General features: G+C 66.4%; 66 protein-coding genes, 3 pseudogenes and 1 riboswitch. Of the genes and pseudogenes, 44 read left to right on the top strand and 25 right to left on the bottom strand.

What is annotated here, in order from left to right:
- Nucleotides 1–208: DinB family protein (locus G9Q80_RS10965; protein ID WP_210426185.1), on the top strand; the 208-nt coding region annotated here is incomplete at its 5' end.
- A 75-nt stretch (nucleotides 209–283) separates the two neighbouring features.
- Here G9Q80_RS10965 and G9Q80_RS10960 read toward each other — a convergent pair.
- Nucleotides 284–2,593, bottom strand: coding sequence for a cytochrome P450/oxidoreductase (locus G9Q80_RS10960; RefSeq protein WP_088716806.1), 2,310 nt, complete (start codon nucleotides 2,591–2,593; stop codon nucleotides 284–286).
- Nucleotides 2,594–2,701: 108 nt separating this feature from the next.
- Here G9Q80_RS10960 and G9Q80_RS10955 point away from each other — a divergent pair, with 108 nt between their 5' ends.
- Nucleotides 2,702–3,385: an IclR family transcriptional regulator gene (locus tag G9Q80_RS10955; RefSeq protein ID WP_088716846.1), complete on the top strand. Its 684-nt coding sequence runs from the start codon at nucleotides 2,702–2,704 to the stop codon at nucleotides 3,383–3,385.
- A 256-nt stretch (nucleotides 3,386–3,641) separates the two neighbouring features.
- Here G9Q80_RS10955 and G9Q80_RS10950 read toward each other — a convergent pair.
- Nucleotides 3,642–4,290, bottom strand: a pseudogene (locus G9Q80_RS10950) (transposase); the annotation flags it as partial.
- A 509-nt stretch (nucleotides 4,291–4,799) separates the two neighbouring features.
- On the opposite strand from G9Q80_RS10950, the pseudogene G9Q80_RS10945 reads away from it, so the two are divergent.
- Nucleotides 4,800–5,337: pseudogene (locus G9Q80_RS10945) on the top strand (integrase core domain-containing protein); the annotation flags it as partial.
- Between the two features lie 23 nt (nucleotides 5,338–5,360).
- Here G9Q80_RS10945 and G9Q80_RS10940 read toward each other — a convergent pair.
- Nucleotides 5,361–5,831 (bottom strand): Lrp/AsnC family transcriptional regulator, encoded by a 471-nt coding sequence (locus tag G9Q80_RS10940; RefSeq protein WP_069210082.1) that lies wholly within the window; start codon nucleotides 5,829–5,831, stop codon nucleotides 5,361–5,363.
- A 101-nt stretch (nucleotides 5,832–5,932) separates the two neighbouring features.
- Between G9Q80_RS10940 and G9Q80_RS10935 the strand changes: the two genes are divergently transcribed.
- From G9Q80_RS10935 to G9Q80_RS10890, 10 genes are all read left to right on the top strand, one after another.
- Nucleotides 5,933–7,393 (top strand): aminotransferase class V-fold PLP-dependent enzyme, encoded by a 1,461-nt coding sequence (locus G9Q80_RS10935; RefSeq protein ID WP_069210110.1) that lies wholly within the window; start codon nucleotides 5,933–5,935, stop codon nucleotides 7,391–7,393.
- Nucleotides 7,390–8,736, top strand: a complete 1,347-nt coding sequence (locus G9Q80_RS10930; RefSeq protein ID WP_088716807.1) for an MFS transporter — start codon at nucleotides 7,390–7,392, stop codon at nucleotides 8,734–8,736. Before G9Q80_RS10935 ends, G9Q80_RS10930 begins: the two co-directional genes overlap by 4 nt.
- 38 nt (nucleotides 8,737–8,774) lie before the next feature.
- Entirely contained in the window at nucleotides 8,775–10,241 is a 1,467-nt protein-coding gene (locus tag G9Q80_RS10925; protein WP_088716808.1) for an NAD(P)-binding domain-containing protein, read from the top strand.
- Complete coding sequence (locus G9Q80_RS10920; protein WP_232788321.1) at nucleotides 10,241–10,720, top strand: hypothetical protein; 480 nt, start codon at nucleotides 10,241–10,243, stop codon at nucleotides 10,718–10,720. Before G9Q80_RS10925 ends, G9Q80_RS10920 begins: the two co-directional genes overlap by 1 nt.
- Complete coding sequence (locus tag G9Q80_RS10915) at nucleotides 10,717–11,307, top strand: peroxidase-related enzyme (RefSeq protein ID WP_069210079.1); 591 nt, start codon at nucleotides 10,717–10,719, stop codon at nucleotides 11,305–11,307. The genes G9Q80_RS10920 and G9Q80_RS10915 overlap by 4 nt, the downstream gene beginning before the upstream one ends.
- 85 nt (nucleotides 11,308–11,392) lie before the next feature.
- Nucleotides 11,393–12,493: an NAD/NADP octopine/nopaline dehydrogenase family protein gene (locus G9Q80_RS10910; RefSeq protein WP_232788322.1), complete on the top strand. Its 1,101-nt coding sequence runs from the start codon at nucleotides 11,393–11,395 to the stop codon at nucleotides 12,491–12,493.
- Between the two features lie 50 nt (nucleotides 12,494–12,543).
- On the top strand, nucleotides 12,544–13,653 hold the full coding sequence (locus tag G9Q80_RS10905; protein WP_043145712.1) for an ABC transporter substrate-binding protein: 1,110 nt from the start codon (nucleotides 12,544–12,546) through the stop codon (nucleotides 13,651–13,653).
- A gap of 75 nt (nucleotides 13,654–13,728) precedes the next feature.
- Nucleotides 13,729–14,715 (top strand): ABC transporter permease, encoded by a 987-nt coding sequence (locus G9Q80_RS10900; RefSeq protein ID WP_043145713.1) that lies wholly within the window; start codon nucleotides 13,729–13,731, stop codon nucleotides 14,713–14,715.
- Nucleotides 14,716–14,729: 14 nt separating this feature from the next.
- The gene (locus tag G9Q80_RS10895; RefSeq protein ID WP_043145780.1) at nucleotides 14,730–15,515 is read left to right on the top strand and encodes an ABC transporter permease; all 786 of its coding nucleotides are present in this window, start codon (nucleotides 14,730–14,732) and stop codon (nucleotides 15,513–15,515) included.
- A 3-nt stretch (nucleotides 15,516–15,518) separates the two neighbouring features.
- Complete coding sequence (locus tag G9Q80_RS10890; protein ID WP_043145714.1) at nucleotides 15,519–16,604, top strand: ABC transporter ATP-binding protein; 1,086 nt, start codon at nucleotides 15,519–15,521, stop codon at nucleotides 16,602–16,604.
- A gap of 606 nt (nucleotides 16,605–17,210) precedes the next feature.
- On the opposite strand, the gene G9Q80_RS10885 is transcribed toward G9Q80_RS10890, so the two are convergent.
- The 3 genes from G9Q80_RS10885 to G9Q80_RS10875 form a co-directional block, all read right to left on the bottom strand.
- Nucleotides 17,211–20,309: an efflux RND transporter permease subunit gene (locus G9Q80_RS10885; protein WP_088716811.1), complete on the bottom strand. Its 3,099-nt coding sequence runs from the start codon at nucleotides 20,307–20,309 to the stop codon at nucleotides 17,211–17,213.
- Entirely contained in the window at nucleotides 20,310–21,614 is a 1,305-nt protein-coding gene (locus G9Q80_RS10880; protein WP_088716812.1) for an efflux RND transporter periplasmic adaptor subunit, read from the bottom strand.
- Between the two features lie 182 nt (nucleotides 21,615–21,796).
- Complete coding sequence (locus tag G9Q80_RS10875; protein WP_088716813.1) at nucleotides 21,797–23,392, bottom strand: acyl-CoA dehydrogenase family protein; 1,596 nt, start codon at nucleotides 23,390–23,392, stop codon at nucleotides 21,797–21,799.
- A 292-nt stretch (nucleotides 23,393–23,684) separates the two neighbouring features.
- Here G9Q80_RS10875 and G9Q80_RS10870 point away from each other — a divergent pair, with 292 nt between their 5' ends.
- Nucleotides 23,685–24,161: a MarR family winged helix-turn-helix transcriptional regulator gene (locus G9Q80_RS10870; RefSeq protein WP_043145718.1), complete on the top strand. Its 477-nt coding sequence runs from the start codon at nucleotides 23,685–23,687 to the stop codon at nucleotides 24,159–24,161.
- A 24-nt stretch (nucleotides 24,162–24,185) separates the two neighbouring features.
- Here G9Q80_RS10870 and G9Q80_RS10865 read toward each other — a convergent pair whose 3' ends face one another.
- The 6 genes and pseudogenes from G9Q80_RS10865 to G9Q80_RS28575 all read right to left on the bottom strand — a co-directional run.
- Nucleotides 24,186–25,022, bottom strand: a complete 837-nt coding sequence (locus tag G9Q80_RS10865) for an NAD-dependent epimerase/dehydratase family protein (RefSeq protein ID WP_069210073.1) — start codon at nucleotides 25,020–25,022, stop codon at nucleotides 24,186–24,188.
- 26 nt (nucleotides 25,023–25,048) lie between these two features.
- The gene (locus tag G9Q80_RS10860; RefSeq protein WP_088716814.1) at nucleotides 25,049–26,263 is read right to left on the bottom strand and encodes an NAD(P)/FAD-dependent oxidoreductase; all 1,215 of its coding nucleotides are present in this window, start codon (nucleotides 26,261–26,263) and stop codon (nucleotides 25,049–25,051) included.
- Nucleotides 26,263–27,960: a hydantoinase B/oxoprolinase family protein gene (locus G9Q80_RS10855; RefSeq protein WP_088716815.1), complete on the bottom strand. Its 1,698-nt coding sequence runs from the start codon at nucleotides 27,958–27,960 to the stop codon at nucleotides 26,263–26,265. The genes G9Q80_RS10860 and G9Q80_RS10855 overlap by 1 nt, the downstream gene beginning before the upstream one ends.
- Nucleotides 27,953–30,061, bottom strand: coding sequence for a hydantoinase/oxoprolinase family protein (locus G9Q80_RS10850; protein ID WP_088716816.1), 2,109 nt, complete (start codon nucleotides 30,059–30,061; stop codon nucleotides 27,953–27,955). Before G9Q80_RS10850 ends, G9Q80_RS10855 begins: the two co-directional genes overlap by 8 nt.
- Before the next feature lie 70 nt (nucleotides 30,062–30,131).
- Nucleotides 30,132–30,626: a LysR substrate-binding domain-containing protein gene (locus tag G9Q80_RS28160; protein ID WP_232786395.1), complete on the bottom strand. Its 495-nt coding sequence runs from the start codon at nucleotides 30,624–30,626 to the stop codon at nucleotides 30,132–30,134.
- Between the two features lie 175 nt (nucleotides 30,627–30,801).
- Nucleotides 30,802–30,894 (bottom strand): annotated as a pseudogene (locus tag G9Q80_RS28575) (helix-turn-helix domain-containing protein); the annotation flags it as partial.
- A gap of 122 nt (nucleotides 30,895–31,016) precedes the next feature.
- A riboswitch (cobalamin riboswitch) is annotated at nucleotides 31,017–31,220 on the top strand.
- 116 nt (nucleotides 31,221–31,336) lie between these two features.
- Between G9Q80_RS28575 and G9Q80_RS10840 the strand changes: the two are divergent.
- Nucleotides 31,337–31,639: a hypothetical protein gene (locus tag G9Q80_RS10840; RefSeq protein ID WP_043145726.1), complete on the top strand. Its 303-nt coding sequence runs from the start codon at nucleotides 31,337–31,339 to the stop codon at nucleotides 31,637–31,639.
- Between the two features lie 20 nt (nucleotides 31,640–31,659).
- Here the strand turns inward: G9Q80_RS10840 and G9Q80_RS10835 are convergent, their stop codons facing one another.
- Nucleotides 31,660–33,978, bottom strand: coding sequence for a mechanosensitive ion channel family protein (locus G9Q80_RS10835; protein WP_088716817.1), 2,319 nt, complete (start codon nucleotides 33,976–33,978; stop codon nucleotides 31,660–31,662).
- 364 nt (nucleotides 33,979–34,342) lie between these two features.
- Between G9Q80_RS10835 and G9Q80_RS10830 the strand changes: the two genes are divergently transcribed.
- The 11 genes from G9Q80_RS10830 to G9Q80_RS10780 all read left to right on the top strand — a co-directional run bounded on the left by G9Q80_RS10830 (nucleotide 34,343) and on the right by G9Q80_RS10780 (nucleotide 53,037).
- Nucleotides 34,343–35,950 (top strand): PIG-L family deacetylase, encoded by a 1,608-nt coding sequence (locus G9Q80_RS10830; RefSeq protein ID WP_088716818.1) that lies wholly within the window; start codon nucleotides 34,343–34,345, stop codon nucleotides 35,948–35,950.
- A gap of 273 nt (nucleotides 35,951–36,223) precedes the next feature.
- Entirely contained in the window at nucleotides 36,224–37,102 is an 879-nt protein-coding gene (locus G9Q80_RS10825; protein WP_088716819.1) for a Hint domain-containing protein, read from the top strand.
- Nucleotides 37,103–37,454: 352 nt separating this feature from the next.
- A complete protein-coding gene (locus G9Q80_RS10820) occupies nucleotides 37,455–39,860 on the top strand; it encodes a GcvT family protein (RefSeq protein ID WP_088716820.1) in 2,406 nt (801 codons plus the stop codon).
- Entirely contained in the window at nucleotides 39,860–41,407 is a 1,548-nt protein-coding gene (locus G9Q80_RS10815; RefSeq protein ID WP_088716821.1) for a trimethylamine methyltransferase family protein, read from the top strand. Before G9Q80_RS10820 ends, G9Q80_RS10815 begins: the two co-directional genes overlap by 1 nt.
- A gap of 95 nt (nucleotides 41,408–41,502) precedes the next feature.
- Nucleotides 41,503–42,069 carry a TetR/AcrR family transcriptional regulator gene (locus G9Q80_RS10810; protein ID WP_232788323.1) on the top strand — a complete coding sequence of 189 codons (567 nt, stop codon included), beginning with the start codon at nucleotides 41,503–41,505 and terminating at the stop codon, nucleotides 42,067–42,069.
- On the top strand, nucleotides 42,066–43,316 hold the full coding sequence (locus tag G9Q80_RS10805) for a sarcosine oxidase subunit beta family protein (RefSeq protein WP_088716823.1): 1,251 nt from the start codon (nucleotides 42,066–42,068) through the stop codon (nucleotides 43,314–43,316). Before G9Q80_RS10810 ends, G9Q80_RS10805 begins: the two co-directional genes overlap by 4 nt.
- 81 nt (nucleotides 43,317–43,397) lie before the next feature.
- The gene (locus G9Q80_RS10800) at nucleotides 43,398–43,673 is read left to right on the top strand and encodes a sarcosine oxidase subunit delta (protein ID WP_088716824.1); all 276 of its coding nucleotides are present in this window, start codon (nucleotides 43,398–43,400) and stop codon (nucleotides 43,671–43,673) included.
- Nucleotides 43,670–46,480 (top strand): 2Fe-2S iron-sulfur cluster-binding protein, encoded by a 2,811-nt coding sequence (locus G9Q80_RS10795; RefSeq protein ID WP_088716825.1) that lies wholly within the window; start codon nucleotides 43,670–43,672, stop codon nucleotides 46,478–46,480. The genes G9Q80_RS10800 and G9Q80_RS10795 overlap by 4 nt, the downstream gene beginning before the upstream one ends.
- Nucleotides 46,470–46,997 (top strand): hypothetical protein, encoded by a 528-nt coding sequence (locus G9Q80_RS10790; RefSeq protein ID WP_069210059.1) that lies wholly within the window; start codon nucleotides 46,470–46,472, stop codon nucleotides 46,995–46,997. Before G9Q80_RS10795 ends, G9Q80_RS10790 begins: the two co-directional genes overlap by 11 nt.
- A gap of 95 nt (nucleotides 46,998–47,092) precedes the next feature.
- Nucleotides 47,093–48,976 carry an autotransporter assembly complex protein TamA gene (locus tag G9Q80_RS10785; RefSeq protein WP_088716827.1) on the top strand — a complete coding sequence of 628 codons (1,884 nt, stop codon included), beginning with the start codon at nucleotides 47,093–47,095 and terminating at the stop codon, nucleotides 48,974–48,976.
- Nucleotides 48,976–53,037, top strand: a complete 4,062-nt coding sequence (locus G9Q80_RS10780; protein ID WP_088716828.1) for a translocation/assembly module TamB domain-containing protein — start codon at nucleotides 48,976–48,978, stop codon at nucleotides 53,035–53,037. Before G9Q80_RS10785 ends, G9Q80_RS10780 begins: the two co-directional genes overlap by 1 nt.
- A gap of 369 nt (nucleotides 53,038–53,406) precedes the next feature.
- On the opposite strand, the gene G9Q80_RS10775 is transcribed toward G9Q80_RS10780, so the two are convergent.
- From G9Q80_RS10775 to G9Q80_RS10760, 4 genes are all read right to left on the bottom strand, one after another.
- On the bottom strand, nucleotides 53,407–53,826 hold the full coding sequence (locus G9Q80_RS10775; protein WP_043145741.1) for a universal stress protein: 420 nt from the start codon (nucleotides 53,824–53,826) through the stop codon (nucleotides 53,407–53,409).
- A 23-nt stretch (nucleotides 53,827–53,849) separates the two neighbouring features.
- Complete coding sequence (locus tag G9Q80_RS10770) at nucleotides 53,850–56,468, bottom strand: TRAP transporter permease (RefSeq protein WP_088716829.1); 2,619 nt, start codon at nucleotides 56,466–56,468, stop codon at nucleotides 53,850–53,852.
- A 234-nt stretch (nucleotides 56,469–56,702) separates the two neighbouring features.
- A complete protein-coding gene (locus G9Q80_RS10765) occupies nucleotides 56,703–57,668 on the bottom strand; it encodes a TAXI family TRAP transporter solute-binding subunit (RefSeq protein WP_069210057.1) in 966 nt (321 codons plus the stop codon).
- Nucleotides 57,669–57,687: 19 nt separating this feature from the next.
- Nucleotides 57,688–58,563, bottom strand: a complete 876-nt coding sequence (locus tag G9Q80_RS10760; RefSeq protein ID WP_088716830.1) for a MurR/RpiR family transcriptional regulator — start codon at nucleotides 58,561–58,563, stop codon at nucleotides 57,688–57,690.
- Between the two features lie 162 nt (nucleotides 58,564–58,725).
- Here G9Q80_RS10760 and G9Q80_RS10755 point away from each other — a divergent pair, with 162 nt between their 5' ends.
- Nucleotides 58,726–59,493 (top strand): beta-keto acid cleavage family enzyme, encoded by a 768-nt coding sequence (locus tag G9Q80_RS10755; RefSeq protein ID WP_157903887.1) that lies wholly within the window; start codon nucleotides 58,726–58,728, stop codon nucleotides 59,491–59,493.
- A 9-nt stretch (nucleotides 59,494–59,502) separates the two neighbouring features.
- Nucleotides 59,503–60,825, top strand: coding sequence for an aspartate aminotransferase family protein (locus tag G9Q80_RS10750; protein ID WP_088716832.1), 1,323 nt, complete (start codon nucleotides 59,503–59,505; stop codon nucleotides 60,823–60,825).
- A gap of 4 nt (nucleotides 60,826–60,829) precedes the next feature.
- Here the strand turns inward: G9Q80_RS10750 and bchO are convergent, their stop codons facing one another.
- The 4 genes from bchO to crtA are packed head-to-tail and all read right to left on the bottom strand — an operon-like array spanning nucleotide 60,830 to nucleotide 65,107.
- The gene (gene bchO / locus G9Q80_RS10745; protein ID WP_088716833.1) at nucleotides 60,830–61,720 is read right to left on the bottom strand and encodes an alpha/beta fold hydrolase BchO; all 891 of its coding nucleotides are present in this window, start codon (nucleotides 61,718–61,720) and stop codon (nucleotides 60,830–60,832) included.
- Between the two features lie 5 nt (nucleotides 61,721–61,725).
- Nucleotides 61,726–63,402, bottom strand: a complete 1,677-nt coding sequence (locus tag G9Q80_RS10740; RefSeq protein ID WP_088716834.1) for a magnesium chelatase subunit D — start codon at nucleotides 63,400–63,402, stop codon at nucleotides 61,726–61,728.
- A complete protein-coding gene (gene bchI / locus G9Q80_RS10735; protein ID WP_088716835.1) occupies nucleotides 63,399–64,400 on the bottom strand; it encodes a magnesium chelatase ATPase subunit I in 1,002 nt (333 codons plus the stop codon). Before bchI ends, G9Q80_RS10740 begins: the two co-directional genes overlap by 4 nt.
- Nucleotides 64,397–65,107 carry a spheroidene monooxygenase gene (gene crtA / locus G9Q80_RS10730; RefSeq protein WP_168246462.1) on the bottom strand — a complete coding sequence of 237 codons (711 nt, stop codon included), beginning with the start codon at nucleotides 65,105–65,107 and terminating at the stop codon, nucleotides 64,397–64,399. Before crtA ends, bchI begins: the two co-directional genes overlap by 4 nt.
- A gap of 125 nt (nucleotides 65,108–65,232) precedes the next feature.
- On the opposite strand from crtA, the gene G9Q80_RS10725 reads away from it, so the two are divergent.
- Genes G9Q80_RS10725 through tspO form a run of 3 tightly spaced genes read left to right on the top strand, consistent with a single transcriptional unit; the run spans nucleotide 65,233 to nucleotide 68,303 of the window.
- A complete protein-coding gene (locus tag G9Q80_RS10725) occupies nucleotides 65,233–66,801 on the top strand; it encodes a phytoene desaturase (protein ID WP_088716837.1) in 1,569 nt (522 codons plus the stop codon).
- On the top strand, nucleotides 66,798–67,832 hold the full coding sequence (gene crtB, locus G9Q80_RS10720) for a 15-cis-phytoene synthase (RefSeq protein ID WP_088716838.1): 1,035 nt from the start codon (nucleotides 66,798–66,800) through the stop codon (nucleotides 67,830–67,832). The genes G9Q80_RS10725 and crtB overlap by 4 nt, the downstream gene beginning before the upstream one ends.
- 6 nt (nucleotides 67,833–67,838) lie before the next feature.
- Nucleotides 67,839–68,303 carry a tryptophan-rich sensory protein TspO gene (gene tspO / locus G9Q80_RS10715; RefSeq protein ID WP_088716847.1) on the top strand — a complete coding sequence of 155 codons (465 nt, stop codon included), beginning with the start codon at nucleotides 67,839–67,841 and terminating at the stop codon, nucleotides 68,301–68,303.
- Between the two features lie 6 nt (nucleotides 68,304–68,309).
- Here the strand turns inward: tspO and crtC are convergent, their stop codons facing one another.
- Nucleotides 68,310–69,140 (bottom strand): carotenoid 1,2-hydratase, encoded by an 831-nt coding sequence (gene crtC / locus G9Q80_RS10710; protein ID WP_500862229.1) that lies wholly within the window; start codon nucleotides 69,138–69,140, stop codon nucleotides 68,310–68,312.
- Nucleotides 69,141–69,145: 5 nt separating this feature from the next.
- Nucleotides 69,146–70,729 carry a 1-hydroxycarotenoid 3,4-desaturase CrtD gene (gene crtD / locus G9Q80_RS10705; protein ID WP_088716839.1) on the bottom strand — a complete coding sequence of 528 codons (1,584 nt, stop codon included), beginning with the start codon at nucleotides 70,727–70,729 and terminating at the stop codon, nucleotides 69,146–69,148.
- 87 nt (nucleotides 70,730–70,816) lie between these two features.
- Here crtD and G9Q80_RS10700 point away from each other — a divergent pair, with 87 nt between their 5' ends.
- The 13 genes from G9Q80_RS10700 (at nucleotide 70,817) to dxs (ending at nucleotide 83,732) form a co-directional block, all read left to right on the top strand.
- The gene (locus tag G9Q80_RS10700; protein ID WP_088716840.1) at nucleotides 70,817–71,686 is read left to right on the top strand and encodes a polyprenyl synthetase family protein; all 870 of its coding nucleotides are present in this window, start codon (nucleotides 70,817–70,819) and stop codon (nucleotides 71,684–71,686) included.
- 4 nt (nucleotides 71,687–71,690) lie between these two features.
- Nucleotides 71,691–72,842, top strand: coding sequence for a methyltransferase (locus tag G9Q80_RS10695; RefSeq protein ID WP_416045636.1), 1,152 nt, complete (start codon nucleotides 71,691–71,693; stop codon nucleotides 72,840–72,842).
- A 93-nt stretch (nucleotides 72,843–72,935) separates the two neighbouring features.
- Nucleotides 72,936–73,877: a chlorophyll synthesis pathway protein BchC gene (gene bchC / locus G9Q80_RS10690; protein WP_088716841.1), complete on the top strand. Its 942-nt coding sequence runs from the start codon at nucleotides 72,936–72,938 to the stop codon at nucleotides 73,875–73,877.
- Nucleotides 73,874–74,899, top strand: a complete 1,026-nt coding sequence (locus tag G9Q80_RS10685) for a chlorophyllide a reductase iron protein subunit X (protein ID WP_232788324.1) — start codon at nucleotides 73,874–73,876, stop codon at nucleotides 74,897–74,899. Before bchC ends, G9Q80_RS10685 begins: the two co-directional genes overlap by 4 nt.
- Nucleotides 74,889–76,385 carry a chlorophyllide a reductase subunit Y gene (gene bchY, locus G9Q80_RS10680; RefSeq protein ID WP_416045637.1) on the top strand — a complete coding sequence of 499 codons (1,497 nt, stop codon included), beginning with the start codon at nucleotides 74,889–74,891 and terminating at the stop codon, nucleotides 76,383–76,385. The genes G9Q80_RS10685 and bchY overlap by 11 nt, the downstream gene beginning before the upstream one ends.
- Before the next feature lie 61 nt (nucleotides 76,386–76,446).
- Nucleotides 76,447–77,919: a chlorophyllide a reductase subunit Z gene (gene bchZ, locus G9Q80_RS10675; protein WP_088716843.1), complete on the top strand. Its 1,473-nt coding sequence runs from the start codon at nucleotides 76,447–76,449 to the stop codon at nucleotides 77,917–77,919.
- A 3-nt stretch (nucleotides 77,920–77,922) separates the two neighbouring features.
- Nucleotides 77,923–78,147 (top strand): cytochrome PufQ, encoded by a 225-nt coding sequence (gene pufQ, locus G9Q80_RS10670; RefSeq protein WP_043145765.1) that lies wholly within the window; start codon nucleotides 77,923–77,925, stop codon nucleotides 78,145–78,147.
- A gap of 135 nt (nucleotides 78,148–78,282) precedes the next feature.
- Entirely contained in the window at nucleotides 78,283–78,432 is a 150-nt protein-coding gene (pufB, locus tag G9Q80_RS10665; protein WP_043145768.1) for a light-harvesting antenna LH1, beta subunit, read from the top strand.
- A 14-nt stretch (nucleotides 78,433–78,446) separates the two neighbouring features.
- Nucleotides 78,447–78,614, top strand: coding sequence for a light-harvesting antenna LH1, alpha subunit (gene pufA / locus G9Q80_RS10660; RefSeq protein ID WP_043145809.1), 168 nt, complete (start codon nucleotides 78,447–78,449; stop codon nucleotides 78,612–78,614).
- A 124-nt stretch (nucleotides 78,615–78,738) separates the two neighbouring features.
- Nucleotides 78,739–79,578, top strand: a complete 840-nt coding sequence (pufL, locus tag G9Q80_RS10655) for a photosynthetic reaction center subunit L (protein ID WP_088716844.1) — start codon at nucleotides 78,739–78,741, stop codon at nucleotides 79,576–79,578.
- Nucleotides 79,579–79,580: 2 nt separating this feature from the next.
- Nucleotides 79,581–80,564 (top strand): photosynthetic reaction center subunit M, encoded by a 984-nt coding sequence (pufM, locus tag G9Q80_RS10650; RefSeq protein WP_172429456.1) that lies wholly within the window; start codon nucleotides 79,581–79,583, stop codon nucleotides 80,562–80,564.
- A 5-nt stretch (nucleotides 80,565–80,569) separates the two neighbouring features.
- Nucleotides 80,570–81,685, top strand: coding sequence for a photosynthetic reaction center cytochrome PufC (gene pufC / locus G9Q80_RS10645; RefSeq protein ID WP_043145771.1), 1,116 nt, complete (start codon nucleotides 80,570–80,572; stop codon nucleotides 81,683–81,685).
- A gap of 109 nt (nucleotides 81,686–81,794) precedes the next feature.
- Nucleotides 81,795–83,732, top strand: a complete 1,938-nt coding sequence (dxs, locus tag G9Q80_RS10640) for a 1-deoxy-D-xylulose-5-phosphate synthase (RefSeq protein WP_232788325.1) — start codon at nucleotides 81,795–81,797, stop codon at nucleotides 83,730–83,732.
- Nucleotides 83,733–83,796: 64 nt separating this feature from the next.
- Here dxs and G9Q80_RS10635 read toward each other — a convergent pair whose 3' ends face one another.
- Nucleotides 83,797–84,255 carry a c-type cytochrome gene (locus G9Q80_RS10635; protein ID WP_043145773.1) on the bottom strand — a complete coding sequence of 153 codons (459 nt, stop codon included), beginning with the start codon at nucleotides 84,253–84,255 and terminating at the stop codon, nucleotides 83,797–83,799.
- A gap of 59 nt (nucleotides 84,256–84,314) precedes the next feature.
- The coding region (locus G9Q80_RS10630; RefSeq protein ID WP_168246461.1) for an aminotransferase class I/II-fold pyridoxal phosphate-dependent enzyme at nucleotides 84,315–84,574 on the bottom strand (260 nt) is incomplete at its 5' end.

Raw genomic sequence — 84,574 nt, 5'->3', positions numbered from 1 at the left:
CCACCTGGACGTCGAATGGCGCGACCTGACCGACGAGGGATGGACCCTGTCGGCGCCTCTGGAGGGCCAGGCCGTCACCCCGCTGCGCCAGACGCCCCGCCTGCGTGCGCGGGTGGTGTGGCAAGGCGCTCTGGATCTGGGCAATGGCGGTCGGCTCGCCGATGTGCCCGCCGACCTGCGTAAGAACATCACGTTCGGGCAAGTCTGACCCGGGGCTGCACAAGTCAATACGGCCGGCGAAGGCAGACAGGCCGTCCGGATCTCTCTGCCTTCGGGGGGAGCTTCAAAGCGCCAGTACCAGCTTCCCGTTCCGGGCCCGCGAACAGCAGGTCATGAGGCGGTCTCCTTGAGCTCTTTCCTTTGCCGACAAGACACGATCCCTGTGGTCAATCTCGCCATCGATGACCCGTGTCTCGCAGGTGCCGCACAGACCTTCGCCGCAATCCATCGGCATATCGACCCCCGACGCTCGAAGCGCGTCGTACAGGGTCTGGTCAGCCGCGACCGAGACGGTCATTCCCGAGTCTCGCAATTCGACCTCAAAAGCATGTTCCACACTGGAATCAAGGGCGCCGTTCGCAGAAGAGAAGAGTTCGTATTTCAACGTGCCTTCCGGCCAGTTGGCCGAGAGCGACTCGAGTTCGTCGAGCAGTCTATCCGGTCCGCACGCATAGACGCGATCATTGCCACCGACTTTCGAAAGGGCTCTGTCCAGATCGAGACGCGTTCCTTCTGCGGTGATATGCAACGAAAGACTCTGACCGTGGCGGTCCTGTACGCGGTCCAGCAAAGGAAGCCTGTCGCGCGATTTTCCGCAGAAGTGAATGTGGTAGGGCTTTCCGGACGCCTTTAGCCGGTCCGCCATGGCCAGGATTGGCGTGATGCCGATGCCGCCCGCGATCAGGATATACTGGGGGGCATTTGCGTCGAGCCTAAAATGGTTGCGGGGCCCGGCAATGTGTACGACGTCTCCGGGCGCCACGTTGTCGTGGAAGAATTTCGAGCCGCCACGACCGTTGTTCTCGCGCAGGATCGCTATTTCAAAGGTCTTGGTATCCGAGGCGTCGCCGCACAAAGAATATTTCCGGCGGTAGTCGCCGACGACGAGGTCGATATGCGCACCGGCAGAGAATTTGGGGAGTTTGCGTCCCTTGGGGTCGGCCAGCACGAAGCGTTTCACCCCGGTACTGTCGTCGATCACATCGCGGACCACGACCCGGCGAAGGATGCCCTCTCTCACCGGTGCGCCGATCTTGAAGGACAGCGAGCGATCGAGGACGGAGGGATCCGTCTTTTCCGGATTGAGCGCGGGATCCCATTCAACCAGCAGTTTGGAAGGCCCGCGGAACGACACATTGGGCAGGTTTTCAAAGACCTGTCCCTTTACCAGACGCATGTGCGGAAGCCGACGGGTAAATTCTTCGAGAAAGATCCGCATTTCCATGCGCCCGATGTTCTTGCCCATGCACTGATGCGCGCCATAGCCGAACGTCATGTGTTCCGACGCATTGTCCCGGTAGATGTCGAAGTCGTCGGCGTTTTCCCAATGGCGATTGTCCTTGTTCGCGCTGGCCTGAACGATCAGGAGCTTCCCGCCCTTTGGTATATCCACTCCGCCGACGGTTGTATCGTCGGTCGCGATCCGGCGCCAAGCGACAATCGACCCGGCAACGCGCAGGCACTCTTCGACGGCGCTGGGAATGAGGCTCGGAGTCTCGCATAGTTCCTCCCAGGATTCCCTGTTGTTGAGCAAGGTCCAGAAGGCATTGGCGGTTGCGTTGGAGGTCGTTTCGTGCGCAGCCGCCAGAATCGCCATCATCATCGAACGCAGATAGCTCTCGGGAACGGCATCCGGATGTTTAAAGTGCTGGCGCACGGTTTCGTACATCCATCCCTCGCCATCCGGATTGGCGATCATGTCATCCAGGACCCGGTTGGCGGTCTGCCAGAATCGTCCGACGTTCTCGGAAATCTCCAGCTGTTCCTCCGGGGTCGGACGCCCCCAGGTGTTGAGTGTGTGGGCAACAGCGAAACCGCGCAGTTGCTCGGCCCCTTTTTCGGGAACGCCCAAAAAGTGCAGCGCAATGGTTAATGGAATCTCGCTGAATATATCCTCGACCAGGTCTGCATGCCCTCGGTCGATGAAACGGTCCATGTACCGCCGCGTGAGTGTTCGCATTGCGGATTCGTGCTTTTGCAGGTTTTCGGGCAGGAAATCGTCGAGCAGAAGCCGGCGGCGCTCCATATGGTGCGGCTCGTCTTCGTTGACCATCGTTCGCTGCATGGCAAAGCCGTATTTCTGCAGGATCGCTTGGGCTTCGGGGCCAGCCGGAGTGATCTTTTCCAGCGCGATCGAAGGCGAGAACAGGATGTTGTCGCGAAAGACACTTTTCACATCTTCGTAGCGGGTCACCACCCAGTAGCCGATTTCCGGGCTGAAAAAGACGGGCTCCTCCTCACGCGCCCATTTCAAGGCCTCGCCCGGATCGACCTGGTAGGGGCCGTTGAACGGGGTGAAGGCGGCAGCCCGTCCTGAGATGGGGCATCCATTCGGCGAAAGGGCTGGTGTCTCGACAGGGCAGGTGTTCGGCATCGAGTTTTCCTGTTTTACTTTTATAGCACTTTGTGATCTATAATAGTAAAACATGGATGCTTGCCCCGGTCAACGCCGGGCAGGACGGCCCGCGTGGAGAAAACAGGCATGGCGACTTTGCAAACCCTCGATCGTGGCCTGAAGGCCTTGTTCTTCATCGGTGCGTCCGAAGGCGGTGTGTCTGTCGGCGAAATTGCTTCGGAGCTTGGTGTGGACCGGGCCATTGCCTACCGTGTCGTGTCGACACTGGAGGAAAACGGCCTGGTATCCCGACTTGCAAACGGACGACTCTTCCTTGGGCCCGGGGTTCTCCGGTTGGAATCGAAGTTCCTGCCGCAATTCCGGGTCATCGCTCAGAAGCGACTCGAACGCCTTGCCGAACAGGCCGGTGCAACTGCTTTCCTGTCCATGGCCGAAGGCAAGGATTGCGTTGCTGTCGTGGTCGCAGAACCGCAAGACGGACTGATCCGGGTCGGCTACAAGGTCGGGAGCCGCCATCCGCTGACCCAAGGCGCCGCCGGGATCGCCATCCTCTCTTCACGGCCGGAAGAGGCAAGTGATATGGAAGAAGTGCGCGAAGCCCGTGCAAAGGGCTTCAGTCTGACGCGTGGGGCCCTGCAAAAGGGAGCAGTCGGCGTGGCAAGTCCCCTCGCAAGGACGGTGAGGTCCGGGCGTGCCATCGAGGCCTCAGTCGGCGTGGTCGCAATGGAAGACCTCGATGTCGAACAGGCGCGAGGTTTGGTTCAGGATTGTGCGGAAACCATCAATTTGGCGCTTGGGGGAGTCGAATAAAGCGCCTGAAACGCGATCGCGCGACCGGACCGGAAGCCGCGGCCGCCGCCTTGATGGGGGCCGCGCGACAAACGAGTTGAGCATTCGCTAGTGGGTATTCGACGATGCTCCTGAGGGGCGCTGTCAAAGGAATTCAGGTTGCTGCGGGGCGGGGGTCCGATTTCTGTCTCGGGATGACAAAACGTGACCCGTTCTAATAGGCGTTGTCGCCTTGTCCCGGCCTGGGGCCTGACTGCCCCTTGCCCCGTTGACGCAAGGCCGCGCGGACGATCTCGGCTGTGCCGAGGACGTTGAAGCGGTTCATGAGGGCGATGCGAATTTGGATTTCGGCGGCCCGGCGATCTGGGTCTCTTGCCATGATGCACTCGCCGACGGATTTCAGGCAGCGAATCTTTGCCTCTTGGCGCGGCCTAAGGGATCTGACCCAGCAAGTAGGGCAATGCAGGATTGTCGCCATCGCGGCTGGGTGTGAACTCGACAGCGCGGATGTCGGACGTCGCGGGGGACATGGCCAGATGGACCTTGCGCCTCTGGCGCCGACCCTGAACGCTGTGCTTGCGTGCCTGCCATTCGCCATCGTTGATCCCGGTGCTGGCCACAAGCAGGTTCAGCGGGCCATCCGCGTGGCGAGAAGGGACCTGGTCGGCCAGAGTCTTTTGCCTGCGGCACAGTGTGGAGAAATCCGGCACGGGCCAGTCTAGTCCCGCCAACTTCAGCGGGCTCGTCACCATGCCAGAGGTCTGGCAAAGCGTTGGCTTGAACAAGATCTTGATCGTGAGGCTGAACCGTATGGCCGCATCGGAAAACACCACAGGTCATCCTGGTCGCCCGTCATGCGGCGCACGCCAGGCCATGTCCTTGTCGACCCAGATCAGCAGGTATGGGGAGCGTCTGCGTCGTACGGATCAATCGCGCCGTTGCCCTTAGGCTGGCAGAACTGTTCCAGTATCGACCGCCGAGTCTTCTGTGTCTTCGCGCCAAGTTCCGCGAACGTTGTGGACTTGTAGCATTGAGCGCAAAGCCAATGCAGCGAGTCTTTTCGCAGGACACCGGGTTTCGGCGGGGACTTTTTGCGCGACTCCTTTGGTCGCGCGGCGGCGCGCCGGTAATCCGTCAGAAATTCAGGTGAACCGACCGGGCCACGAAGGTGCACCTTTCGCCCGTTCCGTCGGTAGTAGAGGTGCACGTTGCCGTGCCGGTCGGTGTCCTCCGCAACGTATTTCAATGTCATTCGCATCGAAACTCCCCCTGCCATTACCAATCCTCAGAGGATTCGAGACGGGCATCTTCTGCGCCACCGGGCAAGTCTTCGATTGCGGAGTCGATTTTGCGCACGTCCCACACGTTCCGTGAATAGATGCGCTTGGCTGCGGGCATGAACTGGTCCGATTCCAGTTTGCCGAAGGTTGTCGGGCTGGGGACCAGGGCACCCATGGCGATCCCGCAGGGTCCGAACCAGCGCTGGTCGCTGGACTTCGTGTCAGACAGCCTGTCCGATGGTCGCCGCTTCCGGGGGCTCTGCGTCATCGACGACTTCAGCCGGGAATGCCTGGCCGCGGTCGTGGACGCCTCGCTGCCTGGGCAGCGCGTTGGCCGTGAGCTCGACGGCATCGCTCGGGTGCGCGGCTATCCATGCATGGTGGTCAGCGACAACGGCACGGAGCTGACCCCGATCGCCATCCTAAAATGGCAGGAGCAGCGCCGGATCGAATGCCACGACATCGCTCCGGGAAAACCGATGCAGAACGGCTTCGTCGAGAGCTTCAATGGACGGCCGCGTGACGCATGCCTCAATGAGCACCTGTTCGCCAATCCGCGTCAGGCCCCCGGCCTGATCGAGGCGTGGCGCGACGACTACAACCGCCCCCCACACGAGCCTCGACGGGCTCACCCCGTGGGAGTATCACCAACGGTCGGTAGAGGACCAAACCCTGAACAGAGCGAACTCATAAACGCGGATTCAATGGGGACCGGGTCACATCTGGCGTAACGGGATCGGGCGTTGCTCCTCGATCGCTTCCATGGCGAAAAAGGAGGTGACGGTTTCCAGCTCGATATTCTCGATCAGGCGTTTGTAGACGTCATCGTAGCCGGCCATGTCGCGGGCAACGATCTTCAGCAGGTAGTCATACTCGCCGCCGATACGGAAGAAGTCGATGACCTCCGGGATGGCCGAGACATGGTTGCGGAACTGGCGCAGCCAATCCGCTGAATGATGTCGTGTCTTGACGAGGGAAAAGACCACGAACCCCGCGCCGAGCCTTTCGCGGTCTATGACCACAGTCCGGCCGCGAATGGCGCCGGAGGCCTCCAACGTCTTCAGGCGCCGCCAGCAAGCGTTCTGTGACAGGCCGACCTTTTCCGCCAGGGCCCGTTGTGACTGAGCCGCGTCGCGCTGGAGCTCTTCAAGGATGAGGTGGTCAAAATGATCTGGTTTCTGGGCCATGTGTCAATCATATGACACAAAAAATCGAAATCAACGATGAATTTATGGGAAGATTTTTGCGGATCATGCGTCACAATCTGCCCTGAACAGCTGAGGAAGATATGACACCGCTCGATGACTTCAAAACCGCATTGAAAGGCGCCGACATTCGAGACCGGATCCGCGCCGGGCTGATCGGCGAGGACGTACAGATCGAAGGACCGTTCGGCGTGCACCCGCTGATCTACGCGGACTATGTCGCCTCCGGGCGGGCGCTGACACAGGTTGAAGACTTCGTCCGCGACCGGGTGCTGCCGTATTATGCGAACACGCACACACAGGCGTCGTTCTGTGGCGAATACATGACCCGTTTGAGAGAAGCCGCGCGGGGTGAAATCGCACGGCTGACCGGCGCCGGTGACGGGATGAGCGTGATCTTTACCGGGTCGGGGTCCACTGCCGGGATCAACAGGATCGTCGGTCTGCTGGATCTGCCTTCGCTTGTGTCCGCAGGTCAGCGTGTCGTCGTACTGACCGGGCCGTACGAACATCACTCCAACATCTTGCCCTGGCGCGAGACAGGGGCCGAGGTGATCGAGATCGCTGAGGCCGCAAATGGCGGGGTCGATATGGAAGACCTCTCTCATGCGCTGAAGGCGTCGGAAGATGCGGCGCTGATCGTCGGAACCTTTTCCGCAGCGTCGAATGTGACGGGGATTCTCACTGACGTCGACGCGGTGACGCGGCTGTTGCGCGCCCACGGGGCGTTCGTGGTCTGGGACTACGGCTGTGCCGGACCGTATTGCGCGATGGACATGAAGGCCGGCACCGATGCGCAGAAGGATGCCATCGTGTTTTCGCCCCACAAGTTTCCCGGCGGTCCCGGGTCCAGTGGTGTCGCGGTAATTCGCGACGGGATCGCCCGCCGTGCAACGCCGACTCTTCCAGGCGGCGGCACGGTCAGTTTCGTATCGCCTTGGGGGCACGTCTATTCGAACACGTTGTCGGCGCGAGAAGAGGGCGGCACCCCCAATGTCACCGGCGATATCCGCGCGGCGCTTGCCCTGCTGGTAAAAGAGGCGCTGGGCCAGGAGTGGCTGGACAAGCGGCAGGCGGAGCTTCGGGAAAAGGCGCTGAATATCTGGTCGCAGAATGATCGGATCGAATTGCTTGGACAGCCTGACGCCCAGGCCTTGCCGATCTTTTCCTTTCGTGTGCGCGACGGGCAGGGGGGATTGGTGCATCACCAGTTCTTTACCCGGTTGCTCAGCGACAGGTATGGCGTCCAGGCCCGCGGCGGTTGTGCCTGTGCCGGACCCTATGGTCACAGGTTGCTGGGGTTGGGCCGAAGTGAGTCGGACGCAACCATCGAAGCGCTGGAACGTGGCGAAGAAACAGCGAAACCGGGCTGGGTACGTCTTAACCTTTCGGCACTTATGTCCGATACCAAGGTGAATTCGATTATCGAGGCGGTGGACAATCTGGCGCGTACCGCCCCAGACTATGTAAAGGACTATCGCGTCGACACCGGCACAGCCCGGTTCAATGCCGTGACCGCCTCGAAGGATCCCCTTGCCTCATGACACAACCTCGGATCAGCCCAATCGCCAATCCGTCCTTTCGGACCCTTTTTGCCGCGCAGGTCTTCTCTCTGCTTGCCATCGGGCTGATGACCGTGGCCATGTCGCTGGCGGCCTATCGGATCGGCGGGGTTGCGGCGGCGGGGCAGATCGTCGGGTTTTTGTTGGCGGTCAAGATGGTGGCCTATGTGGGCATCGCTCCGCTGGCAGAGGCGCTCTTTGCCGGACGCCGTCGCAAAAGGGTTATGATCGGGCTGGACCTGGGACGGATGCTTTTGCTTCTGCCGATGGCCTTTGCAACGCAGACCTGGCAGATCGCACTGCTGGCGCTGGTCTTCTTTGCCGTGTCCTCGGGGTTCACGCCGCTTTTTCAGTCAGTGATCCCGGACGTCCTGCCCGACGAAAAGCTTTATAGCCGGGCGCTCGTCTGGTCTCGTATCGCATACACACTGGAGTCGGTGCTCAGCCCGATCATTGCGGCCATGGTGCTGCAACTGATAGAGGCAGAGTTCCTGTTCTGGGTGGCGGCGCTGGCCTTTACGGGGTCCGTGGCAGCGCTTTTCGCCACGCGCTTTCCGGCCGACAGGACAGGGCAGGGCAAGGGGCCTTTCCTGCGCCGCGCCATGAAGGGGCTGAGCATCTATCGCAAGACGCCGCGCCTGCGTGGACTGTTCCTGCTGAACTTCGCCCTTTCCTTGAGCATGGCCTGGGTGCTGGTGAACTCTGTTGTACTTGCGGGTGTCCGGCTTGGGGATGCAGAAGGGCAATACCCGATCCTGATGGCCTTCTACGGGCTGGGCGCTGCCATTGGGGCCGTTGTCGTTCCCCGTCTTGTCGAGAGCGCGGACGAGCGGCGTGTCATGCTGGGGGGCGCCATGATGCACGCGGTTGCAGGGCTGGGTATTGCCCTGCCGTTGGGCTATGCGGGCTACATGGCGCTATGGATGATCTTTGGACTGGCTGCCTCACTGGTGCTGACCCCGGGCGGGTTGGTTATCGCGCGCTCGGCAGGTGCGGCGGATCGACCTGCAGTATTCGCCGCGCAGTTCTCGCTCTCGCATGCGGGATGGTTGCTGGCCTATCCTCTGGCCGGACAGTTGGCTGCGTTGGCCGGACTCGAACCGGCCCTGCTGATCCTGTCCGGGCTGACCGTCGGTACCGCGGTTCTTGCGGTCCGGGTCTGGCCCGCGACAGATCCGATCGAACGCCTGCATGAGCATCCGGAACTGCCCGAGGGTCACCCGCATTTCCGCGAGGCGCCGAGCCAGGGCCCCCGGCATCGTCACGCCCACGCCTATCACATAGACGATCTGCATCCGAATTGGTCCGGCTCCACGCCGGCCTGACCCGGACGAGCGGACTAGAGCTACAGGAAAAAAACGTAATGACACATGACACCTCTTCCCCGATTGATGGCCAAGGCCTGGAGGCTCTTGAGGCGCGCTTGCACGAGGATCTGAAATTCCTCTGCTGGCCGGGCAAGGACTGGGTGCCGGCACGCGAAGGTGTGACTGATGTCGTCATCATCGGCGGTGGTATGTGCGGCATGGTGGCCTGGACAGCGCTGAAGACCGGCGGCATCCACAACATGCGGGTGCTGGATCGTTCGCCCGAAGGGCTGGAAGGTCCGTGGCTCACCTATGCGCGGATGGAAACCTTGCGGTCGCCGAAAGAGCTGACCGGCCCGGCCTATGGGCACGGCGCACTGACCTTTCAGGCATGGTATCGTGCGCAGTTCGGGACCGAGGATTGGGAGGCGCTGGACAAGATCCCCCGACCCATGTGGATGGACTATCTCAAGTGGTATCGGAAAGTCCTGGACATCCCGACGGAAAACGGTGTGTCGGTCGACCTCGTCGAACCCGAGGGGGATCTTCTGCGGCTGCATTTGTCCGGTGCGTCGGAAAACTCGATCCTTTGCCGTAAATTGATTTTTGCTACTGGGCGCGACGGGACCGGACAGCCGAACATTCCCGGTTTCGTAAAGAACCTGGAGTCCAAGTACTGGGCGCATAGCGCGGATGAAATCGACTTTGACGCGCTCAAGGGCAAACGTGTGGCCGTGGTCGGTGTCGGGGCGTCGGCGGTGGACAATGCCGCCGAGGCGCTGGAACATGGGGCCGCCGAGGTTCGCCACCTGATCCGCCGCAAGGAAATGCCGACCATCAACAAGATGATGGGCATCGGGAGTTTCGGCTTTACCGCCGGATACGCCAGCCTGCCGGACAAGTGGCGCTGGCGCTTCATGCAATATTCCTTTGCCACCCAGACGCCGCCCCCGCATGGATCGACAAACCGGGTCAGCCGCCATCCCAACGCCTTTTTCCATTTCGGAAAGGCGGTTCAGTCGACCGTGGAAAAGAACGGTGCGGTGCAGGTCGGCTTTGCCGACGGCTCCTCCTACGAGGCGGATTTCGTGATCCTTGGCACCGGCTTTACCATCGACCCGCTGTCGCGGACCGAATTTGGCGACGCGGCAGGGAACATCCTCCTGTGGCAGGATGTTTATATCCCACCCGAGGACGAACAATCGCGTGACCTGGGGCGCTTTCCCTACTTGAACGAGGATTTCACCTTTCGCGAGAAAGTGCCGGGTACGGCACCTTGGCTGTCGAACGTCTACTGCTTCAACTACGGGGCATCTGCCAGCCTCGGGAAAGTGAGTGGTGACATTCCGGGCATTTCGGAAGGAGCGGGGTGGCTGACGCGGGCAGTGGCCGGGCAGCTATACTCCGAGGACGTGGCGGAACACTGGCAGGCAATGCTGGACTACGACAAGCCGGAACTGGATGGCAGCGAATGGACGCCGACCGAACTGGCCTGTGACGAAAAGAAAGGGAAAGTGGCCTGATGGCATTGGATACGACCGCATTGAACAGCGCAGATATCGGGGTGGGCACGGCTGTACAGGCCGCCGTCGAGGGGCGCGCCAACATCTTCGAGATGACACAGGCCGCAGAAGAGGCCGTGCTGCGTCCGAAGGATGCCGAACCGTGGAGCCATAGCTTGCGTGCTGCTCTGGCCGCGAGAATCGCCAATCTCAACGATGAAGCCGAGCTTGCGGCGCGCTACGCCGCCGACGCCGGTGATTTCGCCGCCCTGGTCCAGCCCACCGAGGACGGGGCCGCGCAGGGCCTGGCCGAGGTTGTCGGGTTCATGGACAAGGTGGCTGCCAACACCCGCCGGGTCGCGGGCAACGATATCCTGGCGTTGCAATCTGCGGGCGTGGCGGATGCCGATATCGTCCGTCTTGCCGAACTGAATGCCTTTCTCGCCTACCAGATCCGGGTCATCGTCGGGCTGCGCCTGATGAAAGGGATGTCGGCATGACCAAGGTAATCACGAAATTCACCCGCAACGTGCCGCATTGGCAGCCGCGCGTTAAGCCCGTTGACCTTCAGGAAGCCTCCGCCGAACAACTGGATGCGCTCAAGGTGACACCTTCGAACACCAAGGTGTCGGAGTACGTTCTGACTTTGGCGCATGATGTCGAAAGCCTGAAGGTGCGTTCGCCCCTTTTCAACGCGATCATGTACGACAAGGGCGGTATGAGCCGATCCGAGCGGGAACTGGGTGCGCTTGGGGCCTCGATGGTCAACCACTGTATCTATTGCGCCGCCGTCCACGCCATGCGCCACGCCCAGATCGAGAAATCGACCGAAGTGACGGACAAGCTGTTCCGCGATGGCGCGAATGCGGAACTGGATACGCGCGACCGGGCCATTTTCGACTTTGCCGTGGCGCTGTCTGAATGCCCGTCTCAGGCCGGGCCGGAACACATGCAGGCGCTGAAGGAGGCCGGGCTGGACGAGGCGGAGGTGCTGGATCTGATCCTTTCGGCCTCTTTGTTCGGCTGGGCAAACAGGCTGATGCATGTGCTTGGTGACCCTGTGCGGCTCGAAGATTCCGGAAAATAATCCATGAATTCCCAGATAGCGGATGACATTCCGTTAAGTAGGTGTAATGTGGGGGTGAAAGACCGCAAGCGATGAAGGTGTGGATGTGAGCAAGAAAGTAGGTTTGGCAGGCGCGGGGGCGATCGCCTTCGGAACGGCAGCGGTGCTGCACGAGGCGGGACATGACCCGATGCTGTGGTCCCCTTCGGGGGCTGGTACGGCCGATCTGGCCAAGGGTGCTCCGCTGACGGCGACCGGCGCGGTCGACACCTCGCTGACCCCGCGGATCGCCGACACTGCGGCGACGCTGGCGCGCGAGAACGACGTGCTGATCATTGCCCTGCCGGGTTACGGCCACAAAACCGTGCTGGACGCTTTGGCCCCGCATATCGAGCCGCACCACCAGGTCATCATCTCCTCCCATGCCTCGCTTGGGGCTGTATACCTGATGCAGTTGCTTGCGGATCGCGGAATTTCCGTACCGATCACCGCCTGGGGCACCACGATCTGCACCGGGCGGCGCCAGTCGGGGGCTGAGGTCAAGGTCAACACCGTGCGCAGCAAGGTGGACCTCTGCACCGTGCCCGGGGACCGCTCGGACGAGGCCCTGGCACTTTGCAAGGAGCTGTTCGGTGACCGGTTCCAACCGCGCGACGGGTTGCTGGCGATCTCGCTGTCGAACCTGAACCCTCAGAACCATATGGGCATCGCGCTGGGCAACATCACCCGGATGGAGCGCGGCGAGAACTGGTCGCAGGGCCAGAACGTCACGCCGACCGTGGGCCGCCTGCTGGAGGACCTCGATCTCGAACGGCTTGAGATCGCCAAGGCACTGGGGCTGGAGGTCAAGACGATCTTCGAGCATTTCCACCTGTCGTTCCATGTCCCCGTCGCCTCGATTTCCGAGATGAACCAGCAGATGCATGCGCAGGGCAATGGCGGAACCGGGCCGGCGACAGCCGACAGCCGCTATGTCACCGAAGACGTGCCCTACGGGCTGGTGCTGACCGCCGCACTCGGTCGGCTGACCGGGCACCCCGCGCCGCTGCACGAGGCGGGCATCCGCATCTTCTCGGCCATGTACGGGCGGGATTTCGAGGCGGAAAACGAGATCCTCAAGGCGCTTGATCTGGACAGCTACAGCCTTGACGATCTGAAACGTGCAGCGAAAACCGGACTGCTGCGGCAGCCCGAAAACGCCGCCTGAGACCTGTAACGAGTAACCAAAAAACCACTGGACCAACAAGGAGACCAATCATGACCAAGCTGATCCTCAACCGTCGCCGCTTTCTGGGCACGGCTGCCGCCACCGGCGCGGCCTTGGCTTCGCCCGCCTACCTGCGCCGCGCCTCCGCCCAGTCGGGCGGCGAGGTGAACATCTGGACCTACAACAACTTCGTGCCCGAGGCCTTCAAGGAACAGTTCGAGGCCGAGACCGGGATCAAGGTCAACGTCCGACTCGTGGACGACCAGGGCAAACAGTTCAACCTGCTGGCCGCGGAACAACCGAACCCGACTGTCGACATCATGACCGTCGCCGGCCACCGCTTCCTGCAGTTCATCGACAGCGAGCTGCTGGCGCCGCTGGACACCGACCGTCTGACCAACTGGAACAAGATCAACCCGACCTTCTCGGAATCCGATTGGTCCACGATCAACGGCAACAAATGGGGGGCGCCGATCCTCTCGGGGATGGAGGTCCTGTCCTACAACTCGGAGATCGTCAGCGAGGAAGAGGCCCTGACCTGGGACACGCTGTTCAGCGAGAAATACAAGGGCCAGACCGCCTATATCATCCAGGACATGATGTCGATCGTCATGCTGATGAAAGGCTATGACGGCAACATGGTCGCCTATCTCGACGACCCGGACAAGGCCGCCGAGATCGTCGAGGAGGCCAAGCAGTTCCTGATCGAGAAGAAGCCGCTGGTGCGCAAGTACTACGACGGCGGCGCCGAGTTCCAGCAGATGATGGTCAACCAGGACATCGTGCTGGGCCATTCCTGGAACGGTCCTGCCGCGGCGCTGATCAATGACGGCTTCCCGCTGGGCATGGCGATCCCGCGCGAAGGGTCCTACGGCTTTGTCTACACCTACAACATCGCCAACAACGCGCCCAACGCGGACAATGCCTATACCTTCCTCGATGCCATCCTGTCGTCGCCCGAAATCGGCGCGGCGATGACCAAGGCGTCGGGTTTCATCTCGACCTACAAGGACGCGTCGAACTACCTGACCGACCTCGAGAAGAAATCGACTTCCTTCCCGGACGAGCAGCTGGCCAACCTGCAGTTCTTCCGCGCCGAGGCGAACGAGATGAAATACGGGCTGGTCGACCCGGCCGTCGAGGCCATCAAGGCGGCCTGATCGGCCAAACCGAAACCTGTTCCTGCCCTGCGATGATCGCGGGGCAGGGGCCCTGACCTTCCGAAAGACGACCTCATGACGTATGACGCATCCGCGCAACAGGACGGGCGAGCCATGGCAGAAGAGACCTCGGACCGGACATTCTGGGGCCGTTTGGCCTCTTGGGGGCCGTACCACGCGATGATGCGTCTGGCGACGGCCTCGCCCCGCCGGCAGTTTGTTGTCCTCGCCGCCTTTCCGATCCTCTGGATCCTGACCCAGCACCTTGGCCCGATGCTGCAGATGTTGCGCGTGTCGCTGACCGATGCCTACCCGGTCGCGCCCGGAGTGGAACAGCATTTCACGCTGGAAAACTATGCCCGCTTCTTCGGTGACAGCATCTTTTGGATGCCGTTTTTCCGGACACTGATCTTTGCCGGGGTCTTTACCTTCTGCACGCTGATCATCACCTACCCGGTGGCCTACTTTCTGGCCCGGCACGTCAGCCGAAAGAACCAGATGCTGTTCCTGTTGCTCCTGCTGATCCCGTTCTGGGTGGGCGAGATCGTGCGCACTTACGCGATCATGATCCTGCTGGGCAACACCGGCGCCGTGAACCTGGCGCTGAAGACACTGGGGCTGATCGACCGGCCGATCCCCTTCATGTACACCAGCTTTTCAATGGGTGTCGGCATCGTCTACCTGACCGCGCTCTACATGCTGCTGCCGCTCTATTCGGCGCTGGAGAAACTGCCGAAAAGCATGAACGAGGCAGCCGCCGATCTTGGCGCCGGCGCCTGGACTAGGTTCCGCCGCGTGTCGCTGCCGTTGACGATCGAGGGGATCTCCTCGGGCTGTACACTGGTCTTCCTGATATCGACCGGGTTCTACGCCACGCCTGTTCTTCTGGGCGGGCCGTCGACCACGGTTTTTGCCGAAACCATCGCGGGCTTTTTCCATGTGGCCGGGGATGAATGGCCCACTGGCGCGGCCTTTGCCACGATCATGTTCATGGCGGCCCTGATCATCACCACGGTGTTCCAGAAACTGATGAATGCCCTTCGCAAGGGAGAGAAGAAATGAACGACCGTGTCGAACTGTTCCGCGGCAACCGCATCTTCCTGAGCTGCGTCTACTGGGCCTTTGTGCTCTATGTCTTCGTGCCGCTTATCCTGATGGTGCTGATGGGCTTCAAGGACTCGAAGTTCATCGGCTTCCCGATCCGGTCCTGGACACTCGAATGGTACACCGGTGTCTTTGCCGATGCCGAGGTGCTTTCGACCTTCGGTTACTCGGTGGCCATTGCGGTGTTGTCGACGCTGATCTCCGTCATCGTGGGCACCTGGATCGCGGTGCTGCTCGAAGGGCGCAAATTCACCGGGCGCGGTGTGACTTTTGGCCTGACCGTGCTGCCGGCGCTGGTGCCCGGCATCATCTCGGCCATCGCCTTTCGGATCTATGCCCGCTACCTGGGAATTGAACCCGGCATGGGCGCCATCGTCTGGGCGCACGCGGTCCACAACGTGCCATTCGTGGTTCTGGTGGTCATGGCGCGCCTGTCGACCCTGCCCAAGAGCCAGATCGAAGCCGCCCGCGACCTTGGCGCCGATCCGCTTATCGCCTTTGCGCGTATCACGCTGCCCTACCTGGTGCCTGCCATCCTCGGCGCATCAATCTTCTGCCTGTTGCTGTCGTTTGATGATTTCGTCCGCTCCTTCTTCCTGGGCGGGTACGAGCCGACATTGCCGGTGCTGATCTTTGCCAAGCTGCGTTCGGGCATGAGCCCGGAAATCAATGCCATTGCGACCGTCGCGCTGATCCTGACCGCCGTGATCGGCGTCTGGGCCGAACGCTTCACCCGCCGTATGAACAAGGAATCCTGAGCCATGACCGACCAGAAACCTCTTGTCCGCATCGAGGGCCTGTCCAAGCATTTCGGCGAAACCGTCGCGCTGGACAACCTGACGCTGGATATCGCGCAGGGGGAGTTCGTCACCTTCCTCGGCCCGTCGGGCTGTGGCAAGTCAACGACGCTGCGCATCCTCGGTGGCTTCGAGCGCCCGACCCACGGCCGGGTGATCCTGGACGGTGAGGACGTCACCAACCAGCCACCGGAGAAACGTCACGTAAACATGGTGTTTCAGGACTACGCGTTGTTCCCGCACATGACGGTGGCACAGAACATTTCGTTTGGACTGGAGCTGAAGGGGATGGGCAAGGCGGACATCAAGCGCCGCCTGCAAGAGATCATGGCCTTCCTTGAACTGGACAGCTATGCTGGCCGCTACCCGGTGCAGTTGTCCGGTGGTCAACGACAGCGTGTGGCGCTGGCGCGGGCCTTGGCGCCCGATCCGGCACTCCTGTTGCTTGACGAACCGCTGGGCGCGCTTGACGCCAAGCTGCGCGGCCAGGTTCAGCAGGAACTGAAATCGATCCAGCGCCGCACCAACAAGACCTTCTTCTTCGTCACCCACGACCAGGAAGAGGCGTTGACCATGTCAGACCGGATCGTCGTCATGAACAAAGGCCGCGTAGAACAGGACGGAACACCGGAAGAGTTGTATTTCCGCCCCGCCAGCCGCTTCGTGGCTGAATTCATCGGCGAGACGAACCTTCTGTCGGGCTGGATGCGCGGTACGGAAGGCGACAAGGTTGTCATGGATTGGGAAGGAACGGCCCTCAAAGGCAAGGCGCCCGCCGGCATCCCCGCCGAGGGCAAGCCGATTACCGCGTCGGTCCGGCTTGAGAAGCTCGGGTTTCATGCCGACCGCCCGCAAACCGCAAATGCGGTGCAAGGGCGTGTCGTTGGAAAAACCTTCCTCGGCTCGCGCATGGCGATGCAGATCGCCGTCGGGGACAAGGATGAACCTATCCTCAAGGCCTACGTGGATGCGGAAACCGGTCAATCGGTCGGCAGTGATCCTATCTGGATCGGCTGGGAGGCCGACCACATGGCGGTGTTGAACGACTAACCGCGCGTCGCGTGGCAAACCGGCCCCGGAACACCGGGCCGGTCATCGCCCGCGCGGAGGCGGAGGCAGGAGCGCCCTGATGTCTGTCAGCTTGCCGGGGAGGTTTCGCCGTTTCGCACCCGCAAGCAACAGGTCGCAATGCGGTCAGTGAGCCGGCGTGCCCGTTTGGCTGCAGTCTTCGATGCCGGGACTTTTGACCTCTCGGGTGCGGTCATATTTCAGGTCCTTGTGGTGTGGCCGTGCCACACCGCGGGCCGGTCAGGTGAAGCGCGGACCGGCGCCAGATCAAGTTTGCGAGCCCGGGCTGGTTGGACGCTACCGGATTTCCCGGTCAGGGTCTTGCCGTTCATTTGCCCATGCTGGTCGTCGTCCTTCTCACATCGCCGGGGTGACATCAGGGGTCAGCAGGGGCGCAGGTCATTTGCGCGGGTCGGATTCCCCTGCGGCCTGCCACTTTCCCCGCATCAGCAAGACATTTCGCCGGATATTGGCGGGAATGAGCCTGTTCGCCCGCCGCTTTCCAGCAGCGTCTTCGCCGTTCCGTTTCAATCCTTCGCAGCCGTTGCATGACGCGGAAAAGTGCCCCTTTTCCGCGCCCTGTTTGGTTCAATCCGTGGCCTTTTCCGCCCGGACCAGGCGCAGGTCATGCAGGACGGCAAAGACCGCCGGGCTGACGAAGAGTGCAAGCAATGTCGCGCCGGTCAGGCCAAAGGCGAGGCTGGCCACGATGGGGCGCAGGAATTGTGCTTGCGTGCTTTGTTCGAAAAGCAGCGGCCCCAAGCCTACCACCGTTGTCAGCGAGGTCAGGAAAATCGCGCGAAACCGGTCGCGCACGGCCGCCTGACCGGCGGCCAGCATGTCCGCGCCATCCGCGACGCGCTCTTTCATGAAGGTCACCAGAAGGATCGAGTCGTTGACCACCACCCCGGCCAGTGTCGCCAGCCCCACGAGGCTGGGCAGCGAGATCTGCAGGCCCAGGGCCATATGCCCCCACATCACCCCGATCAGGCTGAGCGGGATCGCCACCACGACGACGAGGGGCTGTACGAAACTGCGAAACTGGAAAGACAGGATCAGGTAGACCCCGATCAGCCCGATCACCATGTTCCGGGCCAGGGATGAGCCGGTGGTTGCCGTGTCCTTTGCCTCGCCCAGGATCGTGACGGTGACGCCGGGCCGCTTGTCCGCCAGACCCGGAAGATAGTCGGCCCGCAGCGCGGCCATCAGTTCGCGCGCGTTGGCCACGGCGGGGTTGATGGCGCCTTGCACGGCCACGGTGCGCTGCCCGTCGACCCGGTTGATCGAGGCATAGCCCCGCCCCGTGCGCACGTCTGCGACAGCCGTCAACGGCACCAGCGCGCCCTCGGCGCCCGGTACGCGCAGGTCCAGGATGTCCTGCAGGCTCATCCGGTTTTCGTCCGACAGCCGCGCCACGATGTCCAGCGTGCCCAGCCCGTCGCGGACCTCCAGCGGGGAATCGCCCCGGAACCCGGCGCGCAATTCTGTCGCGACAGCCTGCGCGCTGACGCCGAGGGCAGAGGCAGCAGCCGGGCGCAGGGTGACGATATACTCGGTCTTGCCCGGTTGCAGGTCATAGGTCACGTCGCGCACGCCTTCGAACTCGCGAAAGAACCTGCGCATCTCTCGGGCGGTGGCGCGCAGCGCCTCCAGGTCATTGCCTTGCAGGCGGATGTCGATGGGCTTGCCGCCCGCGCCGCGCTCCTTGTCGGTGATGCGAAAGGCGGCCATGTCGGGCATCGGCCCCACCAGTTTCTTCCAGCTGTCGACGATCTGCGTGACTTCGGTCGTGCGGATCCCGGCGGGCAGCAGCTTGGCACTGACGGTGGCCATGTGGGCGCCGGTTTCCGGCGTGTCCGCATTGGCGCTGTAGGTGATCGTGTAGCTTTGCACCAGCGGCTGGCCCCCGGGTTGTTCGGGCGACAGGTCCGTGTTCATCTTCTCCAGCGCCGCCACGACCCGTGCCACCCGCTGTTCGGTGCGCTCCAGCGGCGCACCCTGAACCAGCAGAAGACGGGCCTCGACCGTGTCGCTTTCCAACGCGGGAAAGCTCTGGAACTTGATGAAGCCACCGGTGTAAGGCGCGACGGAAATGAGCACCATGAAGGCGGCCAGACCCAACGTGAAATAGCGGTAGCGCAGGCTGAGGCCGGACAGGGGCACGACGAGACGATCACGCAGCCAGTCAAAGGCGCCGTTGACCGCGCGGCTGATCCGGTTGGGCCGCAGCTCGCCCGACAGCGAATGGTGCATGTGGTTGGGCAGGATCAGGAAGGCCTCGACCAGGCTGACGATTAGAGTCATCACCAGCACGATGGGGATGTATTTCAGGACCGCCCCGATCTGCCCCTGCATGAAGGCCAGTGGCCCGACGATCATCACCGTGGTCAGGAACGAGGCGATGACGCCCGGCGCCACCTGCACGGCGCCGTTCACCGTCGCCTGCATCGCGGTTTCGCCCGCCTGGCGCCGCCGCACGATATTTTCCGAGATCACGATGGCATCGTCCATCAGCAGGCCGATGGCCACAAGCAGCGCCACCATCGTCATCATGTTGATGGTAAGCCCGAAAAGCTGCATCGCAAAGATCGTGCCCAGGAAGGACACCGGCAGGCCCATTGCCACCCAGAACGAGAACCGGAAGCCAAAGAACAGCCACATCACCACCAGCACCAGCAGCAGCCCCTGGATGCCGTTTTCGGCGATGATGCGCAGCCGGTCGCGGATGTTCATCGTGCTGTCCTGCGAAATCGCCAGCGCGATGTTGCCCGGCGCCTCGGCCTGGGCCTCTGCCATGATCCGGTCCAGTGCCGCCTTGACCCGCAGCGCATCCTGCGAGGCGCTCTTGTTCACCTGCACGATGGCGGCGCGCTCGCCGTTGTAATAGGCGGCCTGCGCCGGGTCGCTGAACACCAGCGAGATTTCGGCCACTTCGCCCAGCGTGATCTCGGCTCCGTTGGCCGAACTGGTGAGCGGCAGCCGGGCAAAATCGCCGATGCTGCGCCTTTCGCCCAGGAACCGGATCACCGCATCGCCCTGGCGACCCTCCAGCGTGCCCGCGGGCATGTCCAGGCTGTTGCGGGTCAGGAGGGGGCCCAGGTCGGAGATGCGCAACCCGTGGCGCTGCAGGGCCGCCGCATCCAGTTCGATCACGATCTCGCGGTCGGAAAACCCGGCGATCTCGACCTGGGAAATGGCAGGATCGGCGCGCAGCCGTTCGGCCAACATGTCGGCATAGGCCAGCAGGACATGCGGGTCCTCGGGGCCTGTCACGGCGATCGAGGCGACAGAGGCCACCCGTTCGACCACCCGCGTCACCGGATCCTCTGCCCGGTCGGGAAAGGTGCCGATCCCGTCGACCGCCGCCTTGAGGTCATTGTGAAAGCGGGTCATGTCCGCGCCTTCGACCATCTCGGCGGTGATGATTGCCATGTTGTCCCGCGACAGGCAGGACAGTTCCACCAGGTTGTCCACCACGCGCAGCGGGTCCTCGGCCACCTGGCAGATGCCGGTTTCCACCTCGGCGGGCGAGGCGCCGGGATAGGCGATGCGGATTTCGACCTGGCTGGGCGGGGTCAGCGGAAAGGTATCGCGTTGCAGCGTCGGCAGGGCGGCAAGTCCAAGGACCGCCAGCGCCAGCATCAGGATGTTGGCGGCGGTCGGATGCAGGGCAAAGAGGCGGATCATCTACTTGTTGCCCTTCGGCTTGCCCTGGCCGCCTGCGGCGGCGGTGATCTGCGCCAGGAGCTGCTTGTCCTCCACCGCTTTGACGGCCATGCCCGGAACCGCGATGCTGGGGTCCGTCACCACCAGCTTGTCGCCCTCGGCCAGGCCTTCGCTGACCACGGCGATGTCACCGATGGCGAAGCCCACCGTCACCGCGCGTTTCTCCAGCGTGCCTTCGGCGCTGACCACCAGCGCCTGTCCGCCGCGCACCGCGTCCAGCGGCGCCACCAGCGCCTGGCGTTTCGGCGCCATCAGGATCACCTCGACAAATGTGTTGCGGCGCAGGGGCGGGCGTTTGCCTGCCTCGGCCTGGCCGTAGGGGTCGTCGATCCGGACGACGATGGCCGTACTCTGGGTGCGCGGGTCCAATGCCTCTCCGACGCGGTCGACCTTAGCCTCCCATGTCACCAGGTGACCCGGGGCGGGCAGGCGCACGCGGGCTTTGAGGTCATGAACCGTGGCGCCGTCCCCCATCATCCGCAGGATCGGCCCGATCCGCCCGATCGAGAATTGGGCGGCAACCTCTGCCGCCTCGATCCCTTCGGCAGTGACAAGCGTTTGGTTGCGTGTCACCACCTGTCCCAGTTCCGCTGCGACCTCGGCGATTCGGATGTCGTAAGGGGCTGCGATCTCGGTGAAATCCAGCGACCGGGCCACCGTGGCGCGCTGTGCCTTCAGAACCTCTCGCTCCGCCGCGTTCAGCGCCAGCTGGTTCTCGACCTCCACCACCTTGGCCCGCGCGCCCAGTTCGGCGCGTCGGGCGCTGTCCAGCCGCACCTGTGTCGCCACGCCCTGATCTGCCAGCGTTTCCTGCCGGGTCAGTTCCGTCCGGCTGAGCTCAAGATCGGCGGTCGCGATTTCCAGGCTTGCAGTCAGGGTCTGGTCCTTGACGTCCAGCGCGGCCAGCTGTGTATCAATTTGGGCCAGGGACAGTTGCAACTCGGCGTCGTCCAGACGCAGCAACACCGTGCCGCCTGCGATGACGCCGCCGTTTGCCAAACCTTCGGTCTTTTCGACCACCTCGCCCTCGACGCGTGCCACGGCGCGCCATTCCCGTGCCGGTGTGACGGTGCCGTAACCGCTGACCCTGGGTACGATCTCGACCGGGGCCATCGTCACCACGCGCACGGCTGTTGGCGTGCGGTTCACCTCCTTGGCGGCGGGTGCCGTCTTGAGGTCTTCGGAATAGGCCACGGTCAGCGCACCCAGCGCGACGGGAATGGCAACGGCAAGGCTGCGGGCGATGCCCTTGATCAAGGCTGACATGGCACAATCCTCATGAGCGGCACGGACGGCAATCGGTCCGGGCCTATCACGTCACGGATGCCTGCCGCTGGGAACAGCCGACAGGGTCACTGCGACAATAAACACATGCCCAAGTTTGAATGCCACTGGTGAAGGGAGTCAATGCCGGCCACGAGGTCTGCGGCCGGCGTCGTGGAAATCCCTCAGGCGGACTGTGTCAGTGCCCAGTCGACACCCGATTCCGCCATCGCCATGCGGGCCGATCCCTGTGCCAGCCAAAGATCCAGGGCGCGGTCGCTTTCTGTGCTGATGCCCTTCAGGCGTTCGGCAAGGACCGCGCTTTGGGCAACCCAGGCGGCGCGCAGGACCGCGTCGGCGGCATAAAGCCGGGCCTCGGGCGCGGCCTCGCGCAGGCGGGTGACCAGCGCCGCAAAGCGCCCGGTCAGATCCGCGCTGCCCGGCGCGGTCTTGGCGCGGTCGAGGAAGGCCATGAGCGCCGCGTCGTCCTTGAGCAGACGCCGCAGGACCAGGTCCTGCGCCTGCATGCCCGTGGTGCCCTCGTAGATCGTGGTGATCCGGACATCCCGGAAATAGCGCTCGGCGGGCCATTCGCGGGTATAACCGGCGCCGCCCAGCACCTGGATCGTGTCGCTGGCGCTTTCCTGTCCCATCTCGCCGCCAAAGGTCTTGGCCAAGGGCAGCAGGAAAGGCGCCAGCGCGGCGGCACTTTCGTCGCCCTCCTTTGCCATGTCCAGCACCGTTGCCGTTTCCAGCACCAGCGCCGCCAGCAGCATCGCGCGGGCGTCCAGTGTCAGCAGCATGCGCTGGATGTCCGCGTGTGCGGTCAGCGCGACGGGTGGGGCAGAGGGGGCGCCGCCCTGGCGACGGTCCTCGGCATAGCTGCGGGCAAGGTGCGCGCAGGTGGCGGCGACGCCGGCCCCCTGGGTGCCGACCTGCAGGCGCATCCGCTCGATCATGTGAAACAGCGCCGGCAGCCCGCGCCCCGGCGCGCCGATCATCACGCCCTCGGCCCCGTCAAAGCGCAGCACGCAGGTGGGCGAGCCGTGCAGGCCCAGTTTTTCCTCGATGCGTTCGACGTGGATGCCGTTGGACGCGCCCGCGTCGGTGACATTGGGCACAAGGAAAAGAGACAGCCCGCGGGTGCCGGCCTCTGGCGCGCCGGTGCGGGCCAGAAGCAGGTGGCCGATACGGTCGGTCATGTCCTGATCGCCGAAGCTGATCCAGCACTTGGTGCCGAAGATGCGCCAGCCATCGCCATCCTCCTCGGCCCGCGTGCGGATACGGCCCACGTCCGACCCGGCATCCGGTTCGGAAATACAGATGGTCGCGGCCCATGTGCCCTCGGCCAGTTTCGGGCACCATTCCGCGGCCAGGTCGGGCGCGTTGGCCGCAAGACAGAAGGCCGCCGCCCGGCTGGAGCCGGGCAGCATCATGAAGGGCAGGGCGGCGCCTTCCATCGGCAGGGCGGCGGCAACATGCAGCGCCAGCGGCAGGCCCATGCCGCCCAGGTCCTCGGGCAGGTCGGCGGCCAGCCAGCCACCTTCGCCAAGGGCGCGGTAGGCGGCGCCATACCCCTCGGGCGTGCGCACGCGCCCGCCCTCGACCCGGCAGCCTGCCTCGTCCGCCGTGGAGGCCAGCGGAGCCAGGGTTTCCTCGGCTAGCTTGAAGGTCTCGCCCAGGATCTGGGCCACGGCGGTATCGTCCAGCCCGGCAGGCGCGGCCTGCTCTGCCCAACCTGGGGTGCGGGCAAGGATCTGTGCTAGCAATTCTGGGGTCATCGGGTCACCTTCTCGACGGGAGGAGCGTCGGCGCGGCGCGTGAACGCGCCCTGGATGGCACTGTCTGCGCCGGTGCATCGGCGCGCATGCCTCGGGAAATGGGCCATGTCTCCTCCTGCACGGCCGGGGGAACCCCCCTGTCTGACGGGCGCGATGTTGACTCGAATCGAAAAAATTGTCTACTGGGAAACAATAACGATATCGCAAACAGCGAAACATGGGGGGATCTGCATGGCCATTGGTGCTGAGAGGACAAGAGTCCGTTCCGGGCAGGACGCCGGAGGCCACTGTCGTGGATGATCCCCGCAAGGACCGTTCCGAAGGCAAGGTACAGTATGGCCCGCTGTCCGAGGCGCTGGGCTTTCTGCTGCGCCTGGGCCAGTTGAAGAGTTTTGCCGGCTTCTTTCGTTCTTTCGAGGCGGAGGACATCCGCCCCGGTGAGCTGACGGTTCTGATGGTCCTGCACGAGAACCCGGGCATCCGCCAGGGAATGCTGGCCAAGGCGCTCAGCATCAAGCGGGCGCACATGACCAAGATGGTGCGCCAGATGGAGGACGAGGGCCTGATCCTGCGCCGCGTTCCCGAGGACGACAAGCGCGCGATGGAACTGTGGCTGACAGAGGCCGGCGAGGCGCGGGTCGCGGTGCTGGCGCCGATTCTGGCCGAGCACGAGTCCGGTGGCGCCGCCGGACTGTCCGTGACCGAAACCGCCGAGCTGAAGCGCCTGCTGCGCAAGATGCTGAACATCCGCAACGGCGCCAGCGGCTGACCCGCGGCGCCGTGCAATGGCCGCTCAGGTCTCCTTGCGGTCGTGCACGATGTTCATTTGCGCTTGGCCGCTCTGTCCAAGGTCGACCGCCGCGAATGGCCCGCCGTGGCACATCTGCGCAGGATCGCGCGGATCACCCGGCCCTTCGGCGGCCAGGATCTGCGCGGCAAACTGTTCAGCGTTGTCCTTTGGCGCATATCCAAGGTAGCGCGCCGCCGAATTGTCCACCGGGCAGCGGTCGTTGTCCGACACGCCATAGACTACCGTGAACCCCGTCGTCGGCGTGTCGATCGCCCGAGCCACCAGCTGGATCAGGTCGCCGTAGCTGAGCCAGGTCCCCAGCGCCCGGGCCCCTGTCACCTGCGCGCAGGAAAGGATGCGCAGGCAAACCGCCTCGACCCCGCGTTTTTCCCAGTACATGCGCGCCAGATCCTCGGCGAAACACTTGGCCAGCCCGTAAAACGTGTCGGGCCGGTGCGGTACGTCGGTGCCGATGCGCTCTTGCCGGGGATACATGCCGACCGCGTGGATCGAGCTGGCGTAGACCACGCGCCGCACGCCGTGCCGGTGCGCTGCCTCCCAGACGTTGTAGGCGCCGACGATGTTGGGGCCAAGGATCTCTTCGAACGGCGCCTCATCCCCGATGGCGCCGAAATGCACCACCATGTCCGCCCCTTCGATCACCTCCGACATGGCGTTCAGGTCGGCAAGGTCGGCCTGAACATAGCGTTCCCCAGGATAGAGCGTGCCGATACCCTCGGCGATGTCCGTCGATACCAGTTCGTCGGCCATCATCGACAGCGGCTCGCGCAGGTAAGACCCCAGCCGCCCCGCGGCGCCGGTCAAAACGAGTTTCTTCATGGCGTGTCCTTTCCTTCTGCCGTGCGTCATATCACGGCGCGTTCGATCATCGGGTGGCCTTTGGTGATGCGGTCAAAGCTGAAGGGCGTCAGGTCGAGGCTGCGGTACTCGCCATAGGTCAGCCACTCCGCGAGACCTCGCCCCATTGCCGGGCTCTGCTGGAGCCCGTGGCCCGAAAACCCGTTCTGGAACAGGAAGTTCCCGATCTCCGGGTGCGGGCCCAGAATGGCGTTCTGATCCAGCGTGTTGTAGGCGTAGTGGCCTGCCCATTCGGTCACGACACGGATCGTCTCGAAGGCGGGGATGCGCGTGGCAAGGATCGGCCAGACGTGATCCTGCCACCGGGCATGATCCATCACGAAATCACCTGGATCGACGGCCAGATCCTCCTCGGGCGCGGCCCCGGCCAGGTAGGTCGTCGGACCATCCTGCCGGACGTGTACGCCCGAAGGGTCGATGGTCAGGGGCAACTCGCGGTCCAGCGGCGTTTCGGCGGAAAAGACCCAGGTAAAGCGTTTGCGTGGTTCCACCGGCAGCTTGATCCCTGCCATTGCCGCGGTGCGCGCCGCACGGGGGCCAGAGGCGTTCACCACATGGCCACAGGCGATATGCTCGCCGCTGGCAAGGGTGACATGGGTGATGCGCCCGCCCTCGCGGGTCAGCGCCGTGACCTCGTTCGCGACATATTCCACGCCCCGGTCCCGGGCCGAGCGCCTGAACCAGTCGAAGAGCGTGCCGCCGTCCCAATAGCCCTCGTCGCGGGTGTTGATCGACCCGGCGAGGATGTCGTCAAGCTGGTAGAAGGGGTAGCGCGCGGCGATCTCGTCCCGGTTCAGGATCTCGGTGCCCGCCCCCTCGGCCCGCTGCACCTCGGCGTTGCGGCGCAGGACCTCGGCAAAGCCCGGGGTGTCGGCGAGGTAGAGATAGCCATAATTCTGCACGTCCAGCCGGGGCACGCGGCTGTCGTTCATCCGCTCCGGCAGCTCCTTGATGAAGCGGGCCGTGAACTGCGAAATGCGGATGTTCAGGGGGTCGGAAAACTGCTGCCGGATGCTAGAGTTGGTATGCGCGGTCGAGCATTGCGCATAGCTGGGGTCACGTTCCACCACCAGCACCGACCCGTTGAAATCGGGGTTGTCCGACAGGAACCATGCAGTGGCCGATCCCATGATCGCACCACCGATGATGACCACGTCATAGGTGGTTTTCGTGGGCGTGGGAGAGAAACCGGGGGCTGCCATCAAAAGACCTCTCCGTCTTGGGCACGTTTCATGATCTGCGCGGCCTCTTCGGCTGTCATGCCATACTGCGTGACCGCGTGGTCGGGCGTGATGTATCCCAGCGCAAGGTCACGGCGGACCTGCGCCGGATCGCGCATCGACGGCGTGCCATAGCCGCCCCCGCCGGGGAATTCCATCTCCACGCGCTGCCCTTCGGGCACACTTTGCCGCCCCTTGCCGCGCATCGCGGTCCCGTCCGACCGGGCAATCACCGTCGCGCCGCCGCTCTCGCCGCCGCGCCGCCCGCGCGCCGGGTGATCGACCCGGTCCAGCATGGCGGAAAAGTCAAAGACATGGCCCTCGCGCGCACCGACCACCATGAACTGGCCCAGCCCGCCGCGATACCGGCCCGCGCCGCCGCTGTCCGGCCGCAACTCCTTGCGCCAGACGATCACCGGCCCGGCCTGTTCGGTGGCCTCGACCGGCATGGTCATCACACCCGAGGGGAAGGCCGTGGCGCTCATCCCGTCCAGCCCGGGCCGTGCGCCCGATCCGCCCGAATTGAAGGTCAGCACTTCGGCCCGCCGTGCATTCGTGGCCCCGGGCGCGGGCCGCAGCGACAGCATGAAGTTGCACAGGCAGCCGGCGCCCTCGGCGGGCACGGTGTCGGGCAAGAGCTTGTCCAAAGCGTCATAGACCGTGTCGGGCACCATGTGGCCGATGATATGGCGCAGGGCGACGGGCGCGGGGAAGGGGGCGTTGACGATGCTCCCCTCCGGTGCCGTCACCTCGAAGGGCGCCAGAGAGGCGGCATTGTTCGGGATCTCCGGCGCGATGGCGCATTTCAGCGCGTAGCAGGCATAGGCCTTGGTATAGACCATCGGCACGTTGATGCCCTTGGGATCGACACCGCTGGTCCCGGTCCAGTCACACAGGATGCGGTCGGCTTCGATGCTAAGATTCACATGCAGGTCGATCGGCGTGGCATAGCCGTCGATCCTCATGTGCCCCTCGGCGGTGCCGGGTGTCAGCGCATTGATCCGCTCAAGCGTGGCCTTGCGAGAGTTGGTGAGGATGAACTCGGACACGCCCGCAAGATCGGATAGCGCGAATTCCTCCATCATCTCCAGCAGGCGCCGCTGCCCGATCTCGTTGCAGGTGGCCAGCGCGTGAATGTCGCCCACCAGCTGGTCGGGTTCGCGCACGTTGCCCCGGATGATCTGCAACAGCGTGCGGTCGACCTTGCCCCGTTCGGCGAATTTCATGATCGGCAGGTACAGCCCTTCCTCGTGCACGTCATTGGCATCTGCGCCAAAGCCGCGCCCGCCGATGTCGGTCACATGCGCGGTGCAGGCGAAAAACCCGATCAGCACCTCGTCGCGAAAGACCGGCGTGACCACGGTTATGTCATGCTTGTGGCCGGTGCCTTCCCAAGGGTCGTTGGTCAGGTAGACGTCGCCGGGAAACATCGCCTGTCGCCCGATGCGGCGGATGAAATGGCCCACCGCATCGGCCATCGCGTTGACATGGCCCGGCGTCCCGGTGACCGCCTGCGCCAGCATCTGACCTTCGGCATCGTAGACCCCGGCGCTGAGGTCCCCCGCCTCGCGCACGGAGGGGGAAAAGGCCGTGCGCACCAGCGCCTGCGCCTGCTCCTCGACGACCGAGATCAGGCGCGTCCACATCACCTGGTAGGCGACTTTCGACGGTTCAGACATGGGCGGCGTCCTTTAGGTCTGCGGGCTGCGGCAGGTGCACGTCCAGCGTGCCATCTGGCAGTGCGATGACCTCGCGGCTGGCGGGGACGACGACGGTGGTCTCGTCCTCTGTGATCAACGCGGGTCCGGTGACAAGCGCCCCTGCGGGCAGATCGGTGCGCGGCAGCACCTGCGCCGTCAGGCGCTCGCCCCGCGCCGGATCAAAGAGCGGTCGTGTGGCCGTGCCCGTCATCCGCGCGGTGCGCGTGGGGGCGGGGATGCGTCGGGCGGCGGGCCGGGTGGTGAAGGCGTTGACGGACCAGACCGTGATTTCCGCCTCCAGCCCCTCGACCGTGCGGCCGAACAGGGCGGTGTATTCGGCCTCGAACCGGCTCAGCAGGCGGTCGCCATCCGGTGCGGCCATGTCCTTGGGTGGAACAGGCACGGGGATTTCCCAACCCTGACCGGCATAGCGCATGAAGACCTTGGCCTCGGCCTCGATGGGCGCCGTGGCATCGCAGGTGCGCACGAAGCTTTCCGCCTCCTCGCGCAGTTCCGCAAACAGCGCTTTGACCGTCGCGGCATCGAAGTCGCGCATCCGGGTAAAGACCGAGCGGTTCGCCTCGAAGCTGAAAGGCGCGCGCAGGAAGCCGATGGCAGATCCAACACCGGCGCCTTGCGGCACGAGGCAGCGCGCCACGCCCAGTTTCTCACACAGCCGCGCAGCATGCAGCGGGGCCGCGCCGCCAAAGGCGATCATCGTGTAGCGGCTCAGGTCCTCGCCGTTTTCCACCGCGTGCACGCGGGCGGCATTGGCCATGTTCTCGTCCACCACCTCAGCCAGCCCATAGGCGGCCTCCAGCGCGTCCATCTCCAGCGTTTCGCCGATCTCTGTCTGTAGCGCCGCCTCTGCGCGGTCCGGGTGCAGCGTGATGGACCCCCCGGCGAAATTCGCAGGGTCCAGCTTGCCCAGGACAAGGTCCGCATCGGTCACGGCGGGCCGCGTCCCGTCGCGCCCGTAACAGGCCGGGCCGGGTTCGGACCCGGCGCTTTCCGGGCCGACGCGGATCTGGTTCATCGCATCCACCGAGGCCAGCGACCCGCCGCCGGCGCCGATTTCGACCATGTCGATCACCGGGATCGAGATTGGCATCCCGGACCCCTTCTTGAACCGGTAACTGCGCGCCACCTCGAAAACCCGCGCCGTCTTGGGTGCCATGTCGCGGATCAGGCAGATCTTGGCCGTCGTCCCGCCCATGTCGAAGCTCAGCACCCGGTCCAGCCCGTGCCGCGCGGCAATCTCGGCCGCAAAGATCGCGCCCCCGGCGGGGCCGCTTTCGACCAGCCGCACCGGGAATTTCGTCGCCATTTCCAGCGAGAGGATGCCGCCGCCCGAATGCATCAGGAAGACCGGGCACGCCGCGCCCTCATGTGCCAGGCGATCCTTCAGGCGACCAAGGTAGGACGCCATCAGCGGGCGGATATAGGCATTGGCGATTGTGGTGTTGAATCGCTCGTATTCGCGCATCTGCGGCGAGACTTCGGAGGACAGCGAGACATCCACACCCGGCAAAGCTTCGGCCAGCACCTCGGCCACCATGCGCTCATGCGCGTCGTTGGCATAGGCGTGCAACAGGCCAACGGCCACGCTGTCATAGCCCCCCGCGCGCAGCCTGTCGGCCAGGGCCTCGACCTCGGCCCGGTCCAGCGGGATCAGCACGCCGCCATCCGCGTCCATGCGTTCGCGCAGCGTGTATCGCCGGTTGCGGGGCAGGAGAGGCTCGGGCAGCACGAGGTTCAGGTCGTATTGCTCGAACCGGCTTTCGGTGCGCATCTCGATCACGTCGCGAAAGCCCTCGGTCGTGACCAACGCGGTTTTCGCGCCGCGCCGCTCGATCAGGGCATTGGTGGCCAAAGTCGTGCCGTGGATCACCTGGGAAATCCGCCCGGGCCCCACGCCCGCCAGGTCACAGACCCGGTGCAGCCCCTCGACAATGGCCTCTTCCGGAGCGGCGTAGGTGGTCAGCACCTTGGTCGAGGTCAGCCCATCCGGTCCTTCCAGCACCACGTCGGTGAAGGTGCCGCCGATGTCGACGCCAAGGCGATACTGTGGTTCGGGCATGAAAGGCTCCTGTCAGCGATACCGGGAAACCTAGCGAGCCACCGCAATGCAATCCAATTATTTGATCGGATCAAGAGGATCGCTTTTCCTGATCCTCGGCCGCCTCCAGATGCGCCCGGGCCACCTCTTGCGCCAGTTCCGCCGCGCGCATGACATAGGAGGGCGCCAGACCGGCGTCGTAGCGTGCGCGAAATCGCAGTGGGTCCGGCACCCAGAGGTAACGCAGTGGCACCAGCCGCCTGGTCGCGATATGGTCGCGCAACTGCTCGATGGGCAGGGTGCCGTGCGCATGGGTCAGCACCGGGTGCCGCGCGATGTCGCGCAGGCTCAACGCGCGACCCTGCAAGCCCAGCCCCGGCGCCGCGACCCAGACCTGCGGAAACTCGCCGAGGTCCACGCCGCCCGAGATCTGCCGTCCGAACGGCCCGCTTTGCAGCGTCAGGTCCAGCCCCCGGCTGAACAGCGACGGCGAAAGGCTGGCCGAGAGGTCCACGGTCAGTTCCACGTCGATGGCCGGAAACCGGTCCTTGAGGACGCGCAGGAATGGACCCAGCCAGCTGTGCACAGATCATCTCTGTCACGCCGAGGCGCAGCACGCCCTCGAACAGATGATCCTCTCCGGCTGCGGCCAGGAAGCCGTCCATCGCGGTCAGCACGGCCCGGGCGCGGGGCAGTATCTTGCGCCCCGTCGGCGTCAGCCGGAGCGACCCGGCATCGCGGTTGAAAAGGCGCAGCCGCAGCAGCGATTCAAGCGCCGAAATCCGGGTCGAGATATTGGGCTGCGTGGTGTTCAGCCGTTCCGCCGCGCGGTGGAAACTGGCCAGGTCGGCCACCTGCACGAAGGCTTCGAGTTGTTTGACGGTGATCTGGCCCACGCCCGCAGTCTGTCGCCTGCGACGCTCTGGCACAAGCGATGGTCCGGGGCGCGAACCGCTTGACCGCGGCAAGATGCTGCGCCACTTTGGCCTGTGATGGTGACCGCGTCCGCGCGGTCTGAAAAGGGAACGCGGTGCGGGGCCATGCCCCAAATCCGCGACTGCCCCCGCAACTGTAAGCGGCGAGCCATCCCGAAGTGACCACTGGGCCGCACGGCCCGGGAAGGTTCGGGACTGCGCCTTGACCCGCAAGTCAGGAGACCTGCCATCGCCGGGCGCCCTGCGCCCAAGCCACTCAACCCGGGCGGGGTGCCCCGGAGACGCGAAAGACGAATGGCAACCTGCCGCCCGTCCTGCCGCCGATCCATGATCCCCGCCCCAGCTTTGCGCGGAGGGCGCGATGACGATCGAACGGGTGCTGACCCTTTTACAGACACGGGCCGAAACACCGGAACGGGCCCGGGAACTGGCAAGCATGGGCTACATGCAATGGCTTGGCAGCCTGCCGGGCTGCGCAAGCTACGAGGAAGAAGCTGTGCGTGCCTGGATGCGGGCCCAGCCCTTTGCCGGCACGGATCCGGCGGTGGCGGTGTTCTGCGACCTGCTGCACCAATCCATCCGCCGTCCAGCGGTGCCGCTGGATCTACCCTTGCCACAGCCGCAAAGGCGCGGAGGCGCCCGGAAACGGCGGTTGTCGATCTGACCGGAGCCTTTGGCCGCAGTCTATGCCGTGGTCGGGACCCCGCCATTGTCCGCGGCCAGGTGCACGGTCTGCGTCGGATAGGCAAAGCTGACGCCCAACTCTTCGGCCAGGGACAGGATGTCGAGGATCAGCGCCTGTTGCGCGGCGATCTGCGCCTCGTAGCTGAAGACGCGAAAGTGCCCCCATAGCTCGATGTCGATGCTGTGGGGGCCAAGCGACTTGATGCCGATGGTCACATTGTCTGTCTCGGCCTCCGGCTGATCGCGGTAGATCTCCATCAGCCGCGCCACGAACTGTTCCAGTTGCGCACGCGGGGTTTCGTAGGTGAGGCCGATCTTCATCAGCACGCGACGCCTCCGCCGGCTGCCCCAGTTGGATATCACCTGGTCCGAAAGCTGGGCGTTGGGCACGATCATCAGGGTGTCGTCCAGCTTGCGCAGGCGCGTCGACCGCAGGCCCACCGTCTCGATCACGGCCAGCGTGTTGGCTGCCTCGACCAGGTCGCCCTTGCGGAAGGGGCGGTCCGACAGAAGGATCGCGCCGCCTATGATGTTGGACACGGTTTCGCGTGCGGCAAAGGCCAGGGCCACGCCACCGATCCCCAGACCGGTCAGGACCCCCTCGTACGGCAGGCCGGCAACATCGGCGCAGCCGATCACCGCCCCGACGACGATCAACAGTTTCATCAGCCCCTGGGCCAGCGACAGCACGATTTCGTCCGTGTAGGCACGGGTCTGGGTCGCCTTGGCCATAAGCGCGCCAAAGATCAGCGAGACGACACGGTAGGCCAGCGCGGCGCTGGCCAGGATCAGCAGCATCGCGGACAAGCCCGACACCGCGCCGAAAGCCCGCAACGTCAGGCCCAACCGCTCGCTGGCGTCAAGGAACAGAAGGGCGGCGGCCATCAATCCGACCGGGCCGGCCAACTGTCCTACAAGGCGTCCCTGCCAGGAATCCTGCCCTGCCAGTCGGCGCGCGACGGCCCATCCCGCCATCAGCACCAGCGCCATGACACCCAGGTACGTCAGGACCCCCAGCCATTGCCAGGTCTCCAGTCCCCAGGCCTCGGCCTGCAGCCAGCCGGCACGCGCAAGGACCGCCTGCCGCGTGGCAAAGAACTGTGACAGGGGCGGCGGCGTGGTCAGGCCGGGAGCAAGGGGCATCTTTTCGAGGGCCGCGTAGATGTCTGGCAGCTCTGCCATCGTCTCGCGCGAGAAACGCCAGCGCCGCTCCATGGGGCGCCCCTCGCCGTCGAGGATGTCCGTTGGTGCGATGGTGATGTCGCCGACCGGATGGCGATAATAGACATAGGGCAGGGGGCGGTTGGGATCGTCGGGAATCTCCTGCCAGTAGATAAAGCCGATCCGGTCGATGCTCTGGCGCAGGTAATCGGCCATCAGCGCGCCCTCGATCCGGCGCAACTGACGCGGGACGTGATCAAGGTTCAGCGCCCGCAGTGCGCGGGTATCGCCCGCGCCGTCCCAGTCCTTGGCGCCCAGGAGGAAGTCCATCATCACCATGCGCGGACTGCCGGCCCGCGCCCGTTCGAGCGCCTCAAGCGTGTCGTGCCCCCGGGCATCAATCAGTCGTTCCAGATCTGCCTGCAGGATCACGGCGGGCGGGACGACCAGCTGCCACAGTCCCTCGGCGCCCAGGCGGAACCGCAGGCTGTGGTCGGCGCTTGTGCCTGCCGGGCTGATCTCGAAGGCCAGCGTCTCGCCAGGTTCTGCCCCGGCACGCGGGACCGGTGCATCCCAAAGCCGGAAGGTCGAGATATCGAGAATGTGCCAGAGCGCGCGCCGCCGTCGTTCCCGGTCCGACGAGTCCCCCTCCGGGCCATCGTAGGTCAGCAGGGGTTCGATCCAGCGCACCTGGCCTTCGCGCCCGTGGTAGATGGCGTCATTGCCCGCGGCGAGGATGCTGCGCAGCGTGGCCTGCGGAGTGGCGCCGCTGAACCAGGTGGGGCGTTGTTGCTGGGCGATCGCGGCGCGATGCCCGTTCCACCAGTCGCCTGACCCGAAACGCCCGGCAAAGCTCTGCCCGTCCGCCGACAGCACAAAGATGAAGTCGCCGCTTTCCCCACCCTCGGACCATGTGCCGCGCAGGACGCCGTCGCGCGTTGTGCCGGTGACCGAGCCGTCGCCGGGCTGGTAGGTGCCGCTGACCGCGTCGCCGCGTTGTTGCAGTATCAGAAAGGCCTCTCCGGAGGACCAGAACGTCTGCCAGTCGCCGGGCCAGCCGGTATGCCCCTCCGGTTGAGCTGCCAGCGCGCGGGGCAGCATCAGGCAAAAGACCAGCAGCATCGAAAGGGCGGCGATACGGCGAAGGGGCAGGGGCATCCGTCGGATCCGTCTTTGGGTCGCGACAGCATAGGCGCTTGCGCGGGCCTCGTTGCGATTCGGGGCGGTGGGCCGGTCCTTGTTGCCGTCTGCGTGGCAGAAGGGTCACGGCGTTGCGCGCCTTTGGGGCAATGTTGGCACAAGTCTGCGCAAGGAAAGGGCTTTGTTTCGTCTGCGAACCCGGAACAGAGTGTTTCCGGGACTGGATCGCAAATCCGGACTCGCGCAATGGTGGTATGTGTAAGGTGCCGCCGGGTAAGAGTGTGGCATTTTCTTGGCCAGATTCGGGCGCACCCCGCGCCCGGACTGGAACGGCAGGCCCCCGGCACGAAAGGGCCTGCAGCAGAACAGGGATCTTGGGCGAATGGCTTTGCCGACCTTGAACGGATTGTTCACTGGCCCGCTGCGTATCGACGTGGCGCTGCAATTCGACACGCTTGGCGGCGGCACGTCAAAGCCCCTGGTGGCCTTGGGCGCACAGGGAGAGGCGCCGCAACTGGTCTTTGGCCAGCTGGGGGCCAGCGCCGATCTCTACTTTGATTTCATCCAGGGAGACGAGACCTATCGCCTGGTGGCCGAGGATGCGTTGGTGGCCGGGGAAACGGCCACCTATTCGGCCCAGATCGACGATGCCGGCGTGATGTCGATCCTCAAGGACGACCAGCCCGTGGCGCAGATGCAGGCCGAGGTGCCGGTCGGACTTCCGGTCTATGACCTGACCGGCCCGGCGACCGAGTTTGATCCCACCGTGATCGACTTGACGGTCGAGCCGCTCAGCCCGGCAGACCCGGGGGGCGACATGGCGATTGTCGCGCATACCGACGACGATCTCTTGTTCATGAATCCCACCATCGCCGAGACCATCGCCGCGGGGGATCCCATGACCACGGTCTACGTCACTGCGGGGGATGCCGGACAGGACGCCGACTATTGGGAGGCGCGCGAGGCCGGGGCCAAGGCCGCCTATGCGCAGATGGCGGGCTCTGACCCGGAGGCCTGGGTGGATGAGACCGTGACCCTCGACATCGGTGGCGAGGCCTGGGAGGTGCAGAGCAGCTACCTGGCGGATGCGCCTCAGGTGCGGCTCTACTTCCTGCGCACGCCTGACGGAATCGATGGCGCGGGCACCGAGCCTTATGGCTTTGGAAGTCTCGAACTGCTGGCCGAGGGTGTGCTGGACGAGGTAACGACCGTCGATGGCGCGGTGACCTACACTTCTGGCGAGCTGACCCAGGTCCTGGGCGCGATCATGACACGGCACGCCCCGCAAGAGGTGATGTTGCAGGATGACTCCAGCGAGATCGAGCACAGCGACCACGTTCACACAACCGAATTTGCCGAGGCGGCGCTGGAGCTTTACGGCCAGAATGTCGGCGTCACGCTTTACACCGGATACGAAAGCTGGGCCGGGGAAGAGAACCTGACCCCGGACGAAACCGCTCTGGTCACATCTGTCTTCGAGACCTACGCGGCTTTCGATCCGGCGGTGACCGACGAGAACGGCGACCTGCGCGAACCCTACACCGACTGGGTCCTGCGCGAGTATGTTTCCGAGCAATACAGCCTGGTGGATGGAGAGCGGGTGGACGGCCCCCTGCCAGAGCCAGAGCCAGAGCCAGAGCCGGAAGAGCCGCAACCGGAGGATCCGGAACCCGAAGATCCAACGCCAGAGGACCCGGCCCCGGAGGACCCGGAACCCGAGCAGCCCCCTGCCGGAGATGCCTTTTCCCCGGGCGGGTTCTATGCGCAGTTCCTGGACAGCTACGCCGGCAGATGGCAGGGCGCGCCGCCGGAAGATCCCCACCCGGAGCCCACGCCGGACCCGACGCCCGATCCGGTGCCAGGCGGAGACGACCCCTTTGGCGCGGGCGGTTTCTATGAGCAGCTGATGCTGCCGAATGCCTCCAAGTGGGACAGTTTCGACCTTCCCGAAGAGGAAGAAGACGACCTGTCCGAGGATGTGACAGCCTGATCCGACCGGGCGGGCAGGTTGCCCTGTGCCCGTATTCGCGTCATTGGACCTCGGGCTGTATCGTCCTCGCCTGAGCCGCAGACCAGCACGCATGTCGGGCCGACGCCGGTGTCGGCGCGTCAAGGCAAGGCTTGACCGGGAGGTGTGCCGGGTCGATGAATTGGGGGTGAGGTATCGTCCGGGTCCGACTGGGCGCCGTGAACGACTGTTTCGTTTATGGGTGAGGCGTTTCTTGCATTGTTTTTTCAGAAGCGGATCGGGAGATGACTTGAGATGTCGGAAACTTTCAACGGGTTTTACACCGTAACGGCGCTCGGCGGCGGCACGTTCCAAATCAACAGCGTCTATGACGCCAGTCCGACCCTGTTCGAGGACACGGCCGACGGTGTGAATGATGGCTCCATTGCGCCCGGCGCCCAGTTGACGGCGACCTCCGGCGGAAGTTTTACCGAAACCCTGCAAGGGATCGTCCCGGGGGAAGGCATCGTGACTTTTGGTACCTTGAGTTTTTTCTATTCTACCAATGATTCCAGCCTGAGCGTTGGCGATACCGTCACCATCGACACCTCCACCCCATATACGTTCTGCTTTCTTGCAGGCACGTCCATCACGACACCCGCAGGCGAGGTGCCCGTCGAAGCCCTGCGCATTGGCGATCCGGTCGTGACCGCATCCGGCAAGACCGTGCCGGTGAAGTGGATCGGCCACCAGACGATCCGCAAGACCATGTTCACCAGGCCCGAATGCGCACCGGTCCGGATTTCTTCAGGGGCGTTGGGGAACGGGCTTCCGCGCAACGATCTCTTCCTGACTTCGGATCACGGGCTGATCATCGACGGGCTCGTGATCAATGCCGGGGCACTGGTCAACGGCGACACGATCCTTTTCACGGCTCTGTCAGAGATGCCCGGGACATTCACGTATTACCATGTCGAGACCGAGGCTCATGACGTTGTCCTCGCCAATGGGGTGCCTGCGGAAACCTTCATCGACTATGCGGCCCGGGGCAAATTCGACAATGCCGCCGAATACATGGCGCTTTATGGCGAAGAGCGGACCGTGCCCGAACTGGACATGCCCCGCATCAGCGCGGCCCGCCTTGTGCCGCCGTCGATCCGGGCAAGACTTGCGGGCCGCATAGACGCCGCCTGAGCCGCCGGAACTTTGTCGAAGGAAACGACGGCTGCGCGCCCGATCCGGTGGCAGCCGCCGGGACGCATTCGACCGCAAAGCCGATCGCAAGACCTGTAGTGCCCGGAGTGACGTGCTGAACCGGGCAGCCCTGCGTTGCAACCTGCCTTGGCCGGTCGCCGTGCTGGCGACACGCGACGCATAGCTGGGCCCGTCACACCGTGACGGGCCCAGCCCTGTCCCCGAAGAGATGGAAAATCGCAGGTCCTTCGGCCCGGTCTGTCGCTCCTGTGTCAATCTCTGGACATTTCTGTCTAGACTTGAGCGGACACCCTTCCTAGCCTGTCAAAAACGAATCCGGGGAGGGACGGAGATGAATACGCATTACCGTGTGGTCGTGATCGGTGGGGGCGTCGTCGGCGCCTCGGTGCTGTATCACCTTGCCAAGTTCGGCTGGACCGATGTCTGCCTGCTGGAACGGTCCGTCCTGACAGCCGGCAGTTCCTGGCACGCGGCGGGGGGCATTCACGCGCTGAACGCCGATCCGAACATGGCCGCGCTGCAGGCCTATACGATCGACCTGCTTTCCGAGATCGAACAGGAAAGCGGCCAGAACATCGGGCTGCACATGACCGGCGGGCTGACGCTTGCGGGTACGCCGGACCGCTGGGAATGGCTGCAGGCCAACTACCGCGTGTTCCAGTCCATCGGCATCGACGATTGCGAGTTGCTGACCCCCGAAGAGGCGCAGCGCCGCTGCCCGATCATGTCGACCGAGGGTGTCCTTGGCGCCATGTGGGCCGACCGCGAGGGGTACATCGACACCACCGGCACCGTCCATGCCTATGCCGTGGCCGCGAAGAAACGCGGCGCCAGCTATTTCGAACACACCAGGGTCGAGTCGTTGGAACAGGTGGCGGACGGCTGGAAGGTGGTGACCGACAAGGGCACCATCACCTGCGAGCATGTGGTCAACGCCGCGGGCCTCTGGGCGAAACAGGTGGGCCGCATGGCGGGGATCGAATTGCCGGTCTCGCCTTTGAAACACCACTACCTCGTGACCGAGAGCATCCCCGAGATCGCGGCTCTGGATTTCGAGGTGCCAATGACAGTCGACCTCGAGGGGTTCACCTACATGCGGCAGGACCAGAAGGGGCTGCTGCTGGGCATCTACGAGGTCGAACATGAACACTGGGCGATGGACGGCGCGCCCTGGGATTACGGGATGGAACTGTTCCAGGAACAGACCGACCGGATCGAGCATGAGCTGACCTGTGGCTTTCACCGCTATCCGGTGCTGGAAAACACCGGGGTCAAGACCTGGGTCAACGGCGCCTTCACCTTCTCGCCCGATGGCAACCCGCTGGTCGGTCCGGTGCGCGGCAAGCGCGGTTACTGGACCGCCTGTGCGGTCATGGCCGGCTTCCTTCAGGGCGGCGGTGTCGGCAAGACGCTGGCCGAATGGATGATCCACGGCGAGCCGGAGGCCGATGCCTGGCCGATGGATGTGGCGCGCTACGGCGACTACGCCCAGAACAAGCGGTACATCAAGGAGACGACCGGCCAGTTCTATTCCCGCCGTTTCGTCATGACCTACCCGAACGAGCAACTGCCCGCCGGGCGCCCGCTGAAGACCGCGCCGGCCTACACGGCCATGAGCGAGGCGGGCTGCAAATGGGGCTGCAGCTGGGACCTGGAGGTGCCGCTCTATTTCGCGCCGCAGGGGTTCGAAGAAGTGCCGACGCTGAAACGCTCGAACGCCTTCGACATCGTGGGCGAGGAATGCCGCCACGTCCGCGAAAAGGTGGGCATGGTGGACATCACCGGGTTTTCGCGGTTCGAGGTCTCGGGGCCGAACGCGGAAAAGTGGCTTGATCGGGTCATGGCTTCGAAACTGCCCGGGCCGGGCCGCGCGAAACTGGCGCCGATGCTGGAACCGGGCGGACGGCTCAAGGGCGACCTGACAGTGATGAACTGGGGCGACGGCACTTGGTGGATCATGGGCAGCTACTACCTGCGCGAATGGCACATGCGCTGGTTCCAGGATCACCTGGACGAGGGTGTTAGCATCCGTGACCTGGGCGAAGAGGTCTGCGGCTTTGCCCTGACCGGACCGCGCTCGCGCGCCGTCATCGAAAAGGTCTGCGAGGGCGCGGGCGATCTGCCTTTCATGGGCTGTGCCGCGCTGGATGTTGGCCTGTTCCGCGCCCGTGTCGCCCGCATGTCCGTCGCCGGCGAACTGGGGTATGAGATCAACGTGCGCATGGGCGATCACATCAAGCTGCGGGAACTGCTGCTGCAGGCGGGGGCCGACGAGGAGATCCGCGAATACGGCTTCAACGCGATGCTCTCGCTCAGGCTGGAAAAGAGCTTTGGCATATGGTCGGCGGAATTTACCCAGGGCTACACGCCGGGCGAAACCGGCATGGACCGCTGGATCGACTGGGACAAGGACTTCATCGGCAAGGAGGTCGCGTTGAAGGAACGCGCGGCGGGGGCAAAGCGCCGTGTCGTGACGCTGGAAGTGGATGCCACCGACGCCGATGCCAGTGGGTATGAGCCGGTCTGGATGGATGGCAGGCGCGTGGGCTTTGTCACCTCTGGTGGCTATGGCCACACGCTGGGCAAATCCTACGCCCTGGCCATGATGGATGCGGATGCAGCAGCCGAGGGCACGGAATTGACCGTCCATGTGGTTGGCGCCGAACGTCCCGCGCGCGTGATCGCGCCGTCGCCCTACGATCCGGCGGGCAACGCCATGCGCGGCAAGCCGGTCTGATGGCCACCGAGGCACAGACCCCGGCCCGTCGCCGCCGCAAACGCGGTGGTGACGATGCGGCCCCGGCCCGCAAGGTCAACTATCGCCAGTTGACCAACCCGTTCACCCCGCAGACGGTTTTCACGCAGGACCGCATCGAGGCCATCCACGCCACCGCCCTCCGCGTGCTCTCGGAGCTGGGCCTCAAGGTGCTGCTGCCCGAGGCGCGCAAACTCTACGCGCAGGCGGGCTGCATCGTGGACGAGGACAGCCAGATGGTCCGCATCGGGCAAGAGGTGGTCGAGGCGGCGCTGGCCTCCGCGCCCCGCCAGTTCACCCTGCATGGCGGCGATCCCTCGCGCGATCTGGACATGGCCCTGGGCACGCTTGCCTTTCAGTCCGGTGCAGGGGCGCCGAATTGTTCCGACCTCCTGCGCGGCCGCCGCGCGGGCACATTGCGCGATGTCGAGGAACTGACGAAACTGGTTCAGCATTTCGACGCGATCCAGATGCTTTCGCCCGGAGTGGAGCCGCAGGACATCCCCATCCACCTGCGCCACTACGCCTTTACCCGGATGCAGCTGAGTGTCTCGGACAAGGTGCCCTTTGTCTTTTCGCGCGGGACGTCGCAGGCACTGGACGCCTTCGAGATGATTGCCGAATTCCGCGGCCTGTCCGAGGTCGAATTCCGCACGCAGCCGCATTGCTACACGATCATCAACACCAACTCGCCACGTCAGATCGACATTCCGATGGCGCAGGGGTTGATCGACTTCGCCCGCTACGGCCAGCCCTCGGTCGTCACCCCCTTCTGCCTGATGGGGGCGATGGCGCCGGTGACGGTGGCAGGCGCGGTCACGCTCAGCCATGCCGAGGCGCTGGCCGGCATCACCCTGACCCAACTGGCCCGCCCGGGCGCGCCGGTCTGCTACGGTGCCTTCGCCTCGAACGTCGACATGAAAAGCGGCGCCCCGGCCTTCGGCACTCCTGAACAGGTCAAGGCAAGCCTGGCCGCCGGGCAATTGGCGCGTCTCGTCGGGCTGCCCTGGCGCAATGCCGCCGGATGCGCGGCCAACACCAACGATGCGCAGGCCGCGCATGAGACAGAGATCAGCGCCTGGGGCGCGCTGATGTCCGGCGCATCCATCGTCATCCATGCGGCGGGCTGGATCGAGGGCGGGCTGACCGTCAGCTACGAGAAGTTCATCACAGACATGGAGATGGTCCAGGTCATGGCAGAGCTTTGCGCCGCAACGCCCTGTTCCGATGCGGAGATCGGCTTTGACGCCCTGGCCGAGGTGCAGCCCGGCGGGCATTTCTTCGGCTGCGCGCATACGATGGAGCGCTACGCCACCGCCTTTTACGAGCCGCTGGTGGCGGACTGGTCGAACTTCGGTACCTGGACCGAACGCGGCAGCCTGGATGCCAACGACCGCGCGCTGGGGCTCTGGCAGCAGATCCTGGCTGATCACAAGGCCCCGGCCTGTGCCACCGGCGACCGGCTGGCCGCGCTGGATGGGTTCATTGCCAAACGCACCGGGGAGGGCGGCGCGGCGCCGGCGGATTGATGGCAGGAGATGACAGCGGAAAGCAGCGACAGGCCGAGGTCCCAGACCTCCCCGGCAATACCAAGGTCACACGAGAGGATTGGCTGCATGCAGCGATGGAAGTCTTGATTTCCGACGGCGTGCAATCGGTCAAGGTGCTGACCATCGGCGCGCGCCTGGGCGTGTCGCGCTCGTCCTTCTACTGGTACTTCCAGAGCCGGCAGGACCTGCTGGTTCAGTTGCTGTCCGAATGGGAGCGGACCAACACCGGCGTCATGATCGCCCATGCCGGGTTGCCCGCGCCGACCATCACCGCCGCGCTCAACAATTTCTTTCGCTGCGTGGTGGACCCGAAAGGCTTCAACCACCGGCTGGATTTCGCCGTCCGGGAATGGGCGCGCCGCGATGACACGGTGCGCGCCGCCCTCGACCGGTCGGACACGGCCCGGCAAGAGGCCATCGCGCAGATGTTCGCCCGCCACGGCTATGCCCCGGCAGAGGCCGACATCCGCGCCCGCGTGCTTTATTACCAGCAGATCGGGTACTACGCCCTGGAACTGTCCGAAACGCTGGAGGAGCGCCTGTCACGGGTCGAGGGGTATCTCTATTGCTTCACCGGCCAGCACCCCGCCCCGAGCGAGGTCGAAGATTTCAGGCGCATTGCCCGGAGCCTGGCCGAATGACCCGCTATTCCGCCCTCGCACTGGCCCGGGAGGGGCTGCGCGGCCACCGGGGCTGGCGCCCGGCCTGGCGCAAGCCAGATCCGAAACCCGCCTATGACGCGGTGATCATCGGCGGTGGCGGGCACGGGTTGGCAACGGCTTATTACCTGGCGAAGAACCACGGGGTCAGGCGGGTTGCCGTGCTGGAAAAGGGATGGATCGGGGGCGGCAATACCGGGCGCAACACAACGGTGATCCGGTCCAACTACTTCTATCCCGAAAGCGTGGCGCTCTATGACCTCGCGTTGCGACTCTACGAGGGGCTGAGCAAGGAGCTGAACTACAACGTCATGCTCAGCCAGCGCGGCATGCTGATTGCCGCCCACACGCCGATGCAGATGGAGATCTGCGCCCGCATCGCCAATGCCATGATGCTGAACGGCGTGGACGGCAGCCTGATGGGACCGCAGGAGGCCCGCGCCCGCCTGCCGTTGCTGAACGACGCGCCCGACGCGCGTTACCAGTGCCTGGGCGGTGTCTGGCAGGGACGCGCGGGCATCGCCCGCCATGACGCGGTGGCCTGGGGCTATGCCCGTGCCGCCAGCGCGCTGGGTGTCGACATCGTCGAGGGCACTACCGTCACCGGGATCTCCACCACGGGGGCGCGCATCACCGGGGTCGAGACCGACCGGGGCCCCATCGCCTGCGACCGCCTGGGCATCGCCGCCGCCGGGGCCACGCCGGGCCTCGTCGCGCCCCTTGGCATCCGCCTGCCGATCCATGACTACGCCTTGCAGGCCTTTGTCTCGGAACCCGTGAAACCGATGCTGGACACGGTGCTGCTGTACCTCGGCACCGGCACCTATGTCAGTCAGTCCGACAAGGGCGAACTTGTCTTCGGCGGCGGACTGGACCGGGTGCCGACGCATGGCCAACGCGGCAACCTGCCGGTGCAGGAAACCATCGTCTCCGGCCTGCTGGAAATGTTCCCGGCCTTCGGTCAGCTGAAACTGCTGCGGCAATGGGCGGGCGTGGTGGACGTGGTGCCCGACAGCTCGCCCATCCTCGGACCCGCCGGGCCAGAGGGGCTGTTTCTCAACTGCGGCTGGGGCACCGGCGGTTTCAAGGCGATCCCAGCGGGCGGCTGGCTGCTGGCGCATATGCTGGCCACCGGCGCCCACCACGAGATTTCGCGCCCCTTCGACCTGACCCGCTTTGCCGAGGGCCGGCTGATCGACGAGGCGGCGGGTTCGGGGATCGCCCATTGACCGGGCCCCGGACAACCCGTCCCGGCGGACAGGCTCCGCGCCGCGTCTGGTGCGCGGACCGCAGCCAACAGGAGTGATCTGATGCAGATATTTCCCTGTCCCTTCTGCGGTCCCCGCGACGAGACCGAGTTTCATTTTGCCGCCGAGGCGGGCAAGAATCGCCCTGAACCGGCGCCCGAGGTCACGGACACCGCCTGGTCCGACTACCTTTATGGCGCGGATGCGCCGAAAGGCCGGGCGCGAGAGGTCTGGGTGCATCTCACCTGCGGTGAATTCCTGTTGCTGACCCGCGATACCGTCACCCGAGAGGTGCTGGACGCGGCGGCGCTGCCCGGGCGCAGTGAGGCCGCGACATGAGCGGCTGGCGCCATCCGACACTGGGGCAGATCGACCGGGGCAGGCCCCTGCGCTTCACCTTCGATGGAGAGCGGCACACAGGCTACGCGGGCGATACCCTGGCCTCGGCGCTGCTGGCCTCCGGCACCCGCGTGCTTGGCCGCAGTTTCAAGTATCACCGCCCGCGCGGTCTTTGGGGCCTTGGCGGAGAGGAGCCGAACGCGCTGTTCGATGCCGGTCACGGCGGGATCTCCACGCCCAATTGCCGTGCCACGCTGACGCCGCTGCGCGACGGCATGGATCTGCGGGCCGTCAATACCCGCAAGGCCGCACGCGATCCTCTGGGCCTGCTGGACCTGGCGCAGCGCTTTTTGCCGGCGGGTTTCTACTACAAGACCTTCATGGCGGGCGGCTGGATGCGGTGGGAACCGATGATCCGCCGCATGGCGGGCCTCGGTCGTCTTGATCCGTCCAACCGCCCGCCCGGCGACACGCCGCAGCGCACCGCCCGTTGTGATCTGCTGGTGATCGGGGCCGGTCCCGCAGGGTTGGCGGCGGCCTGGGCCGCAGCGGGGCAGGGGGCCACGGTCTGGCTGCTGGACGAGGCAGGCGCCCTCGGCGGCACCCTGCGCTGGCGCGGTGGAGAAATCGAGGGCGGGCCCTGGCAGGACTTCGTGGCCGACACGGTGCAGAAGGTCGAGGCGGCGGGTGGCCGCGTCCTGACCGATACGACCCTTTGGGGGGCTTTCGATCACGGGCTGTTCGCGGCCTGGCAGCGGGGCGCGCGCGATTCCCATTGGCGCATCCGTGCCGCGAAAGTGGTGCTGGCGGCGGGGGCCATCGAACGGCCGCTCTGGTTCGCGAACAACGATCTGCCGGGGGTCATGTCCGCCGAAGCGGCGCTGCATCATCTTGTGCTTTATGGCGCCGTGGCCGGACGTCGGATCGTCCTGGCGACGGGCAATGACGGCAGCTATCCCGTGGCCGCGGCGCTGGCAGAGGCGGGGTGCCGTGTGACCCTGCTGGATGCCCGAGAGGACACGCCCGCAGCGCCCGAGGGCGTCGAAGTGCGCCGGGGCGTGGCGATCGACGCGGCCAGGGGAACGCGCAGCCTTGGCGGGGTCCGCGCCGGAGGGCAGCACATCGACGCCGATACCGCGCTGGTCTCGGGCGGCTATACGCCCAGCGTGCACCTGCACTGCCAGGCGGGCGGCAAGCTGGACTGGGACGCGGACAGGGACGCGCTGATCCCGCGCCCCGGCACATCGCCGTTGATCCCGGCGGGGGCGGCCAATGGCACCTTCGGCCTGAACGCGGCGCTGGCAGAGGGGCATGCGGCAGGCGGCGGCACGGGGTCAGCCCCGAACGCCGCCGGCGCCACCTGGGCGCTTGCCCCCATGCGCCCGGACCCAAAGGGCAGGGGGCGCGTCTGGATCGACCCGCAGAATGACGTCACGCTCAAGGACGTGAAGCTGGCGGCACAAGAGGGCTATCGCAGCGTCGAACATCTCAAGCGCTACACCACCTTGGGCATGGCCACCGACCAGGGGCGCAGTTCCAATTTCGCGGGTCTCGCGGCGATGGCTGCACTGACCGGGCGCACGATCCCCGAAACCGGCACGACCATCTACCGCCCGCCCTTCACGCCCATTCCTCTGACTGCCCTGGGCGGGATGCGGCGCGGTGCATTGTTCAACCCGCTCAAGCGCCTCGCGCTGGAACCACAGCACGCGGCCCTTGGCGCCATGTTCGGAGAGTACGGCGGCTGGCGCCGACCCGCCAAGTACAGCGATACGCAGGCCGAGGCGAAGGGCGCGCGCGAGACATTTGGTCTCTACGATGCCTCGCCCCTGGGCAAGATCGAGGTGATCGGCCCGGGCGCGGCGGAGCTGCTGGATTTCTGTGGTTATGTCGCAATGTCCACGCTGAAACCGGGGCGCGCGCGCTATGGGTTCATGCTGGGCGAGAATGGTGTGGTGGCGGATGATGGCGTCACCCTGCGGCTGGACGACAATCGCTTCATCCTCTCGGCCTCGTCCTCACATGTCGATCATGTGCGCCTGATCCTTGAGGAGGCGCGGCAGGACCGCTTTGAACCGTCCCGAGTCTTTGTCCATGACGTGACCGCGCAGTGGGTGACGCTCAGTGTCTCCGGCCCGCAGGCACGCACCACGCTGGAAACAGCCGGGATGCCCGATGACGTCACCGCGCTGCGCCACATGCAGGTCGTGGAAACCCGCTGGACCCAGATCCCCCTGCGCGCCGCCCGGGTCAGCTTTACCGGCGATGCCTGCTGGGAACTGTCCGTGCCTGCCCGTTATACGCCGGGGTTGATGACCGTTCTCGAGGGCGCGCGCGAGGCGTTGGGCGGTCACTGGATCGGGTTGGAGGCCCTGATGATCCTGCGCGCCGAAAAGGGGTACATCCTGATCGGCAAGGATACGGACGGCATCACCATGCCGCAGGACCTGGGCTGGGGCCGCCCGCGAGAGCGGCGGCAGGACGAGTATTTCGGGCGTCGTGCCCTGTTCACGCCCGAAGCCATGCGCAAGGACCGGCGCCAGCTGGTCGGCCTGGACTGTGATGGTGCGCCGCTGCCCACCGGCGCGCATCTGGTGCCGCTGGACGGGCCCGCCCGCTCGCTGGGTTTTGTGACATCCTCCTGTCACAGCCCGACGCTGAACCGATCTGTTGCCCTGGCCCTGGTGGACGCCGGGCTTGACCGAATGGGGGACACGCTGGGGGTCTTCCACCTGGGCCAACACCGCACCGCACGTATCTGCGCGCCCTGTGCCTTCGATCCGGAGGGAACCCGCCTTGCCGACTGACCTGCCTGACGACAGCACGCTCTGGACGACAGCCAGTCCCACGCCGGGCAGCATCCTGCAGGGGCAGAGCATGTCCGTCACCTGCCTGCCGGCGACGGGCGCGGCCTTGATCTCGGGAAACCTGGATGCGGCCATTGCGGCGCTTGCCCCCGGTGCGGCCTTGCTGGGCCTCCTGGACGCGCGCCCTCACACCCCCTTTGCCCTGCGCATCGCCCGAGACCGGGCCTTGCTGATCACGGCCGAGCCGCTGGACCTGGTGCCGGGCTGGCACGACGGGTTTGCGGTCAGCCCGGCGGATGATCTTTACCTCGTCCTTGCGATCACCGGAGAGGGTGCGCGGGGCCTGCAGGACGCCTGCCTGTCCGCCCCGGCGGGCAGCCCCTCGGCGGCGGCGCCCTTCGGCGGGCATGCCTGCCTTGTCCTGGACAATGGCCAGGGGCCGGATGTCTGGGTTCCGGCGCCCGAGGCGGCGGCGCTCTGGCTGCGGTTATCCCGGCTGGTTGCGGCCCTCGACTGATCCGGCTGCGCGGTCCGGCGCCGACCCCGCGCGAAAGTGACTCGGGACTGCAATTTGCCTCTTTGCGCCCGAGTCACATGTTATAGGGTAGAGGCATGGCGCAACGTCTAGATATATCCACGCGCGCAAACAGGCGCGCCAAGCGTCCGGCAGGGGCCGGGCGGCTGCGTTCGGTGCTGCGTGGCACCGTTTTTTCCGTGCTGACGGGTATTTGCCTGACGCTTCCGCGCCCGGCGGAAAGCTATGACAGCCTCACGTTCAACGTCGCCGGACCCGACAAGGAGGCGCTGATCCAGAGCCTGCGCTCGGTCTCGATTCTCTCGCAGCTGGAAGGCGAGGAAAACCGCGCGCCTCAGGACGTGCTGGCCGCCGCCCAGGGCGACTATGCCCGGCTGGTCGAGGCGCTCTATGCACAGGGCTACTACTCCGCCGTTGTGCGCATCCAGATCGACGGTCGCGAGGCCGCGACCATCCCGCCATTCTCGGTGCCTGAACGCATCGGCAAGGTGCGGGTCAAGGTGGATCCGGGTCCGACTTTTACCTTCGGAAAGGCCATTGTCGCCCCGATCAACAAGCGCGCGCCCCTGCCAGAGGGCTTTGCGCGCGGGCAGCCGGCCCGCGCGACCGTGGTGCGCGACACGGCCCAGGCCGCGGTCGATGGCTGGCGCTCGGCGGGTTACGCCAAGGCCGGGATCGCCGATCAATCCATCACAGCGCGCCACGCGGACGCGCGGCTGGATGTGTCGCTGGCGGTTTCGAAGGGCCGGCAGTTCCGCTTTGGCGACGTGATCGTCACCTCGGAAAGCGCTGTGCGCGAGAACCGCATCCGCCAGATCGCGGGCATTCCGCGCGGCCAGACCTTCGATCCGGTCGAGGTCGACGATGCGGCGCAGCGCCTGCGCGCCACCGGCACTTTCCGGTCCGTGACGGTATCGGAGGCGGATCAGGGCGGTCCCGACGATACGCTCGACATCATGATCGACGTCACCGACCGCAAGCCGCGCCGTTTCGGCTTCGGGGCCGAGCTGTCCTCGTCCGAGGGCGTCGGGCTGTCGGGGTTCTGGCTGCACCGCAACCTCTTTGGCGGTGCTGAACGGCTGCGGGTCGAGGGCGAGGCCACCCAACTGGGCGGGTCGGGCATGCGGCCCGACTATGCGCTGAACGCCCGGTTCGAAAAACCGGCCGTCTATGGCGCCGACACCATGTTCTACGCCACCACGGGTTTCAGCTACGACGACGAGCCGGATTATATCGACCGCTCGTTCACGCTGGGCCTGGGGGTCTCGCGCGAGTTTTCCAAGCAGGTCAGCGGCGAGCTGGGGATCTCCTACAGCCGCTCGCGCATCACCGACCTTTACCTGCCGGGCGATCCGACCCGGATGCTGACCCTGTTGTCGCTGCCCACGGCCATCACCATCGACCGGCGGGACGATCCGCTGGATGCGACCGAGGGCCTGTTCCTGCGGGCCGAGCTGGAACCGTTTTCCATCGTCAGCCACGGCGAGGCCGGCGCGCGCTACGCGCTGGACCTGCGCGGCTACCGGGCCTTTGGCGTCGACGAGTCCCTGGTGCTGGCCGGGCGGCTGCAACTGGCCGGGCTTGTCGGACCGGATGCGCAGACCGCGCCGCCGGACTTCCTGCTCTACTCGGGCGGCGGCGGAACCGTGCGGGGCCAGCCCTACCGGTCCCTGGACGTGGATTATTCGGGGACGCGCCTGGGCGGGCGCAGTTTCTTGGGCCTCTCGACAGAGGTCCGCTACGACGTGACCGGCACCATCGGCGTCGTGGGCTTTGCCGACGCGGGCTATGTCGGGACTGAGAGTTTCGTGGATGGGTCGGGCGACTGGCACGCCGGCGCAGGGCTTGGCCTGCGCTACGACACGCCGGTCGGGCCGATCCGCTTTGACGTGGCCGGGCCGGTGGGCGGCGACACGGGCGACGGCGTACAGATCTATATCGGGATCGGGCAGGCGTTCTGATGCGACTTTTGAGGGTTTTCCTGGTGCTGGTGCTCTGGCCGCTGGCGGCTTTGGCACAGACTGACGACCGCGGCTATATCCAGGGGCTGCTTGAGGACGCGTTGTCGGACGCGGGCCGCGACGTGCGGATCGAGGGCTTTGCCGGGGCGCTGAGTTCGCGCGCGACGATCGACCGGATCACCATTGCCGATGAGGATGGCGTCTGGCTGACCGCCACCGACGTGGCGATGACCTGGACGCGCACCGCGCTGGTGCGCGGCGCGGTCGAAATCGACGAGATCACCGTGGGCCGGATTGATATGCCGCGCCTTCCGGTGCCCTTGGCCAGCGACGCGCCGCCCGCCCCGGAGGCCCGCAGCGCCTTTCAACTGCCCGAACTGCCGGTGTCCCTGAACCTCGCACAGCTAGATCTGCGCGAAGTGGCGCTTGGCGCGCCCGTCGCCACCGAGAACCTGGTGCTGCGCGTCACCGGCAATGCCCGGTTGTCGGGCGGGGACGGCAACGCGGAACTGCAGGTTCAGCGCCTGGACAAGGGCGGCAACCTGCACCTCTCGGGGGCCTATTCGAACACCAGCCGCGTGCTGACGCTGGACACCAGTTTCGAGGAACCGGCTGGCGGGCTCGCGGCGCGCGCGCTGGGCCTTGAAGGCGAGCCTGCCGTTGCGCTCAGCCTGACCGGCGATGCGCCCATCGACGATTTCGAAGCGCGCCTGCGGCTTTCGACCGATGGTGTCGAACGGCTGGCGGGGCAGGTGATCCTGCGGGCCGATGGCGATACCGAGACACAACGCGTCTCGCTGGACATCGGCGGGGACCTGGCGCCGTTGCTGGCGCCCGCCTACCGCGAGTTCCTGGGCGATGACATCGCGCTCAAGGCCGAGGCGACGCGCAGCGCGGACGGCGCCATCGCCCTGCAGGACCTGCGGCTGAGCGCCGAGGCGCTGCTGTTGACCGGCTCCGCTTCCATCAATGGCGATGGCTGGCCGGAACGGTTGTCGCTCGAAGGGCAGATCACGCCGCCTGAAGGCGACGAGGTGCTGCTGCCGCTGCCGGGGCAGGAGGTCTATGTCACCGGCGTCACGCTGAAAGGCTCCTTTGACGCTTCGCAGGGCAATGGCTGGGCGCTGCGCCTGCAATCCGACCGGATCACCACCGCAGCGGGGCAGGCGGATCGCCTGTTGCTGAGCGGCGTGGGAGAGATCGACCGCGATGCGCCCCGTGTGACCGGCGACCTGATGCTGGCCGCGGGCGGCTTGGCCCTGGCCGATCCGGCCCTGGCCGAGGCCGTGGGCACGGCATTGCGCGGTGCGCTCTCCATCGACTGGGAGCCCGGTGCGCCGTTCTATCTTCGCGGGCTGGACCTGTCGGGGGCCGATTACGGCCTGACCGGTGTCCTGACCTTTACCGATGCCGAGACACTGAACCCGCGTGTCACCCCCGATCTGCGGTTGTCGGCCGAGGACCTGTCGCGCTTTGCCGCGCTGGCGGGCGTGGCGCTGGAAGGCGCTGCCAACCTGACCATCCGGGGCGAGGTCGCCCCGGTCACCGGCGGTTTCGACCTTGTTCTCGACGGCACCACGCGCGGCCTGGCGACGGGCATCGCGCAGGTCGATCCGCTGATCGCGGGCGTCGGCAGCCTGCAGGTCGAAGCGGTGCGCGACGAGGCCGGTCTGAGGGCCGAGAAACTCCTGCTGGTCACGCCCGAGGCGCGGATCGAGGGTGGCGGGACGCTGGCCACAGGGGCCAGCAGCCTGCGGGCCGAGGCGCGCATTCGTGAAACCGCGCTTGTCCTGCCCGAATTGAACGGCCCCACCACGCTGGTGCTGCGCGCCGACCAGGCCGGCGACGTCTGGACGCTGGGGGCCGAAGGCGACCTGGCCCGGGCCGGACGGCTGAACTATGCCGGGACGGTGGATCTTGGCCCCGATGTGCCGCTTGCCGACGGGCGGCTCGAAGCGACGCTGACCCGCCTGTCGGCCTTTTCCGGGCTGGCGGGCCGTCGCCTGGGCGGCAGCGCCGAACTGACCGTGACCGGCAGGGGCGGCCTGGACGGGGCCGATTTCGATGTCAGCGCCGAAGGACGCGTGACCGACATCCGCCTGGGCCTGCCGGAGATCGACCCGCTGCTGGTCGGTCGCACCGCGTTGAGCGTCAAGGCCACGCGCAGCGGAAACGGGGCGATCCGCTTCGACCCGTTGCGTCTGGACGGGGTTGTGAATGCACGGTTCACCGGCACGGTGGACCCGGCCGGGACCTATGGCCCGGAAGTGGACGGGCAGCTGACGGCCAGCGCGGCCTCGCTGTCACCCCTGTCGCGGCTGACAGGCCAGAACCTGCGCGGCGCGGCCCAGGTCGAGGCCGAGGCATCGGGCGGCGTGCTGGACGGTCCGCTGAACCTGACGGCGGTTGTGCGGGGGCAGGGGCTTGGCATCGGCAATCCGACGGTCGACCCGCTGCTGGCGGGCAATTCCCGGCTGGACTTGCAGGTTGAGCGGCTGGACAGCGGCGCTTATCGGATCGGCCAGGCGATGCTGGATGCAAGCGGCATCGACGGAAGGGTCACCGGCAGCTATGGCCCTGGCGAAGTGGCGGATCTGAACCTGGTTCTGGCCCTGGCCAACCTGGGCCAGATCGTGCCGGATCTGCCCGGCGCGGCACAGGTCACGGGCAGTGCCCGACGCAGCGGCGGACCCTGGCAACTGTCCCTGGACGGAACCGGACCGGCGGGCATCGGCGCGCGTCTGCGTGGCTCTGCCGCTGCCGACTTCAGTCGACTTGACGTGGCGCTGACAGGCTCGGCGCCGCTGGCCTTGGCCAACGGTCGGCTGGCGCCGCAGGTGGTCAGCGGCATCGCGCGCTTCGACCTGGGCCTGTCCGGCCCGCCGGCGCTGTCCTCCGTCTCGGGAACGATCTCGACCGATGGCGCGCGCTTCGCGGCGCCGGCGCAGAACATCGTGCTGAGCGGACTGGGGGGGCAGATCCGCCTGTCCGGCGGCCGTGCCGAGGTGTCTATGACCGGTGCCCTCGACAGTGGCGGGCGGGTGTCGCTGGAAGGCCCGGTCACCCTCGCGGCACCGTTCAACGCGGGGCTGGTCCTGCGCCTGCAAAGCGCGGTCGTGCGCCAACCGGACCTGTTCGAGACCACGGCGAACGGACGCATCCGGATCGAAGGCCCGCTGACGGGCGGTGCACGGATCTCGGGCACCATCGACCTGGGCGAGGTCGAGGCTCGGATCCCGAACATCGGCGCCAGCTATGCGGCGCTGGACGGATTGGAACACAGGGGCATGCCGGGCGACGTGGCCGTGACCCTGCGCTACGCGGGCATGGACCGCAGCGCGCAGGCTGCCGGTGCGCCGCTGCCGGCCTTCCCGCTGGACGTGACCGTCCGGGCGGAGAACCGGATCTTTGTGCGGGGCAGGGGGCTGGACGCGGAATTGGGTGGTAGCCTGCGCCTGAACGGCACCACCTCCGACATCGTTCCGGCCGGGCAATTCGACCTGATCCGGGGCCGGCTGGACCTGTTGGGCCGCCGCCTGGACCTGACCGAGGGCTCGGTCTTCCTGCGCGGCAGCTTTGACCCGGTGGTCCGCTTCGTCGCGACCACACGCGTCGAGGACACGGATATCACCATCACCATCGAGGGGCCTGCCTCGTCTCCCGAGTTGCGCGTGGGGTCCATGCCCGAGTTGCCTCAGGACGAGGCCATGTCCTTTTTCCTCTTTGGCCGATCGGTAACAGAGCTGTCTGCCTTGCAGGCGGTTCAGCTGGCCTCGGCGATCCGGACACTGTCCGGCCGTGGCGGTCTGGGGCTCACGGAATCCCTGCGCAGCGGCCTGGGGGTGGCGGACCTTGACGTGGGAACCAGCGATGACGGTACGGCCCGCGCGCGCGTCGGCGCCTACTTGGGCGAGAACATCTACAGCGATGTCAGTGTCGACGCCAAGGGCAAGACCGAGATCAACCTGAACCTGAACGTCAATTCCAACGTGACGGTGCGCGGTCGCCTGGGATCCGACGGGTCGAGCGGGCTGGGCGTGTTTTTCGAACGCGACTACTGAAGGGGGCGCCGGGACGGGACTGTTTGCGGCTTTGCCGCAAAGACGCCCGCCCGCCGACCCTGTGAACAGGCGGCGCCTGTTGCCGGCTTCGGGAGTCACCAGGGAACAAGCATCGCCTGATCCCCAGTCCCTCCCTCGCTTTTCGAGGGCCTGAGCCAGTGCGCGGGGCGACGCAAGGGCAAGCCGCGCTTTGCGCGGGCCTGCGGCCCCTTGCGTCGCCCCGCGCCCCGGCTCTGATCGGTCTCAAGCGACGGAGGGCTCCGGGGAACAGGCTGGGTGACGGTTCTTCTCTGGTCCTGCAATGGGGCGAAATGCAAACGGCCCCGATCCTTGGGGACCGGGGCCGTCTTGATCGAACCTATGGAGTTTTCAGCGTACCACCAGGACCGACTGTTTTGCGTGGCGGACCACCCGCGCGGCATTCGGGCCGACCAGGTAGTCGCGCAATTCGGGGCGATGTGCCCCGACGACGATCGCCTCGGCACCGATGTCTTCGGCGGTGCGGATGATCTTGTCGTAGACCGTGCCCTGGTCGACGTGCACATGGGCCTCGATCCCCAGCACCTCGTCGATCCACTTGTGCATGTTGGTGCGGGTTTCCTCCATCATCGTACCGGCGAAATCGCCGCCGAAGGCGGAGCCGACGAGGGCGAAGCCCATCGCCGGAACCACGCTGACCACATGCACCTCTGCCCCGCACATGCGGGCCAGCTTGCCGCCGTATTCGGCGATGCGCGCGGCGCCGCTGGTGTCGTTCAGGTCGACCGCGAGAAGGATCTTGCTGTACATCTCGTCTCTCCTCTATGAGCCGCTCAGAACGGGGCCTGGGTGGCGCGGCGGCGCTGCACCAGGACGATGCCCGCCAGGAGCAGCAGTGCCGGGATGAAGAAGATCTCCTTGGGCATGCGCTCGTTCTCGATCTCGACCCGGACGATCTGGACGGGATCGTCGGCGTAATAGTCGAACTCCTGCCCGCTGACCGGCTGGATCAGGTCCGGCCCGCCAAAGGGTTCGTCCAGCAGCAGTTTGCCGTCCTCCTCGTTGACCACGAGGCCCTGTGCGTCCAGCGTCTCGGCCCCGGCAGAGGGCAGGACGATGGTCACGGGCCTGACTTCGAAAGTGTCGAAATCCGGGCCTTCGACGGTGATCCGCACGTCCTTGCCCTCTGGCACGTCGGCCATGAGCGCCAGCGCGGCCGGTCCCTCGGCGCTGTTGTACTTCTCGCTCACCTGGTCGAGGAAGTAGCCGGGGCGGAACAGCATGAAGGCGATCAGCAGCAGGACCGCCGTCTCCCACAGCTTCGACTTGGCGATGAAATAGCCCTGCGTCGCAGCGGCAAACAGCAACATCGCCGTCAGTGATATGAAGAAGACGAAGATGGCCTTGAACAGTCCCACGTCGATCAGCAACAGGTCGGTGTTGAAGATGAAGAGGAAGGGCAGCAGCGCCGTCCGGATGTCGTAGGCAAAGCCCTGGACACCTGTCTTGATCGGGTCCCCGCGCGAGATCGCCGCCGCCGCGTAGGCCGCGAGGCCCACAGGTGGCGTGTCATCCGCGAGAATGCCGAAGTAGAAGACGAACATGTGCACCGCGATCAGCGGCACGATCAGCCCCGCCTGCGCGCCGACGCTGACGATGACCGGCGCCATGAGCGAACTGACGACGATGTAGTTGGCCGTCGTCGGCAGGCCCATCCCAAGGATCAGCGAGAGGATGGCCACGAGGATCAGCAGGACCATCAGGTTGCCGCCCGAGATCACCTCGATCACCTGGCCGATGACCTGGTGGGCGCCGGTCAGGCTGATGGTTCCGACGATGATGCCGGCGGCGCCGGTGGCGACGCCGATGCCGATCATGTTGCGCGCGCCCAGGATCAGGCCCTGCACGAAGTCGGTCCAGCCGGCCAGGGCCTCGGCCACGTGGCCCTCACCGCGGAAGAACGCCTTGAGCGGGCGGTGGGTCAGGGCGATGATGATCATGAAGATCGTTGCCCAGAAGGCCGACAGCGCGGGCGAGAGCCGGTCGAGGTTCTCGGTCCGGACCATCAGGTTCCACACCAGGATGAAGATCGGCACCGAGAAGTACAGACCGCCGATCAGGGTGGGTGTCAGGCGGGGCGCCGTGGGTTCGCCCTCGGTGTCCTCCTCGATGTCGGGATAGCGCGCAGACAGCCAGACCAGCGCGACGTAGAGCACGCCGACCAGGGCCACCGCCGCGTAGATGGAATCGCCCATGATCGGGTCGAGGATGCCGCGCAGGCCGATCATCAGGAAGGCGCAGATCCCGAGGAAGATGAAGCCGGACAGGAAGAGGATCAGGATCATCAGGACGCCGATCTTGCGGCCCGGCTTCTCCAGCCCCCTGAGGCCCATCTTGAGCGACTCAAGGTGCACGATATAGAGCAGCGCGATGTAGGAGATCACCGCCGGCAGGAAGGCGTGCTTGACCACGTCGATGTAGGGAATGTTGACGTATTCCACCATCAGGAAGGCGGCGGCGCCCATGACGGGCGGGGTCAGTTGGCCGTTGGTGGAGCTGGCCACCTCGACCGCGCCGGCCTTTTCCGCCGGAAAGCCGATGCGCTTCATCAGCGGGATGGTGAAGGTGCCCGTCGTCACCGTGTTGGCGATCGACGAGCCGGAAATCATGCCAGTCAGCATCGAGGACAGGACCGAGGCCTTGGCCGGGCCGCCGCGCAGCGCGCCCAGCAGCGCGATGGCCACCCGGATGAACCAGTTGCCGCCGCCCGCGCGGTCAAGCAGGGCGCCGAACAGCACGAAGAGGAAGATCATCGTTGTCGAGACGCCAAGCGCCACGCCAAAGACCCCCTCGGTCTGCATCCAGTAGTGGCCCAGGGCCTTGGACAGCGACGCGCCGCCGTAATTGGTGATGTTTCGCGCCCATTCCGAATAGCCGCCGAAGAAGGCGAAGAGCACGAAACAGGAGGCGATGATGACCAGTGGCAGGCCCAGGGATCGGTAGACCGATATCATCAGGACCACCATGCCGATGGCCGACATCACGATGTCGGAGGTGTTCCAAAGCCCGGGCCGGTCGGCGATCTGAAAGCGGAAGGCCACGAGATAGAGACAGGCCGAGACGCCCAGGATCAACAGCGCCCAGTCATAGGCAGGGATGCGGTCGCGCGGGGCGGATTTCGTCAGCGGAAAGGCCATCGTCGCCAGGGCGATGGCAAAGGCGAGGTGCACGAAACGCGCCTGCGCCACGACATTCGCGAAAAAGCTGATGCCGGTGGTCGTGGCCAGCATGCTGGGCACCCGCGATGCGATGTAGAGCTGGAACAGCGACCAGACGATGCAGGTGCCGATGATCAGCTGTGCCTGCCATCTGGCCTGCGGGTTGCGCGCGCCGGTATCCGCTTCGGCGACCATGTCGTCGGCGCTGCGGTCCTGAGCCTGTGGATCGGCCATGATGTCCCCCTGTGTTTTTTCTTTGTCGCGGGCGGTTCGGGATGCCCTGCAAATGCCTTCGAAGACATTGGATCGTGCGCGCCCGGGTGCGGGCGCGTCCGTGGATCGGATCGTGGCGCCGCGTCGCGGCTGCCGGAAAACGCTTTGGGCGTCTCTCAAATCTCTTCGAAGAAATTTGTCCTGCCAAGGAAAAACGGCGGCAGGTCTGCCCTGCCGCCGTCCGTGGCCCGAGGATTACTCGATCAGGCCCAGTTCCTTGTAGGCTTTCTCGGCGCCCGGGTGCAGCGGTGCGCTGAGGCCGTCCTTGACCATCTGTGCCGGGTCGAGGTTGGCGAAGGCCGGGTGCAGCTGGCGGAAGTCGTCGATGTTTTCCATCACCGCCTTGGCCACGACGTAGACCACGTCCTCGGAAATGTCCGCGGAGGTGACGAAGGTCGCGCCCACGCCAAAGGTGGTCACGTCCGAATCGGTGCCGTCGTACATGCCGGCCGGGATCGTGGCCACACGGTAGTAGGGGTTGTCGCCGACCAGTTTGTCGATCGGTTCACCCACGACGTCGATCACCTGCACGTCGCAGGTGGTGGCCGCTTCCTTGATGGCGGCGGCCGGGTGGCCGATGGTGTAGATCATCGCGTCGATGTTGCCGTCGCAAAGCTGCTTGGCCATTTCCGAGCCCTTGTACTCGGTCGCAAGGGCGAAATCGTCCATCGTCATGCCAAAGGCTTCCATGACCACTTCCATCGTGGCGCGCTGGCCCGAACCGGGGTTGCCGACGTTCACGCGCTTGCCCGCGAGGCCCTCGAACCCGGTGATGCCGCTGTCGCCGCGCACCAGCAGGGTGAAGGGCTCGGGGTGGACCGAAAACACCGCGCGGATTTCGGGGAAGGGGTTGTCGGAGAAGGTCGAGGTGCCGTTGTAGGCATGGTACTGCCAGTCGGACTGCGCGACGCCGAACTCCAGCTCGCCGGCCTTGATGGTGTTGATGTTGTAGACGGAGCCGCCGGTGGATTCGACCGCACAGCGAATGCCGTGCTCCTTGCGGGACTTGTTGACGAGGCGGCAGATCGCGCCGCCGGTGGGATAGTAGACCCCGGTCACACCGCCGGTGCCGATCGAGATGAACTCCTGCGCCGAAGCCATCGGTGCCGCGCACGCCACACCCAGGGCCACGACGGCACCGAGTTTCACATTATCGAACATAACTTCTCTCCTGTTGTCGTTATGGTGAGGTCTCATCCGCCCAGAAATCTCCCAGGCGTCGGTTTCTTTCCTCTACCAGGCGAATCTTTTCGCCTATGTCATCTTCGGACTGCGCGACGAGCATCGCAACCAGAGTTTCCATGAGCGCAAGTGTCGCCACGTAAGAGGAAAAGAACTGCGGGCTGTCCGACGGCACGCAAAAGCCGAGGTCGGCATGCATCAATGCCGGGCTTGCGTGGGTGTCGGTCAGAACGATCGTGGTTGCGCCGCTTTCGCGTGCCATCTGCGTGGCAAGGACGGCGCGTCGGGCATAGGGGGTCTTGGTGATGACCAGGAAGACATCGCCCGGTTGCAACAGTCCGATCGCCGCCGAAAGCGCGCTGCCCGCGCGCGACAGGACGGTCCAGTCGGACTGGAAATAGTTGGCCAGGTAGGCGAGGTGCTCGGCGATCCCGTGTGAGGCGAAAGCGCCGAAAACGGTGACGCGGCGCGCCCGGGCCAGGGCGTCCACCGCCTCTTGCAGGCGTTCGCGGTCGATCCCCTGGGCCAGGCTGGCGATGTTCGACATGCAGGCCCCCGCCTGCCGGTCCAGCATCGAGGCGTCTTCTTCGCCGGGGGTCTGCAACTGCGTCGCTTTCTCGGCAAAGGACACCACCTGGTCGCCGATGGCCTGACGGGACAGTTCGCGCAGCTCTTCGTAGCTGGTGAAATCCAGCGCCCGCGCCAGCCGCGAAAAGGTGGCCGGGGACACCGCGCTGGCCGCCGAGACCGACCGCAGCGACCGGGTGGCCACCTCGACGGGATGGGCGATGACGTAGTCCGCCGCCTCTCTCAACTTGTGGCTCAAACCGCCGTAGCGGTGCGCGATGCGCGCTTCGAGACGCTTGGCGGGCATCCGCTCTCCTGGATCGTTGCGACTGTTTCAGGATGTTTCATATGTTTTACATCTTGTCAACTTGAGAAACATATGTTTCAACACTTTCTATTCGCAGCCTAGCCGAAAAGTGCCTTTGTCATGGGCCATGACCTAGCGTCACCCGTAGCTTCCGTGAAAATCATGGCCGCGCCAAACGGCGCCCGGCGTACGAAATCCGATCACCGGGCCTTGCCGATGACCGCAGCTGAACTGGCCGCGGAGGCGCGCGCCTGCCAGCAAGCCGGGGTCTGGGCGCTGCATATGCATGTGCGCGATACGCTTGGCCGACATTCTCTGGACCCCGTGCTGTACCGCGAGGCCGTCGCCGAGGTGCGAGGCGCCGCACCGGGCCTGTTCGTGCAGATCACGACAGAGGCGGTGGGCCGCTATTCGGTCGCGGCACAGTTCGACTGCCTGCGCGAGGTCGTCCCCGAAGGCGCCAGCGTCTCGACCCGGGAAATGGCCCGCGATGTCGAGACCGCCGGCAGGCTCTACGCCTTTGCCGCCGAGGCGGGGATTGCGCTGCAGCACATCCTCTATGACCTGGCGGATCTGCAGACCCTGCGCAGCTTTCGCGCCGGCGGGGTGATTCCGTCCGGGGAGTGTTCGGTGCTGCTGGTCTTCGGCACCTATGAACCCCCGGTTCCGGCCCGCGTCGATGCCGTCCCCGAGGCTGTCGAGGCGCTGGAACGCGGGTTCCCCGACTGGGCCGCCTGCGCCTTTGGCCCGACAGAAGAGCCGGTGCTTGTCGAGGTCGCGAAACGCGGCGGCAATGTCCGCATCGGGTTCGAGAACAACATCCATCGTCCGGATGGCACGCTGGCCGTCAGCACCGCTGACAATATCCGTCATTTCCGATCCGCGCTGGCGCGCGCCAGCGGGTCGGAGGAATTGGCACAAACAAGGTAGAAAACGCCCATGTCCCATGTCTTCCATCGCAGCAGCGTCAAGGCGCCGCCCGCGGTTTCCCGCGGCGAGGGGGCTTATCTTTACGACCAGTCCGGCAAGGCCTACCTAGACGGGTCCGGCGGCGCCGCCGTGTCCTGCCTGGGCCACGGCGACGCCCATGTGACAGAGGCGATCCGCGCACAGCTGGACCAGGTGGCCTTTGCACATACCGGCTTCTTCACCTCCCCCCCGGCCGAGGCGCTGGCCGACCGGCTGGTGGCGCTTGCGCCGGGTGATCTGAACCGCGTCTATTTCGTCTCCGGCGGGTCCGAGGCGATGGAAGCGGCGCTGAAACTGGCGCGGCAGTATCACCTTGAGCGCGGCGAGGCGGGCCGCAGCCGGATCATCGCCCGCCGGCAAAGCTATCATGGCAACACGCTGGGGGCCCTGGCCACTGGCGGCAACGCCTGGCGGCGCGAACCCTTTGCGCCGCTCCTGATGGAGGTCAGCCATGTCGCGCCCTGCTATGCCTATCGCGGGCAGCAGGAGGGCGAGAGCGAGGCCGCCTATTGCGACCGCCTGATCGCCGAGATCGAGGATGAGATCGCACGCGTCGGCCCGGAAAGTGTCATGGCCTTTGTGGCCGAACCTGTTGTCGGCGCCACGCTGGGTGCGGTGCCCTCGGTGCCCGGGTATTTCAAGCGGATCCGCGAGATCTGCGACCGGCACGGCATCCTGATGATCCTTGACGAGGTCATGTGCGGCATGGGCCGGACCGGCACGCTGTTTGCCTGCGAGCAGGACGGGGTGGCGCCGGACATTCTCTGCGTGGCCAAGGGGCTGGGCGCGGGATACCAGCCCATCGGGGCGATGCTTTGCACCGAGATCATGCACGAGGTGATCGCGCAGGGCAGCGGCTTTTTCCAGCACGGTCACACCTATGTGGGTCACCCGGTTGCCTGTGCGGCGGCGGGCGCGGTGCTAGACCGTGTGGTCGGCGACGACCTGCTGGGCCGGGTGCATCCGATGGGCGCCGTTCTGCGCGGAATGCTCGAGGACCGGTTTGGCCAGCACCCCCATGTCGGCGACATCCGGGGCAGGGGCCTGTTCCTGGGGCTGGAACTGGTCCAGGACCGCACAACCAAGGCACCCATCGACCCCGCGCGCAAGATCCATGCCCAGGTCAAGGCGGCGGCCTTTGCCGAGGGGCTGATCTGCTACCCGAACGGCGGCACCATCGACGGTAAGCAGGGCGCACATGTTCTGCTGGCCCCGCCTTTCATCCTGACAGAGGATCAGGCGGCGGAACTGGTCGACAAGCTGGCCCGCGCCTTCGTGGCCGTGGGTCTGTAATGGCTCACCGCGCCGGGCTGGCGGATCGGCAGGCGGGCGGCAGATCCGACATCCAGTCCAGGACCGGGCGCATCACGGCGTCCGGGTCTTCTTCATGGGCAAGGTGGCCAAGACCGGGAATTGCCTGGAACTGGCCCAGCGGCAGGCGGTCGGCGGCGCGTCGGGAAATCTCGGGCGCCACGGCCCGGTCGCCCTCTGCGGCCAGCATCAGGCAGGGCGTTTCGATCCGGGGCAGCCAGTCCAGCACCGGGTCGACGTTCCAGCGGGCCATCATTTGCAGGGTTCCGTCCACATGCGCCCGGTCGGCGGTCAGCCGGGTGTAATAGCCGATGCCCTCGTCGCTCAAACGGCTGCCGGTGCTGGCGATCAGGCGGCGGGTGCGCGCCGGGCTGGCGCCGGCGGCGGTAAAGGCCAGGGCCGCCAGAGGCGTCGCCGCCATCAGCTTGGCCAGGATCGGAAACAGCCAGCCCGCCGCGCCATCGAACCGGCCCAGGGCGGCGTTCAGGCAGACAACGGCGGGCGCGGGCCGCAGCCTGCGCGCCAGGTTCAGCGCGATCGCGCCTCCGGCGGAATGCCCGATGACCACGGCGGGGTGCCATCCCTGCGCGGCACACAGCGCGGCGATGTCCTCTGTCATGTGGGCCAGGCTGCAACGGGCGCGGCTGCCCAGCCGGGTGAACCCCTGGCCGGGCAGGTCCAGTGCGACCACGCGGAATTGCCGGGCCAGAATGGGGATCACGTCGCGCCAGCTATGGGTCGATGCGCCGGCGCCGTGCAACAGAAGAACCGTGTCGCCGGTCCCGGTTTCCTGCACATGCCAGAGGTGCGGGCGCTGGGCGATGCGCCGGGACAGGCCGCTGTGCGGCCAGTCCGGCAGATCGCTGTCCCAGTCCACGGCGGTTATCCTGACAGGGCGGCGTCGGCTGCGGCGCTGATGCGCCGCGCATCGGCGCGCGGCAGGGCAAGGTAACGGGCATCCAGCCAGCCTGCCAGTTCGGCGCCTTCGGCCCCGGGCCGGTTGGCGGTGTCGATCACGACGGCGGGCAGGCCCAGGCCCCGCCACAGGCGGGCCATGTCACGGGCATCGGCGGCGGCTGCGGCGCGGCCCGGGCTGCCGTCCAGCGCGATGTTCCCGCGCCCGTCAGTCAGCAGCGCCAGGCAGGGGCTTTGCCCGTTGCGCAGCCCTTGCAGGGCCAGGTCATGCGCGGCGCGCAGACCTGCCGCCAGCGGTGTGCCGCCACCGCCGGGCAAGGCTGCGATGCGGCGCTTGGCCTGCACCAGCGACCGGGTCGGCGGCAGAGGCACCTCGGCACGGGTGTCGCGGAAGGTGACCAGCGCCACGAGATCGCGCTTGGCGTAGGCCTGTGCCAGCATCAGTTCGACGGCGCCCTTCGCCTCGGCCATCCGGGCCAGCGCGGCAGACCCCGAGCTGTCGACCGCCAGGATCACCAGCCGGTCGGAATGCTCCTCGGTCCGGCGCAGGCGCAGGTCGCCGGGGTGGATGATCAGATGTCTCGTGCCGGGCGTCGCCGCCCGCCGCAGCGGTTGCCAGGGCGCGGCTGCGCGCAGCGTAGCCACCACGTCGATCCGTGCGCGCCCGTCCGGGCGACCGGGCCGAGAGGGCAGGGGGCGCCCGCGCCGGTTGCCCTTGCGCTTGCCCCCGGCGCCAAAGCCCTGTCCACCCCCGCGCGCGGAGCCGCCCCGATCCAGCCGGGTCAGCAAGTCAGGCGGCAGGATGGCGGCAATGGCCTCGACCAGCAATTCGTCGGGGATGTCCTGCATCGCCGCGCCGTCGGCCTGCGCCTCGCTCTCCTGCTGCCGTGGCGGGTCCGGGCTGTCGTTCTCGGCCGCTGCCTGGGGGATTTGCGTGGCGCGGCTCGGCAAGACCAGCTCCGCCGCTTCGCGCAGGTGCTCTGATGTCACGCGGTCCCGGAGGTCGAGCGCCGCGAGCGCGCGCGCGCAGCGCAGGGCCAGCAGCGGCGCGCGCAACCCGTGGATGCCAAAGCGCGCGGCCAGGTGGACAAGCTGCGCAAGGTGTTCATCCGGAACCTCGACTCGTGGCAGATGTGCCCGTGCGGCGTCCATGTCCGCCGGGGCAGGCAGGCGCAGCAGGGCGTGTGTGGCCCGGATTTGGGACAAGTCCAGGTGAAAGGCCAGCCGGTCGGTCAGCACCCGCGGCGCGGTCTCGTCCGGGTCGGCGCCCTCGTCCAGCAGGACTAGGCAATGCCCGCTGTTCCCGTCCAGCACCCCGGCAAGACGCGCAGCCAGACCGGGCGGCACGCGTTCCGCCATCGGCATGACCAGCGCCGCGGCGCGTTCGGCAAGGCCCGGCTGGCGCACCAGTCCGCCGCCGGCCAGCGATGCCGCGACATCCAGCCCGCCAAAGAGCTGGATATCGTCCAGCCCGGGATGGACCCGGCGCAGCGGCAGCGGCAACACCCCCAGCCCATCCTCCAGCCGCTGACGTACCGGGCCGGGCCGTGCGCGGATCACCATGCCGCCCAGCCCCGCCGGGTCGACGGCCAGTGCCGCAAGCGCCCGCTGTGCCCGGATCCAGTCGGGGGGCGCGGTGGTCATGGCAGGGTCTCGGCGACGACGCGGGCGACCCGCGCGGCCGATCCCGCCTCGTCCAGGGGATCGCGGCGCAACCGGTGGCTCAGCGCCAATGGTGCCACGCTGCGCAGGTGATCGCGGGTGATTGCCGTGTCTTCAAAGGCCGCCTGCGCCCGGGCCGCCCGCAACAGGGTCAGTTCGCCGCGCAGCCCGTCGGCGCCAAGTGCCATGCTCAGCCTTGCGCAATCGGTCAGCACCTCTTCGGTCGGCTCCGTTTCGGCCAGGGCCGTTCGCGCCTCCAGGATGGACGTGCGCAGCGCCGCGTCCTCGGCCTGCCAGCGGGCCATGAACCCGTCGTGATCGGTTTCAAAGGCATGGCGGCGGCGGATGACCTCGACCCGTTCCTCGATGTTGTCGGGAGAACGGACCTCGACCGAGAGTCCGAAGCGGTCCAGCAATTGCGGGCGCAACTCGCCTTCCTCGGGGTTGCCGGAGCCGACAAGGACAAAGCGCGCGGCATGGCGGATCGACAGGCCCTCGCGTTCGACCGCGTTGAGGCCGGATTGTGCCACGTCCAGCAGCAGGTCGACGATGTGGTCCTCCAGCAGGTTGACCTCGTCGATATAGAGATAGCCTCGATTGGCCCGTGCCAGCAGACCGGGTTCAAAGGCCTTCTCGCCACGGGTCAGGGCGCGCTCGATGTCCAGCGCGCCGGTCACGCGATCCTCGGTCACGCCCAGCGGCAGGTCCACGACCGGGGTCGGGCGTTCCGCCAGTGTCTCGTCGACCGGGCCGGCCCAGTCGGGCACTTCCTCCAGCCGGGCGGAATTGACCGGGCAGCCCGCGACCACGGTGATCGGTGGCAAGAGCGCGGCCAGCGCGCGCACGGCGGTGGACTTGCCGGTGCCGCGATCGCCAAAGACCAGCACGCCGCCCAGCCCGGGGTCGACGGCGGTCAGGATCATCGCCTGCTTCATCTGGTCCTGTCCGACGATGGCCGAAAAGGGAAAGCTCTGGGTCATGGCATCGGTCCGGCTGGTGTCAGGGAAGGGCCGCCCGGCCAGTGGCCGCTGGCGCCGAGGATGCGGAACCGGGCGTACAGTTCCTCGCGGAACCAGTCGCCCTCGCGCACGGCGCGTATGGCGCGGGCATGGGGGCCGTCGGCGCGGGCAAAGCGGGCCATGCTGGCGCTGTCGGGCCAGATAGAAAAGGTCACCTGGTGCAGCAATGGAACCTCTCCGATGCCGATCTTGAAGGTGACGGCGGGGTCGGCGCCGATGGCGGCGCTGATGTCGGGGACCCTGCGCCAGAACCGCCAGAGGTTTGACACCCGCAGCGTGGCCCGGGTCAGCGCCGCGATGGGGCCGGGTCCGGCCGTGGCGTTCCCCACCTCGAACGGGCTTTGACGTGACCAGGCCCCGCGGGCCGAAACCGGGGACAGGAACAACGTCCAGCTGTCCTCAGCCCGCCTGTGATACCGGCGATAAACCGGGGCGTCGCGTGTCTGGCGCCGGGCGCTTTGCAGGTCCGGCCAGGTGGCAAGGATCGCGTAGACGCCGGTATCCGGCAATGGCGTGAAGCCTTCGCCCGAGCCCGAGCCGCAGAGCTTCCAGAAGCCGATGCCTTCGGTCCGGCGCAGGGCCGGGCGGGCAAGACCCATCATCGCAAAGGCCCAGAGCCGGCTGACCCCGCGCGGAAAGCGAAAAAGACTCAGGCTGACGACCTGGATGGCCTTTCCTCCTCTTGGTTGGCCTTCCTTGGCGGGTGTCAGGGTATCCTGACATGGAAATTCCTCTTGGAAAAGAGGTGCAATGCGAGATTGTCAATTTAACATTACACATGTAGGCTTGGGTAATGTTTACAGGCGCAGACTCCTTTCACAGGCACAGGCCGGTCGATCCCAAGGCGCCGCAGGCGCTGGTCGTGGGGGCCGGGCTGGGCGGGCTTGCCGCCGCGATGCGGCTGGGCGCACGGGGCTATCGCGTCACGGTGCTGGACCGGCTGGACACGCCCGGCGGGCGCGGATCGGCCATCCACCAGGGTGGGCACCGGTTCGACCTCGGCCCGACGATCGTCACCGTGCCACAGGTGTTTCGCGATCTATGGGCAGCCTGCGGGCGGCGGTTCGACGATGACGTGGACCTGCGCCCGCTCGATCCCTTCTACGAAATCCGCTGGCCGGACGGGTCGCGGTTTCGCGTCGGCCCGGACGCCGGGGCGATGCGGCAGGAGGTGGCGCGCCTGTCGTCCGGCGACCTGGCGGGATACACCCGGTTCCTGCGCGACAGCGAAGAGCGCTACCGGATCGGGTTCGAGAACCTGGGCCGCCGCCCGATGCATCGGCTGGCCGACCTGATCCGGGTGCTGCCGACCTTTGCGCGTCTGCGGGCGGATCGCTCGGTCTATGGCCACGCGGCGCGCTGCGTACGCGACGAGAGGCTGCGCATGGCGCTGTCCTTTCACCCGCTCTTCATCGGCGGCGACCCCTGTCATGTCACCTCGATCTACGCGCTTGTGAACCATCTCGAATCCGCCTTCGGTGTGCATTACGCGATGGGGGGCGTGGCCCGGATCGCAGAGGCGATGGCCAATGTCGTGACCGGGCAGGGCGGGGTGATCCGCCAGCGGGCCGAGGTCGATGAGATCCGGGTCGAGCGCGGGCGCGCCCGGGGCGTCAGGTTGACCGGGGGCGAGGAGGTGCCAGCGGATATCGTGGTCTCCAACGCAGATGCCGGGCACACCTATGACCATCTTCTGTGCGGCCATGTCCGCCGCCGCTGGACCACGCCGCGCCTGCGCCGAACACGCTGGTCGATGAGCCTGTTTGTCTGGTACTTCGGCACCCGTGGCACACGCGGCAAATGGCGGGACGTGGGCCATCACACGATCCTCAACGGTCCGCGCTATCGCGGCCTGCTGCGCGACATCTTCATCAAGGGCCACCTCGCCGAGGACATGAGCCTTTACGTCCACCGCCCCAGCGTCACCGATCCCGGTGTCGCGCCGGACGGGGGCGACACCTTTTATGCGCTCAGCCCCGTGCCGCACCTTGGCCACAAGACACCCGTCGACTGGTCGGACATGGCTGGCCGCTACCGGGACCGCGTTCTCAAGGTGCTGGAACGGGAATTGCTGCCGGGGCTGTCCGGGCACCTGGCGGAGTCGCTGGTCTTTACGCCTGAAACCTTCCGGGACCGGTATCTCAGCCCGCATGGCGCGGCCTTCTCGATAGAGCCGCGCATCCTGCAAAGCGCCTGGTTCCGCCCGCACAACATCAGCGAAGAGGTGCAGGGCCTGTACCTGGTGGGCGCGGGCACGCATCCCGGTGCCGGTCTGCCGGGGGTTGTCGGCAGTGCCGAGATCCTGGACCAGCTGGTGCCCGATGCTCAGGCGGCACCGAGCCTGCCGGTGGCGGCGGAATGATCGCGCCGGAGGACATGGCCCATTGCGTCGAGGCGATCCGGCACGGGTCGCGGTCGTTCCACGCGGCATCGCGGCTGTTGCCGACCAGGGTGCGGGAACCGGCGCTGGCGCTTTATGCCTTCTGCCGGTTGGCGGATGACGCGGTGGACCTGCAGCAGGAAAAGGCGGATGCGGTCCTGCGCTTGCACGACAGGCTGGACCGGGCCTATGCGGGCCGGCCTCTGGACGCCCCCGCCGACCGCGCCTTTGCCGCCGTGATCGAGGATTTCGACATGCCGCGTGCCTTGCCCGATGCCCTGCTCGAGGGACTGGCCTGGGACGCGATGGGCCGCCGCTATGCCACCCTGTCGGACCTGCGTGCCTATTCGGCGCGCGTCGCCTCGGCGGTGGGGGCGATGATGTGCGTGCTGATGCGGGTGCGCGACCGCGATGCGCTGGCCCGGGCCTGCGACCTGGGGGTCGCCATGCAGTTGACCAACATCGCCCGCGACGTGGGCGAGGATGCGCGCGAGGGGCGGCTTTATTTGCCGACCGACTGGCTGCAGGGGGCGGGCGTCGATCCCGCCGGCCTGTTGCGCGACCCGAGGCCGACGCCAGAGCTGGCCTCTGTCCTGCGGCGCCTGCTGCGCGAGGCCGGGCAGCTGTACCACCGGTCAGAGGCCGGGATCGCCGCGCTGCCGCTCTCGGCGCGCCCGGGGATTTTTGCGGCGCGGTTCATCTATGCCGGGATCGGCGGCGCGGTGGCGCGCAACGGATTTGACTCCATCACCCGGCGCGCCCGGACCTCGGGGGGGCAAAAGCTGGGCTGGCTGATACTGTCGGGCCTGCGCGCGGGCCTGACGGTGGCGTTGCCACGTTCCGCGGTGATCCATGCGCGCACCTTGCCGGAAACCGATTTCCTGGTGCGCGCCGCCGCCAAGGATGCCGCGCCGGACTGGAGCGAGAGCCTGCACCAGGCGCTTGTCGCGCTGAAATTGCAGGAGCAAAACCGCCGCGCACCGTTGATGCCGCCCATGCCCGCCGCTAGGTAGATGGGCATGTTCTGGATCCTCTTCCTGATCTTCCTCCTGGCCTGTTTCGCGGCGGGCGCCACCGGTGGAATGTTTCCGCCGGGTGACTGGTATCGGTCGCTGGACAAGCCGCGCTGGACGCCGCCGGACTGGGTCTTTCCGGTGGCCTGGACCACGCTCTACCTGCTGATGGCCTTTGCGGGCGCGCGGGTGGCTCTGGCACCGGACAATGGCCTTGCGCTGGCCTTCTGGGCCCTTCAAATCGCGCTCAACACGCTGTGGACGCCGGTCTTTTTCGGGCTGCGTCGGATGCGGGCCGGGCTGGTGGTGCTCAGCGCGCTCTGGCTTGCGGTGGCGGCCTGCCTGGTTACGCTCTGGCAGGTGGATGCCTGGGCGGGCCTGGCCTTTGTGCCCTATCTCTGCTGGGTCTCGGTGGCCTGGGCGCTGAACCTGTCGGTTCTGCGTCGCAACCCGGATGTGGCGCCCGCCTGACCGGTTTCAGCTGTCTTGACCAAAGGACCAGCGCGCCCGGCGCGGGACGCGCAGCGCCAGCATCGGCTTGACCAGCGCAGACCGAAAGCGGCGCAGGTCCAGCGCCTCGTGCACGCCCGTTGTCTCCGTCCCGTCCAGCCGGGTCGTCACCATGCTGCGGCTGTAAAAGGGTGCGTCCAGCATGTTCTGCACCTGCCGGGGCGCATGGTCGGGGTCAGCCCGCGTCTGCCGCGCCACCTGCCAGAGCGATCGGCGCAACCGCGCCGGGGGCGGCGGTGTCAGCGCCCGGGCCGCGCCCTCCGCGTCAAAGCGGATCGCCGCGGCCAGCGCGCTCCCGTCCCGCCGTCGGGCGTCGTAGAAACAGGTGCTGCCGGTGCCAGTGGGAAAGCGCCCCCATGTCCAGTTGTCGAAATCCTCCTCCAGCGCCCGGGTGCCGAAATTGGCATCGAAATACCCGTGCCCCTGCCAGCGCCAGCCCGGTGCGTCCAGGTCAACCTCGATCCGGCAGGTCGGCGCGAAGGGCCGCCAGACATGCGCCCCGTCCGGCGTCAGGGGCAGTTCGATCTGCGTCAGGGCCGAGGGCGTCACCTTGATGCGCCCGCGCAGGCGCCCGAACAGGGGGGGCGCGCCGCGCTCGTCGATCCGGATTTCCAACTGGCCGTCCTGCCAGTGCAGCGAGGACGGGCCGATGGTCAGGCTTTGTGGCGTTTGCCGCAGCGCGCCGCGCCCCCGTTCCGTCATGGCAAAGCGCCCGCCCGGTCCATAGGTGGCGACGTTCAGACAGACGTGGTTTTCCGGATCGCGCCGCCCGGACCAGGCGTACCAGGGCGAAAACACCGAGCCTATGAAGGCGATGACGCTGACCGCCCGCCCGCCGCCGTCGCGGATGCCGTCGACGTACCACCAGGCGTAGCCGTTCGGCGGGACGGCGAGGGCGAAGTTCGGTCGCTCAAGATCGCCTCGGCCGCGTGCCGGGCGGAGAGCATGGCCATCGGAACACCCGCCCCCGGATGCGCCCCGCCGCCCGCCAGGTAGAGCCCCGGCACCGGGCTGCGTGCCTTCGGTCTCTGAAAGGCCGCCATCAGCGCTTCCGGGCTCTGCCCGTAGAGCGCGCCTTGCGAGGCGGGAAACAGGCTCTCCAACCCCGTCGGCGTGGTCAGGCTTTGCGCGTCCGGCATCGGGGCAAAGCGTAGCCCCGCCCTGGCCAGCGTGTCGAAACAACGGGTGCGGCATTGGTCTGGCTCCTGGTCGGGGGCGGGAAGCGGGGGTGCGTTGGCGATGATCTCGAACCGTTCCAGATCTGGCGGCGGCGCGGGGCCGCCCCTGTCCATCGCGCAGAGGTAAAGCGTGGGGTCCGGCACCAGCGCGCCGCGCGCCAGGGCGTCGAATTCGGGTTTCGGCTCGGCGCGGAAAAAGACGTTGTGATGGGCCAGGTCCACTCCCCGGGCGCGCGCCGCGAAGGCCCAGACCTGGGCCGACAGGCTGCGTTGGCGTTTGCCGCTCTGGCCGCCCGCGGGAACCGCCTCCGGACCCAGGGCGCCGGTGGCCAGTGCCCGCGGATCGCCGTTGAACAGGACGCGCTCTGCCCCCAACGTCCTGCCACCCGCGAGGGTGACGCCCCGCGCGTGGCCGCCGGAAATGTCGATCCGGGCCACATGGGCGTTGTGATGAAACCGTGCCCCGCGCGCCCGCGCGATCCGTTCCAGCGCCCGGGCCAGCCGGTGCATCCCGCCCGCGATTTTCCAGACCCCCGCGTATTCCGCCTGCCAGATCAGCGACAGCAGGGCAGGGGCGCGATAGGGCGAGGCGCCGACATAGGTGGCATAGCGCCCGAACAGCTGCGCCAGGCGCGGGTCGTCGAATGTCCTGTCCAGCAGCGCGGCAAGGCTGCGATGCGGGGCCATGTGGCGCAACAGGCCGGGCGCGCGCAGGGTCTGACCCACCAGCCCGGACAGCGCGGGATTGGCTGCCCGCATCACCGGGCCGTCGAAGGCCTCGAACAGGACGCGCGCCCTGTCGCAGAAGGCACGGAACTGCGCAACAGCGCGGGCGCCGCCAAAGGCGCGCAGCGCCTCCAGGTTTTCCGGTTCGCTGTCGAAGAGGTCCAGCCGCGACCCGTCGGGCCAGAAGTGTCGCGCGATCAGGGGTTGGCGGATCAGCTCCAGGTGCGTGTCCAGCCGCTCGTCCAGGCTGGTGAACAGGTCGTCGAGCACCGGGCGCAGGGTCAGCACGGTCGGACCTGCGTCCACCGGCCCGGCGGGCGAGGGCAGGCAGCGCATCTTGCCGCCGGAACGCGCGGCGCGTTCGACCACCGTGATCCGAAGGCCGGCATGGGCCAGCCGCGCGGCGGCGGCCAACCCGCCGATCCCGGCGCCGACGATTAGGACGTCGCACCCCTGATGCGCGCTGAACCCGGAAGGTGTCATGCGGCAATTATTGACTCGGCGCCCCGATGTGTCCAATGTAATTTACACTATGAATGTAATTTTGAAATTACATGGTGGAGGTGCCCCATGGCCATGACCGCACGGATCGAAAGGGCGATTGCCCGGGCGCTGGCGCTGTCGCAAGGGGGATCGGCCCCGGCGAAACTGGCCTCTGCCCTGCCGTATGCCACCCAGCCCGGTGGCGCACGCATCCGCCCGACGATCCTCTTGTCGGTGGCGGCATCCTGTGGCGATGACCGGCCCGCGCTGGCCGATGCCGCCGCTGCCGCGCTGGAGCTGATCCATTGCGCCAGCCTGGTGCATGACGATCTGCCCTGTTTCGACGACGCGGACCTGCGGCGCGGCAAACCGTCGGTGCATCGCGCCTATTCCGAGCCGCTGGCCGTGCTGACCGGCGACAGCCTCATCATCCTGGCCTTCGACGTGCTAGCGCGGGCGACGGTCGATCATCCGGACCGGGGCGCGCAGCTGCTCCTGGCGCTCAGCCGGCGCACGGGGATGCCCGGCGGCATCTGCGCCGGACAGGGTTGGGAAAGCGAGGCAGAGATCGACCTCGGTGCCTATCACCGCTCCAAGACGGCGGCGTTGTTTATCGCGGCGACCGAAATGGGCGCCATCGCTGCGGGCCATGCCCCCGAGGAGTGGCTGGACCTCGGCGCCCTCATCGGTGAGGCCTTCCAGGTGGCCGACGACCTGCGCGATGCCCTGCTGGACGAAGAGTCGCTGGGCAAGCCCGTGGGCCAGGATGACCTGCACGGTCGGCCCAACGCGGTCTGCGAAATGGGCATCGGCGGGGCGGTCGATCACCTGTCCAAGATCCTTGCGGCGGCCATCGCCTCGATCCCCTCCTGCCCGGGGGAGGCCATGTTGGCGCAGATGGTCAGCCACCAGGCGGACAAGATCATGCCGGCCGTGCCCGCGCGCTACCGGGCCTGAGACGGTGGTGGCCTCCGCCGACCAGCCCGGCCCGCGCCGCAGGCGTCGCGGCGGCTGGCTGGCGCGGCTGGTGGCGCGTCCCGGCGTGCAGGACTGGGTGGTGCGGCTGCCCTTCGGCGCTCGTCTTGCCCGGCGTGACGGGGCAGAGATCTTCGACATATTGCAAGGCTTCGTCTCGGCCCAGGTGCTTGCCGCCCTGGTCGAGCTTGGCCTGCTGGAGCGCCTGCTAGGCGGGGCCGAGCCGCCCGACGTGCTGGGCGCCGAAACCGGCATTGCACCGGATCGCATGGCGGCGCTGCTGCAGGCGGGCGCGGCGTTGGGCCTGTTGCGGCGGCGGCGGGATGGTGCCTTTGGCCTGGCGCGCAAGGGCGCCGCGATCCTTGGCGTTCCCGGCCTGACCGGGATGATCCGTCACAACCGCGCCTTTTATGCCGATATGGCCGACCCGGTGGCGCTCTTGCGCGGAGAGGCGGAGACGCAGATGGCGCGTTTCTGGCCCTATGTCCTTGGCCAGACCGGGGACATCCCGCCCGAGGTCTCGGCCCGCTATTCCGATCTCATGGCCCGCTCGCAGCGCCTGGTGGCGCAGGACACCCTGCGGTTGGTTTCGCTGAAGGCTGTCACGCGGCTGATGGATGTGGGCGGCGGGGCCGGGGTGTTTCTGGCCGAAGCCCTGCGGCGCCATCGCGGTTTGCAGGGGGTGCTGTTCGATCTGCCGGGGGTCATGCCGCTGGCGGAGGAGGAGCTGACCCGCGCCGGTCTGGCGGACCGAGTCGCCCTGGCGCCCGGCAGTTTCCGCGAGAACGCGCTGCCCCGGGGGGCTGATGCCATTTCCTTGGTGCGGGTGCTTTACGATCACGACGACACGACCGTGCGCGCCTTGCTGGCCTCCGTGCTGGAGGCCCTGCCGCCCGGCGGGCGCCTGATCGTATCAGAGCCGATGTCGGGTGGTGCGCGGCCGGATCGGGCGACGGACGTCTATTTTTCCTTTTACACCATGTCGATGGGCACCGGGCGGGTTCGTTCTGCCCGCCGCATCGCCGCCCTGTGCAAGGAGGCCGGATTTGTCGGGATCGAAGGGCCGTACACGGAGCGCCCCTTCATCACCACTGTCCTGGTGGCACGGCGTCCTGACAGCGATAGATGTAAAGTTTAATTGACACATGTACATGTCGTGTTACCCTGACATGTGAAATCGACCGCGACGGCGACGCCCGCCGCGCGGACGAAAAAAGGGGGAGGGGCGAACATGCAGACACGCGCTGTCCTTCTGAATGGTCCGGGGGACCTGTCCCTGGAACAGCTCGACCTCAAGGCGCCCGGCGCGGGCGACATCGTGGTCGAGATCGCGCATTCCGGCATCTCTACCGGCACCGAAAAACTGTTCTGGTCCGGCGCCATGCCGCCCTTTCCGGGCATGGGCTATCCGCTGGTGCCCGGCTACGAGGCCGCCGGAGAGGTGGTCGAGGCCGCGTCCGGAACCGGCTTTCGCCCCGGCGACCGGGTCTTTGTGCCGGGGGCCGATTGTTTCGACGGAGCCTATGGCCTCTTCGGCGGGGCGGCGGGCTTGCTGGTCACGGAGGCCGCGCGGGTCACGCGCATCGACGCCGCCCTGGGGGCCGAAGGCGCCTTGCTGGCGCTGGCCGCCACCGCCCGCCACGCGATGGCGGGCCTGGAAAAGCGGATGCCCGAGCTGATCGTCGGCCACGGGGTCCTGGGCCGCCTACTGGCGCGCCTGACCGTGGCTGCGGGTGCCCCGGCGCCCACCGTCTGGGAACGTGCGCCGGACCGTCGCCAAGGGGGCGAGGGCTATGAGGTCATCGCGCCCGAGGAGGATCCGCGCCGCGACTATGGCGCGATCTACGACGCTTCCGGCAATGCCGCGATCCTCGACGACCTGATCGGACGCCTTGCGAAGGGCGGCGAGATCGTCCTGGCCGGGTTCTATCCTGACGGCCTGCGCTTTGCATTTCCGCCCGCCTTCATGCGCGAGGCCCGCCTGAGGGTCGCCGCGGAATGGCAGCGCGCGGACCTTGCCGCCGTGTGCGCCCTCGTGGACAGCGGCGCGCTGTCGCTGGCCGGGCTGATCTCTCACGCGGTGCCGGCCGAGCGGGCCGCCGGGGCCTACCGGACCGCCTTCGAGGACCCGGCCTGCTTGAAAATGATACTCAACTGGAAGGAAGCAGCGTGAAGGACGACGTGCAGAAACACACCGAGACCGACGTGCCCGACCTCAAGACCTTTGACCAGAGGCTGCGCGACGAGGCGCAGGAAGACCTGGCCGACCTGATCACCGAGGAACCGACCAGCAAGACCCAGATCATCGCGATCTACGGCAAGGGCGGCATCGGCAAATCCTTCACCCTGGCCAATCTCAGTCACATGATGGCCGAACAGGGCAAGCGCGTGCTGCTGATCGGCTGCGATCCGAAATCGGACACGACCTCTCTGCTCTTCGGCGGCAAGGCCTGCCCGACGATCATCGAGACCTCGACCAAGAAGAAGCTGGCCGGCGAAGAGGTTCAGATCGGCGATGTCTGTTTCAAGCGCGGCGGTGTCTTCGCGATGGAACTGGGCGGCCCCGAGGTGGGGCGCGGCTGTGGCGGACGCGGCATCATCCACGGGTTCGAACTGTTGGAAAAACTGGGGTTCCACGACTGGGACTTCGACTATGTCCTGCTGGACTTCCTGGGCGATGTCGTCTGTGGCGGCTTCGGCCTGCCGATCGCGCGGGACATGGCGCAGAAGGTGATCCTTGTCGCCTCGAACGACCTGCAATCGCTTTATGTCGCCAACAATGTCTGCTCGGCGGTGGAATACTTCCGCAAACTGGGCGGCAACGTCGGCGTGGCGGGGCTGGTGGTCAACAAGGACGACCTCTCGGGCGAGGCTCAGGCCTTTGCCAGGGCGGTGGACATCCCGGTCCTGGCGGCGATCCCTCAGGACGACGACCTGCGCAAGAAATCCGCGAACTACCAGATCGTCGGCACGGCACAAAGCCAATGGGGCGAGCTGTTCGCCGGCCTGTCACAGGCCGTCTCGGACGCACCGCCGGTGCGGCCCGCGCCGCTGGACCAGGACGCCCTGCTGGCGCTCTTCGACGGTTCGGACACCGGGGCGGGCGTGACGTTGGTCCCCGCCACCGATGCCGACATGCGCGGCAAGAATGCCAAGCCGGTGGAGTCGCTGGAGGTGATCTATGATGACGCCTGAGCCTGCCAGCCCGGGGGGCGACGGATGCCATTCCGCCGCCGACCTGGACCGGGCCGCGCGCAGCGCCGGTCAAAGCGACCTGTTGGATCAATACGCCCGCGACTACCCGCAAGGCCCCCATGACAAGCCGCAAAGCATGTGCCCGGCCTTCGGTTCCTTGCGCGTCGGGCTGCGGATGAAACGGGTGGCCACGGTCCTGTCCGGGTCGGCCTGCTGTGTTTACGGGCTGACCTTCGTCTCGCATTTCTACGGGGCGCGGAGGTCGGTGGGCTACGTCCCCTTCGATTCCGAAAGCCTGGTGACCGGCAAGCTGTTCGAGGACATCCGCGAGGCAGTACACAAGCTGGCCGATCCGGACCGTTTCGATGCCATCGTGGTGACGAACCTCTGTGTGCCCACCGCCTCCGGCGTGCCGTTGCGGCTGCTTCCGGATGAGATCGACGGCGTGCGCATCGTTGGCATCGACGTGCCGGGCTTCGGCATTCCCACCCATGCCGAGGCCAAGGACGTGCTGGCGGGTGCCATGCTGAACTATGCCCGCCGCGAGGTCGAGGCCGGGCCGGTGGCCGCGCCCGAGGGCGGCGTGTCCGACCTGCCCACCGTGACCCTGCTGGGAGAGATGTTTCCCGCCGATCCGATGATGATCGGCGCGATGCTGGCACCGTTGGGACTGGCCGCCGGGCCCGTGGTGCCTTGTCGAGAGTGGCGCGAGCTGTATGCGGCCCTGGACTGCGGCGCCGTGGCTGCCATCCATCCCTTCTATACCGCCGCCGTGCGCGAGTTCCAGGCCGCCGGTCGCCCGATCGTGGGCAGCGCGCCCGTGGGCCATGACGGCACGGCCGCCTGGCTGGCCAGCATCGGCGAGGCCTTTGGCCTGTCAACGGACAGGGTGGCCGCCGCACAGAATGCCTTTTTGCCCGCCATCCGGGGGGCGCTGGAGGCGGCCCCGGTCAAGGGGCGGATCACGCTGTCGGGCTACGAGGGCAGCGAGCTCCTGGTGGCGCGCCTGCTGATCGAAAGCGGCGCCGAGGTGCCCTATGTCGGGACCGCCTGCGCGAAATCCCCCTGGTCCGCGGCGGATGCCGAATGGCTGCGCGCCCGGGGCGTGACAGTGACGTTCCGCGCCTCGCTGGAGAACGACCTGGCCGCGATGGAAGGGCTGCGCCCGGACCTCGCCATCGGTACGACGCCGGTGGTGCAAAAGGCCAAGGCGCTGGGCATTCCCGCGCTATACTTCACCAACCTGATCTCGGCCCGGCCCCTGATGGGACCGGCGGGGGCGGGCAGCCTGGCCGAGGTCGTGAACGCGGCCATCGGCAACAAGCCCCGCATGGACCGGATGAAGGCCTTTTTCGAAGGTGTCGGCGAGGGCGATACCGCCGGGGTCTGGGAGGGCGCGCCCAACCTGCGCCCGGACTTCCGCGCGCTGAACCTCAAGAAGCTGGAAAAGAAGGCCCGCGCCGCCAAGGCGGAGCAGATGATATGAGGGGGGTGACCTTTCATATCCGGCCGCTTGACCGCCCTGTTGCCAGCCGGGGAGGTGCCCCGTGCTGATCCAGGATCACGACAGGGCCGGGGGGTACTGGGGCGCGGTCTATGCCTTCTGCGCCGTCAAGGGCCTACAGGTCATCATCGACGGCCCCGTGGGCTGCGAGAACCTGCCCGTCACATCCGTCCTGCACTACACCGACGCCCTGCCGCCGCATGAACTGCCCATCGTGGTCAGCGGGCTGGGCGAAGAGGAACTGGGCCGCGACGGCACCGAGGGCGCGATGAAGCGCGCCTGGGGCACGCTGGACCCGGCCTTGCCCGCCGTGGTTGTCACCGGCTCCATCGCCGAGATGATCGGCGGCGGCGTGACCCCGCAGGGCACCAACATTCAGCGCTTTCTTCCGCGCACCATCGACGAGGACCAGTGGCAGGCCGCCGACCGGGCGATGACCTGGCTGTTCACCGAATTCGGCATGACCAAGGGCCGGATGCCCAAGGAAAAAAAGCGCGAGGAAGGGGCGGCACCCCGGGTCAATATCCTTGGCCCCATGTACGGCGCCTTCAACATGCCCAGCGACCTGGCCGAGATCCGCCGCCTGGTCGAGGGGATCGGCGCCGAAGTCAACATGGTGCTGCCTCTGGGCGCCCACCTGGCCGAGATGCGCAACCTTGTGAATTCCGACGTCAACGTGGTGATGTACCGCGAATACGGGCGCGGCCTGGCCGAGGTGCTGGGCAAGCCCTACCTGCAGGCCCCCATCGGGGTCGAGAGCACGACGCTGTTCCTGCGCTCGCTGGGCGAACTGCTGGGGCTGGACCCCGAACCCTTCATCGAGCGCGAGAAACATTCGACCATCAAGCCGGTCTGGGATCTCTGGCGGTCGGTCACGCAGGATTTCTTTGCCACCGCGAATTTCGGCATCGTCGCCGGCGAAACCTATGCCCGCGGCATCCGCCAGTACCTGGAGGGCGACCTGGGCCTGCCTTGTGCCTTCGCCTTTTCGCGCTGCGCGGGGAAAAAGACCGACAACGACGCGATCCGCGCCATGATCGCCCGCGACCGGCCCCTGGTGCTGCTGGGGTCGATCAACGAGAAGATGTACCTGGCAGAGCTGAAATCCGGTCACGGACCCAGCCCCGCCTTCATCCCGGCCAGCTTTCCCGGCGCCGCGATCCGCCGCGCCGCCGGCACGCCGATGATGGGCTACGCCGGGGCCACCTACCTGCTGCAGGAGGTCTGCAACGGGCTGTTCGACGCGCTGTTCCACATCCTGCCGCTGGGCTCCGAGATGGACGCCGCACAGGCGACACCGACACCGCTGCGCCGGAACCTGCCCTGGGACGAGGACGCCAGCCGCGCGCTGGACCGCCTGGTCGCCGCGCATCCGGTACTGACACGCATTTCCGCGGCCAAGACGCTGCGCGACGCCGCCGAGGAGGACGCGCAGCGCGCGGGCGCCGAGCGCGTGGCCCTGGCCGCCGTCGAAAGAGTTTCCGGCCTTGCCGGCCCAATCCAAGAGGAGGACTGACCGATGACCGACGTCACATCCAGCAGCCTGGGACAGACGCATGTCCGGCGCCGGCGCCGGGCCGAGTTCCACGTCTATTTCACCCTGATCTTCCTGCTTGCGCTGCCCTCGGAAACGATCGGCTGGGCGCGGGCGGTGATCCGCCAGAGGTCGCTGAACCTGCATGGCCCGCTGGCCCGCGCCTGGCGCGAGGCGGACCGGATCACGCCGATGATCTTCTCGGTCTGACCCCCGGGGGGCAGCCACCGAGACCCGACCTGACCGCCCGTCACGGGCGGACAGACCCCCTGAGGGACCGTGAAGGCCCCAAGGGACCCGGCCGCGGGGTTCGCGGCGTCAGCATAGCGTTCCGGAGGAAAGTTTATGGCTGATCAAAACGACCTGTCCTTCACAGGTCTCACCGACGAGCAGGCCCAGGAACTGCATTCCGTCTACATGAGCGGCCTCTGGCTGTTCGCGGCGGTCGCAGTGGTTGCCCACCTGGCAACCTACATCTGGGCCCCCTGGTTCTAGGAAAGGATATGGACGTGTCCAAGTTCTACAAGATCTGGCTCATCTTCGATCCTCGCCGCGTGTTCGTCGCGCAAGGCGTCTTCCTGTTCCTGTTGGCCGTCATGATCCACCTGGTGGTTCTGTCGAACGGCGTCAACTGGTTCGAGAACGCGGCCGCATCGCGTGCCGCGGCCGATGAGTGACCAGGGGACAATCGTCCCATGAAAGCGTTGCGGGCGGCCGGCCCGCCCGCAGCGAACGCACACCTCACACCTTAACGACGGCTTGAGATCTGATCGAACGGGCCGCCAAAAGCGGGGAAATACGATGGCGTTGCTCAGCTTCGAGAAAAAGTACCGCGTCCGCGGGGGGACGCTGATCGGCGGGGATCTCTTCGATTTCTGGGTCGGCCCCTTCTACGTCGGCTTCTTCGGTGTCACGACCGCCTTCTTTGCGGCCCTCGGCACCATCCTGATCTTCTGGGGGGCGGCCCACCAGGGCACCTTCAACCCCTGGCTCATCAACATCGCGCCGCCCGACCTGTCCTACGGGCTGGGGGCCGCGCCCCTGATGGAAGGGGGGCTGTGGCAGATCATAACGATCTGCGCCACCGGCGCCTTCATCAGCTGGGCCCTGCGCGAGGTCGAGATCTGCCGCAAGCTGGGGATGGGCTATCATGTGCCCTTTGCCTTCAGCTTTGCCATCCTGGCCTATGTCACGCTGGTGATCTTTCGCCCGGTGCTGATGGGCGCCTGGGGGCACGGCTTTCCCTATGGCATCTTCAGTCACCTCGACTGGGTCAGCAACACCGGCTACGCCTACCTGCACTTCCATTACAATCCCGCGCACATGCTGGCGGTCAGCCTGTTCTTCGGCACCACCCTGGCGCTGGCGCTGCATGGCGGGCTGATCCTCTCGGCGGCCAATCCCGAGAAGGGAGAGGAGATGAAGACGCCGGATCACGAGGACAGCTTCTTCCGTGATTTCATCGGCTACTCGATCGGCACGCTGGGCATTCACCGGCTGGGCTTCCTGCTGGCGATCAACGCGGTCTTCTTCTCGGCGGTCTGCATCATCATCTCGGGGCCGGTCTGGACCAGCGGCTGGCCGGAATGGTGGAACTGGTGGCTCGATCTGCCGATCTGGCCCTCTCAGGCGAGAATGTGATCATGAGCGAATATCAGAACATCTTCACCCAGGTTCAGGTCGAAGGACCGGCCGAATGGGGCATGGACAACGACAACGACCTTGCCTCGGAACGTATCGTCACCCCCGGGTTCAGCCGCCTCGTCGGCTGGGTGGGCAACGCCCAGCTGGGGCCGATCTACCTGGGCTGGACCGGGATGATCAGCCTGGCCACCGGGGCGCTGGCGATCTTCATCATCGGGCTCAACATGCTGGCGCAGGTCGGCTGGTCGATCCCCGAGTTCCTGCGCCAGGGTTTCTGGCTGGCGCTGGAACCGCCCAGCCCGGAATACGGGCTGACCATCCCGCCGCTGAACGACGGCGGCTGGTACATCATCGCCTCGCTGTTCCTGCTGGTGGCGGTCTGTACCTGGTGGCTGCGCACCTACCTGCTGGCCGAACAGCACAAGATGGGCAAACACGTCGCCTGGGCCTTTGCCAGCGCGATCTGGCTGTTCCTGGTGCTGGGCCTGTTCCGGCCGATCCTGATGGGATCCTGGTCCGAGGCGGTGCCATACGGGATCTTCCCGCACCTCGACTGGACCACCGCGTTCAGCATCCGCTACGGCAACCTCTACTACAATCCGTTCCACTGTCTCTCGATCGTCTTCCTTTACGGGTCGGTGCTGCTCTTCGCGATGCATGGTGCCACGATCCTTGCGGTCAGCCGGTTCGGCGGCGACCGCGAGCTGGAACAGATCGTCGACCGGGGCACCGCCTCGGAACGGGCGGCGCTGTTCTGGCGCTGGACGATGGGGTTCAACGCGACGATGGAGGGCATTCACCGCTGGGCCTGGTGGTTCGCGGTGCTGACCCCGATCACCGGCGGCATCGGCATCCTGCTGACGGGAACGGTCGTCGACAACTGGTTCATCTGGGCGCAGGAACACCATTTCGCGCCGATGTATGACGGCAGCTATGGCTACGAGGCCTACGGGACCTACGAAGCCTTCATCGGACGGGAGTGAGCGCGATGTTCAAATGGTTTGACAAATGGAACCGCGAGCACCCCGCCGATATCGAACGCCCGGCGATCCTGACCGGCGTGGCCGGGGCGGTGGTGCTGGCCGTGGTTGCCGTGATGGCGCTGGGCCAGCCGTACAAGACCGACAGCCTGCAAACCGGCCCGCGCGGCAACGGCATGTCGGTGCCCGAGTTCGTTTCCGACCTCGCCGTGCCCGACCCGGCCATTGCCGAGCTGTTCGATGACCCGCCCTATGTGCCCGAAGAGGGCGAGGAGCTGGCGGGCGACATCTACCAGAACGTGCAGGTGCTGGGCGATCTGACAGACGCCAACTTCAACCGGCTGATGGCGGCGATGACCCGATGGGTCGCGCCAGAGCAGGGCTGTGCCTATTGCCACGGCGACGGCGATCTCGAAACCTACGGCGAGGACACCCTTTACACCAAGGTCGTCTCGCGCCGGATGATCGAGATGACCCGCAACATCAACGAGAACTGGGACGCGCATGTGAACGCCAACAAGCAGGTCGGCGTCACCTGCATGACCTGCCACCGCGGCCAGAACGTGCCCAGCGACATCTGGTTCAAGATGGGCGAGGTCAACATGGCCGCCGCCGGCTGGTCGGCGGTGCAGAACCGGGCGACGCCGCTCACCTCCTACACCTCGTTGCCGACGGACGCGCTGGAGAAATACCTGCTGGATGGTGACATGATCGGCGTGCACGACCTGGAAAGCCGCGTCGCCGCGCGACCGGGGGACGAGGGCGTGCCAACGATCCAGGACGCGGAACGCACCTATGCGCTGATGAACTACGTCGCCAACTCGCTGGGGGTGAACTGCACCTTCTGTCACAACACCCGCGCCTTCTATGATGGCGGGCAGGTGACGCCGCAATGGGCGACCGAAAGCCTGGGCATCCAGATGGTGCTGGAACTGAACAACGACTACCTGGTGCCGCTGGCCGAGGTGCTGCCCGAGGACCGGCTGGGACCGGTGGCGGGTGACGCACCCAAGGTCGCCTGCCGCACCTGTCACAAGGGCTATCAGCAGCCCCTGCAGGGCACCAATGTGATTGCCGACTGGCCCGAACTGGCGACCTCTGAGGCGCCGGACTACGGCCAGTAAACCCCCGGGGCGGGGCGGCCTGGTGTCGCCCCGGTCCTTTCCGTCCGGCCTGCCGCGCCGCTTGCCCTCTCGTGGTGGCGCCATGCCGGACCAGCGACAGGAGCGCGCGATGACCCTTGCCGACAAACCCCACACACCGTTTCTTGACCGGGTGGCCGGTCCGTCGGACCTGCGCCGGATGCCCGACACGGATCTCGCCGCGCTGGCGGACGAGTTGCGGGCCGAGGTGATCTCGGCCGTGTCGCAGACCGGCGGGCACCTCGGGTCCTCGCTGGGCGTGGTCGAGCTGAGCGTGGCGATCCACGCGGTCTTCGACACGCCCAAGGACAAGCTGATCTGGGACGTGGGCCACCAGTGTTATCCGCACAAGATCCTGACCGGGCGCCGCGACCGCATCCGCACCCTGCGCCAGAAGGACGGGCTGTCCGGCTTCACCAAGCGCACGGAATCCGAACATGATCCCTTTGGCGCGGCGCATAGTTCGACTTCGATCAGCGCGGCGCTGGGGTTCGCGGTGGGCCGCGACATGGGCCGGCCCACGGGTGACGCCATCGCCGTGATCGGCGACGGGGCCATAAGTGCCGGCATGGCCTACGAGGCGCTGAACAACGCCGGCGCCGAGGGGCGGCGGCTGTTCGTGATCCTCAACGACAACGAGATGAGCATCGCGCCCCCGGTCGGGGCCATGTCGTCCTACCTCAGCCGGATGTACGCCGCCGAGCCGGTGGCGCGGATGCGCTCGATGGTCGAGGGGATGGAGGCCGCCATGCCCGAACCGATGCGCAGCGGCGTCCGCCGCGCGCGCCAGCTGGTGACCGGGCTGGGCGGCTCCGGCACGCTTTTCGAGGAACTGGGCTTCGACTATGTCGGGCCGATCGACGGTCATGACATGAGCCAGCTCTTGCCGGTGCTGCGCGCGGCACGGGCGCGGGCGCGCGGCCCGGTCCTGATCCATTGCTGCACCGTCAAGGGCAAGGGCTATCCTCCCGCCGAGACCAGCGCCGACCGCGGGCATGGCGTGTCCAAGTTCGACCCCGCCACCGGGCCGCAGGCCAGTCCCGCCAAACCCGGCGCCGCGCCCAGCTATACCAGCGTCTTCGGCACGGCCCTGACGCAGGAGGCCGCGCGCGACGACCGGATCGTCGCCGTGACGGCGGCCATGCCCGATGGCACCGGCCTGTCCAAGATGGCGGCGCGCTTTCCGAACCGGGTCTTCGACGTGGGCATCGCCGAACAGCATGGCGTGACCTTTGCCGCCGGAATGGCGGCCAGCGGGCTGCGCCCCTTCTGCGCGATCTACTCGACCTTCCTGCAGCGCGGCTATGACCAGGTGGTGCATGACGTTGCCCTGCAGAACCTGCCGGTGCGCTTTGCCATCGACCGGGCGGGCCTTGTGGGGGCGGATGGCGCCACCCATGCCGGGGCCTATGACATGGCCTACCTGTCGAACCTGCCGGGGTTAACCGTCATGGCCGCCGCCGACGAGGCCGAGCTGATGCACATGGTGGCCACCGCCGCCGCCCATGACGAAGGACCCATCGCCTTTCGCTATCCCCGCGGTGCGGGCACCGGCGTCACACTGCCGGAACGGGGCGAGGTGCTGGAGATCGGGCGCGGACGCGTGCTGGAAGAGGGCGAGGACATCGCGATCCTGTCCTGCGGGGCGCATCTGCCGCAATGCCGCGAGGCCGCCGCCGCCCTGCGCGAGGCGGGCCTTACCGTCACCCTGGCCGATGCCCGTTTCGTCAAGCCGCTGGACAGCGACCTGCTGCGCCGTCTCGCGCTTGGCCACAGGGCGCTGGTGACGGTCGAACAGGGCGCCGAGGGCGGGTTCGGGTCCGTGGTGCTGCACGCGCTGGCCTGGATGGGGCTGTTGGACCGGGGGCTGGCGATCCGCACGATCTGCCTGCCGGACAGGATCATCGAACAGGCCAGCCCGGACGAGATGTACGCAAACGCGGCCATGACCGCCGGCGACATCTTCGAGGTCGCCCAGGGCGCGCTGGGCACCCGCGCCAAGGTGACGCCGCTGGCCCTGGCGCGCTGATCTGCGCCAAAGAAAATGCCGCGCCCCGGGCAGGGGGCGCGGCGTTTTCCTGTTCGGGGTCGTGTCAGTCGGCGCTGGCCTCGTCCATTTCGGGTTCCGGCCCGACAGAGACCAGGTAGGCCCAGACGTTCGCCGCATCCTCGTCGCTGCGGGCGCGGAAGGTCATCTTGCCCCGGGCCGAGCTGTCGTCGAGGTAGTCCTTGAGGAAATCGGTGGCATTGCGGACGTAGGGCACGAAATGCTCTTCGTCCCAGGCCAGTCCCGCCTCTCCGGCGGCGACCATCGAGTCCGAGTAGTTGAAATCCTCGTAGGTGCCCGCCGTTCGTCCGGCGACGCCATAGAGGTTGGGGCCGACCTTGCCGCCCTTCTGGATCTCATCGCCCTCGGGCGAGACGATCATGTGGCAGGCGCGGCACTGGCGAAAGACCTTTTCCCCTTCCTCGGGATCGCCGGTCGCATGGCTTTCCGCAAGCACGGGGGTCGAGACCGCGCAGAAGGCGGCGGCTATGACAAGTGGTTTCATTCGTACTCCTCCCTTTCGAGTGACGTAGTGCGGATCTTCGGGGAATCGAGAACAGCCCCTCACGCGACGGCATGCGCGATGGCGCATTGTTTCCAGAGGACGGTGAGGGCCTCGACCAGGTGGTCGATGTCGGCGTCCGAATGCAGCGGCCCCGGGGTAAAGCGCAGGCGCTCGGTGCCCTTGGGCACGGTCGGATAGTTGATCGGCTGCACGTAGATCCCCCAGTCGCGCATCAGGATGTCCGCCAGCATCCGGCATTTCACCGGGTCCTTGATCATCACCGGGATGATGTGGCTGTCATTGGCCAGGTGCGGGATGC

Origin of the sequence: Mameliella sp. LZ-28, from assembly GCF_012274245.1 — a bacterium.
Taxonomy (GTDB): Bacteria; Pseudomonadota; Alphaproteobacteria; order Rhodobacterales; family Rhodobacteraceae; genus Antarctobacter; species Antarctobacter albus.
Note: the sequence above shows the minus strand (reverse complement) of the source record. Positions and strands in the feature narration are given on the sequence as shown.

Bases quoted from the DNA above. Each gene is read 5' to 3' on its own strand.
- G9Q80_RS10800 (WP_088716824.1), top strand. From the start codon at position 43,398: ATGCAGATATTTCCCTGTCCCTTCTGCGGTCCCCGCGACGAGACCGAG.
- G9Q80_RS10765 (WP_069210057.1), bottom strand. From the start codon at position 57,668: ATGTTCGATAATGTGAAACTCGGTGCCGTCGTGGCCCTGGGTGTGGCG.
- G9Q80_RS10960 (WP_088716806.1), bottom strand. From the start codon at position 2,593: ATGCCGAACACCTGCCCTGTCGAGACACCAGCCCTTTCGCCGAATGGA.
- G9Q80_RS10935 (WP_069210110.1), top strand. From the start codon at position 5,933: ATGACACCGCTCGATGACTTCAAAACCGCATTGAAAGGCGCCGACATT.
- G9Q80_RS10850 (WP_088716816.1), bottom strand. From the start codon at position 30,061: ATGCCCGAACCACAGTATCGCCTTGGCGTCGACATCGGCGGCACCTTC.
- G9Q80_RS10890 (WP_043145714.1), top strand. From the start codon at position 15,519: ATGACCGACCAGAAACCTCTTGTCCGCATCGAGGGCCTGTCCAAGCAT.
- crtB (WP_088716838.1), top strand. From the start codon at position 66,798: ATGATCGCGCCGGAGGACATGGCCCATTGCGTCGAGGCGATCCGGCAC.
- pufC (WP_043145771.1), top strand. From the start codon at position 80,570: ATGTTCAAATGGTTTGACAAATGGAACCGCGAGCACCCCGCCGATATC.
- G9Q80_RS10725 (WP_088716837.1), top strand. From the start codon at position 65,233: ATGTTTACAGGCGCAGACTCCTTTCACAGGCACAGGCCGGTCGATCCC.
- pufL (WP_088716844.1), top strand. From the start codon at position 78,739: ATGGCGTTGCTCAGCTTCGAGAAAAAGTACCGCGTCCGCGGGGGGACG.
- G9Q80_RS10775 (WP_043145741.1), bottom strand. From the start codon at position 53,826: ATGTACAGCAAGATCCTTCTCGCGGTCGACCTGAACGACACCAGCGGC.
- G9Q80_RS10875 (WP_088716813.1), bottom strand. From the start codon at position 23,392: ATGACCCCAGAATTGCTAGCACAGATCCTTGCCCGCACCCCAGGTTGG.
- G9Q80_RS10755 (WP_157903887.1), top strand. From the start codon at position 58,726: ATGGCCGCGCCAAACGGCGCCCGGCGTACGAAATCCGATCACCGGGCC.
- G9Q80_RS10835 (WP_088716817.1), bottom strand. From the start codon at position 33,978: ATGCCCCTGCCCCTTCGCCGTATCGCCGCCCTTTCGATGCTGCTGGTC.
- G9Q80_RS10855 (WP_088716815.1), bottom strand. From the start codon at position 27,960: ATGTCTGAACCGTCGAAAGTCGCCTACCAGGTGATGTGGACGCGCCTG.
- G9Q80_RS10925 (WP_088716808.1), top strand. From the start codon at position 8,775: ATGACACATGACACCTCTTCCCCGATTGATGGCCAAGGCCTGGAGGCT.
- G9Q80_RS10820 (WP_088716820.1), top strand. From the start codon at position 37,455: ATGAATACGCATTACCGTGTGGTCGTGATCGGTGGGGGCGTCGTCGGC.
- G9Q80_RS10825 (WP_088716819.1), top strand. From the start codon at position 36,224: ATGTCGGAAACTTTCAACGGGTTTTACACCGTAACGGCGCTCGGCGGC.
- G9Q80_RS10740 (WP_088716834.1), bottom strand. From the start codon at position 63,402: ATGACCACCGCGCCCCCCGACTGGATCCGGGCACAGCGGGCGCTTGCG.
- G9Q80_RS10940 (WP_069210082.1), bottom strand. From the start codon at position 5,831: ATGGCCCAGAAACCAGATCATTTTGACCACCTCATCCTTGAAGAGCTC.
- G9Q80_RS10760 (WP_088716830.1), bottom strand. From the start codon at position 58,563: ATGCCCGCCAAGCGTCTCGAAGCGCGCATCGCGCACCGCTACGGCGGT.
- G9Q80_RS10635 (WP_043145773.1), bottom strand. From the start codon at position 84,255: ATGAAACCACTTGTCATAGCCGCCGCCTTCTGCGCGGTCTCGACCCCC.
- bchC (WP_088716841.1), top strand. From the start codon at position 72,936: ATGCAGACACGCGCTGTCCTTCTGAATGGTCCGGGGGACCTGTCCCTG.
- G9Q80_RS10810 (WP_232788323.1), top strand. From the start codon at position 41,503: ATGGAAGTCTTGATTTCCGACGGCGTGCAATCGGTCAAGGTGCTGACC.
- pufB (WP_043145768.1), top strand. From the start codon at position 78,283: ATGGCTGATCAAAACGACCTGTCCTTCACAGGTCTCACCGACGAGCAG.
- G9Q80_RS10700 (WP_088716840.1), top strand. From the start codon at position 70,817: ATGGCCATGACCGCACGGATCGAAAGGGCGATTGCCCGGGCGCTGGCG.
- bchI (WP_088716835.1), bottom strand. From the start codon at position 64,400: ATGACCCAGAGCTTTCCCTTTTCGGCCATCGTCGGACAGGACCAGATG.
- G9Q80_RS10930 (WP_088716807.1), top strand. From the start codon at position 7,390: ATGACACAACCTCGGATCAGCCCAATCGCCAATCCGTCCTTTCGGACC.
- G9Q80_RS10915 (WP_069210079.1), top strand. From the start codon at position 10,717: ATGACCAAGGTAATCACGAAATTCACCCGCAACGTGCCGCATTGGCAG.
- G9Q80_RS10900 (WP_043145713.1), top strand. From the start codon at position 13,729: ATGACGTATGACGCATCCGCGCAACAGGACGGGCGAGCCATGGCAGAA.
- dxs (WP_232788325.1), top strand. From the start codon at position 81,795: ATGACCCTTGCCGACAAACCCCACACACCGTTTCTTGACCGGGTGGCC.
- G9Q80_RS10785 (WP_088716827.1), top strand. From the start codon at position 47,093: ATGGCGCAACGTCTAGATATATCCACGCGCGCAAACAGGCGCGCCAAG.
- G9Q80_RS10840 (WP_043145726.1), top strand. From the start codon at position 31,337: ATGACGATCGAACGGGTGCTGACCCTTTTACAGACACGGGCCGAAACA.
- G9Q80_RS10750 (WP_088716832.1), top strand. From the start codon at position 59,503: ATGTCCCATGTCTTCCATCGCAGCAGCGTCAAGGCGCCGCCCGCGGTT.
- G9Q80_RS10770 (WP_088716829.1), bottom strand. From the start codon at position 56,468: ATGGCCGATCCACAGGCTCAGGACCGCAGCGCCGACGACATGGTCGCC.
- pufM (WP_172429456.1), top strand. From the start codon at position 79,581: ATGAGCGAATATCAGAACATCTTCACCCAGGTTCAGGTCGAAGGACCG.
- G9Q80_RS10920 (WP_232788321.1), top strand. From the start codon at position 10,241: ATGGCATTGGATACGACCGCATTGAACAGCGCAGATATCGGGGTGGGC.
- G9Q80_RS10780 (WP_088716828.1), top strand. From the start codon at position 48,976: ATGCGACTTTTGAGGGTTTTCCTGGTGCTGGTGCTCTGGCCGCTGGCG.
- G9Q80_RS10815 (WP_088716821.1), top strand. From the start codon at position 39,860: ATGGCCACCGAGGCACAGACCCCGGCCCGTCGCCGCCGCAAACGCGGT.
- G9Q80_RS10905 (WP_043145712.1), top strand. From the start codon at position 12,544: ATGACCAAGCTGATCCTCAACCGTCGCCGCTTTCTGGGCACGGCTGCC.
- pufQ (WP_043145765.1), top strand. From the start codon at position 77,923: ATGACCGACGTCACATCCAGCAGCCTGGGACAGACGCATGTCCGGCGC.
- G9Q80_RS10805 (WP_088716823.1), top strand. From the start codon at position 42,066: ATGACCCGCTATTCCGCCCTCGCACTGGCCCGGGAGGGGCTGCGCGGC.
- G9Q80_RS10955 (WP_088716846.1), top strand. From the start codon at position 2,702: ATGGCGACTTTGCAAACCCTCGATCGTGGCCTGAAGGCCTTGTTCTTC.
- tspO (WP_088716847.1), top strand. From the start codon at position 67,839: ATGTTCTGGATCCTCTTCCTGATCTTCCTCCTGGCCTGTTTCGCGGCG.
- G9Q80_RS10880 (WP_088716812.1), bottom strand. From the start codon at position 21,614: ATGTCAGCCTTGATCAAGGGCATCGCCCGCAGCCTTGCCGTTGCCATT.
- G9Q80_RS10885 (WP_088716811.1), bottom strand. From the start codon at position 20,309: ATGATCCGCCTCTTTGCCCTGCATCCGACCGCCGCCAACATCCTGATG.
- G9Q80_RS10860 (WP_088716814.1), bottom strand. From the start codon at position 26,263: ATGGCAGCCCCCGGTTTCTCTCCCACGCCCACGAAAACCACCTATGAC.
- bchY (WP_416045637.1), top strand. From the start codon at position 74,889: ATGACGCCTGAGCCTGCCAGCCCGGGGGGCGACGGATGCCATTCCGCC.
- crtD (WP_088716839.1), bottom strand. From the start codon at position 70,729: ATGACACCTTCCGGGTTCAGCGCGCATCAGGGGTGCGACGTCCTAATC.
- G9Q80_RS10830 (WP_088716818.1), top strand. From the start codon at position 34,343: ATGGCTTTGCCGACCTTGAACGGATTGTTCACTGGCCCGCTGCGTATC.
- G9Q80_RS10865 (WP_069210073.1), bottom strand. From the start codon at position 25,022: ATGAAGAAACTCGTTTTGACCGGCGCCGCGGGGCGGCTGGGGTCTTAC.
- G9Q80_RS10795 (WP_088716825.1), top strand. From the start codon at position 43,670: ATGAGCGGCTGGCGCCATCCGACACTGGGGCAGATCGACCGGGGCAGG.